This is a genomic window from Mesorhizobium sp. WSM4887 (assembly GCF_029625865.1).
In the GTDB taxonomy this organism is placed as follows: Bacteria; Pseudomonadota; Alphaproteobacteria; order Rhizobiales; family Rhizobiaceae; genus Mesorhizobium.
In genome coordinates this window covers 325,014-433,327 of record NZ_JARTVP010000004.1, presented here as the reverse complement: position 1 = coordinate 433,327, position 108,314 = coordinate 325,014, and the positions used below count along the sequence as shown (strand labels likewise).

118 protein-coding genes, 2 pseudogenes and 1 riboswitch (2 of these 121 cut by a window edge) are annotated in these 108,314 nt (G+C 64.4%); of the genes and pseudogenes, 55 read left to right on the top strand and 65 right to left on the bottom strand.

Going from position 1 to position 108,314, the window contains the following annotated elements; all coding sequences use genetic code 11:
* Positions 1–1,928: the 3' portion of an EAL domain-containing protein gene (locus tag P9230_RS19075; RefSeq protein ID WP_278120418.1), read on the top strand. 175 nt of this gene lie to the left of the window's left edge; only the last 1,928 of its 2,103 coding nucleotides appear in the window; its start codon lies off the left edge, out of view; the stop codon is at positions 1,926–1,928.
* 269 nt (positions 1,929–2,197) lie between these two features.
* On the opposite strand, the gene P9230_RS19070 is transcribed toward P9230_RS19075, so the two are convergent.
* Both P9230_RS19070 and P9230_RS19065 read right to left on the bottom strand, forming a co-directional pair.
* The gene (locus tag P9230_RS19070; RefSeq protein WP_278120416.1) at positions 2,198–2,497 is read right to left on the bottom strand and encodes an AzlD family protein; all 300 of its coding nucleotides are present in this window, start codon (positions 2,495–2,497) and stop codon (positions 2,198–2,200) included.
* On the bottom strand, positions 2,494–3,234 hold the full coding sequence (locus tag P9230_RS19065) for an AzlC family ABC transporter permease (RefSeq protein WP_095824506.1): 741 nt from the start codon (positions 3,232–3,234) through the stop codon (positions 2,494–2,496). Before P9230_RS19065 ends, P9230_RS19070 begins: the two co-directional genes overlap by 4 nt.
* 170 nt (positions 3,235–3,404) lie before the next feature.
* On the opposite strand from P9230_RS19065, the gene P9230_RS19060 reads away from it, so the two are divergent.
* The gene (locus P9230_RS19060) at positions 3,405–3,863 is read left to right on the top strand and encodes an Lrp/AsnC family transcriptional regulator (RefSeq protein WP_095801368.1); all 459 of its coding nucleotides are present in this window, start codon (positions 3,405–3,407) and stop codon (positions 3,861–3,863) included.
* A 170-nt stretch (positions 3,864–4,033) separates the two neighbouring features.
* On the opposite strand, the gene P9230_RS19055 is transcribed toward P9230_RS19060, so the two are convergent.
* The 5 genes from P9230_RS19055 to P9230_RS32435 all read right to left on the bottom strand — a co-directional run bounded on the left by P9230_RS19055 (position 4,034) and on the right by P9230_RS32435 (position 5,782).
* Complete coding sequence (locus P9230_RS19055) at positions 4,034–4,354, bottom strand: plasmid stabilization protein (RefSeq protein WP_095801367.1); 321 nt, start codon at positions 4,352–4,354, stop codon at positions 4,034–4,036.
* Between the two features lie 33 nt (positions 4,355–4,387).
* Complete coding sequence (locus P9230_RS19050) at positions 4,388–4,588, bottom strand: hypothetical protein (protein WP_278120414.1); 201 nt, start codon at positions 4,586–4,588, stop codon at positions 4,388–4,390.
* A 25-nt stretch (positions 4,589–4,613) separates the two neighbouring features.
* A complete protein-coding gene (locus P9230_RS19045) occupies positions 4,614–4,826 on the bottom strand; it encodes a hypothetical protein (protein WP_066998409.1) in 213 nt (70 codons plus the stop codon).
* A 113-nt stretch (positions 4,827–4,939) separates the two neighbouring features.
* Positions 4,940–5,392: a hypothetical protein gene (locus P9230_RS19040; protein WP_245430647.1), complete on the bottom strand. Its 453-nt coding sequence runs from the start codon at positions 5,390–5,392 to the stop codon at positions 4,940–4,942.
* 180 nt (positions 5,393–5,572) lie between these two features.
* Positions 5,573–5,782: a KGG domain-containing protein gene (locus tag P9230_RS32435; RefSeq protein ID WP_066998404.1), complete on the bottom strand. Its 210-nt coding sequence runs from the start codon at positions 5,780–5,782 to the stop codon at positions 5,573–5,575.
* A gap of 418 nt (positions 5,783–6,200) precedes the next feature.
* On the opposite strand from P9230_RS32435, the gene P9230_RS19030 reads away from it, so the two are divergent.
* Positions 6,201–6,434 (top strand): hypothetical protein, encoded by a 234-nt coding sequence (locus P9230_RS19030; protein ID WP_095824505.1) that lies wholly within the window; start codon positions 6,201–6,203, stop codon positions 6,432–6,434.
* Here P9230_RS19030 and P9230_RS19025 read toward each other — a convergent pair.
* Both P9230_RS19025 and P9230_RS19020 read right to left on the bottom strand, forming a co-directional pair.
* On the bottom strand, positions 6,412–7,344 hold the full coding sequence (locus P9230_RS19025; protein ID WP_278120411.1) for an alpha/beta hydrolase: 933 nt from the start codon (positions 7,342–7,344) through the stop codon (positions 6,412–6,414). The two genes, P9230_RS19030 and P9230_RS19025, sit on opposite strands and share 23 nt — an antisense overlap.
* An 81-nt stretch (positions 7,345–7,425) precedes the next feature.
* Complete coding sequence (locus P9230_RS19020) at positions 7,426–7,659, bottom strand: hypothetical protein (protein WP_095784272.1); 234 nt, start codon at positions 7,657–7,659, stop codon at positions 7,426–7,428.
* 174 nt (positions 7,660–7,833) lie between these two features.
* Here P9230_RS19020 and P9230_RS19015 point away from each other — a divergent pair, with 174 nt between their 5' ends.
* Complete coding sequence (locus tag P9230_RS19015) at positions 7,834–8,553, top strand: Crp/Fnr family transcriptional regulator (protein WP_066998395.1); 720 nt, start codon at positions 7,834–7,836, stop codon at positions 8,551–8,553.
* A gap of 7 nt (positions 8,554–8,560) precedes the next feature.
* On the opposite strand, the gene P9230_RS19010 is transcribed toward P9230_RS19015, so the two are convergent.
* Complete coding sequence (locus tag P9230_RS19010) at positions 8,561–8,863, bottom strand: DUF982 domain-containing protein (RefSeq protein WP_095824503.1); 303 nt, start codon at positions 8,861–8,863, stop codon at positions 8,561–8,563.
* A gap of 671 nt (positions 8,864–9,534) precedes the next feature.
* Between P9230_RS19010 and P9230_RS19005 the strand changes: the two genes are divergently transcribed.
* The 3 genes from P9230_RS19005 to P9230_RS18995 all read left to right on the top strand — a co-directional run bounded on the left by P9230_RS19005 (position 9,535) and on the right by P9230_RS18995 (position 12,357).
* Complete coding sequence (locus P9230_RS19005) at positions 9,535–9,879, top strand: hypothetical protein (RefSeq protein WP_067322626.1); 345 nt, start codon at positions 9,535–9,537, stop codon at positions 9,877–9,879.
* A 343-nt stretch (positions 9,880–10,222) separates the two neighbouring features.
* On the top strand, positions 10,223–11,323 hold the full coding sequence (locus P9230_RS19000) for a flavodoxin family protein (protein WP_278120408.1): 1,101 nt from the start codon (positions 10,223–10,225) through the stop codon (positions 11,321–11,323).
* 32 nt (positions 11,324–11,355) lie between these two features.
* Complete coding sequence (locus tag P9230_RS18995) at positions 11,356–12,357, top strand: YihY/virulence factor BrkB family protein (protein WP_127325436.1); 1,002 nt, start codon at positions 11,356–11,358, stop codon at positions 12,355–12,357.
* On the opposite strand, the gene P9230_RS18990 is transcribed toward P9230_RS18995, so the two are convergent.
* From P9230_RS18990 to P9230_RS18975, 4 genes are all read right to left on the bottom strand, one after another.
* A complete protein-coding gene (locus P9230_RS18990; RefSeq protein WP_127325437.1) occupies positions 12,253–12,654 on the bottom strand; it encodes a hypothetical protein in 402 nt (133 codons plus the stop codon). The genes P9230_RS18995 and P9230_RS18990 overlap by 105 nt on opposite strands.
* Positions 12,655–12,969: 315 nt before the next feature.
* The gene (locus P9230_RS18985) at positions 12,970–13,149 is read right to left on the bottom strand and encodes a hypothetical protein (protein WP_082953924.1); all 180 of its coding nucleotides are present in this window, start codon (positions 13,147–13,149) and stop codon (positions 12,970–12,972) included.
* A gap of 102 nt (positions 13,150–13,251) precedes the next feature.
* The gene (locus P9230_RS18980) at positions 13,252–13,449 is read right to left on the bottom strand and encodes a hypothetical protein (RefSeq protein ID WP_067325226.1); all 198 of its coding nucleotides are present in this window, start codon (positions 13,447–13,449) and stop codon (positions 13,252–13,254) included.
* 571 nt (positions 13,450–14,020) lie between these two features.
* The gene (locus P9230_RS18975; protein ID WP_066999415.1) at positions 14,021–14,224 is read right to left on the bottom strand and encodes a CsbD family protein; all 204 of its coding nucleotides are present in this window, start codon (positions 14,222–14,224) and stop codon (positions 14,021–14,023) included.
* 220 nt (positions 14,225–14,444) lie between these two features.
* On the opposite strand from P9230_RS18975, the gene P9230_RS18970 reads away from it, so the two are divergent.
* Complete coding sequence (locus P9230_RS18970; protein WP_067325217.1) at positions 14,445–14,855, top strand: HD domain-containing protein; 411 nt, start codon at positions 14,445–14,447, stop codon at positions 14,853–14,855.
* Positions 14,856–14,866: 11 nt separating this feature from the next.
* On the opposite strand, the gene P9230_RS18965 is transcribed toward P9230_RS18970, so the two are convergent.
* Positions 14,867–15,346, bottom strand: coding sequence for a hypothetical protein (locus tag P9230_RS18965; protein WP_127325439.1), 480 nt, complete (start codon positions 15,344–15,346; stop codon positions 14,867–14,869).
* Between the two features lie 128 nt (positions 15,347–15,474).
* Here P9230_RS18965 and P9230_RS18960 point away from each other — a divergent pair, with 128 nt between their 5' ends.
* The 3 genes from P9230_RS18960 to P9230_RS18950 all read left to right on the top strand — a co-directional run bounded on the left by P9230_RS18960 (position 15,475) and on the right by P9230_RS18950 (position 17,382).
* Complete coding sequence (locus P9230_RS18960; protein WP_067325210.1) at positions 15,475–15,720, top strand: hypothetical protein; 246 nt, start codon at positions 15,475–15,477, stop codon at positions 15,718–15,720.
* A gap of 32 nt (positions 15,721–15,752) precedes the next feature.
* Positions 15,753–16,811 (top strand): PAS domain S-box protein, encoded by a 1,059-nt coding sequence (locus P9230_RS18955; protein WP_245460751.1) that lies wholly within the window; start codon positions 15,753–15,755, stop codon positions 16,809–16,811.
* A gap of 211 nt (positions 16,812–17,022) precedes the next feature.
* Positions 17,023–17,382: an SPW repeat protein gene (locus P9230_RS18950; RefSeq protein ID WP_066999436.1), complete on the top strand. Its 360-nt coding sequence runs from the start codon at positions 17,023–17,025 to the stop codon at positions 17,380–17,382.
* 367 nt (positions 17,383–17,749) lie between these two features.
* Here the strand turns inward: P9230_RS18950 and P9230_RS18945 are convergent, their stop codons facing one another.
* On the bottom strand, positions 17,750–18,103 hold the full coding sequence (locus tag P9230_RS18945; RefSeq protein WP_245457070.1) for a BrnA antitoxin family protein: 354 nt from the start codon (positions 18,101–18,103) through the stop codon (positions 17,750–17,752).
* A gap of 319 nt (positions 18,104–18,422) precedes the next feature.
* Entirely contained in the window at positions 18,423–18,893 is a 471-nt protein-coding gene (locus P9230_RS18940) for an Lrp/AsnC family transcriptional regulator (protein ID WP_095824496.1), read from the bottom strand.
* Between the two features lie 140 nt (positions 18,894–19,033).
* Here P9230_RS18940 and P9230_RS18935 point away from each other — a divergent pair, with 140 nt between their 5' ends.
* Both P9230_RS18935 and P9230_RS18930 read left to right on the top strand, forming a co-directional pair.
* Positions 19,034–19,789, top strand: a complete 756-nt coding sequence (locus P9230_RS18935) for a tryptophan 2,3-dioxygenase family protein (protein WP_067325194.1) — start codon at positions 19,034–19,036, stop codon at positions 19,787–19,789.
* Between the two features lie 269 nt (positions 19,790–20,058).
* Complete coding sequence (locus P9230_RS18930; RefSeq protein ID WP_067325191.1) at positions 20,059–20,478, top strand: DoxX family protein; 420 nt, start codon at positions 20,059–20,061, stop codon at positions 20,476–20,478.
* A 12-nt stretch (positions 20,479–20,490) separates the two neighbouring features.
* On the opposite strand, the gene P9230_RS18925 is transcribed toward P9230_RS18930, so the two are convergent.
* From P9230_RS18925 to P9230_RS18910, 4 genes are all read right to left on the bottom strand, one after another.
* Positions 20,491–20,796 (bottom strand): hypothetical protein, encoded by a 306-nt coding sequence (locus P9230_RS18925; protein ID WP_066999393.1) that lies wholly within the window; start codon positions 20,794–20,796, stop codon positions 20,491–20,493.
* Positions 20,797–20,859: 63 nt separating this feature from the next.
* Entirely contained in the window at positions 20,860–21,129 is a 270-nt protein-coding gene (locus P9230_RS18920; protein ID WP_095778279.1) for a hypothetical protein, read from the bottom strand.
* A gap of 177 nt (positions 21,130–21,306) precedes the next feature.
* Entirely contained in the window at positions 21,307–21,852 is a 546-nt protein-coding gene (locus P9230_RS18915; protein WP_278120401.1) for a hypothetical protein, read from the bottom strand.
* Between the two features lie 139 nt (positions 21,853–21,991).
* Positions 21,992–22,312 carry a hypothetical protein gene (locus P9230_RS18910; RefSeq protein WP_066999384.1) on the bottom strand — a complete coding sequence of 107 codons (321 nt, stop codon included), beginning with the start codon at positions 22,310–22,312 and terminating at the stop codon, positions 21,992–21,994.
* 461 nt (positions 22,313–22,773) lie between these two features.
* Between P9230_RS18910 and P9230_RS18905 the strand changes: the two genes are divergently transcribed.
* The 5 genes from P9230_RS18905 to msrA all read left to right on the top strand — a co-directional run bounded on the left by P9230_RS18905 (position 22,774) and on the right by msrA (position 25,967).
* Positions 22,774–23,160, top strand: a complete 387-nt coding sequence (locus P9230_RS18905) for a hypothetical protein (protein ID WP_278120399.1) — start codon at positions 22,774–22,776, stop codon at positions 23,158–23,160.
* Positions 23,153–23,545 carry a hypothetical protein gene (locus P9230_RS18900; RefSeq protein ID WP_278120397.1) on the top strand — a complete coding sequence of 131 codons (393 nt, stop codon included), beginning with the start codon at positions 23,153–23,155 and terminating at the stop codon, positions 23,543–23,545. Before P9230_RS18905 ends, P9230_RS18900 begins: the two co-directional genes overlap by 8 nt.
* The gene (locus tag P9230_RS18895) at positions 23,490–24,227 is read left to right on the top strand and encodes a terminase family protein (protein ID WP_278120395.1); all 738 of its coding nucleotides are present in this window, start codon (positions 23,490–23,492) and stop codon (positions 24,225–24,227) included. The genes P9230_RS18900 and P9230_RS18895 overlap by 56 nt, the downstream gene beginning before the upstream one ends.
* Before the next feature lie 792 nt (positions 24,228–25,019).
* Positions 25,020–25,271: a hypothetical protein gene (locus tag P9230_RS18890; RefSeq protein ID WP_095824463.1), complete on the top strand. Its 252-nt coding sequence runs from the start codon at positions 25,020–25,022 to the stop codon at positions 25,269–25,271.
* Between the two features lie 177 nt (positions 25,272–25,448).
* Positions 25,449–25,967: a peptide-methionine (S)-S-oxide reductase MsrA gene (msrA, locus tag P9230_RS18885; protein WP_067325167.1), complete on the top strand. Its 519-nt coding sequence runs from the start codon at positions 25,449–25,451 to the stop codon at positions 25,965–25,967.
* Positions 25,968–26,090: 123 nt separating this feature from the next.
* On the opposite strand, the gene P9230_RS18880 is transcribed toward msrA, so the two are convergent.
* Positions 26,091–26,282, bottom strand: coding sequence for a hypothetical protein (locus P9230_RS18880; RefSeq protein WP_067325165.1), 192 nt, complete (start codon positions 26,280–26,282; stop codon positions 26,091–26,093).
* Positions 26,283–26,448: 166 nt separating this feature from the next.
* On the opposite strand from P9230_RS18880, the gene P9230_RS18875 reads away from it, so the two are divergent.
* Positions 26,449–26,718, top strand: a complete 270-nt coding sequence (locus P9230_RS18875) for a hypothetical protein (protein ID WP_127241096.1) — start codon at positions 26,449–26,451, stop codon at positions 26,716–26,718.
* A gap of 35 nt (positions 26,719–26,753) precedes the next feature.
* Here P9230_RS18875 and P9230_RS18870 read toward each other — a convergent pair whose 3' ends face one another.
* From P9230_RS18870 to P9230_RS18860, 3 genes are all read right to left on the bottom strand, one after another.
* Entirely contained in the window at positions 26,754–27,299 is a 546-nt protein-coding gene (locus P9230_RS18870) for a hypothetical protein (protein WP_127241095.1), read from the bottom strand.
* A gap of 562 nt (positions 27,300–27,861) precedes the next feature.
* Positions 27,862–28,314 (bottom strand): GFA family protein, encoded by a 453-nt coding sequence (locus tag P9230_RS18865; RefSeq protein WP_067325159.1) that lies wholly within the window; start codon positions 28,312–28,314, stop codon positions 27,862–27,864.
* A 92-nt stretch (positions 28,315–28,406) separates the two neighbouring features.
* A complete protein-coding gene (locus tag P9230_RS18860) occupies positions 28,407–28,697 on the bottom strand; it encodes a hypothetical protein (protein ID WP_067325244.1) in 291 nt (96 codons plus the stop codon).
* A 599-nt stretch (positions 28,698–29,296) separates the two neighbouring features.
* On the opposite strand from P9230_RS18860, the gene P9230_RS18855 reads away from it, so the two are divergent.
* Entirely contained in the window at positions 29,297–30,523 is a 1,227-nt protein-coding gene (locus P9230_RS18855; RefSeq protein WP_278120392.1) for an anion transporter, read from the top strand.
* Between the two features lie 188 nt (positions 30,524–30,711).
* Positions 30,712–30,942, top strand: coding sequence for a hypothetical protein (locus P9230_RS18850; protein WP_278120503.1), 231 nt, complete (start codon positions 30,712–30,714; stop codon positions 30,940–30,942).
* Between the two features lie 178 nt (positions 30,943–31,120).
* Here the strand turns inward: P9230_RS18850 and P9230_RS18845 are convergent, their stop codons facing one another.
* On the bottom strand, positions 31,121–32,179 hold the full coding sequence (locus tag P9230_RS18845; protein ID WP_278120390.1) for an aminopeptidase: 1,059 nt from the start codon (positions 32,177–32,179) through the stop codon (positions 31,121–31,123).
* A 485-nt stretch (positions 32,180–32,664) separates the two neighbouring features.
* On the opposite strand from P9230_RS18845, the gene P9230_RS18840 reads away from it, so the two are divergent.
* On the top strand, positions 32,665–33,822 hold the full coding sequence (locus P9230_RS18840) for a sulfite oxidase (RefSeq protein ID WP_278120388.1): 1,158 nt from the start codon (positions 32,665–32,667) through the stop codon (positions 33,820–33,822).
* Between the two features lie 136 nt (positions 33,823–33,958).
* Here P9230_RS18840 and cyoD read toward each other — a convergent pair whose 3' ends face one another.
* The 4 genes from cyoD to cyoA are packed head-to-tail and all read right to left on the bottom strand — an operon-like array spanning position 33,959 to position 38,047.
* Positions 33,959–34,369: a cytochrome o ubiquinol oxidase subunit IV gene (cyoD, locus tag P9230_RS18835; RefSeq protein ID WP_066997081.1), complete on the bottom strand. Its 411-nt coding sequence runs from the start codon at positions 34,367–34,369 to the stop codon at positions 33,959–33,961.
* Complete coding sequence (locus tag P9230_RS18830) at positions 34,366–35,085, bottom strand: cytochrome (ubi)quinol oxidase subunit III (protein ID WP_278120386.1); 720 nt, start codon at positions 35,083–35,085, stop codon at positions 34,366–34,368. Before P9230_RS18830 ends, cyoD begins: the two co-directional genes overlap by 4 nt.
* Positions 35,082–37,085, bottom strand: a complete 2,004-nt coding sequence (gene cyoB, locus P9230_RS18825; protein WP_170950379.1) for a cytochrome o ubiquinol oxidase subunit I — start codon at positions 37,083–37,085, stop codon at positions 35,082–35,084. The genes P9230_RS18830 and cyoB overlap by 4 nt, the downstream gene beginning before the upstream one ends.
* A gap of 2 nt (positions 37,086–37,087) precedes the next feature.
* Positions 37,088–38,047, bottom strand: coding sequence for a ubiquinol oxidase subunit II (gene cyoA / locus P9230_RS18820; protein ID WP_082953921.1), 960 nt, complete (start codon positions 38,045–38,047; stop codon positions 37,088–37,090).
* Between the two features lie 503 nt (positions 38,048–38,550).
* On the opposite strand from cyoA, the gene P9230_RS18815 reads away from it, so the two are divergent.
* The 3 genes from P9230_RS18815 (at position 38,551) to P9230_RS18805 (ending at position 42,458) form a co-directional block, all read left to right on the top strand.
* Positions 38,551–39,150, top strand: coding sequence for a LysE family transporter (locus tag P9230_RS18815; protein ID WP_189407202.1), 600 nt, complete (start codon positions 38,551–38,553; stop codon positions 39,148–39,150).
* A gap of 82 nt (positions 39,151–39,232) precedes the next feature.
* A complete protein-coding gene (locus tag P9230_RS18810; protein WP_278120383.1) occupies positions 39,233–41,347 on the top strand; it encodes an ATP-binding cassette domain-containing protein in 2,115 nt (704 codons plus the stop codon).
* 136 nt (positions 41,348–41,483) lie between these two features.
* Positions 41,484–42,458, top strand: a complete 975-nt coding sequence (locus tag P9230_RS18805; protein WP_278120381.1) for a nucleoside hydrolase — start codon at positions 41,484–41,486, stop codon at positions 42,456–42,458.
* A gap of 30 nt (positions 42,459–42,488) precedes the next feature.
* Here the strand turns inward: P9230_RS18805 and P9230_RS18800 are convergent, their stop codons facing one another.
* Positions 42,489–42,632 (bottom strand): hypothetical protein, encoded by a 144-nt coding sequence (locus tag P9230_RS18800; protein ID WP_156752689.1) that lies wholly within the window; start codon positions 42,630–42,632, stop codon positions 42,489–42,491.
* Positions 42,633–43,161: 529 nt separating this feature from the next.
* Between P9230_RS18800 and P9230_RS18795 the strand changes: the two genes are divergently transcribed.
* The 3 genes from P9230_RS18795 to P9230_RS18785 all read left to right on the top strand — a co-directional run bounded on the left by P9230_RS18795 (position 43,162) and on the right by P9230_RS18785 (position 45,969).
* Positions 43,162–43,887, top strand: a complete 726-nt coding sequence (locus P9230_RS18795; protein WP_278120379.1) for a hypothetical protein — start codon at positions 43,162–43,164, stop codon at positions 43,885–43,887.
* Positions 43,888–44,132: 245 nt separating this feature from the next.
* Complete coding sequence (locus tag P9230_RS18790; RefSeq protein WP_095802577.1) at positions 44,133–44,540, top strand: DOPA 4,5-dioxygenase family protein; 408 nt, start codon at positions 44,133–44,135, stop codon at positions 44,538–44,540.
* An 80-nt stretch (positions 44,541–44,620) separates the two neighbouring features.
* Positions 44,621–44,812, top strand: a riboswitch (cobalamin riboswitch).
* 89 nt (positions 44,813–44,901) lie between these two features.
* The gene (locus tag P9230_RS18785; RefSeq protein ID WP_278120376.1) at positions 44,902–45,969 is read left to right on the top strand and encodes a HoxN/HupN/NixA family nickel/cobalt transporter; all 1,068 of its coding nucleotides are present in this window, start codon (positions 44,902–44,904) and stop codon (positions 45,967–45,969) included.
* A 534-nt stretch (positions 45,970–46,503) separates the two neighbouring features.
* On the opposite strand, the gene P9230_RS18780 is transcribed toward P9230_RS18785, so the two are convergent.
* A complete protein-coding gene (locus tag P9230_RS18780) occupies positions 46,504–47,880 on the bottom strand; it encodes an HWE histidine kinase domain-containing protein (RefSeq protein WP_278120374.1) in 1,377 nt (458 codons plus the stop codon).
* A gap of 409 nt (positions 47,881–48,289) precedes the next feature.
* On the opposite strand from P9230_RS18780, the gene P9230_RS18775 reads away from it, so the two are divergent.
* On the top strand, positions 48,290–48,793 hold the full coding sequence (locus tag P9230_RS18775; protein ID WP_245322344.1) for a group 1 truncated hemoglobin: 504 nt from the start codon (positions 48,290–48,292) through the stop codon (positions 48,791–48,793).
* Positions 48,794–48,833: 40 nt separating this feature from the next.
* Here the strand turns inward: P9230_RS18775 and P9230_RS18770 are convergent, their stop codons facing one another.
* The 4 genes from P9230_RS18770 to P9230_RS18755 all read right to left on the bottom strand — a co-directional run bounded on the left by P9230_RS18770 (position 48,834) and on the right by P9230_RS18755 (position 52,744).
* A complete protein-coding gene (locus P9230_RS18770) occupies positions 48,834–49,079 on the bottom strand; it encodes a MoaD/ThiS family protein (RefSeq protein ID WP_066997117.1) in 246 nt (81 codons plus the stop codon).
* 62 nt (positions 49,080–49,141) lie between these two features.
* Complete coding sequence (locus P9230_RS18765; protein ID WP_066997120.1) at positions 49,142–51,406, bottom strand: xanthine dehydrogenase family protein molybdopterin-binding subunit; 2,265 nt, start codon at positions 51,404–51,406, stop codon at positions 49,142–49,144.
* 1 nt (position 51,407) lies between these two features.
* Entirely contained in the window at positions 51,408–51,884 is a 477-nt protein-coding gene (locus P9230_RS18760; RefSeq protein WP_066997187.1) for a (2Fe-2S)-binding protein, read from the bottom strand.
* Positions 51,884–52,744, bottom strand: coding sequence for a xanthine dehydrogenase family protein subunit M (locus P9230_RS18755; RefSeq protein WP_278120372.1), 861 nt, complete (start codon positions 52,742–52,744; stop codon positions 51,884–51,886). The genes P9230_RS18760 and P9230_RS18755 overlap by 1 nt, the downstream gene beginning before the upstream one ends.
* A gap of 224 nt (positions 52,745–52,968) precedes the next feature.
* Between P9230_RS18755 and P9230_RS18750 the strand changes: the two genes are divergently transcribed.
* The 3 genes and pseudogenes from P9230_RS18750 to P9230_RS18740 all read left to right on the top strand — a co-directional run bounded on the left by P9230_RS18750 (position 52,969) and on the right by P9230_RS18740 (position 56,474).
* Positions 52,969–54,291 carry an aminotransferase class I/II-fold pyridoxal phosphate-dependent enzyme gene (locus P9230_RS18750; protein ID WP_278120370.1) on the top strand — a complete coding sequence of 441 codons (1,323 nt, stop codon included), beginning with the start codon at positions 52,969–52,971 and terminating at the stop codon, positions 54,289–54,291.
* A gap of 90 nt (positions 54,292–54,381) precedes the next feature.
* Positions 54,382–55,481, top strand: a pseudogene (locus tag P9230_RS18745) (branched-chain amino acid ABC transporter substrate-binding protein).
* A 126-nt stretch (positions 55,482–55,607) separates the two neighbouring features.
* Positions 55,608–56,474: a LysR family transcriptional regulator gene (locus P9230_RS18740; RefSeq protein ID WP_278120501.1), complete on the top strand. Its 867-nt coding sequence runs from the start codon at positions 55,608–55,610 to the stop codon at positions 56,472–56,474.
* 52 nt (positions 56,475–56,526) lie between these two features.
* Here P9230_RS18740 and P9230_RS18735 read toward each other — a convergent pair whose 3' ends face one another.
* Positions 56,527–57,108 (bottom strand): TetR/AcrR family transcriptional regulator, encoded by a 582-nt coding sequence (locus tag P9230_RS18735; RefSeq protein ID WP_066997130.1) that lies wholly within the window; start codon positions 57,106–57,108, stop codon positions 56,527–56,529.
* A 140-nt stretch (positions 57,109–57,248) separates the two neighbouring features.
* Here P9230_RS18735 and P9230_RS18730 point away from each other — a divergent pair, with 140 nt between their 5' ends.
* Positions 57,249–58,106, top strand: a complete 858-nt coding sequence (locus P9230_RS18730; protein ID WP_278120367.1) for a crotonase/enoyl-CoA hydratase family protein — start codon at positions 57,249–57,251, stop codon at positions 58,104–58,106.
* Here the strand turns inward: P9230_RS18730 and P9230_RS18725 are convergent.
* The 5 genes and pseudogenes from P9230_RS18725 to P9230_RS18705 all read right to left on the bottom strand — a co-directional run bounded on the left by P9230_RS18725 (position 58,103) and on the right by P9230_RS18705 (position 62,407).
* The gene (locus P9230_RS18725) at positions 58,103–58,417 is read right to left on the bottom strand and encodes a cupredoxin family copper-binding protein (RefSeq protein WP_278056912.1); all 315 of its coding nucleotides are present in this window, start codon (positions 58,415–58,417) and stop codon (positions 58,103–58,105) included. The two genes, P9230_RS18730 and P9230_RS18725, sit on opposite strands and share 4 nt — an antisense overlap.
* Positions 58,414–58,935 (bottom strand): DUF4142 domain-containing protein, encoded by a 522-nt coding sequence (locus P9230_RS18720; protein ID WP_278056913.1) that lies wholly within the window; start codon positions 58,933–58,935, stop codon positions 58,414–58,416. The genes P9230_RS18725 and P9230_RS18720 overlap by 4 nt, the downstream gene beginning before the upstream one ends.
* Positions 58,936–59,133: 198 nt before the next feature.
* A pseudogene (locus tag P9230_RS18715) lies at positions 59,134–59,823 on the bottom strand (RNA polymerase sigma factor); the annotation flags it as partial.
* Between the two features lie 94 nt (positions 59,824–59,917).
* Positions 59,918–61,003, bottom strand: coding sequence for an HPP family protein (locus tag P9230_RS18710; protein WP_278056914.1), 1,086 nt, complete (start codon positions 61,001–61,003; stop codon positions 59,918–59,920).
* A gap of 234 nt (positions 61,004–61,237) precedes the next feature.
* Positions 61,238–62,407, bottom strand: coding sequence for a cystathionine beta-lyase (locus P9230_RS18705; protein WP_278120365.1), 1,170 nt, complete (start codon positions 62,405–62,407; stop codon positions 61,238–61,240).
* A 600-nt stretch (positions 62,408–63,007) separates the two neighbouring features.
* Here P9230_RS18705 and P9230_RS18700 point away from each other — a divergent pair.
* The 4 genes from P9230_RS18700 to P9230_RS18685 all read left to right on the top strand — a co-directional run bounded on the left by P9230_RS18700 (position 63,008) and on the right by P9230_RS18685 (position 67,267).
* Positions 63,008–64,036, top strand: coding sequence for an amino acid ABC transporter substrate-binding protein (locus tag P9230_RS18700; protein WP_066997146.1), 1,029 nt, complete (start codon positions 63,008–63,010; stop codon positions 64,034–64,036).
* Between the two features lie 62 nt (positions 64,037–64,098).
* Positions 64,099–65,286 (top strand): amino acid ABC transporter permease, encoded by a 1,188-nt coding sequence (locus P9230_RS18695; RefSeq protein WP_278120363.1) that lies wholly within the window; start codon positions 64,099–64,101, stop codon positions 65,284–65,286.
* Between the two features lie 4 nt (positions 65,287–65,290).
* On the top strand, positions 65,291–66,448 hold the full coding sequence (locus P9230_RS18690; protein WP_067324810.1) for an amino acid ABC transporter permease: 1,158 nt from the start codon (positions 65,291–65,293) through the stop codon (positions 66,446–66,448).
* A 15-nt stretch (positions 66,449–66,463) separates the two neighbouring features.
* Complete coding sequence (locus tag P9230_RS18685) at positions 66,464–67,267, top strand: amino acid ABC transporter ATP-binding protein (RefSeq protein WP_066997155.1); 804 nt, start codon at positions 66,464–66,466, stop codon at positions 67,265–67,267.
* A 148-nt stretch (positions 67,268–67,415) separates the two neighbouring features.
* Here P9230_RS18685 and P9230_RS18680 read toward each other — a convergent pair whose 3' ends face one another.
* Together P9230_RS18680 and P9230_RS18675 are read right to left on the bottom strand one after the other, a co-directional pair.
* Entirely contained in the window at positions 67,416–68,642 is a 1,227-nt protein-coding gene (locus P9230_RS18680) for an FAD-dependent monooxygenase (protein ID WP_278120361.1), read from the bottom strand.
* A 26-nt stretch (positions 68,643–68,668) separates the two neighbouring features.
* Positions 68,669–68,914 (bottom strand): zinc-finger domain-containing protein, encoded by a 246-nt coding sequence (locus P9230_RS18675; protein WP_066997164.1) that lies wholly within the window; start codon positions 68,912–68,914, stop codon positions 68,669–68,671.
* Positions 68,915–69,154: 240 nt separating this feature from the next.
* On the opposite strand from P9230_RS18675, the gene P9230_RS18670 reads away from it, so the two are divergent.
* A complete protein-coding gene (locus P9230_RS18670; protein WP_095784098.1) occupies positions 69,155–71,350 on the top strand; it encodes an RNA degradosome polyphosphate kinase in 2,196 nt (731 codons plus the stop codon).
* Positions 71,347–72,882, top strand: a complete 1,536-nt coding sequence (gene ppx, locus P9230_RS18665; RefSeq protein WP_128370178.1) for an exopolyphosphatase — start codon at positions 71,347–71,349, stop codon at positions 72,880–72,882. Before P9230_RS18670 ends, ppx begins: the two co-directional genes overlap by 4 nt.
* Before the next feature lie 4 nt (positions 72,883–72,886).
* On the opposite strand, the gene P9230_RS18660 is transcribed toward ppx, so the two are convergent.
* The 4 genes from P9230_RS18660 to P9230_RS18645 form a co-directional block, all read right to left on the bottom strand.
* The gene (locus P9230_RS18660; RefSeq protein WP_095802563.1) at positions 72,887–73,309 is read right to left on the bottom strand and encodes a DoxX family protein; all 423 of its coding nucleotides are present in this window, start codon (positions 73,307–73,309) and stop codon (positions 72,887–72,889) included.
* Between the two features lie 131 nt (positions 73,310–73,440).
* Positions 73,441–73,863 carry a DoxX family protein gene (locus P9230_RS18655; RefSeq protein ID WP_067001137.1) on the bottom strand — a complete coding sequence of 141 codons (423 nt, stop codon included), beginning with the start codon at positions 73,861–73,863 and terminating at the stop codon, positions 73,441–73,443.
* A 290-nt stretch (positions 73,864–74,153) separates the two neighbouring features.
* A complete protein-coding gene (gene fumC, locus P9230_RS18650) occupies positions 74,154–75,551 on the bottom strand; it encodes a class II fumarate hydratase (protein ID WP_127325725.1) in 1,398 nt (465 codons plus the stop codon).
* Between the two features lie 131 nt (positions 75,552–75,682).
* Positions 75,683–76,165, bottom strand: coding sequence for a cupin domain-containing protein (locus tag P9230_RS18645; protein WP_127325724.1), 483 nt, complete (start codon positions 76,163–76,165; stop codon positions 75,683–75,685).
* Between the two features lie 105 nt (positions 76,166–76,270).
* Between P9230_RS18645 and P9230_RS18640 the strand changes: the two genes are divergently transcribed.
* A complete protein-coding gene (locus P9230_RS18640) occupies positions 76,271–77,230 on the top strand; it encodes a LysR family transcriptional regulator (RefSeq protein ID WP_278056923.1) in 960 nt (319 codons plus the stop codon).
* Between the two features lie 6 nt (positions 77,231–77,236).
* Here P9230_RS18640 and betI read toward each other — a convergent pair whose 3' ends face one another.
* Positions 77,237–77,848, bottom strand: coding sequence for a transcriptional regulator BetI (gene betI / locus P9230_RS18635; protein ID WP_127216670.1), 612 nt, complete (start codon positions 77,846–77,848; stop codon positions 77,237–77,239).
* A gap of 107 nt (positions 77,849–77,955) precedes the next feature.
* On the opposite strand from betI, the gene choX reads away from it, so the two are divergent.
* Positions 77,956–78,894 (top strand): choline ABC transporter substrate-binding protein, encoded by a 939-nt coding sequence (gene choX / locus P9230_RS18630; RefSeq protein ID WP_278120354.1) that lies wholly within the window; start codon positions 77,956–77,958, stop codon positions 78,892–78,894.
* Positions 78,891–79,727: an alpha/beta hydrolase gene (locus P9230_RS18625; RefSeq protein WP_278120352.1), complete on the top strand. Its 837-nt coding sequence runs from the start codon at positions 78,891–78,893 to the stop codon at positions 79,725–79,727. Before choX ends, P9230_RS18625 begins: the two co-directional genes overlap by 4 nt.
* On the opposite strand, the gene P9230_RS18620 is transcribed toward P9230_RS18625, so the two are convergent.
* Complete coding sequence (locus tag P9230_RS18620) at positions 79,728–80,609, bottom strand: NIPSNAP family protein (protein ID WP_347404002.1); 882 nt, start codon at positions 80,607–80,609, stop codon at positions 79,728–79,730.
* Here P9230_RS18620 and P9230_RS18615 point away from each other — a divergent pair.
* On the top strand, positions 80,602–81,261 hold the full coding sequence (locus tag P9230_RS18615; RefSeq protein WP_278120350.1) for a TetR/AcrR family transcriptional regulator: 660 nt from the start codon (positions 80,602–80,604) through the stop codon (positions 81,259–81,261). The genes P9230_RS18620 and P9230_RS18615 overlap by 8 nt on opposite strands.
* Positions 81,262–81,306: 45 nt before the next feature.
* Here P9230_RS18615 and P9230_RS18610 read toward each other — a convergent pair whose 3' ends face one another.
* A complete protein-coding gene (locus P9230_RS18610) occupies positions 81,307–81,900 on the bottom strand; it encodes a hypothetical protein (protein WP_127241490.1) in 594 nt (197 codons plus the stop codon).
* Between the two features lie 145 nt (positions 81,901–82,045).
* On the opposite strand from P9230_RS18610, the gene P9230_RS18605 reads away from it, so the two are divergent.
* Positions 82,046–83,179, top strand: a complete 1,134-nt coding sequence (locus P9230_RS18605) for a metallophosphoesterase (protein WP_278120348.1) — start codon at positions 82,046–82,048, stop codon at positions 83,177–83,179.
* Between the two features lie 129 nt (positions 83,180–83,308).
* Here the strand turns inward: P9230_RS18605 and P9230_RS18600 are convergent, their stop codons facing one another.
* Positions 83,309–83,488, bottom strand: a complete 180-nt coding sequence (locus P9230_RS18600; RefSeq protein ID WP_095784086.1) for a CsbD family protein — start codon at positions 83,486–83,488, stop codon at positions 83,309–83,311.
* 166 nt (positions 83,489–83,654) lie between these two features.
* Positions 83,655–83,834, bottom strand: a complete 180-nt coding sequence (locus tag P9230_RS18595; protein WP_095802556.1) for a CsbD family protein — start codon at positions 83,832–83,834, stop codon at positions 83,655–83,657.
* Positions 83,835–83,975: 141 nt separating this feature from the next.
* On the opposite strand from P9230_RS18595, the gene P9230_RS18590 reads away from it, so the two are divergent.
* From P9230_RS18590 to P9230_RS18575, 4 genes are all read left to right on the top strand, one after another.
* The gene (locus tag P9230_RS18590; protein WP_067001113.1) at positions 83,976–84,296 is read left to right on the top strand and encodes a metalloregulator ArsR/SmtB family transcription factor; all 321 of its coding nucleotides are present in this window, start codon (positions 83,976–83,978) and stop codon (positions 84,294–84,296) included.
* The gene (locus tag P9230_RS18585; protein ID WP_278120345.1) at positions 84,293–85,075 is read left to right on the top strand and encodes an SRPBCC domain-containing protein; all 783 of its coding nucleotides are present in this window, start codon (positions 84,293–84,295) and stop codon (positions 85,073–85,075) included. The genes P9230_RS18590 and P9230_RS18585 overlap by 4 nt, the downstream gene beginning before the upstream one ends.
* A gap of 195 nt (positions 85,076–85,270) precedes the next feature.
* Complete coding sequence (locus P9230_RS18580) at positions 85,271–85,690, top strand: YkgJ family cysteine cluster protein (protein ID WP_082980649.1); 420 nt, start codon at positions 85,271–85,273, stop codon at positions 85,688–85,690.
* 165 nt (positions 85,691–85,855) lie between these two features.
* A complete protein-coding gene (locus P9230_RS18575) occupies positions 85,856–86,467 on the top strand; it encodes a LysE family translocator (protein WP_278120343.1) in 612 nt (203 codons plus the stop codon).
* A gap of 458 nt (positions 86,468–86,925) precedes the next feature.
* Here the strand turns inward: P9230_RS18575 and groL are convergent, their stop codons facing one another.
* The 4 genes from groL to P9230_RS18555 form a co-directional block, all read right to left on the bottom strand.
* Positions 86,926–88,578 (bottom strand): chaperonin GroEL, encoded by a 1,653-nt coding sequence (gene groL, locus P9230_RS18570; protein ID WP_067324836.1) that lies wholly within the window; start codon positions 88,576–88,578, stop codon positions 86,926–86,928.
* A gap of 69 nt (positions 88,579–88,647) precedes the next feature.
* The gene (gene groES, locus P9230_RS18565) at positions 88,648–88,944 is read right to left on the bottom strand and encodes a co-chaperone GroES (protein ID WP_095801333.1); all 297 of its coding nucleotides are present in this window, start codon (positions 88,942–88,944) and stop codon (positions 88,648–88,650) included.
* A gap of 258 nt (positions 88,945–89,202) precedes the next feature.
* On the bottom strand, positions 89,203–90,264 hold the full coding sequence (locus P9230_RS18560) for a hypothetical protein (protein ID WP_278120341.1): 1,062 nt from the start codon (positions 90,262–90,264) through the stop codon (positions 89,203–89,205).
* Between the two features lie 99 nt (positions 90,265–90,363).
* Complete coding sequence (locus tag P9230_RS18555) at positions 90,364–91,158, bottom strand: methyltransferase domain-containing protein (protein ID WP_127216891.1); 795 nt, start codon at positions 91,156–91,158, stop codon at positions 90,364–90,366.
* A 73-nt stretch (positions 91,159–91,231) separates the two neighbouring features.
* On the opposite strand from P9230_RS18555, the gene P9230_RS18550 reads away from it, so the two are divergent.
* Positions 91,232–92,083: a hypothetical protein gene (locus tag P9230_RS18550; RefSeq protein ID WP_278120339.1), complete on the top strand. Its 852-nt coding sequence runs from the start codon at positions 91,232–91,234 to the stop codon at positions 92,081–92,083.
* Here the strand turns inward: P9230_RS18550 and P9230_RS18545 are convergent.
* Positions 92,080–92,841 carry an SDR family oxidoreductase gene (locus tag P9230_RS18545; protein WP_095801140.1) on the bottom strand — a complete coding sequence of 254 codons (762 nt, stop codon included), beginning with the start codon at positions 92,839–92,841 and terminating at the stop codon, positions 92,080–92,082. The genes P9230_RS18550 and P9230_RS18545 overlap by 4 nt on opposite strands.
* A gap of 106 nt (positions 92,842–92,947) precedes the next feature.
* Here P9230_RS18545 and P9230_RS18540 point away from each other — a divergent pair, with 106 nt between their 5' ends.
* The gene (locus P9230_RS18540; RefSeq protein WP_067324844.1) at positions 92,948–93,847 is read left to right on the top strand and encodes a LysR family transcriptional regulator; all 900 of its coding nucleotides are present in this window, start codon (positions 92,948–92,950) and stop codon (positions 93,845–93,847) included.
* 204 nt (positions 93,848–94,051) lie between these two features.
* On the opposite strand, the gene P9230_RS18535 is transcribed toward P9230_RS18540, so the two are convergent.
* Positions 94,052–94,678, bottom strand: a complete 627-nt coding sequence (locus P9230_RS18535; protein WP_278120337.1) for a TetR/AcrR family transcriptional regulator — start codon at positions 94,676–94,678, stop codon at positions 94,052–94,054.
* Between the two features lie 111 nt (positions 94,679–94,789).
* On the opposite strand from P9230_RS18535, the gene P9230_RS18530 reads away from it, so the two are divergent.
* The 4 genes from P9230_RS18530 to P9230_RS18515 all read left to right on the top strand — a co-directional run bounded on the left by P9230_RS18530 (position 94,790) and on the right by P9230_RS18515 (position 99,454).
* Entirely contained in the window at positions 94,790–95,974 is a 1,185-nt protein-coding gene (locus tag P9230_RS18530; RefSeq protein ID WP_278111372.1) for an MFS transporter, read from the top strand.
* 13 nt (positions 95,975–95,987) lie between these two features.
* Positions 95,988–97,268, top strand: a complete 1,281-nt coding sequence (locus P9230_RS18525) for a D-arabinono-1,4-lactone oxidase (RefSeq protein WP_278086895.1) — start codon at positions 95,988–95,990, stop codon at positions 97,266–97,268.
* Positions 97,265–98,401, top strand: coding sequence for an alanine racemase (locus tag P9230_RS18520; RefSeq protein WP_278086896.1), 1,137 nt, complete (start codon positions 97,265–97,267; stop codon positions 98,399–98,401). Before P9230_RS18525 ends, P9230_RS18520 begins: the two co-directional genes overlap by 4 nt.
* 117 nt (positions 98,402–98,518) lie before the next feature.
* Positions 98,519–99,454, top strand: a complete 936-nt coding sequence (locus P9230_RS18515) for a bifunctional helix-turn-helix transcriptional regulator/GNAT family N-acetyltransferase (RefSeq protein WP_127246839.1) — start codon at positions 98,519–98,521, stop codon at positions 99,452–99,454.
* Positions 99,455–99,617: 163 nt separating this feature from the next.
* Here the strand turns inward: P9230_RS18515 and P9230_RS18510 are convergent, their stop codons facing one another.
* Positions 99,618–100,451 (bottom strand): AraC family transcriptional regulator, encoded by an 834-nt coding sequence (locus P9230_RS18510; protein ID WP_278120334.1) that lies wholly within the window; start codon positions 100,449–100,451, stop codon positions 99,618–99,620.
* 148 nt (positions 100,452–100,599) lie between these two features.
* Here P9230_RS18510 and P9230_RS18505 point away from each other — a divergent pair, with 148 nt between their 5' ends.
* Positions 100,600–102,093, top strand: a complete 1,494-nt coding sequence (locus P9230_RS18505) for a winged helix-turn-helix domain-containing protein (protein WP_278056205.1) — start codon at positions 100,600–100,602, stop codon at positions 102,091–102,093.
* A 113-nt stretch (positions 102,094–102,206) separates the two neighbouring features.
* On the opposite strand, the gene P9230_RS18500 is transcribed toward P9230_RS18505, so the two are convergent.
* From P9230_RS18500 to P9230_RS18480, 5 genes are all read right to left on the bottom strand, one after another.
* A complete protein-coding gene (locus tag P9230_RS18500; protein WP_278120332.1) occupies positions 102,207–102,539 on the bottom strand; it encodes a hypothetical protein in 333 nt (110 codons plus the stop codon).
* 30 nt (positions 102,540–102,569) lie between these two features.
* Positions 102,570–102,983: a hypothetical protein gene (locus P9230_RS18495; protein WP_067324856.1), complete on the bottom strand. Its 414-nt coding sequence runs from the start codon at positions 102,981–102,983 to the stop codon at positions 102,570–102,572.
* Between the two features lie 78 nt (positions 102,984–103,061).
* The gene (locus P9230_RS18490) at positions 103,062–106,166 is read right to left on the bottom strand and encodes an efflux RND transporter permease subunit (protein ID WP_278120330.1); all 3,105 of its coding nucleotides are present in this window, start codon (positions 106,164–106,166) and stop codon (positions 103,062–103,064) included.
* Positions 106,167–106,285: 119 nt separating this feature from the next.
* Entirely contained in the window at positions 106,286–107,854 is a 1,569-nt protein-coding gene (locus P9230_RS18485) for an FAD-dependent monooxygenase (RefSeq protein WP_278120328.1), read from the bottom strand.
* Between the two features lie 2 nt (positions 107,855–107,856).
* Positions 107,857–108,314, bottom strand: the final stretch of a protein-coding gene (locus tag P9230_RS18480; RefSeq protein ID WP_245322389.1) for an efflux RND transporter periplasmic adaptor subunit. Its footprint extends 679 nt past the window's final position; 458 of the gene's 1,137 nt are visible here — the last part of the coding sequence; its start codon lies beyond the right edge, outside the window; the stop codon is at positions 107,857–107,859.

The following is a 108,314-nucleotide window of genomic DNA, read 5'->3' as shown; positions in this document are numbered from 1 at the left end:
TCACTCATCCCGACGACTGCGAGCGAGCACTGGCGAGCGGCGACCGCCATATCGCTGGTGACACCGAGTCGATCGAGACGGAACTACGGCTGAAGCACAAGGACGGCCGCTGGGTCTGGGTGCTTGACCGCGGCGGCATCGTCGAGCGCGATGCCGAGGGCAAGCCGCTGCGCCTGATGGGCGTGCAGACCGATATCACCAGGCAGAAGGAGGCCGAGGCCGCGCTTGAGCAGGTCAATGTCCGCTTGCGGCTCGCGCTCGCCGCCAGCGGCACCGGCATCTGGCACTACGATATCGGCACCAACAAGAGCTATTGGGACCCGCGCACTAGGGAGATCTTCGGCCTGGTCAGCGATACCGACGAGGTGACGGCCGATCTCTGGCACACCTATCTCCACCCGGACGACAAGGAGGCCACCGAGCGCGCGCATCTGCCGCCGCCGGGCTCGAAAAGCGTGACCGCCACGCAATACCGTATCATCCGGCGCGACGGCTCGGTCCGCCATGTCGAGTCGCTGGTGCGTTTGATCGCCGGCGCCGGCTCGGCCGGCCAGATCCTCGGCACGGTACGCGACATCACCGACGAGACGAAGCGCGCCGAGGAGCTCGCTTACGCCGCCCATCACGATGCGCTGACCGGGCTGTGGAACCGCTCGGCCTTCGACCGGCTGCTCGCCGAAAACATCGGCGCGGCGGACCGGCTGCCGCTTGCCGTCTTTTATGTCGACCTCGACTACTTCAAGGCGCTGAACGACTATGCCGGCCATGCTGCGGGCGATATCGCGCTGAAGAGCGTCGCCGGCGGCATCCGCGCCAGCCTGCCGCCTTCGGCCCACGCCGCGCGCCTCGGCGGCGACGAATTCGCGCTGCTGGTTCCGAACTGCAACGACGCTTGCGCCGAGCGGCTGGCGCGTGCCGTGCTCGCCGCGGTGCGCGACGCCGATCTCGGCTCCGCCGTGTCGTCCCGCAGGCTAGCCGCCAGCATCGGCATCGCCTTCGTGCGCGATCCCCGGACGACGGTAACCGATGCGCTCGCCTGCGCCGACGATGCCTGCTACGCCGCCAAAGCCGGCGGGCGCGACCGCTTCGCCGTGTTCTCGGCCGAAACAGCTTCCGGAGCCGGCGGCCTCAACGCCGCGCGGCTTGCCGCCGATCTGGTCGATGCCATGGAGGACAGCCGGTTGAAGCTGTTCGGCCAGGAGATCCATCGCCTCGGCAGGCCTTGGCAAGACAGCCGCCATGTCGAGGTGCTGGCGCGGCTCGAGGCGCGCAACGGCAAGCTGATCTTGCCGGGCGAGTTCATGCCGGTGGCCGAACGCTTCGGCCTTGCCGCCCGGCTCGACCGCTGGATCATCCGCACGGCGCTGTCGCGCCATGGCAGGGCGATGCTCTCCGGCGCCGTCTCGCTCGGCTTCAACCTGTCGGCGCAGACGCTCTCCGATCCGCAGCTTTGGGATTTCGTCGACGCGGCGATCGCCGAGAACGGCGCGCCGCCGTCTGCAATCGGCTTCGAGATCACCGAGACCGCGGCTGTCACCAATTTCGACGCAGCGGAGGAATTCGTGCGCCGGGCAAGGCTGCGCCATTGCCGTGTCAGCCTCGACGATTTCGGCGCCGGCATGAGCTCGTTCGAATATCTGCGGCGCTTTCCTATCGATGCGATCAAGATTGACGGCTCCTTCGTCCAGCACATCGCCGACAGCCGCTTCGACCGCGAGATCGTCTCGGCAATCGCCGGCATCGCCCGCTCGATGGGCTGCGCCGTCGTGGCCGAGAAGGTCGAGGGGAAAAGCGCGCTGGAGATCCTCGTCGGCATGGGCGTCGGCTATGGCCAAGGCTATTTCCTGCACCGGCCAGAGCCGCTGGAGGCGATCGTCGCGCGGGCCGCGGCTGAGAAGCCACAAGCCCGGGTGGGTGTCGCAAAATAAGCTACGCTAAAATTGCGAGCGCCCTCCGCGATTGCCGAGGCAGCTCGGCCTGGATCAGCTCGGCATTCGCCCGATACAATGGTCCCGCGATCATCGACCCGCAAGACGCGGACCCGCTAGACTGGCGCTGGAAAAGCATCTGGGCAGGATCGACGAGACCGCTGCGATCAAGTCTGGCGAAATTGGGCTCTACGGCAATTGATGCGATGGAGAGCCAATCTCCTCCTTGGGGGAGATGCCCCGGCATGGCAGAGGGGGGCCGCCGGCGTTTACCCCATCACCCACCGCAATACCCCGGCCGAAGCCACGCCGATGACCACCGTCGGCAGCATCGACAGTCTTGCCGCCGCGAGCAATGTGATGACGAGCGCCGCCAGATCGGCCGGATTCTTCGACACGAAGTCGGGCGCGATCACCGAGATCAGCACGCAGCCGGGCGCGGCTTCCATCACGGCGGTGGCGCGTGGACTGAGCGTGCGGTTCCTGAGCACGACATAGCCGCCGATCCGCGTCAAATAGGTGACGCCGGCCATGGCGAGGATGGCGAGGACGGTCCAGGGCTCGATCATTTCTCACCTGCCAGAAGCCAGGCGGACACCAACCCGGACAGCGCGCCTGTCGCCACGTACCAGGCGCCCGGAACGACCAGATAAGTTGCCGCCGCCACCACTAGGCTGACAAGCCAGGGGCGCGCCGCGGCAAAACCCTTCCACATGCCGCGCAGCAGCACCAGGAACACTGCCGGAAAGGCCATGGCGAAGCCGTAGCGCTCGACGTTGCCAAGCACCGGCCCGAGCGCCGCTCCGCAGGTCGTGAAAATCACCCAGGCAAGATAGAAGGGAAGGGCAGTTCCCGCATAGTAGGCGAGGCTGAAGGCTGGCCGCAGTCCGCTGGCCGCGCGGCGCTTCGCGTCGGCGAGCCCGAGCGCAAAGCTCTCGTCGCACATCAAGAACAGCGCGGGCAGCGCCTTGCGTTTGGGCAGGTGGCGCAGGAACGGCGCAAGTGCCGCGCCCATCAGGAAATGCCGGCTGTTGACCAGCAATGTGATGGCGGCGATCAACAGCACATGCGGCGGCGAGGTCCAGAGCTGGATGGCGGCAAATTCGGAGCCGCCGGCGAAGTTGAGGCCCGTCATCAACGGCACCTCGACGACGCTCAAGCCCTTCTGCGCGGCCTGCGCGCCCAGCACGAGTGCGTAGGGGACAATGCCAAGCAGCACCGGCGTCGAGGCGGCGGCGCCCCGCCGGAATTCGGCGCCGCGTGCTTCGGCGGGAGGGTGGCCCAGGGTTATCTCGGAAACGCTCATGGCTCTTCTTCGGCCAGCCTTGCGGGGCGGCCTTCTCCGGTTGCTCGATGGTCGGTTATCGCTGGCCACCATAGCCGAAATGCTCCGCAATCGGGTTGCGAAGATGCGCCGTTTCTGCCAAGGTTTGGCATTGGATAGCGAGAATTAAGCCAATATTGGAATCAGACGCCATGAAGCTGGATGAGATCGACAAGCGGATCCTGCGCGCCCTGCAGCGCGACGGGCGCATGGCCAACAACGATCTTGCGAGAGAGGTCGGCCTGTCGCCGTCACCCTGTCTGAGGCGCGTAAAATTGCTGGAGGAGGCTGGCGTCATCGACCGCTATGTCGCGGTGCTCAACCCGGCCAAGATCGGTCGCGGTCATACCTTCTTCACTCGCATCTGGCTGAAGCAGCAGGACGAGGACACGATCGAGCATTTCGCCAGGGAGGTGGGCAAGCTGCCCGAGGTGCTGGAATGCTATCTGATGCTGGGCGATTGCGACGCTATGGTGCGGGTTGTGGCGGCGGGCATCGAGGACTATCGCCGCTTCCAGTCGGAGCACTTAAGTCGCATCAAGGGGGTGCAGAACGTCAAGACCGACGTTCCCAGCCAGACGGTCAAGCAGACTTCGGAGATGCCGCTTTAGATCTTCCCTTTTTTCCTTGAGGGAGAAGGTAACCGCGAACCGTCGGGATGCTGCTGGAAGGACCGCCGCGGCAATGAGGCGCCAGTTTCCCAGCGCCTCGTTTCGTCTCTATCGTCTCGGCGCTGCGCGCCTGTCCGCCGTCTCCGGCAAGGGAGAAGGCGAACCCACGCCTAATGTTGGGCGTGGTGCTCCGCGTTGCGTTTGCGCGTCGCCGCCGCCTTCTTGGCGGAAGCAGAACGCTCGGCCGCCGAGCGCGAGCTTGACGCTTTGCCGCCGGCCTTGCCGCCCTTGTGCGCCGCCGGATGGCCGGTGTGCTTGCCGCGGCCCGAGCCGCCCGCCTTCTTGCCGCCGCCATCGTCCTTGTTGACGGTCGCCCAGGCCCGGCGCTCGGCTTCCTTCTCGGAGACGCCGCGCTTTTCGTAGCCCTCGGCGATATGGTCGGCCTTGCGCTCCTGCTTGTCGGTGTATTTCGATTTGTCTCCGCGTGGCATTTTTCTTCTCCTGTTGGGCTGAGAGGAGCCGCCCTACGGCTCCTTCTTCGTTTTGACGGCGTCGCCGAGATCGGACTGCTCGGGGTCCTGGTTGTTCTCGCCGGCCGCGTCGCGATCCTTGTCGGGATCGTCCTTGGCTGGCAGATAACCTCTCGGCCGATTGGCTTTCGGACCTTCCCAACGTGGCCATTGATCGGATGTGCCTGGACGTCCCGTACGGGGTGAGTTGCTCATCGTTGCCTCGCTTTCAGAGAGCCGGTCAGCCCTCGGCCTTCATGGTTCGTGCGATTTCAAGCAGCTTGTCGCGGTCATGCCCGTGCTCGCGGATCAGCTCGCGCGCCTGCTTCGGTGAAAGGTCGGTGTTCTCGGCCAGGAACCGCACGTCCGGATCGTCGCCGCCCTTGGTCGGCAGCCTTGCGTCTTGTGCCGTTCGGCCAGCGCCCGGGCGATGTGGAAGTTTGCTTTTATCCATCGTTTTCTCCTTCCGATAACCAACCCTTGGCGAAAGGACTGGTTCCTTCGCCGAGCTGGCGACCGCGATGAGGCAGGGCGCCTGAAACGGGCTGCGGTCGTGCGGGGCTGGGGCTACGCCTTCTCGTTTTCGTGCCCGCGCTCGGCAGCTTCCTTCTTGCGGCGCAGCACTTCGTCGGTGCCGACGATGTCCTTCGCGCCACCGCTGATGGCGGTGGAGACGACCGCGGGCGGATCGCTCGCCGGGAAACTATCTTCGAGACCGGACTGCAATTGTTCTTCCAGCGTGTCCGGGTTCTCCGAGCGTCCTTGCGTGCGGCGGCCGTCGATCTGTTCCACATCCTGTTTGGCGTCGGGATGCTCGCGCACATTGCGCAGCGTGGACACGACGAGTTCGATCGCGAACTCCTTCATTGCCTCGACGTCTCCCGTGACGACGTCCGCTTCTTCGATGACGCGGATGAGGGACGCCTCGACCTTGTCCATCTCGCTCTTGCCTTGACAGCGCGCCAGCTTCTGGCTCAGGGCGGTGATGAGCAGCGGAGCGAAGGTCGAATAGGCCTGCATACGTGTCTCATCGACACGTTCGGGGTGAAGTGTGCGCACGGACATTGTTGCCTCCGTTCAAACGTCCTGCCGACGGCCGAGCCGCCGGGGTTTCGGAGGAACCAAGGGGAGGGGAAGAAGTTCCAAATTGGATGTTCTGGGCGGCGTCCCGCGAAGGGATCGCGGGACGCCTGCTTAAGCTCAGCGCTGGCCGCCCTTGCGGCCGGCTTCGGATGCACGTTCGCGGTCTTCGGCGAAGTTGCCGCTGCCGCCCCTGTGCTGACCTGAATCCTGCTGACGCATGTTGCGGTCCTCGGCCTGCTGCTGGCCGCGACGCTGATCGTCGCGGTTCTTGTGGCTCTGCTGGCCTGCTTTGACGTGCTGTTGGTGAGTTCCGCCTTGATTAGGCATATCTGCAGCTCCGTTGTGTGGGATTGGTCTTCGGGGTTTGATTCAAGGAGGTTCGACCGCCTTGAGCAATGAGAACCGCTGCCCGCGATCGATGTTCCCCCACGAAATATTTCGTGAATCCTTTTAGCCCGACCATGCCGCGACAGCCTTGTCGTGCGTCGCCGGTCCGCGCGGGCGCCAGGGCCCGGGGCCACGGTCGGTCTCTTTCCTACGACTGAAGTCGGAGTGGCTCGCGCATTGGGCCCTCGACGGCAACCAAAGCGGAGGCTTCGAGTTGGTAGCGGTCGTCGACGAAGTCCCCTTCATCGGCGCCGTTTTGGGTGCCCGCCGTTTCCGCGCAAATGGCGGGCATCCAATACCATCCACAATCATTGGAACCAGGAAGTCGCGCGGCCGGCTTCGAAAGCGAGACGACGTTTTGACCTTTATTTCTGCCAAGCCCAATCTGCGAGAGCCCGAAAGCCTGCCCGCGAACGACAATCGCCTCTCCGTCCTCGCCGACACCTCGATTCTCCAATTCCTCAACGACGACGACGATGTCACCGACATCACCAGGCGCGCCGAGCGCCTTGGCAATGCCGTGGTGATTGTTATGGCGCTTTGCCTGATCGTTGCGCCGGCGATTTACCTCACCCTGGCCTACGGCCTGTAGCCGCAAAAAACTCGCCGAGCCTTGCGGCTGTCTCGGCCGGCGCCTCCTCGGGAAAGAAATGCCCGCCGGGCATCGTCCCGCCGCTGACCCCGCCGCTGACCCCGCCGCTGACGTCGTCGGCCCACTCCCGCCACAGAGCCAGCGGACCGCCCTCTCGCGCGTACCATTCGGCGAGCGCGCCATGTCCGCTCCATAGCGCAAGCATCGGGCAGCCGATGCGCCGGCCGGCTTTGCGGTCCGCCTGGTCGTGCTCACGGTCGAGCGTCGCTGCCGCACGGTATTCCTCGCAGATGGCGTGCGCGTGGGCTGGATCGCGCAAGGCCTCTGCATAAGCCTGCCGGACCTCGGCGGGAAAGGCGGCAGGCGAGGAACCCCAGCCAGCCAGCGCGTTGTCAACGATCGCATCCGCGGCCGCCGTCATGATCGTCTCCGGCAGCGGCTCGGCTTGCGCCAAGAGCGACCAGGGCCAATAGCCCAGCGCCAGCCGGGCGTCGGCCCTGTCCCAGACATCGGCGGTGGGTACGATGTCGAGCACGGCAAGCTTCTCGATGCGGTCCGGGTGGTCCAGCGCCAGGCGATACGCAACGCGCCCACCGCGATCGTGGCCGGCAACCATGAAGCGGGCAAAGCCGAGCTTCGTCATCAGCGCCGCGAGGTCGGCAGCCATGGCGCGCTTGGCGTAGGGCGCATGATCCGGATCGGATGGCGGACAGGAGCTTTTGCCGTAGCCGCGCAAGTCGGCGCAGACGACGCTAAAGCGGTCGATCAGCTTCGGCGCCACGTCGCGCCACATCAGATGCGTTTCGGGGAAGCCGTGCAGCAGGAGCAGCGCCGGGCCGCTGCCGGCAGTCCGGATGAATGTCCGTGCCGCGCCCGTATCGACTTCCGCGCTTTCGAAACCGCCGAACATGCTTTGTACTCCACAGGCGGAACGGCCGCGGGCGGGATGGTTGCTCGGGCCGCGGCTTCTCTCGGCTGGCGCCTTCCGTGGTCAGCTCCAGGCGGATTTGACTGTAAGGGACGCCTCGAATATCTGGCCTCTCTTGTCGGTGCGCATTTTGATGGTGATCTTGAGGTTATCACTGTTCGGCATCTCGTCGCGCGCGACATCCTGCAAGATCCTGAGCGCCTCCTTTCGCGCGTTTTCTGGTGAGGAGAAGAGCTGCCCCTCGCTGTCCATTTGCGTGTGCACGGTGTTGTACAAATCGAAGTAGAAGCGTTCCATACGCGAAAGCATCCGCCGCAACCTGGACGTTCAATCCCTGCGCGCGATCATGGTTCCAAAGGACCGTCTTGGCCGGGGACTGCTTTGCCGGCGGCCGGCGGTGTGGTGGTCCGCTGCAACCCGGCCCGGCTCTACAACGTTAGGCCCTTGCAAAATCACAACGGGCGGCCGCGCATGCTGGAACCCCTTTATCTGAACCTGGGTCAGCACGATGCTCTCTCCGAAAGCGAGAAGGCGTTGCTGGCCAGCGCCACATCGGTGGAGAAGTATTTCGTCGCTGGCGAGGATCTCGTCGCCGAAGGATCAAGGCCGACTTTCAGCACCCTCATCGTCGACGGGATTGCCGCGCGCTACAAGGTGCTGGAGGACGGCGGCCGGCAGTTCACTGCGCTCCATGTTGCCGGCGATTTCGTCGATCTGCACGCTTTTCTCCTGAAGACCATGGACCATGGCATCGTCGCGCTGTCGCCCTGCCATATCATCGCTGCGGAGCACAGCAAGTTGCGGGAAATCACCGAAAAGGCCCCGCATTTGACGAGGCTGCTCTGGTTGGACACGCTGGTGGACGGCGCCATCCACCGGGAATGGATCGTGGCCATGGGACGCCGCTCCAAGACCGCGCATCTGGCGCATCTGATATGCGAACTCTTCGTCAGGCTGCAGGCCGTGAAGAAGACGCGGGTCATGAGCTTCAATCTGCCGCTTTCGCAGGCCGAACTCGCCGATGTGCTCGGTCTCTCCGTCGTCCATATGAATCGGGTCATCGGCACGTTGCGCCGCATGAACGTCATCAACTGGACCAACCACCTGATCGACATCCTCGACTGGAACCGTCTGGTCGCCATTGCGGAATTCGACCCGACCTATCTCAGCATGAGGAACGAGCCAAGGTGAGAACGCGTCAGCGCGGCGGCCCTTGGTCGTCGCCAGACCACAGCGAGTCGAGCATCGAGAGTGCCGCGCTCGGGTCGGCCGTCCTCAGCAGGCCCTGCCGGGCGGCGGCCTGCTTGAAAGCATCGAAGGCGACCGCCGGACGGCAGATGCCCGCCATGGCGTCGTCCACCAGCCGCGCCGCCGCCAAATAGTCGGGCGCTTCCTTGTTCTTCCAGGCTCCGTCCAAGGCCTTCCTTGCGTCGGCGATCGACGAAACCACCATTGAGCCGCCAGTGACGAAGCGGATGGTGAGCGGCAGGAATCTACTCATCCCCGGTCACCATCCTAGCCACTGTTGAGCCCGCCAGGCGAGGCCCGCGAAGGGCGCCGCGGTCACCGCCGCTGCCGCCAGAATGAAAAGATGATTGTTGGTCCGAAAGGGTCTCATCGTTGCCACCACATGTTTTTGGATCGTCATAACGAGGATGCCGCCGACCGGTTGCACGGGCAGGCGCTGAATAAGCGGCAAGCTAATTGCTCGCCGGCCGGCTGGGCGGCTGCGGGCGGTACGGCGGGCGCGGACGCGGCCTGAGCGGCACGCCGGCGCGCAAAGACTGGATCGGCCACGGACGCCGGGCACCCTGGCGCAGAAATGACCTGGACAGTGTGCCGATCAGATCTCGAATTTCCATGGGACTCTCCTCGTAGAGTCCCCCCGAACTGCGAGCGACTAGCACTCCGGCAGCATTCGCGCATTTAACTTTGATGTACGTGCGCCACGCCCTGCCGAGACCGCAGCCTCTACCGAAAGCCAACCTTTTCGGCCGGCATGCGTTGTCTCTCCGATAGCGTTGTCTCTCGAGAAGAGGATGACGAATGCCCCGGTGCCCCACCGCCACCCGGTGGCAAACACGGCGAGCGGGGCCAGAGTCGACGTCGGCCTGCCAAGGCGAACGGCTCTCCCCGATCGTCGGCGGTTGCCGAATCCATAAGGAGGATCCAATGAAGAAAGCACTTCTTGGCTTCGCCATTGTCCTGATGTCGGGCCAAATGTCGGGAACGACTGCCGCGGCCCAGACCCAGCTGGAGAATCCGCAGATCGAGGATTGCCAGGTCAAACCGGACGCCAGCGCGACCCCTAATCAGACCGGCGAGCAGCCGAAAGCGCAGGCCCCGAAAGCGCAGGCCAATGATCAGTCCAACAACCTGACCGCCAGCCTGGCGCCTTGCGACGGTGTGCTGAAGCCTCCGCCCACGGGCGACAAGAACGCTACCGCTCCGCCGGCCGACACCAGCCAGATGCCGGTGATCAAGCCGGGCGAGGTCCCGCCGCAGCCGTCGAAGTAGAACGCATGATCGGTCTGGCGGGAAACTTTTCCCGCGCGGGCGAGTTACTGACTGTGCAGTTCCCGGATACCCGAACTGCTTCCCACAATTGCCGCCCCGGTTCTCCCATCCGGGGCGGTTTTTTGCCGGCGTCGGGCCCGGCACGGCCTGCCTCGGTGCCTTATCTTCTCGGCTCCGAAGCACGGAACCATCGGGCCCGCGCCGAATTGTCCTCAGCGGGCCGCGTCAGCCGGACCTGGTGGTAAAGAGAACAGGGTTTGGTTTCTCCGGCTTCACACCCTGGCCAACGAAAAGGCAGACGAGCTCTTGTCCCACCCGGCCCGCCCAACTCGGGCGTGGGCGCATGGCAAACAGCACAGATTTCAGCAAGAGCCCTGAGCCGCGCAAAGGCATGCCGAGCCCGCGCCTCGGCGAAAGCGAATTCAAGGCACGCTATCTGAAACAATTCTACGATCCGGCCTTTCAGCCGGAGGCGGATGCCATTGGCAGGCTGGCCGAGATCGCCTGGCAGGCCTACAGCGAAGAACGCAAGGCACCGATCACCAGAAAGGCGGGACAGGGCTTCCACGATCCGGACTATGATCTCTCCGTCGACTGGTTCGCCGCGCACGAAGCGGTCGAAGCGGCACAGCGCCGCTACGAGGACAAGACCGCGCCGTCCCGCATCCTGCTCATAAACGGCTCCTCGCGCAGCGAGCACACCTGCCCGGGCGAAATGTCGAAAAGCTTCCGTCTTGTCGAGTTGGCGCGCAGCGCCATTGCAGCAAGACCGGGCTTTGCGATCGAGGTTCTCGACCTCGCGCGGCTCGCCTCCGAATACGGCCGCAGGATCTTTCCCTGCAAGGCGTGCTTCTCGACCGCGGCCGCGCTCTGCCACTGGCCATGCTCCTGCTACCCCAATCATTCGCTCGGGCAGGTCAATGACTGGATGAACGACATCTACCCGCTCTGGGTCGAGGCGCATGGCGTCATGATCGTCACGCCGGTCAACTGGTACCATTCCTCCTCGCCGGTGAAGCTGATGATGGACCGGCTGGTCTGCGCCGACGGCGGCAATCCCGATCCTTCGCTGACGCAGGGCAAGGATGCCGCGCTCGCCAAGAAGGTCGAGCTTGCCGGCTGGGACTATCCGCGCCATCTCGCCGGCCGGCTGTTCTCCGTCATCGTGCATGGCGACACCGAAGGTGCCGGAAGGGTGCGTCACAGCCTCGCCGACTGGCTGCGCTCGATGAAGCTCGATCCGGTGGGCGAGGCTGCCGAGCTCGACCGCTACATTGGCTACTGGAAGCCCTATGCGACGAGCCATGACGAGCTCGACGCCGACCATGCCGTGCAGACGGAAGTCCGCAATGCCGCGCTGGCGCTCGCCGAAGCCGTCGAGAAGCGTCGCGCGGGTTCGTTCCAGACCATCGGAGCCGGGCTCGAGGATCCGCGCCCCAAATAGCCGACGAGGAGAAGCAGCCGACGGGAAGGAAGATGCAGCGCTGGTTCCAGGAAGCCTGGGTTGTGCTGAAAGAGAGCATCACCGGCTATGTCAACGACAATGCGCTGAGCCATGGCGCTGCGATGGCCTTCTACGCCACGACCTCGCTGGCGCCGATCCTTCTGATCGTGGTAGCGATCGCGGGCATCGTCATCGGCAACGACGCCGCGCAGCTCGCGCTTTCGGCTGAGTTCGCGGGGGTGATGGGCCCGCAGAGCGCCGAACTGCTCACGGCGGTGATCGAGACCGCCGCGCATCGCGGGTCCAGCACGCTGGCCACCCTCATCGGGCTGATCACGCTGCTTGTCACCGCCTCCGGCGTCTTCGGAGAGATGCAGCAGTCGTTGAACGAGATATGGAAGGTCAAGCCCAGCGGCGTTTCGCTTTCGCGCCTGGTGCGGGCGAGGGCGGCAAGCCTCGGGCTGGTGGCAGCTCTTGGCTTCATGCTTCTGGTGTCGCTCGCCGCAAGCACGGCGATCTCGGCGCTGAGCGAGGTCATCAACCAGCACCTGCCGTTCGGCGAGCTGATCGTGAGCGCGATCAACACGATCGTCTCCTTCGTGCTGATCGCGCTGCTCTTCGCGGCGATCTACAAGGTCCTGCCGGACCGCAGGCTCAAATGGCGCGACGTCGGCGTCGGTTCCATCGTCACCGCGCTGCTCTTCACCATCGGCAAGTCGCTGATCGGCTGGTACATCGGCACCAGCGCCATCGGCACTTCGTATGGCGCTGCCGGCGCGCTGATGGTCGTGCTGGTCTGGGTTTACTACTCGGCACAGATTTTCCTCTTCGGTGCCGAGATCACCCGCGCCTATTCGGTGCGGAGCGGCAGCCGGCAGGATCTCGCGCCGGTGGTGGCGGCCAGCGACGAAACGGCAAGGTCAGGCAGGTCACCGCAACCGGGCGTGCCGGACGGCGAGGTCGTCAGATGGATCGTCCTCAGCAGCCTGATCACGGTGCTGGTCTCGGAGATCCGGCGCTGGCGGCAGGGGTGAGGATGCTGGCCGCCGGTTCGAGAGTTGGCCGTTCTCTGCCTGTCGCTCCTGCTGACGCTTTTCGACTTCGTAGGAAAGCCAGCGGCAGAACATCCCGATGATCGAGGTGGCGGCGCCGCCAAACAGGCAGGCAATCAGCAACGGATTTTGCGAAACGTGCTCCCAACTGACGATCGCCAGCAGCATCACGCTTACCGTTGAGATCGAATAGCCTATGCCCTTGAGCAGATGCAGCGACGATATGGTCATCCCGGCCCGCCTTTCAGGTGCAACAATCAGCGGCAACCGAAGTTCCATGCACCAGTGCCAGGCGCTTGGCAGCGGTTTCGCCGCTGTGTGCGAGCCGTTGAAACCTTGTCCAGCCGAATGCGTTGCCTCACGTATCAATTGCGGGAGGAAGTCGTCACGATGCCAAAGACAGGGCCAGGTTGGGAGCAGGCCTATCAACCGCTCGAATTCGCCCAAAAGCACGGCCTGACCCTGAGGCAGGCTGAGATCGTCATCCAGACCAATGGACCGTCCAAATACAAATGCGATCTGGCGGCTCCGATTTTTCTCAAAGCGCTGAAGCAGCTCGCAAAGAATCGCGGGACGCCTGGCCGGCAGGCAGCATCAGTGTCGGCTTTTGAGGAACCGGGCTTCGCGCAGCAGCGAAGGCCAGTCGGTTCCGATTAGCTTGATCAACTCGCGGGCATCGTTTTCCGAAATGTCCGCGTCCTTTGCCAACCGGTGGGCGAGCATTTGAACATCGGCCTCCGTTTGCTGCACCTGCTTTCCATCATTTCCAACCATGGCGCGCCTCCTCTCAGACAAGAACTTTCGAGGTGGCCGTATGTTTCATTTTGGCGGCAAGAGGCAGGCCGCTGGCGAACCTAAGGTTCGCGCAGGCTTGCGCTACTTGCGTTTGGCCTTGAGCTTTTCACTCAATTCGACCGGATCGCGGCAGCCGTTCTCAAACAAAATCAGCGCGTGCCTTGCCGCATGAAGCCGCTCCTCACTGTCCGACGGTATGCGAAATGTGCGGCAGTAGTCGTCGAGAGCGGCTGCGAGGATGACCAAATCCTCGGGGTCGAGGAAACCCGGAAAAACCATAGCTCTCCCTCCCGATGACAGGTGAAAGTGAAAGCGTGGTCCGCGCTTACAAACGCTGGCCTGGGTTTGGGAGTTGCGGATAAGCGCTGGCGGCGGGGTCACATGTTGTGTCACCCTGCCATCAAGCGGAACTTTCTCGCGTCACGGACGGAGCGGTTTGGAACCCCGGGCTTTGCCACCGAGCACAGCACTGTGCGCTTCTGGCCGAAGTCCGCTGCGGGTTCGAGAAAGATGGTATCCGATCGCCCGAGGCGATGGCGCCTAGCGCTTCCGCTTTGCGGCGGCGGCAGGCTTAGGCCCCAGGGTCACGAGCGCCTCGCGCATTATCCGCAGGGCTTCATCGGGGGTAAGGCCGCATTTGCGGGCAAAATAAATCGCTTCGGAAGCCTCCGATCGCGAGGCTGCGGCGATAACGGACAAGGCCGGTCTCGATTTCTTCTTGGCCATCGTTCACCGTGCCACGAATCGCTTAGTCAACTAATATAACGTCCCTGTTCTGAAATCAAAATTCCGGCTTTCGACGCCGCAGCCCCGATCGGGGCTGCGGGCTCATTTCATCCGGCGGCGGATCTTACCAGCCCTGGCGACTCGCCCAGTCGTCGATGTCGCGGCGGATGCGATCCTTCTCGATGCCGTAGCGCTCTTGGATCTTGCCTTCGAGCTGCTCGCGGTTGCCGGCGATGCGGTCGAGGTCGTCATCGGTGAGCTTGCCCCACTGTTCCTTCACCTTGCCCTTGACCTGCTTCCAGTTACCTTCGACGCGGTTCCAATCCATGGTGCAGACCTCCTTTGTGTTTGCGTAAATGCTAACGACTGCGCGGGCCGCGGGTTCCTGTTTTTCGGCCGGGACACGAGGGAACATTTGAACGCTGCTCATGTTCTGCCGCAGTATGGCGCGCCGTCCCCTGCAAGGCGTGCCGGTGGACCGGGTCGGGACCCAATCCTGCCCGTCTCGTTGTCCCGTTGGGGCGGGCTTCCAATAGATCGAGGAGATCATGCTTTACCAGGCAGCGAAGATCGCCGAAGAGGCCCATCGCGGCCAGAAAGACAAGACCGGCCGTCCCTTTATCGAACATCTGAGACGCGTCGCCGATGCGGTCGAAACGCTTGACGAGAAAACCGTCGCCTACCTGCACGACGTGGTCGAGAAAGGCGAGGGGTGGACGCTCGATCGGCTCGAGGCCGAGGGCTTCGGCTTTCCGGTCGTCGCCGCCGTCGACGCGCTGACGAAAAGAATGGACGAAAGCGAGCACGACTTTGTCTGCCGTGCGGCGTCCAACGAGCTTGCGCTGCCTGTCAAGCAGGCGGACCTCAAGGACAATCTCTGGCAGGCGCACCAGGCGGGCATCGACCCCGAGAAGTACGAGAACGGACTGCGCCTGCTCGACGAGTTGACCAGCGAGTGACTGGAATTGCTCTAGCCCTTGTCGCTCACCTGCAGCAGATCCGCCGACTCGGGTGAAAGGAGCGAGCGTTCTCGCAACGCCTTTTCCAGGTCGTTGCGGCTGTCAGCCGGGCAGGCGTCGGGCAGGTCGAGCGCCGTCAGCGCCTCTTCGTCGAATTCGATGGCCCCGCCATAGAGCTGAGCCACCTGCATCACCAGACTCTCGATATCCTCGCGGGCAATGTTCTCAGCGAGATTCATCAGCCTGATTTCTTCCGACAATTGGATAATGTTGACGATGCCGTTTTCCCGCAAAGCCCGCTGGACCTTGTGGTGAGCGTCGTTGCGCAACCGGTCGGAAAATCCTCGTAACATCGGAAAAACCTCCTTTCGCGGCGGTTCATCCCTCTGCCGGCCATAATGCGCCGACGTCGCTCGGTTGGCAACTAAAAAATGGAAAAGCCGTAAAAAAATCAATAAGTTAGCATAGACCGGCAAATGCGGTGTAGCCATATCGTTAGCACCGCCAGCGTCCCCCGCCTTTGTTGTCTCGCATGACCTTGACGTCTTTTGAGCCGAATCCTACTTTTACTAGCAGTGAGTGACATACTCATTCGTGTCATGACCTGCGGGAGGCTAGGGTGGTTGAATTGGAGCGGCCGCAAAGGCTGCAGATCATGTTGACGGAAGAGGAACTGGCGGCAGTCGAGAACTGGCGGTTCGAGAAACGCATGCCGAGCCGCTCGGCCGCCGTGCGCGAGCTTCTGCGAAGGGGCCTCGCATCCGAAGGTTTCCTGACAGCCGAGACCGGCATGAAGTCGCAGGATTTCGGCGTGCTGGATCCAGCAAAGGGGAATGGCGAAAATCCTGACCCCTCCAAGGCTTAGCCGCTTGCTATGAGATTCGGCCGCGCTAACTAATGCCCATGGTGACATCCGGGGGCAGGGAATTTGAAGATGCCAGCGCCAATGCGCGTCTGGCCGCCATTGTCGATTCTTCGTTCGATGCCATCATCGGCAAGGATCTGAACAGCACCATCACCGACTGGAACCGCGCGGCAGAACGCATGTTCGGCTACAGCGCGGAGGAAGCCATCGGCCAATCGATGCTGCTCCTTATCCCGGAGCATATGCACGACGAGGAGACCGACATTATCAGCCGCATCCGCCGGGGCGAGGGCGTGGCAAATCTCGACACGATGCGAAAGCGCAAGGACGGCTCGCTCGTTGCCGTTTCGGTAACGGTGTCGCCGATCAGGAGCCTTGCGGGCGAGATCGTCGGCGCCTCCACGATCGCGCGCGACATCACCGCCGCCAGGGAAAATGAGCGCCGCATCCGGCTCCTGATGCGCGAGGTCAACCACCGTGTGAAGAACCAGTTCGCGGTGATCCTGTCGATGGTCAGGGAAACCAACAAGCGTTCTGCCAGCCCCAGCGAGTTCGAGGAGATGATCCGAGCCCGGATCATGGCGCTGTCGCGCTCGCACGATCTGCTGGTCACCTCGGAATGGGCAGGCGCCAGTCTCTTCGACCTCATCCAGGAACATCTGAAACCGTTTGGTCATGAGGAGCGCATCTCGCTTTCCGGCCCGCTTTTGACGCTGCAGTCGAATGCCGTGCAGAATCTCGGCATGGCCTTCCACGAGCTTGGCACCAACTCGTCGAAATATGGCGCGTTGGCGGGCGAGGGCGGGCATGTCGAGATCACCTGGACGGTCGAGACCGGCCCGAAGGCGCAGCGCCGCTTTCAGCTTGTCTGGCAGGAGAGGTCGAATGGCCATGCCAATGGCGAGCCAGACGAGACGGCGCGCAAGGGTTTTGGCACCGTGGTGCTGCAGCGGGTGGCGCCGCAATCGCTCAGCGGCTCCTCCAGTCTCGAGCGCTCGTCCGGTGCGTTGAAATGGTCGCTGACGGCACCGCTCGAGGCCATTGTCATGCCACAGCTGGGCGCTGAGAGCGGAAGCGACTTTTACGGATGACAGTCCGTTCCCCACCTCGAAGGGCTTTCCCGTAAAAGGGACGGCCCGGCCCGATCCAGCGGGAGCTTGTGCGGGCCGCCACGGCGCGCAATACGGCTGCCGCGGAAGGTTCCCTTGTCGCTCCGTAAAAATGTATTACATCATGTAACATAGCGTGCGCATTGCACGCGATTGCAGTTGCTTTGGTCTGGCTTCATCGATGGAGGTTGTCATGGCAAGCAAACTGATGGAAGAAAGGAAGAGCAAGGACTGGGTTATCCTGGTCCTCGCGATCTGCCTGTTCATCTCACCCTGGGTCATCGGATTCACCGCGGCAATGATGCCCGCGTGGAACGCCTGGATTGTTGGCGTCCTGCTCGGTGCGCTGGCGCTCGCGACGCTTTCGGTGTTCGCCGAATGGGAGGAATGGGTAAATCTCGTGCTCGGGCTCTGGCTGATCGTGTCGCCCTGGCTGCTGGGCTTCGCGGCGGACAGGAACGTGATGCTCACGCACGTCATCCTTGGCGTGCTCGTGGTCGCGGCATCTGCCTGGGCCGTCTGGGACGTCCGTCATCCCCACGCGCATGCGTGAGCGGTGATTAAGGGAGCCCGCCGCGCAAGCGGCGAGCTCCTTTGAAAAGACAATTCCAGGAAAAGCGTGCAGCCGGTTTTCCGACCGGAACTGCATGGAAGACCAATCGGGGCACGGGGCTGAGCAACGGTTGCGACCTCACGCAATTGCTGCAACCGGAAACCTTTTCGTGCATTCTTGGGAATGGCACCGATGCTCCATCCCGATCAGCCTGCCAAATGCTGCTCCTATTGCGGCGGCCGCGATCACGAGTTCGAGGCGTGCCCGAAGCGCAAGGCCGACGCCGAGAAGGAAAAGCCGCTGCGGCAGCCCGAGCCGGCCGGCCTGCTTCAGGCTGACCTGAGCACCGCCAACCTGCCAGGGCAATCTAGCGAGCCTGGCGCTTTAGTTTCGCGGCCTTGCGCAGATCGTCGTTCATCCGCGTCTGCCAGCCGGGACCTTGGGCGCGGTAAGCGCTGACCACATCGGGGTCGAGCTTCAGCGAAACGGCCACTTTCTTGACTTCGGCGCGCGGGCGGCCCGGCTTGCGGCGCGGCAATGTTTCCGCAGGCTGCGCATCCGGATCGGCCAACGCCGCCGCCCTGATCGCCGCATCTTCCTGTTCGGACATGCGCGAAAGCGCGGCCCGGGCGATGCCGAGGGCTTCCTCGCGGGTGCGCCTCGGCGGGATTGCTTCCCGGTGCACGGGCGCGGAGCGGGAACGACTAGAGGTTTTCGACATAACTCTCGATCTCCTTCTTCGTGGCCCGTCGCAGCGAAATCACCCGGATCGTTTCGCCGCGCTCGACATAGACCATCACACAGACTGACAGGCCGATGATCCCGGTGGCGACCAGGCGTTCCTCGCCATAGTCCGTGCTGTCGTCGATGGCGACGACCGCGTTGGCGAATCGAATTCCGGAGCGAGCTCGAAATCGATGCCGTGCTTGGCCTTATTGATCTTAGCCTTTGCGGCATCCCATTCGAAACGCATCGCCCCCGCCCGTCTCGACAATTAAGGTATATACCGAAATTACCTTTGATTGCAAATATTCTTGTAATCATTCCCTTAGCGCATGCGCCGCTGCATCGGCGAACGAGATGTCGCCCTTGATCTCGCGCATCGCCATCGAGGTGACGGTGCGGCGCACGCCGGGCAGCCGGCTGAGCTCCTCGCGCAGCATCCTGTCCAGCGCCCGCATGTCCACGGTGACGATCTGCAACAGATAGTCGGCCTCGCCGGTCGTGGCATAGCAACGGCGGATCAGCGGGTGCTTCCTCACCGCCGCCTCGAAGGCGTCCGACACCTCGAAGTCGATCGACACCTGGATGAAGGCCTCGATGTCGAAGCCGATCGCGGCCGGATCGATGCGGGTGGAATAGCTGCGGATGATGCCCTGATTCTCGAGCGCCTTCACCCGTTTCCAGCACGGCGTCTTGCTCAGTCCCACCTCTTCGGCCAACTCGCCGAAGGAGATGCGCGCGTCGCGCTCGAGTGCTGACACTATCTTGCGGTCAAGTGCATCAAGCATGATCGTTCTCCAATGTCGCGGCAATGGACGGTAATCGTACTCCAATTTACGCCGTTTGGATAACAGAAAGGAACAATGTTCAAGCCGGAAGCGCTATCCTTGGCTGCCTGCCGAACATGCCCGCGCGAGGAGGATGAACCATGGACAAGTCGGACTATCACGCCCGCATCGAGGCGCCCGAAATGCGCGACTACGGCGTCTATCTCAAATGCGACCAGCTGCTCGCCTGCCAGAAGCCGCTCTCGCAAATGGTCAATGCCGACGAGCTGCAGTTCCAGATCGTGCACCAGGTCGAGGAATTGTGGATGAAGCTCATCGCCTACACGCTGGTCGACGTGCTCGACTATCTGGAGAGGCAAGACACGCACCGCATCATCACGCTGATGGGCCGCGTGCACCGGCTGGTGCGCATGATGACGGCGCAGCTCGATCTGCTGGAGACGATGTCGCCCAAGGAGTACCAGCAGATCCGCCTCGAGCTCGGTAATGGCAGCGGCCAGGAATCGCCAGGCTTCAAGCTTATCCTGCGCCTGCCGCCGGACCTCTGGCGAGCCTTCAAGCATTCCTATCTCGACGGCCGCGGGCTTTCCGTCGAGGACGTCTACGACGCTCACTACGACCATGGCGATGCTTATGTCGTGGCCGAGGCGTTGATCGAGTTCGACGAGCTGTTCCAGAAATTCCGCGCCAACCACCTCTATCTCATCCACCGCTCGATCGGTCTTGGCGCCAAGTCGCTGAAGGGTCGCCCGGTGGAGATCCTGGAAGGCGGCGCCCGCCACCGCTTCTTCCCCGAGCTCTGGGACATACGCTGCGACATGACCGACCGCTGGGGTGCGGCCTACGGCACCGTGCGCGACTCGATCAGCCACCCGCCGCACGCGAAGGCGGGCTGAGCTTTTCTCGCCCCGCGCGAACAGGGGAGAGGTGGCGCGGCGTAGCCGCGAGGGAGAGCGCCCTCGTTGAGCGCCGAGCTTGGCTGTGGGCTCGCCGTCTGGCGGTTCGTCCCGGCGTCGCCGGCGCCTCACCGGCTGCTGCGCGGCGACTCTCCGCGGCCTGCAGTGGGGGTGAGGAAACAAGTGAAGCAAAAATTCCAGCCCCCTGTCGGAATCATTGCCCTTCCTCCGTCCTTGGGGCATCAACAGCTTCGAACCGGAGGGACAACGTGGAAACGCAATCGGCCTGGCAGACCGCCGCCATTCTCATCGCTCGCCTGATCTTCGCCGCCGTCTTCGCGATGGCAGTGACCTTCAAGTTCATGGATATGGGCGCCACCGCTGGCTACATCGCCGCCGCCGGGTTTCCGTTCCCGCTGTTTCTCGCCTGGTGCGCGGCGATCCTGGAGGTGCTTTTGGTGATCGCCTTCCTCACCGGCGCCTTCTTCACGCCGGCGGCGCTGGTCGCGGCAGTTTATGTGATCTTCCTCGGCTTTTCATTCCACGGCCCGTCGCACTGGACCGGCAACCAGGCCGAGTTCGGCTTCTTCGTCGATCATTTCACTTTCCTCGCCGGCCTTTTCTTCGCCGCCGTGCATGGGCCGGGCAAGTTGCTCGCCGTCCGACAGGGTTGGCCGGGCCGGGCGTGAGGCGCCGCCACTTCACATCTGATCGTTATAGGGTTCCTTCATCTGCCCGACCATGCGCGCCAGCTTGGAGAAGGAAGGCATGTCCGCTTCCGGCTGGCATTGGTTGGCGAGCTCGAGCAGGCGGATCGGGAAGTTGATCGCATCGCGGTTCGACGCCGAAATCGCCTCGGACCGGTCCTCGCCTGTCTCGACGGCCTCGGCCTTGCGCAGCGCGATGTCGATCTCCTCGACCGTCAGCACCCCCTTGCGCACCAGAGTATGGTTGATTGCCGCGACGGCCATCAGCAGGCCCTCGAGTTGCAGATTGGCGACGTTCATGGCGCTTCCTCCCATTGACCTCGCTTGAAAACGCATGAGCGGCGTTTCCGATCCGGGACCGCCTTAGGCCTCCATCAGGCGCACGCCGTATTCGGCCCAGAGCTGCTTGATCTCGCGGGCGCCCAGCGGCGGGGTCGAGCGATCTCCATAGGAGATGGCCACGGCGCTCAGATCATATTGGCCGTCTGCCTCGGCGATGAAGCGGATGGCTTCGCCAAGCGGGCGCGAATGGAAGACCGGATCCGCCTGGCCTCGGCCAAGACTGCGAACGCCTGAAATACCTGCTGGCGCATGCCGCATCCGAAAGACCGATGCCATGGCGGATTTGTCCATGCCCGCTCTCCGCGATTCCCCTTGGGGAATGATTCCATAAGGTCCGGCTAATGACCAGCCCAACCGGGCACACCAACGACAACCGGGCACACCAACCCGCCGCTATGGAAAGGCCGGGCTCTGGGCCCGGCCTCCTTCAGCGGCCTGCGCTGCGGCGGCCGTGGGGGCGCGATTGCTCTATCGGGTCCAGGGGCGGGCCCAGTCGTGGGCTGTGTCCGAGTTGCGCGCCATCGCCATGCCGATCAGCAAGCCGACCAGGCCGCCAAGAACCATGGCGGTGGAAACGGTGCCGGGATTCTGCTGCACGGTTTCGGAAACGCTCTGGGCCTGGCTTCGCAACTGCCTTGCCGCGCGTGAGGCGCGATCGCTCGCGCCGCCGTAGAATTCAGAAGCTCGGTCGGCCGCGCCGCTGTAGAGGCCGGAGGCCCGGTCGGCCGCGCTCTGGTACCACCCTTGCGTCGCACTGGCGGCTTCCTCGGCCTGATCGGCAAGCGCGCGGTTGAGCCGGCTCACCTCGCGCTTCAATTCGGCGATCTGCTTCCTCATCGCCGCTTCCGAAGCGGCTGAAGATCTGGCGCTGGTGCGCGAAGCGCTGCCGCTGCGGGCAGCGCTGCTGCGGCTCGGATTGCTTCGCTCTGTGCCGCCGCCCTGGGACGTCGAGCTGCCGTTGCGCGCGGCTGCTGCGTTCGTGTCCTTACCCTGGTTGGTTTCATCGTCTGCCATGGGTCTCTCCTTGCTGAACTCTGCAACGGCTCACGCCCGACCTTGCAACGGCTCACGTCCGCCATGGTTCCCTTCCAAGCAAAGGGCCGTGGAGCGGAACTCCACGGCCCTCGCGCGACGAAACTGCCGCGTCTCGTTACTACTTGCCGCAATGATTATCGTTGACCGACGGCGATGCCGTGCCAGGCGACGTGTGAGTTGCATCCGGCTGGGCGCCCTGCGGCGTCGCGGGGCAATTCCGATCGGCGTTCGAATTCATGCCGTCCGTGGTGATGCTGCCCGTCGTGCCTGTATCGGGCGCCATCTGATCAGGCGGCGGATTGGCAGGCGTGGTGGGGTCCACCGTGATGCTCTGGCCGCTGCCCGCCGTGTCGGCGGTACCGCCCGTTGCATTCTGAGCCATCGCAGCCGTAGCCAGACCGATGGTCAGAGCCGATGCCGCAAGAATCTTGATGAGCATGATCTTCTCCTTCTTGTGCGAGATCGTTTCTCTGTTCGGGAGTCTGTCGCGTCGCGACTAAGGGTGGAACCCCTCGGCCCGGAGGTGGTTCCGAGAAAAAATTTCTGGAACTTCCACAATTTATCGGTGCGCGAGCGAAAGTCGCTTTCCCGGCAAGGCTGCAGACAAGCAGCTAGGACAATTTACCTAAGAGCCTTGTCAGGTGAGGGCAGCTCTGCTATGATTTTATCCATGGTGCTGATTTGCGCCAACGACCCGCCAGCCGGCGGGTTTTTTTGTGGCTCCTCACCTTGGGGGCTTCGCCAGTTGGCGAGGCGACGGGACAGCATCCTCCTGTGGCGTGCCAGCCATATCCCCCGCAAGAAGGGGATCGATGGTCCCCCTTGCGGGCGAGATATCCGTCAGGACAGGCGGGGCGGGAACTCGACCTTTTAGTTGAATCCAATCTGCGGAAGCTCTGCATGCCACGCTATGCCACCATCATCACCGGCGACGACGACGCCGAAATCGTCAGCGCCATCGGCGAGTTCGCATCGTTCGGCGAGCCGCCCCGCACAAGCCGCGTCGAGGCAGTCGCGCCGGGTGTGCGCATCGGCATGGTGCGCGGCGGTCCGGTCGACGCGATCGCCGGCTTCGGCTTTCCGCGCCAGGGTCTCGATCCGTCGGCCATGAGAGCCGCCGCGGCGAAGCTGAAACGAACGGAGCCGTTTTCCGGACAGGTCGATCAGCCCTCCGCGCCGAAGGCCGCCCGCGCCAAGCCGCGCAAGAAGCCGGCGCGCAAGCCCGCCAGGGCGCGTGCGGTTCGTTCCGCCGGAACGTCGGCGGCCGCTGCAGCCGCCAATGGCTGACGGCGCAGGCAAGGCGCGGCGCGCCGGCGCCCGAACCGCTGGAGCGAAGGCTGAGCCGGCCGCCGCGCCGATCGCCGGGCGCTCGAAAAAGACGCTGGGCCACGATTTCGCCGCGGCGCTGCGCGCTGATTTCCGCGCCCATGGCGCCGGCGTCATCGCCGCGGTCAGGGCGGAAAAGCCCGACCAGTATCTGAAGGTCGTGCTGACGATGCTGCCCAAAGAGTTCTCGCAGGGTCTCGATGCGAACCAAAACAGTCTGGACCAATTGAGCGATGAGGAGATCCGCAGCCGCATCCGCGGCCTCGAAGCGAGGCTGCGGCCGTTCCTCGATGATAACGACCTATCTGGCGCTGCTCGAGGAGCTGGACCAACGCCGTCAACGTAACCTTCTTGCTGCCTACAGGCCGTACCAAAGGCAGGCCGAGTTCCACGCGGCGGGGGCGAAAAACCGCGAGCGCCTGTTCATGGCCGGTAACCAGCTCGGCAAGACTAGGGCAGGGGGCGCCGAATGGGCCATGCACCTCACCGGCCGCTATCCGGACTGGTGGATGGGCAAGGTGTTCGACACGCCCGTCCGGCTTTGGGCCGCCGGCGTCACCGGCGAGGGCACGCGCGACAATCCGCAGCGTGTGCTGGTCGGCCCGCCGCAGCGACAGGCGGAATGGGGCACCGGAATGATCCCGGCCGACGCCATTGCCGAGACGACGATGGGCCGCGGCGCGCCCGGAGCGCTGGACAGCGTCGTCGTGCGCTGGGGCGGTGGCGGTGATGTGCAGGCGGGCGAAAGCGTGCTCTCCTTCAAGTCCTACGAAAAAGGCCGCGAGAAATGGCAGGGCGAGACGCTGCACGGTGTCTGGTTCGACGAGGAGCCGCCGCTGGACATTTATTCCGAGGGTCTGACCCGCACCAATGCGACGGGCGGAATAACCATCGTGACTTTCACACCGCTGCTCGGGATGTCGGATGTGGTGCTGCGATTTTTGTCGGCGGAGGCGGTTCAGGGCTTGGGTTCCGCGCCCCCGCAAGGCGGGGTGGCCGCGAAGCGGCCGGAGAGGGGGTCTTCGTAGGGCGACAAGCTTACGAGTAGCTTTCCGCTCTTGCATCGACAGCCGGCGCTGCCCCCGCTCCGTCGCAGCTTCCGCCGCGCCACCTCTCCCCCACGTTCGTGGGGCGAGGAATTGGAGCCAAAAAATACGGATGAAATCCGATCAGGGATATTTGCTGCCCGCAAGCTGCCTAGCGCGAGCCTTAGGGTCGGTCGCTTTCCGGGTTAGCGGTTGGCACCATATCCTTTCGTCACGAGTAATTGGATTGTACCAGACATTGCATACTTTGTTCGGTGTGTCCGGGATACAAACTTTGCGTTGGAACCCCCTGAACTCGTGCATCCCGCAGGTCTGCTTGCTCGTGTCATAGGGCACGTTCGACTGGCAGGCTGAGGCGCTCGCGGCAATGGCCACGACGATTGCAATGCGGATCATGTATCTCCCCCGTTTCATCAGGAACTTCGCATTGATGAACAGTATTATCAACGACAATAGTTGGTTGGGGCAGATAACTACGGCGAGCTAATATGTCCCGACACGTGACCTTCATGACCATCGAAGATGCCGGGCACTATTCGCCCGAGCAGCGCGCGGAAATTATCGCCGCCTTTCGGACATCTTGTTCGAGGTGCTGGTGCGGCGCTTCAGGCCCGCACCAGAAGAATGAGCGGCGCGGAATGGGAGCCGTGCCGATCGATCCCGAGCATTGGCGACATCGGCCGGCAAGAATTCTGCCAATCGCGATGAACCAATTCGCGTGGCCATGCGACGCATCGGTGCAAATGAACACCCGTGTATCCACGGAGATTTTCGATGATTGCAATCCTTCGCAATGCACTTCTCGCCGCCCTGGCCGTATCCACCCTGGGTGGATCCGCGATGGCCGGCCAGCAGATCTACGAATGCGACAACACGCCGACCAACAAGCTCTGGGCTGGCCGCTGCTGCGGCGTCGGCGACGCCAATTGCCTCGGTGGTGAAAGCCATGGCCATGACCGGGGGAATCCCGGCCGGGGCAACAATGGCGGAGGCGACAACGGCAGGGGCGATAAAGGGCCCAAGTGAAGCTGGCGCTCAGCCCGAGGCTCGCCGGTTTGCCCGACCGGCGAGCAATCGGCAGATTCGGCGCCGTGGCTCGTTTTCCCCCGTCCACCTTTCCCGGCGCCTTTTTCCAGCCGCTTGAGCCGCTGGAAGAAGCGGGCCACAATCCCCACTTATGGAGAAATCCAAAGGAGGTTTGACATGGCTTCTTCCGAACGCGCGGTCCTTGCCGGCGGCTGCTTCTGGGGCATGCAGGATCTGATCCGCCGCTTGCCCGGCGTGATCTCCACCCGTGTCGGCTACAGCGGCGGCGACGTGCCGAACGCAACCTACCGCAATCACGGCACCCATGCCGAGGCGATCGAGATCGTCTTCGATCCGACCAAGACCAGTTTCCGCACGCTGCTCGAGTTCTTCTTCCAGATCCACGATCCGACGACCCGGAACCGTCAGGGCAACGATGTCGGCATGAGCTACCGCTCGGCGATCTTCTATACCAGCGACGAGCAGAAGCGGGTGGCCGAAGACACCATCGCCGATGTCGACGCCTCGGGTCTCTGGCCGGGCAAGGTCGTCACCGAGCTCGCTCCGGCCGGTGCCTTCTGGCAGGCCGAGCCGGAACATCAGGATTATCTGGAGCGCTATCCCAACGGCTACACCTGCCATTTCGTCCGGCCGGGCTGGAAGCTTCCCGTCCGCGAAAAGGCCGCCGCATCATAAAAATAGGGCTGCGCAGCCCTTCAATCAGGATCCCGCCCGCCGTGCCGAAAGGCATGGCGGGCTTTCTTGCGTTCCGGGCGCAAGCCCGCACCTCGCCGGCATGCTCCGGCTGGAACAGTGGCCTTAGCCCTTGGCCCGGCGGTTCTCGTTTTCATGGCCGATCCAATGGGCTCGGATGCGGTCGCTGGCTTCAAGGTAAGCCATGTCGATGAGATAGGTCAGAAGCTTTTCGCCGTCGGCCTCAGCCTTCTGGCGAAGCTCGCGCAAGATCCCCTGCGCAAACTGCAGGTTTTCCATTTTGCTCGGCTGGTCCATCGGTGCCCCCAATGTCTGCGTGGAAGTTTGGCTGACTATACTTGTACGAATGTTGTCGGCTCGCTCGCGGCCAGGCTGCGCCCGGTTGCACCTGCGCTCGATCAATGAAGCTGTTGCACATCGCGCGAAAATGTCGATATTTTACGCCCCCAATCGGATGGCGACTATGCATGAAGACGAGGGCAGCACTCCCGACAAGCTGCAAGCCATGCTTGACGTGATTGCCAGGAGCGAGCCCGCGAGCGGGAGCGGACAGGCCGATCTCGGCAGGCTGCAGGCCGATGCCGCCAAGGCCGCCAACGTGCTGATCGAATTCTACGGCGACGCTGCCCTCGAGCGAGCCAAGCTTATCGAGCGCCGCTCGCCCCACTCGCATTTCGCGCGCATGGTGACGGCCGAGATCGGCAGGCGCGGCAGGCTTCCGCCCAGAAGCTAGCCCGGAACCCGGCCGAGAAACTAACAAAGATCGCCTCAGGACGATTTGCGCCTCCTCGATCTCTCGCCAAGCCTTTGCAGGATCTCTTCCTGGATGTTGTCCAGCAGGTAGGAAAGCATGTCGTCCCCGATCGACTGCGCGATTTCCCTGGCCTGCTCGACATGGTCGTGGATTTCGCGCAGCGAGTGATCCTCGCCTGCGGCATCCTGCGTCAGGTCGATGAACCAGCCCGGATAGAGCGCTGCCTCGCCGATGTCATCGACATAGCACTGGCCGACGGCAAGGATCTTGCGCAGCCCCATCTTTTCCGAGCGGACCTTGTAGACCTCGCGGAAACCTGACCTGCGCTCGATCGCCTTTCGGATCGCCAGCCGAACCCGCGGCTGATCGTCCCGCTCGATGCTTTGCATGCACCGCTCCAGCGGCGCGCCGTGCGAGAACTCCTCGAGCGTCAGGTCGAAATAAGCGGACAGATTCGCGTCCCCATAGACGCGGTCGCGCTTGATGTCCCAGGTCCAAAACCCGTCGATCGGTGGATACCGCAGATGCAGGTTGCGGCTGCCTTGAGGCGCCAGTGTCATCAAAACCGCCCCGTTCGGTTTCAGGATTCGCAGTACTATGTCTTAAAATCAAAAAGAAACAAAGGTAAGTTTTTGTACAAGGCAGGAAAATGATTGGGCCTGCCCCTTGCTTGCATAGCTTCGCCGCATAGTTGGCATCATCCAGGAAATACGGACGGTGAAAAAGTTTCTCTGGCCGAAACAATTTTCATTTCCGTGTCGCAAATGAAGCCGGTGCTTCACGCGAGAAGGAAGCTTTCGAACTTGAAACAACATCAAAAGTTGTATTCTCCCGGACGCAACGCCTGGGCTGGACATACTATCCATCTTGTAAGGCCGGCGCGGCAATGCTGGTGTTGCCTGAGCCGCGCCGGCCGAAGCGGCCTCCAAAAGGTTTTCGCCGCGCCGGGGATGCTAGCGGCCGCTGCCGCGCCGGCAAACCGACCGTTGGTTGAAAATGCCCGACTTCCAGAAGAAGACAAGGCCCTCGCGGTCAGCGTCCGGTCGTTTACGGGCATAGGCGCCGGCTCGCTGGACCGATGCGTCCTTGCTCTGCGACTTAAGCCTTACTGCCATTCAGCATTTAGGCTGATTTGCGATACGGCTCGCGCACGGTCTCCGGCTCGGCATCATCGGCCGCCGACTCAGCGACGGTCCTGTCATGCTCGAATTGGCTCGCCTCGGGCAGAGGATGCAACCACTGCTCGCGCCGACCGATCCACAATTCGTAGCTGGGCTCAAGCCCTTCGGTCGGTACGACATCCAGGCTGCCGATCATCACCTCGGCCTCGTCCTCGCGAACCGACGGCAAGCGGCTGCCGCAGGTTGGACAGAAGCTTCGCCCGCCATAAGTGCTGGTGATACCCGCGCTTTCGAATGCCTGGCGCGGCCATATGGCAAAGGCCTGATACGCCGATCCGCTGGTCTTGCGGCAGTCCTTGCAATGGCAAAGTCCCACCCTCAGCGGCTCGCCGGTCACCCGGAACTGGACACCGCCGCACAGGCAGCTGCCGCTACGCATGACATCGTCGAACATGGCCGTTCCTCCTGCAGCCGGGACATTGGTGTCACCATCCGGTACAATTCGCATGCTGCCTCAACTGTTCCACAGCGCGGTCGGAACGTCGCTCAACCGGGAAAGTCGAAGACCGGTTCCTCGCAGCGGTAGACGCGGCATGGACCGTCACGGGTCGGAACCGCGACCGACATCGGGACTTCCGGCCAGTCGCACTCATTGCCGAATTGGCGCACGAAACGATCATAAGTGTTGGGCCCGGTGGTCAGCACCGCGGCATGCCGGCGCTGGATCAGCGCCTGCGTCTCGCCACAAGTCATGGCGCGTGTGTCGGGCCGCGCATCGGCGGCGCCCGCAGTCCATAATATCGTGCCGGCTACAAGGGCGGTCGTCAGGTTTTTCATGGAGGCGCCAGCTTTCAGTGATCGCTTTTGCGGTACGAATATGGCTCGCCGCCGGAACACCGCAAGGCTTTTGAACAGCAAAACGACGCCGATGAGGATGTCTGCGCAACCGGCCTTGTCGCGGTCGGACGGACGACGAAGCGACCGTCAGCGCGACGTCGGTAAGAACCCGGTCAGGCATTCTGGCCTCCCGATCCGCCGCATTCCAGGCAGATCACACTGTGTCCCGGACAGCTCAGCCGGTGCGTTCCTTCCGGGCAGCAATGGCCGTTGGAGGCGACCCAGCGGTCGCAAATGAAAATTTTCCTGGCGCCATGGCAGCGCCGGCATTCCGCCGAGGGCATCAGATTCTCGTTTGGCGAGACGCGATGCTCCGCTTCAACGACCGCGTTCATCCATTTAGTCCCCAACGACTGGATTGTCGGTCCTGTTTTTCTCAAGACATTACATTAGCCATCCGAGATATAAAAGCCCCGGGCGGATGACGAAAGTTTCATCCCTCGACCCTTTCCCTTTGCGCTGCCGTTGCTAAAGCTCGTCCGGCAAAGGGCGCCCGAGCAGATTCCGTCGGGCGCGGGCAGGCAACGGGATTTCCTGCAATGACATGGACCGGTGCGGGAGCGCTTTTCATCCTGGTAGCCACTTATGCCGGCGTTGCCGTCGGCCGTATTCCGGGCTTCAGGCTGGATCGCGCCGGCATCGCGCTGCTCGGTGGCGCCGCCATGATCGCGATCGGCGCGATCGGCATGGAGGATGCCTACCGCGCCATCAATTTCGACACGATCACGCTTTTGCTCGGCATGATGATCGTGGTCGCGCATCTGAAAGTGTCGGGCGCGTTCCGGGCGCTCGGCGGCTTCGCTATTGAGCATGCGCACGCGCCCTTCATGCTGCTCGTCATGGTGACGCTTCTGACCGGAGTGCTTTCGGCCTTTCTGGTCAATGACGCGATCTGCCTGGTGATGGCGCCGATCGTCGTCCACGTCACCCGCGTCATCCGGCGCAACCCGGTTCCCTACCTGATCGCCACCTGCACGGCCTCCAACTGCGGCAGCGTCGCCACCATCACCGGCAACCCGCAGAACATGGTCATCGGCGCGCTCTCGGGCATTTCCTATCCGGCCTTCACGGCGGCGCTCGCGCCGGTGGCGCTGTTCGGCCTTGTCGCCGTCATCGTCATTGTCCGCATCGTCTACCGCGGCGAATTCTCTCGCCCCGCCGAGCTCAGCCCCGAGGTCTATCGCGGCCGCATGCTGCCGGGACAGGTGCTGAAGGCGACCATCGTCTGCGTGGTGCTGGCGTTCGCCTTCTTCGCTGGCGTGCCCGTCGCCAAGGCGGCGCTCATTGCCGGCGCTTTCCTGCTCGTCACCCGCGCGATCAAGCCGCACCGCATCTACCGCGAGATCGACGGCCCGCTGCTCTTCATGTTCGCCGGACTGTTCGTGGTCGTGGCGGGCGCGGAGCGCACGCTGCTCACCCCCGACATGATCGCCGCGGCGAAGAATATGGGTCTCGACGATGTTTGGCGGCTCTCCGGCTTCACCGCGGTGCTTTCCAACGTCATGAGCAATGTGCCGGCGGTGCTGGCGTTGAGGCCGTTCATCCCGGGCCTCGAAAACCCCCACCGCGTGTGGCTGGTCGTGGCGATGAGCTCGACGCTCGCCGGCAATTTCACGCTGCTCGGCTCGGTCGCCAACCTCATCGTCGCTGAGCAGGCGAGGGCGGCGGGCAAGGAGCTGTCTTTCGCAGCTTTCTTCAAGGTTGGTTTGCCGCTGACCTTGTTGACGCTGGCCTTCGGCACGGCGTGGCTGGCGCTCACTTCCTAGCCGTTGGACGCCTTTACGTGGGGGCGATCGCGTCGGCGTGGGCGATCACGCCGGAAAACGCCAAGCAGCTGGCGGGGAGAATAGGCAGGGTTCTGCTGAGAGGTGAGTGCGACAAGGCCCCATGGAGCCTTGTTTTTGTTTTCAGGCCCGGTTATGCCGCCGCGCAATCAACCGAAGGACGACACAAAGTGAGCGAACCGACCGTGGCCGAAGCGACCGAAAGCATCTATGCCTCGATCCGCGCGGACAACGCCGACATCGATGCGCATATCGCGACACTCAAGGCGGCGATGGCGCGGGAAGGGCTGAACCAGGCGGTGTTCGAGCCGGCCAAGCTGGCGCACAACAACCGCGCGGGCCGCAAGCTGATGCAGGCATATTTCCGCCAGCGCGGCGTGACCGTGACGTTTTCGAGCTAGGGGCCGCGCGCCGACCGGGCGCCGCTGTTGCGACGAGGCTCCGCAAGAGGCCTTTTTGGGGCGACGCGGCACCGCGCGGCTGCCTAAGGGCAATCGCATATGGCGCGCCCTATGTGATCGGCTGCCCGAGTTGGCTTCGCTCATGTCGGGTACGCGCGGCCGGCCCTGCCTGTCCAGGTCAATCGCACGCCGCCACGGTCTTCAGGGTCTGCGCGCGCGAAGGTCTGGGCAAATTCCCGATCCTTCGAACGGCGGCGTAGAACCTTGGATAGTCGCCGGAGCACAAGTCGAACAGGCGAAGCAACGCCGGAACCTGTTCGCCATAGACGGCAGTCGCGGCGAGCTTTGCGTTGTTGATCGGGCTATCGAACCAGGCGTCATAGCCCCGGTATCCGGCCCAGCGCGTATCGCGCATGCGCCGGTAGCGCATCCGCAGCCTGTCGATCGCGGCTGCTTTGGCAGCGGCCATCTGCTGTGGACTACGCGGACTTCCATAGACTTGCCGCAACTCGTCCCGGGTTTTCGCTATCAGTCCGAGAAAATCGGCGCTGCGCTTGCGATTGGCTTCGTAGCGGCGCAATCCCGCGCGATTGCCGGTGGCGCGGAGCCATTTCCTGACGCCGGTGGTTTCGACCGAAACCGCGAAAGCCTCGTTGAACGCGGAGTCGCCGTTCACATAGATTTTCTGATGCGCCAGTTCATGGAAGATCAGGCTTGCGAGATAGGTGTCGTCCTGGCGCAGCATGGTGCTGAGCAGCGGATCGCTGAACCATCCGAGCGTGGAATATGCGGTGACGCCCGAGACGTAGACGTCCAGCCCCTGCCGCTGCAGTTCGGCAGCGCTCTCTGCCGCCGATTTCCGGGAAAAGTAACCCCGGTACGGAACGCAGCCGAAGACCGGAAAGCACCATGTTACGGGCGTGAGCGAGAATTGCGGCGCGGCAAAAACCGCCAAGGTCACAGCGTCCCGGCCGATGTCGACATAGCTGCGGTAGCTGCTGTTTTCGGGCAGCGCCAGTTCATCCGTGGCAAAGCGGCGTATGGCGCTCGCCGACGTCAGCTTGACGCGCAATGCCTCCGGCGTTGCGGGATCGCGGATCAGCTTGCCGACATTCTTGCGCGCCGCCATGATCTCAACATGGCCCTCCAGCGACTGCGCGTAGTAGGAAATGCTGGTGCACCCGGCCACGCCGGCCGCCAGGATCGCCGCGGCAAGCAATCGAAAAACGCGCCTCACAGCCTGCCCACCGCCTGTTCATCTCCCCGTGAAGCAAGTGTCCCCATTTGACCCCGAGTCTCAAACAGGCCCGCAGATCTTCGTCAAGACCTGGTGGGACGTCACGGTTGCCGATCCTGCCAAAGTCTGACATCGGTGCTGACCAGGTCCATGCCGCTCACGAGATGCAACGCATCAATCGTCGGCGGCATTCAAGCTTGGAGCACGATGCAGGTATCGAGTCCTGATGCGAAGATGCCAGCCCTTGGCCTCGCCACGACGACAGATAGGGCGTATAGTTGAAGACCGCCGGCTCGGACCTGACACGCCGGCGCATTGAGAGCGGGAGACGTCGCTTCAACTAGGGCGCACTTCCAACTCGGGGGATGTTCCACGCGCTCTCATCATTGCCCGCCGCGTCCGGCTTCTGCTTTGCGCGATCGCGGTCGCTATTCGCATTTACTCACTGAAGGAGAACTGAGCTTTTCACTGGAGGAGAAGTGATCATGCATTACCTTCCCAGACGTGAATTCATGGTTCGAGGAGGGGCAACCCTCGTGGCGCTGGCGTCCTTTCAATCGCGGATTGCCTATGCTTTTCCAACCCGGGCCGGCGAGGAAGTCATCAAGTGGCTCGATCAGCTGCCGCCGAATCCGGTTCCGCAAGTCATCAAAAATCAGTTGGTGTGGGAGGATCTCGATTCCTGGGTGACGCCCAACGACAAGTTCTTCTCAATCGCGCATTTCGACCGGCCGGTCATCGACGAAAGCACGTGGAAGCTCGAAATTGGCGGGTCCATCAAAAAGCCGACTGCCCTGACGCTCGCCGACATCAAGGCTCGAACGCGCCAGGAAGTCACGTTCACGGTCGAATGTTCGGGCAATACTGGCCTCCCGTTCTTCAATGGCGGGATTGGCAATGCTCGCTGGGCGGGCACGCCGCTCGCCCCGATCCTTATGGAGGTCGGCGTCCTCGACAGTGGCATCGAGGTTGTCTTCTGGGGCACCGATAAAGGTGAAATCAAGCGAGCCGACGACGTCAAGTTCACGCAGAACTTTGCGCGCAGCATGTCGCTCGCCGACGCCTTGGACCCCAAAAACATCCTCTGCTACGAGATGAACGGCACTGCCTTGCCTGCCGATAACGGGTTCCCGCTGCGGCTGATTGCGCCGGGCTGGTACGGGATCGCGAACGTGAAATGGCTCAAGCGTATCGAAGTGAGGGACCAACGCTTCGTGAACCAGTTCATGGGACGCGATTATGTCACGCTGCGCGAGGAGGAGCACAACGGAGAGACGGTATGGATGGAAACCTCTGTCGGGCGGGCGCGTCTGAAGTCTGCGCCGGCCCGGGTCACTCATATCGGCAATGATTACCGGATCGTCGGAGCGGCCTGGGGCGCGCCGATCGAGCGGGTCGAGGTGAAGATCGATGACGGCCCATGGATGCCGGCGACCATCGAGGAAACCGAAAAGGCGGACTTCGCTTGGAAGATATGGTCCGTCGACTGGCCCAAGCCCACCGCCGGGGAGCACACAGTCACCTCGCGCGCCGTTAGCACTGGAGGGCAGGTCCAACCGGCAATGGACGATCCCGTCATCGCCAAGAAGCATACCTACTGGGAAAGCAACGGTCAGGTGACGCGACGCATCGGCATTCACTGACCGGCGGGAAGTCTATAAAACCCTCTCACATCGATGTGACCCCATGCTTTTGGCATGGGGTCATGACGTCGATCGGGCCGGCTGTGACGGTGGCGACCCACGCGGGAGAACGCCTCTGCCGGCGGGTTGAGCCGCCTTATGGCATCATCCTGGCCTGATGGGCGCTCATCGGAGGCATGTTCAGGTTGAGATGGGCCATGATCCAGACCGAGCCGATCACGACCAGCGCGACGATCAGCACGCCGAAGGCGAGCGCGAGCACGTTGTTGGTGTTGTCAGGCCCGGTGGTCAGGTGCAGGAAGAAGACCAGATGCACGCCCATCTGCGCGATCGCCAGCACCACCAGGGCCGAGATCACCGCCGGCTGGTAGATCAAGCCGGTCTGCGCGGCGAGGAAAGAGGCGATGGTCAGCAGGATCGCGAGGCCGAAGCCGAGCAGGTAGCCCGACAGCCCTCCCGCCAGTTCGTGCTCGGTGATGCGCTCCTCGCCCGGCGCCGAATCGCGGCGGTCGAGTTCCTCGTCGGTCCGGCTGTCGATGTCGCTCATGGCGACGCTCCCAAGAGATAGACCAGGGTGAAGATGGCGACCCAGATAATGTCGAGCGCGTGCCAGAACAGGCCGAAGCAGTGGAGCCGGCGCAGTATTTCCGGCCGGAAGCCCTTCACCCAGAGCTGCGCCATCATGGTCCCGAGCCAGAGCAGGCCGAGCCCGACATGGGTACCGTGGCAGCCGACAAGGGCGAAGAAGGCTGACAGGAAGGCGCTGCGCGAAGGGCCTGCCTGCTCGCTCGCCATCACCGCGAATTCCTGCACCTCCAGGAACAGGAAGGCAGCGCCGAGCAGGCCGGTGACCAGAAGCCAGAACTGGGTGGCGGCCATCGACCGGCGCTGCGTCGCGAGCGTCGCCAGCCCCCCGGTGAAGCTCGATGTGAGCAGAAGCCCCGTTTGCGCCGCAACGCGCGGCAGCTCGAACAGCTCCTTGCCGGATGGCCCGCCGGCGGTCGCCGTCGACAGGACCGCATAAGCGGCGAAGAAAGCCGAGAACATGATGATGTCGGACAGGAGGAAGATCCAGAAGCCGTAGGCCACCGTGACGAACTTCGAGGCCGGGCCGCCCTGGCCGTGGCCGGTCGCCGAGAGCAGGCCATGGCCGTGTCCCGCATGGCCGTGACCCCCATGACCGTGTCCCCCATGGCCATGCCCGCCGGACCGTCCAACCCGGTAGGGATCGCGCGCCGCGCTGCCGGCCGCTATGTCGCTCATGCCACGCGCTCCCGTCTGCGCAGCCAGGCAAGCTGTGCGGCCCTGCCGTCGCGGTCGATGCGCTCGACTTCCTCCGCGGAGACCTCGTAGTCGCCGTGCTCTCGCCAGGCGAAGACGACGAAAGTGATATAGGCGCCGATGAAGCCGACGATCGCCAGCCACCAGATGTGCCAGATCAGGGCGAAGCCGATCAGCGTGCTGAAGAAGGCGGTGACGAAGCCGGTCGGGCTGTTGCGCGGCATTTCGATCGGCTCATAGCTTTCGTCCTCGCCGGGCCTTTGCTCCTCCATCGCCCGCTGCTTGATGGTCCAGTAGGGTTCCTCGTTCTCGACATGCGGCAGCCGCGCGTAGTTGAAGAAGGGCGGCGGGGAGGATGTCGACCATTCCAGCGAGCGGCCGTCCCAAGGGTCGCCCGTTTCGTCGCGCAATTCGTCGCGATGCCTGATCGAGACGACGAGCTGCGCGACCTGGCAGGCGGCGCCGACGATCATCACCGCAATGCCGAAGGCCGCCACGACCAGCCACGGCGTCCACAGGTCCATGTCGATATGCTGGAGACGGCGGGTCATGCCGAGCAGGCCGACGATATAGAGCGGCACGAAGACCAGCACGTAGCCGGCAAGGGTGAACCAGAACGCGGCCTTGCCCCAGCCCTCGTGCAGCCGGAAGCCGAAGGCTTTCGGGAACCAGTAGGTGAAGCCGGCGAAGGCGGCGAACAGCACGCCCGAGATGATCACATTGTGAAAATGCGCCACCAGGAAGAGCGAATTGTGCAGCATGAAGTCGGCCGGCGGAACGGCGAGCAGCACGCCGGTCATGCCGCCGATGATGAAGGTGGTGACGAAGCCCAGCGCCCACAGCATCGGCGTGTCGAAGCGCACGCGCCCGCCATACATGGTGAAGAGCCAGTTGTAGATCTTGACCCCGGTGCCGACGGCGATGACCGAGGTGGCTATGCCGAAGGCGGCATTGACGTCGGCCCCGGCGCCCATGGTGAAGAAGTGGTGCAGCCAGACCATGAAGGAGACGATGCAGATGAACAGCGTCGCCGCGACCATCGACCGGTAGCCGAACAGCGGCTTCGATGAGAAGGTCGAGAAGATCTCGGAATAGATGCCGAAGGCGGGCAGCACCAGGATGTAGACCTCCGGATGGCCCCACGCCCAGATCAGGTTCATGAACATCATTTGGTTGCCGCCGGCTTCGTTGGTGAAGAAATGGAAGCCGAGGTAGCGGTCGAGCGTCAGCATGGCGAGCGTGGCGGTGAGGATCGGGAAGGCCGCGACGATCAGCAGGTTGGAGGCGAGCGATGTCCAGCAGAACATCGGCATGCGCAGATAGCCCATGCCCGGCGCGCGCATCTTGAGGATGGTGGTCGCCAGGTTGACGCCGGTGAGCAGCGTGCCGACGCCGGAGATCTGGATCGACCAGAGATAATAGTCGACGCCGACGCCCGGCGAGTAGGTCGTCTCCGACAGCGGCGCATAGGGCAGCCAGCCGGTGCGGGCGAACTCGCCGACGACGAGCGAGATGTTGACCAGGAGCGCGCCGGTCGCCGTCAGCCAGAAACTCACCGAATTCAGCGTCGGAAAGGCGACGTCGCGGATGCCGAGCTGCAGCGGCACGACGAAGTTCATCAGCCCGATGACGAAGGGCATCGCGGCGAAGAAGATCATGATCGTGCCGTGGGCCGAAAAGACCTGGTCGTAATGCTCGGGCGGCAGGTAGCCTGGCCCGTGGATGGCGAGCACCTGCTGCGTGCGCATCATCACCGCATCGACGAAGCCGCGCAGCAGCATCAGCGCCGCCAGAACGATATACATGACGCCGATGCGCTTGTGGTCGACCGAAGTTATCCATTCGTCCCAGAGATAGGGCCAGTATCCTTTCACCGTGACCCAGATCAGCACCGCGGCGGCCGCCAGGAAGACGACGAGCGCGGCGCCCAGCGGGATGGGCTGATCGAAGGGAATGGCAGACCAGTCGAGCTTGCCGAGCATCGTCATCCTCCCGCTTTCGGCTGCGGCTGTTGGGCAGGCGCCGGCGTCCCGGCCTTGGGCTGGGCCTTGGGGCTTACCTGCGGCTCGCCGGCGGCGGTTTCGGCGGGACCCGGACCGGGCGGCAGCGTCTGGCGCACGATCGCGTCGAACAGGCCGTCCTGCACGACGCCGAACGAGGCCGGCGGCACGTTGATGCTCTGCCTGGCAAGCTCGCCATAGGCGCGGGCGTTGAGCACGCCGCCGGCGCCATGCAGCGAAGAGGCCCAGCGCGCAAACTCGTCGGGCGGGACCGCGCGCACGCGGAAATTCATGTCGGAGAAGCCATCGCCGCTGAAATGCGCCGACAGGCCGAGATAGTCGCCCTCGCGGTCGGCCTGCAGGTTGAGCTCGGTCTGCATGCCGTTCATGACATAGATCATGCTGCCGAGCTGCGGCACGAAGAAGGTGTTCATCACGCTGGCCGAGGTCAGCTTGAAACGAACGGGAACGCCGGCCGGGATGACCAGCTGGTTGACCGTTCCGACGCCCTGGTCGGGGTAGAGGAACAGCCATTTCCAGTCGAGCGCCACCACCTGGATGTCGAGCGGCGGCTGGCTGGAGGCGATCGGCCGGCGCGGGTCGAGATGGTAGGATCCGTAATAGATCAGACCGCCGAGGAAGAGGATGGTGAGCGTCGGGATCGACCAGACGATCAGCTCGATGCGGCCCGAATAGGTGAATTCCGGCTCGTAGCGGGCGTTGCGGTTGGAGGCGCGGAACATCCAGGCAAACAAAAGCAGCGCCACCAGCGTCGGAATGACGATGACCAGCATGACCGCCAGCGAGTTGAGCAGGATCGTGCGGTTGCCCGCGCCGATCGGGCCCTGCGGGTCGAGCACCCCGCCCGCGCAGCCGGAGAGCGTTGCGATCAGGCCTATCCAGAGCGGCGAGCGGCCTCGCCTCGGTCTAGGGAAGGAAAGCACTGGAACGGATCATGCTTGGCGCGAACGGATCGGCGGGACGTCTTGACTGTGGGCGGCGCGTCGTCGGCGCCGCTGGGCCGCGGCACGGCCGGAAACAGACTTCGCGGCCAGTCCGGCTGGGCCGTGATCCTTCAAAAGCTCGCGCCTGCGAGGGTCGCGTTCTGCGGCAGCTTTCATCTGAAGTCTCCCCGTGTGCAGAGGCACTTCCGCCATATACCGTACGACTGCTGAACACGGCTGCCAACCCAAGCAGTTGCCGCCTGTTCCGCAAAGGCGGTGTTTTGCCCGATGGCTGGACGGGCCGCGGAAGACATAGGGCGCGGCTCCAGCCTGACCAGACGCCGTCTCGGCATGCTCGCGCTCGCCGATCGCCCGCCAGGATGGTGACAAGGCGTGCGGCGCGTGCATTGTACTGCGCAGGGAATTGCAGCCGACCTGCGGAGGAAGCCTTGTCCGAGATTGCAACCATCCTTTCCATCCTTGGCGTTTTCCTGCTGGGGGCGATGAGCCCGGGGCCGAGCTTCGTCGTCGTCTCGCGCATCGCGGTGGCCGGCGAGCGTACGGATGGCCTGGCGGCGGCGATCGGCATGGGCATCGGCGGCTTCATCTTCGCCATCATCGCGGTCGCGGGCCTGACCGCGCTGCTCGTCCAGATCGCTTGGCTGGACATTTTCCTGCGCATTGCCGGCGGCGCCTATCTGTTGTGGATCGGCATCAAGATCTGGCGCGGCGCCAATCAGCCGATCGAGATCGCGAACGATGCCTCGGCGCGCGCCGGCTCGTTCTGGCGGGCGCTGCGTCGCGCGCTTCTGGTCCAGCTCGCCAATCCGAAGACGGCGATCTTCTACGCCTCGATGTTCGCGGCCATGCTGCCGGCCTCGCCGCCGCTCTGGATGCTCTTGGTCCTGCCGCCGCTGCTCTTCCTCAACGAATTCGTCTGGTACGCGGTCGTCGCCTTCGCCTTTTCCTCCAGCCGGCCGCGCGCGGCCTATCTCGGCACCAAGCACTGGATCGACCGCGCCGCCGGCGCCGTGGTCGGCGCGCTCGGGATCAAGCTGATGTGGGAAGGCATGGCCGCCGCGCGGCGGGGTTTTGCCGGGTGAGGTGAGGTCGAGGCCCGAGCGGGCAGGCAACATCTCTCGCCGAGATCGTGAAACCTTCTGATTTTTGAGCCGTTGTCGGCTGATGTCTGAAGCAAAGCTCAAGCCAAGATCGGCCGACGGCGCCCAGCCGCGCGGTGCCGGGAAGTCGCGCCCCGCAAAGACGGGCGCAGCGAAGGCACCCCCGGGCAAGACGCGGCCGGAAAAGTCGCCGCCGGAAAGCTTGCATCCGGAAAGACCCCGCGAAGAGAAGTCGCAACCGAAGCAATCGCCCGAGCACGAGGAGCCGGCCGAAGCGACGCCGGAGGCCGTCGGCGAACCGGCGCCGCCGCCGCCGGAATCCGTCGAGCCCGGTCCGAAGCTGACGCCCGAGGAGGCCGAGCAGGCGCGCAGGAAGTACCTGTTTAGGCGGTTCTGGATCAGCGGGCGCGGCTACTGGGGCCGGAATGGCGACAAGCTCGCATGGCCGTTTACGATTGGGCTGCTGGTGCTGATCTGCGTCAATGTCGGCTTCCAGTATGGCATCAATGTCTGGAACCGCGCCTTCTTCGACGCCATCGAGCAGCGCAATGTCCACACCGTCTATATGCTGAGCGCCGTCTTCGTGCCGCTGGTTGCCGGAAGCGCCAGCCTCGTCGTCGTTCAGGTCTACCTGCGTATGACGATCCAGCGCCGCTGGCGCTCCTGGCTCACCACATCTGTCATCGCGCGCTGGCTGGCCAGCGGCCGCTACTATCAGCTCAACCTCGTCGCCGGCGACCACTCGAACCCCGAAGCCCGTCTCACCGAAGATCTGCGCATCGCCACCGAGTCCCCCGTCGATTTCATCTCCGGCGTTCTCAACGCCTTCCTGGCGGCCTCGACCTTCATCGTCGTGCTGTGGACCATCGGCGGCGCGCTCACCTTGCCGCTCGGCCGCGAGAGCATCACCATCCCCGGCTTCCTCGTCGTCACCGCGGTCATCTACGCCGCCATCACCTCGACCTCGATGGTGGTCATCGGCCGCCATTTCGTGCAGCTTTCGGAGCGCAAGAACCAGGCGGAAGCCGAATTCCGCTACACGCTGACACGCGTGCGCGAAAACGGCGAGAGCATCGCGCTGCTCGGCGGAGAGGCGGAGGAGCGCAGCGGAATCGACAGGAATTTCGGCCATGTGCTGAGGCAATGGGCGCTGCTGACCGGACAGCACATGCGCACCGCGATTGTCTCGCAAGGGTCGATGCTGTTCGCGCCGGTGGTGCCGGTGCTGCTCTGCGCGCCGAAATTCCTCGAAGGCTCGATGTCGCTCGGCCAGGTCATGCAGGCGGCCTCCGCCTTTGCCATCGTGCAAGGCGCGTTCGGCTGGCTGGTCGACAATTATCCGCGCCTGGCCGATTGGAACGCCTCGGCGCGCCGCGTCGCTTCGCTGATGATGTCGCTCGACGGGCTGGAGCGCGCCGAAGAGAGCGAGTCCTTTGGGCGCATCCGGCGCGGCGAGACGCAAAACGGCGCCATGCTCAGCCTGGACGATCTCTCCGTCACCCTCAACGACGGCACCGGCGTGGTCAAGGAGACGAAGGTCGAGATCAACCCGGGCGAGCGGGTGCTGGTCGCCGGCGAATCCGGCACCGGCAAGTCGACGCTGGTGCGGGCTGTCGCGGGCCTGTGGCCCTGGGGCGGCGGCAGCGTCAATTTCCATGCCGGCAAGCGGCTGTTCATGTTGCCGCAACGCCCCTACATCCCGACCGGCACGCTGCGGCGCGCGGTCGCCTATCCGGCCGCCGCCGACAACTGGACGGTGGACGAGATCGACGCCGCCCTCGACAAGGTCGGCCTCGGCTACCTGCGGGACAGGATCGAGGAAGAGGCGCCGTGGGACCAGACACTCTCCGGCGGCGAAAAGCAGCGCCTCGCCTTCGCGCGCCTGCTGCTGCACGAGCCAGACATCGTCGTGCTGGACGAGGCGACCTCGGCGCTCGACGAGAAGAGCCAGGAAAAGATGATGCAGACGGTGATCCAGGCATTGCCGAAGGTCACCGTCATCAGCGTCGCCCACCGCGCCGAGCTGGAAGCTTTCCACAGCCGCAAGATCACGCTGGAGCGGCGCGAAGGCGGCGCGAAGCTGGTCAGCGATGTGGAGCTGGCGCCGCGCAGGGGCAAGCGCAACGTGTTCGCGCGGGCGCTGTGGGGGAGCGGGGCGAGAGGAGGGCCGGCGCGCTGAGGGCGGCATCAAGGGCAGGCAAGAACGTCCGAGATGGTGATCGGACCGCAGGGGTCGCGCTTCGGCCGGATGGCAACCTTGACGTCACCAGAGTCCCAGGTCTGTAATCGCCGCAGGCCAGGGAGAGGCGACCCCCATGGAAAAGATCATCCTCGACTGCGATCCGGGGCACGACGATGCCATCGCCATCCTGCTTGCGGCCGGCAACCCGGACATCGACCTTCTCGGCATCACCACGGTTTCGGGCAACCACAATGTCGAGAACACCACGCGCAATGCGCTCTCCGTATGCACGGCCTACGGCATAAAGGTGCCGGTGGCGAAAGGCTCTCCCGGCCCGCTGATCATCGACCAGGTGCTGGCCGTCGAGATCCACGGCGAGACCGGGCTCGATGGCCCGGAGCTGCCGCCCGCCTCGTTCGAGCTCGACAAGCGCCATGCCGTCGACTTCATCATCGAGACGGTCATGGCGCATGAGCCGAAAACCGTCACGCTGGTGCCGGTCGGGCCCTACACCAACATCGCTCTGGCCGTGCGCAAGGAGCCGCGCATCGTCGAGCGGGTGAAGCGGGTCGTCGCGATGGGCGGAAGTTTCACGCGCGGCAACATCACGCCCGCGGCCGAGTTCAACGTCTATGCCGACCCGGAGGCCGCAGACGTGGTGTTCCGCGCCGCTTGGGACGTCACCATGGTGGGGCTCGACCTCACGCACCAGGCCTTGGCCACCCCCGACCTGCAGGACAGGGTGCGCGCTGTCGGCGGCCCGATCGCCAAATTCATTCTCGATATCTGGGAGTTCATCGCGACCACGCATGGCGGCCTGCTGCAGATAGCCCATCCCGCCGTCCATGACGCCTGCTGCGTGGCGGCGATGATCGATGCAGGCGTCTTGACCACCGAGAAGGCCGATATCCGCGTCGAGCTTGCCGGACGGTGGACCAAGGGCATGACGGTCTGCAATTTCGAGAAGCTGGGCGGCATGCGCCATTTCGGCGGCACGGCGAGCGAGCAGGTCGATTTCCGCCATACCGTGGCGATGAAGCTCGACCATTCGAAATTCTGCGACCTGATTGTCGATGCGCTCGAGCGCCTCACCAGTCAAAAGGCGTGAGGCGCTCCAGGGGCAAGGCCTAGCCGGCCCTCACAGCAGGAACGATTGCCTGTCGCGCAATGTGGCGCTGATGGCGGCGATGCCGGTCTCGATCTCGCGCTTGTTGGCCAGGATCGCATCGCCGGCCGCACCCTCGACCATCGATCGCAACAGGTCGGCCTGGCCGACCAGCACCGCATCCTTGTCGGCCAGCGCGACGAGCGTTGCGGCTTCGAGCCGGTAGCGCGGGCGCCTTGCCGCCCTGGGCGACTCTCAAGCCTCCAGGCCCGCGCACGCCAGGAAGTGGGGGAGAATTGGCCCGGCGAAGCCGAGACGGCCATTTCGACGAGAGCCCGGCGGTCGGCATCAGCAACCGGCGCTGGCACGGTGGTGTCCTTGTTCTATTGCATTTTAGTTGAAACTAATTTGAAAGTTACCCGCTAGCAGCGCGTAAGCGAGCTCAAACTTGCCCTGCTGTCGACAGCTAAGTTGAAAGGAGAAGTCCTAAGCCTTTTTCAGTGCTTGGCGTTGCCGAGACCGCTTTTCTATCATTCGTCTTTCGAGCGGCCTCCAGCCGCGCCGGTCACCACCGAGGCCGATGCCTGGCAGGGCGAGAAGTAGCCATCGCTCGGCGCATTCGCGCGACGAAGGCTTCGCAGACCGCTGTCGAGCGGACGCTCGATGAGGAGCCACACAAGGTTGGCCTTGGAACAAAGGTCTGGCCATGAAAAAATACCTAGCAGCCGCGCTGGCGATCGCCATCCCGATCGGGCCTGCCTCGGCGCTTGACGTCGGCGTCGGCGGCAAGGTCGGCGGCATCGGCGTGGGCGCCGGATTGGGCGCCGGTTCGCAAGGCGTGTCGGCGGGCGTGGGCGCCAGTGCCGACGGTGTCGGCGGCGCAAACGTCGGCGCATCGACCGGCGGCGGATCGCTCGGCGTCAATGCCGGCGGCAATCTGGGCAGCACCAGCACAGGCGAGTCGACAAGCGTGGGCGCCGCCGCCGCGGGCGACGATCCTTCCGCCGTCAGCGGATCGGCTGCCTCTGCGCAGAACCCGGCCGCGGTGCCGACAGCCCCTGCTTTGGCCAAAAGCGCGACGCAGACCATTGTGCTGCCTCCAGTGCTGAAGCCCTCCAGATCCGCCGGCGGCGACCTCCGGCGGGTCACCAAAGGCTATCGCATCCCGCCGCTGTCACCTCCGAAGACGATACCGGGCACGCCGGCCGCCGTAGTGCGCGCCTGTCGCGCCGCGATCGCGGCGGCCGCCAAGCCCCTCGGCGCCGTGCGTGTTTACACGGTCAGCGCCGGCCCCTTGCGTCAACGCCGAAGCGGGCTCAACGCGCCGATCGAGGTGCGCATAGACTATGACAGGCGAGGCGGCATCGAAGTGAGGCAGGCGAAAGTCGGCTGTCGCCTAAATGCGAAGGGCGCGGTCACCGCGGTGATTTAGAGGCAAAGGCACAACGGCCGTTGCCATCCTTCCTGCCGGTTGCAACCTCGGCGGTTTGGCAATTCCTCGCCCCCACAAGGTGGACGGGAGAGGTGGCTCGGCGCAGCCGAGACTGAGCGGGGGAGCGCCATATCCGATAACCCTGCCGACCGCAGGCGCGGACCTCAGCCGGCTGCAGACAAGGCGCCCGCGCTTCGGCTAGAGTTCCGCCGGGCGCAAAAAAATCATCGAAGGGGAGCATCGCGATGAACGAAGTCAGGCCGATCGCCGAGATCGCCAGCTATCACGCCCATATCTACTACGGCGGGGAAGCCGAGCGGCAGCATGCCGAATGGCTGCGCCAGCGCATCGCAGAACGGTTCCGCGTGCGCCTGGGCAACTGGCGCGACGAGCCGGTCGGCCCGCACCAGCAAGCCATGTACCAGGTCTCCTTCGCGACCGAGATTTTTGCCACGCTGGTTCCCTGGCTGATGCTGAACCACGGCGGCCTGAGCATCCTTATCCATCCCAACACCACCAACCCCAAGCGCGACCACCTTATCGACCCGATCTGGATCGGCCGGGCACTGCCGGTGAAGGGCGACGTGCTTGGCGAGGAGGACGAGGCAGAGGAAGCGCTGGAGGTGAATACCGAGCCGACGCTGGGGGTGTGAGGGGGGCGCGGCGATCTCGTCACGATGGCGTGAGAGGCGGCTGGCCGTCGGAGTTGTTGATTGACTGGCCAACCGCGGTGTGGCGAATTCGCGCCGATGGTTCCCTTCGGGGATCAAAAGGGAACGCGGTGCGGAGAAATCCAAAGCCGTGGCTGCCCCCGCAACTGTAAGCGGCATGCCGTTTTCACGATGCCACTGGCTGCATGGGCCGGGAAGGCGAAAGCGGCGGCAATCCGCGAGCCAGGAGACCTGCCATCATGGACGTCAAAGCAGAACATCGGACGGGGTGATCCGGTGTGCGCGCCTGGCCGGACGGCGGGGCGAGTTCCCTGCGATGACAGGCAACGTCAAAGGCAGAACCATGCTGATCCAACTATCGAAAATGCTGAACAAAACCGCGCCCGACCTGAAGGCCAGGCTGATTACAATCTACGGCGCGCTCGCCATTCTCAACGTCGGGGCGTGGCTGTGGGCTTTCGTCGCCTTCCACGACAAGCCGACATTGCTTGGCGTCGCTCTCGTCATTTATGGCCTCGGCTTGCGCCATGCCGTCGATGCCGACCACATAGCGGCCATCGACAATGTCACGCGCAAGCTGATGCAGAACGGCAAACGGCCGGTCTCCGTCGGTTTCTTTTTCGCACTCGGCCATTCGACGATCGTCGTCATCGTCGCTGCGGCTATCGCGGCGGCAACGTCCCTGCTCGGCCGTTTCCAGAGCCTTCAGGAGATTGGCGGCACCATCAGTACCGGCGTTTCCGCACTCTTCCTGCTCGCCATCGCGGCGATGAACATCGTCATCTTCTTCTCGATCTACAGAAGCTATCGGCGGGTGCGGGCCGGTGGGGCGTTTGTCGAGGAGGATCTGGACCTGCTGCTCAACAATCGCGGCTTCCTGGCCCGCGTCTTCCGCCCGATGTTCCGGCTGGTGTCGCGCAGCTGGCACATGTTCCCACTTGGTTTCCTCTTCGGCCTTGGCTTCGACACCGCGACCGAAGTCGCCATGTTCGGCGTGTCCGCGGCACAAGCGGCCAAGGGCGTGCCGTTCGAGGCCATTCTGGTCTTCCCGGTGCTTTTCGCGGCCGGTATGTCACTGGTCGACACGACCGATGGTGTGATGATGCTCGGCGCCTATGAGTGGGCCTTCGTCAAGCCGATCCGCAAACTGTACTACAACATGACGATCACCCTGGTGTCGGTCCTTGTCGCAGTACTGATCGGCGGCATCGAGGCGCTCGGCCTGATCGGTGACAAGTTCGGTCTGTCGGGCGGCTTCTGGAACGGCGTCGGCACGCTCAACGACAATTTCAACAATCTGGGCTTCGCCATTATCGGCATCTTCATCGCCGCCTGGGCGATCTCCTATGTCGTCTACAAGGCCAAGGGGCTGGACGATGTGGAGATCGGATCCGCAGCAAAGAATTCATAAGCCGCCGGCGGCGGCTGGCTGCAGCAGGCCAGCCGCATCTCTCTGCCATCAGACGCCGGCGGGCTGCCAGCCTGCCGCCTTGAATGCCTCGGCATCGGGAAGCCGATGACGGCAAAGGTCGATCGCCGCCCCGTCAGCGGTGCTCGGCTTGACATTCTTGTTCCCATTTTGTTCACTGTTGGCAGACAGCGACAGGAGATCGCCGGCCCGTGCGCACGCGCTTCAAAGGCATGCTGAGGAGCCGTAGCCCAAGCCTTTGGAAGTGTGACGGAATTCTGCGCTTGGATAAGCCAGGGGTTAAGGCCTGGGATAAGCCCCATAATCCATAAGCCAGAATCCAGAGTCCAAATATCCAGAGTCCAGAACAGAAAAGCTGGCGCTTTTCTGTTCTAAAAAAGCGGGGAAGGGGAAAGCAAAAATGGGAGCAGCGCAAGCCATTCGGCGTACGGCGCTACGGCGAGGGCTCGGCGGCGCCAGCGAGCTTCCGACGTGGCGGCGAGCCGCCCTGTTCGGTCTCCCAGGATGCAACCGGCCTCACGTCAGCCCGGCGATCTGCTCATCGCCGTCCAGCTCCGCCCCGCCGGCGACGACCACGTTGGCGAGCGGCGCCGAGAGCGTCCAGCGAACGAGGCCGGGCAGCCGTTCCATGGAGGCGCTGCCGGAGAGGCTGGTGGGGACGACGCGCTGGAGAACGACGCTGCCGAAGCCTTTATGCGGGTTGGCATCGGCGGCCGCGGGAGGTTCGGAAAAATGTTCCTCCCAGACCAGCTCGAAATCGCTGCCTTCGGGGGCCGGTGCTACCCGCCAGTCCATCCGCACGGTTCCGGCGTCGCCGGCCAGGGCGCCGTATTTCGTCGCGTTGGTGCCCAGCTCATGCAGCGCCATGCCGATGTTCTGCACCGCGTTCAGCCGCAACGTCACGTCCGGCCCGCAAGGCGAGATTCGCTCTTCGTGTCCGAACGGCCGCAGATGTTCGCGCACAAGGTCGGCCATGCCTGCGCCGCGCCAGTCGTTGAGCACCAAGAGGTCGTGCGAGCGCGACAGCGCCATGATGCGTTCGCGGATCTGGTGTTCGAACGCGCGCGGGTCGGTCGCGCGTTTGCTCGTCTCGCGGATCATGGAAAGGATCACGGCGTACTGGTTTTTGACGCGGTGGTTCACCTCGCGCATCAGAAGCTGGATCTGCTGTTCGCTCGCCCGTTTTTCGGTGATGTCGGCGGCCATGCCGAACCATTCCAGGATGCTGCCGGTGTCATCGACGATCGGGATTGCCCGTGAGGTGGTCCAGCCGGCGGACCCGTCGGCGCGCCGCACCCTGTGCTCGAGCTCGAACACGCCGCGCTCCATGATGGCGCGCTCGATCGCCGCCTGGATGCTCGCCTGGTCTTCCGGGAACAGGTATTCGTCGCGCCAGCGGATCGCCGGCCCCTGGGCGCTCGACAGGAAGCCGCGGCCGTCCAGCTCATGCATTTCCTGCCAGTCCGGGCTCATCCGGTAAACCACGTCGGAGCTGGCATTGACCAGCGCGCGAAACCGCTGCTCGCTTTCGCGCACCTTTGCTGCCGCCAGCACCCGGGCCGTGGTCTCCGAAACGATGCAGAGCACGGCTTCGACCGTGCCGTCCTGCGCCCGCACTGCGGAATAGGAGATGTCGAAATAGACCGTCTCGCCGACCAGGCCGGATCGTTCGATGTAGAAAGGCCGGTCCCTGGCCGAGAAGGTTTCGCCGGTTTCGAGAACTCCGCGCAGCAGCGGCTCGAGGTCGGTCCAGAGCTCGGACCAGTTTTCCTCGGCGGGACGGCCGAGCGCGCGCGGGTGCTTGTCGCCGATGGTCGGCGCGTAGGCGTCATTGTAGAGCGCGACAAACTCCGGCCCGCAGAAAAGCACGATCTGGGCTTCGGCGGCGAGCATCAGGTCGACCGTCGTCCTCAGGCTGAGCGTCCATGTCTCGATCGGCCCGAGCGGGCTTTCCGACCAGGGATATTCGCGAATGAATCGCGCCATCTCGCCGTTCCCGCGAGGCCACGATTCACGGAAGAGCCCGTCAGCCATAGGCGCATTAACGCGCGACGCCGTTTATGTATCCGTCTCCGTCACGCAAAATTTTAGCCATCGTGAATAGACCCCAGGCTGCCGGTCCGCCGGAGGAATATTTCGGGCGCAGTTTCGTTAGTTCCTCATACGAAGCCGTTTGAGGCAAAGTGCATATGTCCCGCAATCACGCATTGAAGCCGCCAGAGCGGCCGGCTCTGGCCCAACGGAGGTACCAGAGATGAAAACGGCTGTTTCGACCTCTCTTTCGAGACGAAGCGTCGTCGCCGTGCTGGCGGCGGCGGCCGCGTCGACCGCCATATTGCCCGCCGGCGATGCGCTGGCGCAGACCAAGCAGACCGCGCCGGACAAGAGTCTGTACGATCGGCTGGGAGGCGTGTTCGCCATCGCAGCCGTGGTCGATCACTTCAGCGACGCCGTCGTGAAAAACCCCATCGTCGGCAAGAAGTCCAAGAACCCGCAACTGCGCAAATGGCACACCAAGAACCTCGAACGGCTGCCGGGCCTCAAGTTCATGCGTACGCTGTGGGTGTGCGATGTTTCCGGCGGCCCCTTCAAGTTCGTGGCCACCGAGCCGGGCGCGACGCCGCTCGGCCTCGAGGAGGCCCACAAGGACCTGAAGATTTCTCCCGCCGAGTTCGACGAGGTCGCAGCGGAACTCGGGCGGACGCTCGACCGCTTCAAGGTTCCGAAAGCCGAAAAGACCGAGGTCCTGGAAGCCTTTGCCGCGCACAAGGATGAGGTCACTGCCGGCTCTGTCAAAAAGGGGTGAGGCTCAGCGCGAATCCGGCGAAGGCGGTCCGCCGCTCCGCCTATCCACCCGCCAGCCGCGGCAGCAGGAAAATCTCCGCCCCCGGCGGCAGTTCCTTCGACCACGTGTCGCGATAGATCGTCCCGTCGATCGCGACCGCGATGCCGCGATCGAGCAGGGGTTCGAACGCGGGATGCTGTTCCGCAAGCTTGCGGAACAGCTCCCTGATGTCCTTGGCCTCGATGTCGAGCTTGTCCTTGCCTCCGGCGGCGGCGCTGAGCGAGCCCCAGAGCGTGACCTGGACCATTATCGCCTGATCCTCATTGGACCGTGACGTGAGCTGAAAACCGCTTCGCGCTTTTCAGCATGCTAGCCTTCCCGTTCGGCCTCGAGCGCTGCAAGAATCCGCGGCGGCGACATCGGGATGTGGCTCATGCGCACGCCCACCGCGTTCGACACCGCGTTGGCGATCGCCGCCAGCGGCGGCACGATCGAGGTCTCGCCGACGCCGCGCACCCCGTAGGGGTGGTTGGGGTTGGGGATTTCGAGGATCTGCGTGTCGATCATCGGCAGGTCGGAGCACACCGGGATGCGGTAGTCGAGGAAGCCCGGGTTCTGCAGGCGGCCGTCCTTGCCGTAGATATACTCCTCGTTGAGCGCCCAGCCGATGCCTTGCGCGGCACCACCCTGGTACTGGCCCTCGACATAGGTCGGGTGCACCGCCTTGCCGGCATCCTGCACCACCGTGTAGCGGATCACCCTGGTCGAGCCGGTCTCGGGATCGACCTCGACGTCGCAGATATGGGTGGCGAAGGAGACGCCGGCGCCGTCGGCGACGAGCTCGCTATGGCCGGCGATCGGCCCGCCGGTCTTGCCGGACTGTGCGGCGATCTCCTTCAGCGACAGCTTGCCGAGATTGCCGTGCTTCTCGCCCTTGGCGACCGCGTGGCCTTTTTCCCAGGCAACGTCGTCGACCGAGATGTCCCACATCTGAGCGGCGCGCTCGCGCAGCACCTTGATGGCGTTGCGGGCGGCCGAGATGGTCGCCATCGAGGAGGAGAAGGTGCCGCGGCTGCCGTCGGTCATGTCGTTGTAACCGAGGCTGGAAGTGTCGGCGACGATCGCCTTCACCTGGCTGTAGTCGATGCCGAGCTCCTCCGCCGCCACCAGCGACAGCGACGCGCGCGAACCGCCGACGTCGACCGTGCCGACGGCGAGCGACACCGTGCCGTCCATGCCGATGTTCAAGTCGGTGCAGGTCTGGCCGCCGAAGTTGAACCAGAAGCCGCAGGCCATGCCGCGGCCCTGGTTCTGAGCCAGCGGCGCGCGCATATGCGGGTGCTCCTTGACCGCCTCGAGCGTCGGTCCGATGCCGATCGGGCCGTAGACCGGGCCGTAGGAGGCGCGGGTGCCTTCCTGCGCCGCATTCTTGATGCGGAACTCGACCGGATCGATGCCGATCTCCTTGGCGAGCTCGTCGACAGCGCTTTCCACCGCGAACGCCGCCATCGGCGCCGAGGGCGCGCGATAGGCCGCGGTCTTCGGCCGGTTGACCAGCACCTCGTAGCCGACGGTCTTGACGTTCTCCAGCTTGTAGCAGGCGAAGGCCGTCATGGCGCCGATCTCCGCCCACATGCCGGCATAGGGGCCGCAGGTGTAGCGCAGCGTCGCTTCGGCGGCGGTGATCGTGCCGTCCTTCCGCGCGCCGATCTTGACGTCGATCGAGGTGGCGCTGGTTGGCCCCGAGGCGCGGAACACCTCGTCGCGGGTCATCACCAGCTTCACCGGGCGGCCGGCCTTGCGCGACAGGGCCAGCGCCACCGGCTCGGCCCAGACATGGGTCTTGCCGCCGAAGCCGCCGCCGATCTCGGAAGAGGTGACGCGCAGCTTCGAGACTTCGAGGCCGAGCAGCTGGGCGCAATGCTGGCGATAGACGAAATGGCCTTGCGTGCAAACCCAGAGATCGGCCGTGCCGTCGGGATTGACGCTCGCCACGCAGGCATGCGGCTCGATATAGCCCTGATGCGTCTGCTCGGTCTTGAAGGAGCGCTCGACGACGAAATCGGCCTGGGCAAAACCCTGGTGGACGTCGCCATGGCCGTATTGCGTGCGCTTGGAGACGTTGGACGGCTTGACCGGCTTTTCCTCCAGCCCTTCGGTGAAGATGGCATCGTTGATGAGCGGGGCGTGGTGCTGCATCGCCTCGTCGACGTCGGTCACATGCGGCAGCACCTCATAGTCGACCTCGATCAGCTTCAGCGCCTGCCTGGCGGTGCGGGCATCGATCGCCGCCACCGCGGCCACGGCATGGCCGTCATAGAGCGCCTTCTTGCGCGCCATGCAATTGTCGAGGGTGTCGAACATGCCGGCATCGCCATCGGTCAGGTCCGGCAGGTCTTTCGCCGTGATCACCGCCTTCACGCCGGCGAGCTTTTCGGCTTTCGAGGTGTCGATCTTCTTGATGATCGCGTGGGCGTGCGGGCTGCGAAGCACACGGCCGACCAGCTGCCCGGCCATGTTGAAGTCGGCGCCGTAGCGGGCGCGTCCCGTCACCTTGTCGACGCCGTCGGGGCGGAGGGGGCGCGTGCCGACAGATGAGAAGCTGCGTCCCGAGTAGCGCGGATCGAAATTCATCTCAGGCTCCCTTCATCACGTTTGCCGCGTCCTGGACGGCGCGCACGATCTTGTCATAGCCGGTGCAGCGGCAGAGATTGCCGGCGAGCCCGAAGCGGATTTCCTCCTCGGTCGGGGAGGGGTTCTTCTCGAGCAGATCCTTCGCCGCAATCAAAAAACCTGGCGTGCAGATGCCGCATTGCAAGGCGGCGTGCTCGAGGAATTTCTGCTGCAGCGGATGCAGCTGGTCGCCATGCGCCATGCCTTCGATGGTCTCGATCTGGCGGCCTTCGGCCTCGGCGCCGAGCACCAGGCAGGAGCACACCAGCCGGTTGTCGACGATGACGCTGCAGGCGCCGCAGTCGCCGGTCCCGCAGCCTTCCTTGGCGCCGGTCAGTCCCAGCCGGTCGCGCAGCACGTCGAGCAGCGTCTCGTCCGGCTGGCAAAGATATTCGACATGATCGCCGTTGATTGTCGTTGAAACCGCTACACCGGCCATCATTTGCCTCCTGCACGCTCATAGGCGGTGGTGGCGACACGCTTCGCCAGCACACCCGCAACTTTCCGTCTGAATTCGATGGTGCCGCGCTTGTCGTCGATCGGGCGGCAGGCGCCCGCGCAGATCTTGGCGAGCCGCTCCAGCGTCGCCTCATCCAGCTTCGAGCCGACGAGCACCTCGGCCGCCTCCTCGACCAGCAGCACCGTGGGCGCCGCGGCGCCCAGCGCCACGCGGGCCGACTTGATCGCGCCCGCCTCGTCGAGCATCAGGTTCACGCCGGCGCTGACCACGGCGATGTCCATCTCGGTGCGCGGAATGAAGCGCTGATAGGCGTCGCCCGCATTTGGCGCGCGCTTGTCGAGCAGGATCGCCTCGATGATCTCGCCCTTGGCCAGCGAGGTACGGCCCGGTCCGGTCGGCACGGCTTCCACGGGGATCGTGCGCCTGCCGTTCGGCCCGGCAACCACGGCCTCGGCGCCGGCAGCCACCAGCGCCGGCACGCTGTCGGCGGCGGGCGAGGCGTTGCAGAGATTGCCGACGATTGTGCAGCGTCCCTGCACCTGCTTCGAGCCGATCAGCTTGGCCGCCTCGACGACGCCCGGCCAGGCCTTCTTCAGCGCCGCGTTCTCGCCGAGCACCGCGCAGGGCACCGCAGCGCCGATGCTGAAGCCTTCTGCCGTTTCCTTGATTTCGCTAAGGCCCGCGATCGCCTTGATGTCGACGATCAGCTCGGGCTCGATGAAGCCTCCCTTCATCCTCACCAGAAGGTCGCTGCCTCCGGCAAGGATCGCGGCCGGGCCGGCCGCGCTGGCCAACAGGCCGGCGGCCTCTTCTATTGATTGCGGACGTATGTAGCGCATCGTCTCCCCTTGGTGGTCATGATCAGATCGACCGTTATAAAGACTCTCCTTATAATGACCATCCGCTTCCTGCATTGCACCACCTAAGTCAGGCGCATTGCCCTAATTCCTACCCCTAAATTTTCTAAGCCTAGCCGCTAGAACTACTCGTTTGCGCCTGGCCGGCCAAGCCTCCACCATGCCCTGACGAGCCGGACATCGCATCCGGCAACAGGGAGGCTTCGATGACCGCTCTTGCCCGCAGGCCCTGGGTTCCCACGCACTGCGAGGATTTTATCCAGGCGCTGGCGACGGCCACAAGCGGGCAGGGGAACGACGCCGTGCTCGCCGCGATAGAGGGCGGCATCGCGCTCAACCGGCGAATCCACGAGGCCGACTGCATCAACCTCAATCCGGCGACCAATGTGATGAACCCGAAGGCGGAGGCCGCGCTTGCCGCCCGGCTCGGCTCGCGTCCGTCGCTCGGCTATCCCGGCGACAAATACGAGATGGGGCTGGAGGGCGTCGAACGCATCGAGGTCATCGCCGCCGAGCTGGCGGCGCAAGTCTTCGGCGCGAAATACGCCGAAATCCGCGTCCCTTCCGGCGCCATCGCCAACCTCTACGCTTTCATGGTCGCGGCGCGGCCGGGTGACGCCATCATCGCGCCGCCGCCGGCCATCGGCGGCCATGTCACGCACCATATGGCGGGCTGCGCCGGCCTGTACGGGCTGGAGATTCATGCCGCGCCCGTCGATGCCGGCGGCTACACGGTCGATATCGAGAGGCTACGCGCGCTTGCCCTTAAGCTCAGGCCGAAGATGATCACCATCGGCAGCAGCCTCAATCTCCTGCCGCATCCCATCCAGGAAATCAGGGCGATCGCCGACGAGGTCGGTGCGCTGGTGCTGTTCGATGCCGCGCATCTCTGCGGCATGATCGCCGGACAGGCCTGGCAGCAGCCGCTGGAGGAGGGCGCCCATCTGATGACGATGAGCACCTATAAGAGCCTCGGCGGGCCGCCCTCCGGGCTGATCGTCACCAACGTCGCCGAGATCGCCGAAAAGCTCGACCGCATAGCCTTTCCCGGCATGACCGCCAATTTCGATGCCGCCAAGGCCGCCGCCCTGGCCATCACCATGCTCGACTGGAAGGGACATGGCCGCGCCTATGCCGCCGCCATGGCCGGCACCGCGAAGGCGCTGGCAAGCGCGCTGGCTGAGCGCGGCCTGCCGGTGTTCTCGACCGCCAAGGGGCACACCGCCTCGCACCAGTTCGCCATCGAGGCGGCGGAGTTCGGCGGCGGCCAGGCGGCGGCGAAGCGGCTGAGGCGTGCAAACATCCTCACCTGCGGCATCGGCCTGCCGGTCACGGCGGTCGATGGCGACATGAACGGCCTGCGCTTCGGCACGCCCGAGATCGTGCGCTGGGGCATGACGGAGAAGGACATGCCCGAGCTTGCCGCCCTCATCGCCAGGGGACTGCGTGGCAACGATGCCGTGGAGGATGTCGCGGCGGATGTGAGTGCATTCCGGCGCCGGTTCACGAAGCTGCATTTCGTCAGCTGAGCGCCTGAACCCGCGGGCAGGGGAGCCCGCTTCGTCAAAAGCAAGGGCCGCGGGCGAGAAGCCCGCCTTCTTCAACAAAGGGGAATGACCATGCGCATGATTCTGCGATTGATGACTGCTGCCCTGATGGCCGCCGCCGCCGGCGTCGCCAGGGCGGATATCGTGCTGGGCGTCGCCGGCCCGATGTCGGGGCCGAACGCCGCCTATGGCGAGCAGTACCGCGTCGGCGTCGAGACGGCGATCCAGCGCATAAACGCCAATGGCGGCGTGCTCGGTCAAAAGCTCAGCGTCTCGGTTGGCGACGATGTCTCCGACCCCAAGCAGGGCGTGTCGGTCGCCAACAAGTTCGTCGCCGACGGCGTGCACTATGTCGTCGGCCACTACAATTCCGGTGTCACCATTCCGGCCTCGGAGATTTATGCAGAAAACGGCGTGCTCTTCGTCACGCCCAGGGCCACCAACCCGATGGTGACTGAGCGAGGCCTATGGGACGCGTTCCGGGCCTGCGGCCGCGACGACCAGCAGGGCATCATCGCCGCGAAATTCGTGCTCGAGCGTTTTGCCGGCAAGAAGGTCGCGATCGTCGACGACAAGTCGACGGCCGGCAAGGGCCTCGCCGACGAGATGGCCAAGGCCTACAATTCCGGCGGCGGCAAGGAGGTGCTGCGCGAGGAGATCAACCCGGGCGAGAAGGACTACAGCGCGCTTGTCGCCAAGATCAAGGAGTCGGGCGCCGACCTTGTCTATTATGGCGGCCAGCACACAGAGGCCGGCCTCATCGTGCGCCAGATGCACGACCAGGGCGTCAAGACGGTCCTGATGGGCGGCGACGGCATATCCAACAGCGAGTTCGGCGCCATCGGCGGCGATGGCGCGGCCGGCACGCTGATGACGTCCTTCCCCGATCCGGCGAGCTTTCCCGAAGCCAAAGACGCGGTCGCCGACCTGAAGGCGAAGAACGTGCCCACTGAAGCCGTCACGCTCTATGCCTATGCCGCCACCCAGATCCTCGCCGAGGCGATCGCCAAGGCCAAGGTCGACGACCCGAAGGCGGCCATTCGGGAGCGGCCATCCCGACCGTGCTTGGCACCATCTCCTATGACGACAAAGGGGATATCAAGCAGCCGGGCTTCGTCGTATTTGAGTGGCGGAAGGTCGACGGCAAGCTCGTTCCGGTGGCCCTCAAATAGACTTGAGGTCCTGGAGGCGAGCGCAGGCGGTCGCCGTTCTTTCGCTCGAAGCATTGCCGCGCCGTCATGGCAGGCGGCGCGGCATTGGGAAAGCTGCAGATGGCCGTCAATCCGCCGCGACCGCGCATGCCGCCGCTCAACGCCCTCAGGGCCTTCGAGGCGGCGGCACGCCATGAAAGCTTTGCCAAGGCGGCGGACGAACTCGGCGTGACCCCCGCCGCCGTCTCTCATCAGGTGAAGGCGCTGGAGGCTTGGCTAGGCTCTCCGCTTTTCGTGCGTAACGCGCAAGGCCTGCATCTCACCGATGCTGGGCGTTCGGCGCTACCCTCGTTTTCCACCGCTTTCGACGCTTTGGGGCTCGCCGTTCAGGAATTGCGGATCTCGGCGCCCCGGCCGCAGGTCAGCGTCGCGGCATTGCCTTCGATCGCGCAGCTCTGGCTGGCGCCGCGGCTGCCGGCCTTGCGCGCGGCGCATCCGGCGCTGCGCCCCTCCATCCATGCGCTGGAAGAGCCGCCGGACTTCCGGCGCGAGCCTTTCGACCTCGCTATTTTCCTCACCAGATCGGGCGCCGGCCGATCCTTCAAGCTCTGCGACGACGTCATCTTTCCTGTCTGCGCGCCGGCGTTGGCCAGACAATTGAAGACGCCGGCCGAACTTTCCTCGCAGTTCCTGCTCTGGGACACCACCTGGACGGAGGATTGGAGCCTTTGGTTCGAAGTCGCCGGCGTGAAAGGCCCTTCGATCGAGACGGGCTCCGAATTCTCGCTCTACAGCATGGCTGTGCAGGCCGCCGTCGACGGCGCCGGCGTTTTGATGGGGCATGAGGCGCTGGTGTCGCGCGCTCTCGCCGCCGGCTCGCTGGTGGCGCCGTTTCCCGAGTTGCGCGTGCCGACCGGCCGCGCTCTCTCGATCTTGGCGCCCGATCGTCCGCCTGCGCCCGCCGCCGCCATGATCGACTGGCTGCTGGCAGAGGAGGGGGCAGCGCGCGGCTGAGGCCGCCGGACTCGCCCGTCGCGGTCCACGGGGTCAGGACGCCAGGCGAGGTCTACGCCGCTGCCATCCGCGCCCGCACCAGCGTCGCGGCGGCGTGGCCGGCGGCCGTGATGTAGTCGGGATTGTGGTGGATCAGCATGCTGGAAAAGGCGCCATCCATCAGAAGCACGATCTCGCGCGCCAGCATCTTCGGCTCGCGCACGCCATGGCTAGAAAGCTCGCCCGCCAGCCATTTCTCGAAATTGCTCTTATGGCGCGAGCCCGCCTTCACCGCCGGATGGCCGGGCATCGCGGCGAGTTCGGCGGCCGTGCGCAGGAAGCCGCAGCCCTTCCATTTGACGTGCCGCGCCACGCGCGCCAGATGGGTGAAGATCGCCGCGACCTTCTTGTCCGCGCCGCCTTGCGCCGCCTCGAACCAGCCGGCCATCTGCTTGAGGTTCGGCTGGTCGCGGCTGTCGAGATAGGCCGTGATCAGCTCGTCCTTGCTCTTGAAGTGGTAGTAGAGCGTGCGCTTGGTCAGCCCCGCCTTTTCCGCCACGGCATCAACGCTGACCCGGCCGATGCCTTCGGCATAGAAGAGTTTTGCAGCCGCGTCGACGAGGCGTTTCCTGGTTGGATTGGGCTTCTCGGTCATCCGTCAAGTATACCGACTAGTGAATATACAAACAAGCCGGAAGCTGATCCCTTGCAGCCGTTCCACAGAGCAATTCCAGGAAACTGCGCAGCGGTTTCCGTTCGGAATTGCGGAGAAAACGAACGGCTAAGGAGAACACTATGACCGAGCCCGTGCTTTGCGGCATCCGCGACCGCGTCGCGGTGCTGACGCTCAATCGCCCCGAAAAGCTCAATGCCCTGAATTACGGCCTTATCGACCGCCTGCTGGCGATCCTCGACAGGATAGAGACCGACGATGCCGTGCGTGCCGTGATCCTCACCGGGGCAGGGGAGCGCGCCTTCTCGGCCGGCGGCGACATCCACGAATTCGCGTTGAGCGTGGCCGAAGGCACGGATGTCGCGCTGCGCGATTTCGTCATGCGCGGCCAGCGGCCGACGGCGCGGCTGGAAGCGTTCCGCAAGCCGGTCATCGCCGCCGTCAACGGCCTTGCCTTCGGCGGTGGCTGCGAGATCACCGAGGCGGTGCCGCTGGCGGTCGCCAGCGACCGCGCCCTGTTCGCCAAGCCGGAAATAAAACTCGCCATGCCGCCGACCTTCGGCGGCACGCAGCGCCTGCCGAGGCTTGCCGGGCGCAAACGCGCGCTCGAACTGCTGCTTACCGGCGAGCCTTTCTCGCCCGCGCGGGCGCTGGAACTCGGGCTGGTCAACAAAGTCGTGCCGCATGAGGAGCTGATGCCGGCCGCGCTCGATCTTGCGAACCGCATCATCCGCCATTCGCAGGCGGCGGTGGCTGGCATTCTCACCGCGGTGGCGCGCGGCATCAGCCTTAGCATCGCCGAGGGCCTGCTGGTCGAGGCCGAGCAGTTCGCCCGCATGGCCCCGACCGCCGACCTCGGCGAAGGGCTCAGCGCCTGGATCGAGCGGCGCCAGCCCATCTATGACAGCTCATGGACGCACGTCACCCGGCTCAGCGAGGCACGGCGCGCCTCGCTTCGGCGCGATCCCGCGGCGGACTAGGGCGCCACGTTGAGGTGCCCCTTCATGTTGGGATGGAAGCGGCAGAAATAGTCGACCGCTCCCGCTTGCTTGAGCGTGATCCTGCCTTTCGATTTCGGCGGGATCATCACCTCCCAGCCGCCCTTCACTGTCGCGGTGTGGGCGATGACGTCCTTGTTCACCCACTCGATCGTGTCGCCGACCTTGGCCTCGACGCTCGCCGGCGAGTAGACCAGCCTGTCGATGGTCACCTCGATGGTGGCGGCGAGCGCCGGCGGCGCGACAAGCGCCAGCGTCAGCGAGCCGAGCAGCGATAACGCGCCCGCCCTCATTTCAACGTGCCGGCGACATGCTCGGCATGCTGCTCATGTCCCTGGAAGATTTTCAGCCCCGTCTCGAGCAGGCTCTTCAACTCGGCATTGCTGGCCGAAGGAATGAGCAGGGTTTCGAGCGCGCCGTTGACCTGCTTGTGATACGCGACCTCGTTCTCGATATAGGCCTTGTCGAAGGCAGTGCCCTCGAGCTTCGCCAGCTTGGCGCGCTCTTCCTTCGCCGCCTTGGTCAGCGCCTGGCTGGTGGCATTGTCTTCCGGCTTCACCTTCAGCTTCTTCACCAGGTCGAGAGCCTGCTTGTTCACCGCCTCGTGGTCGCGCTCCATATCCTTGGCAAAGTCGACGACCTCCTTGGTTTTCGACTTCTGGATCGCCAGCTTCGCCGCCTCGATGTCGAGCACGCCGGCTGTATAGGCGATATGGGCGATCTGCGGGTCGGTCGGCTTCTCGGCGGCCTCAGCCAGCGGCGCTGCGCTGAGGAGGAAGCCTGCGAGGGCTGCGGTCGGTCGGATAAACATGGCATCTCCTTCGCCCGGCACAGAGGCACCGGGCTCCATTCTGGGTTGACGGCCATTGGATGCGGGAGAGGGCGAAACGTTCCCGGGAAAAGTCGCGGGACACACATGTTGGACATTGCATGTTGGAGATTGGCCGAAAAGCTCATCCGCGATGCCTATCCTCAACGCGGGCTTCGCGAAATCTGAACGCGCCTCAGGCTCGAACCCCAGCCTCTTCATCACCGCCTGCGTGAGCCGTTCGCAGCGCCGGCCGGCGAAAGGAAAAGCGTCGAGCAGCACCGGGCCGATCTCGTCGTCCAGCGCCTTGCGCACCAAGGCACGCGCCCGGTGCAGCCTTGTCTTCACCGTTTCCGGCCTGATGCCGAGCAGGTCGGCGGTTTCCTCGATGCTCAATCCCTCGATGACGCGGGCGACGAAGACCGTGCGATAGACATCGGGAAGGCTGTCGGTCGCCCGCTCGACAAGCCCGAGGATCTGCCGCTGCGCCATTGTCCGCTCCGGATCGTCGCCAGGGTTCAAGTCGCTTGAATTCAAAGGAAACCGGATGATCTGCGCGTCAGGGTTTTCAGGCATTGCCACGATGCGCTTTTTCTTGCGCAGCCGGCCGAGCGCCTCGTTGATGACGATGCGCGACAGCCAGGTCGAGAGCGAGGCATCGCCGCGGAAGCTGTCGAGGCTGGCGAAGGCGCGCATATAGGCTTCCTGCACGATGTCCTCGGCCTCGGCGTCGTTGCGTACCACGCCGCGCGCGATGCGGTAGAGCCGCTGGTTGTGCGTCTTGATGATCAAGCGAAAGGCGCCCGGGTCCCGTGCCAGGGTCCGGCGCACCAACGCCATCTCGCCGGCCTCCGCCGCCGAAACCGCGGCGGCCTGACTTGCTGACTTCATCATCGCGCCCCGATCTCCCGACAGGCGTTGCATCCGGGCAATTGGACGCGTCTGCCGGCAAAAGGTTCCCGGATTTTCCCGATCCAGTCGCGCGCTATGCTACAGCTTTCAGCGGCGGCCTGTCTGCAGCCTGCGCGCGGGCGGCGGCAGCAAGCAGATCGGTCTGGGTGATGAGTCCGAGAATATGCCGTCCGGCGTCGACGATCACCACCGCATGGCTGCGCCCGTCGGTCAGCAGCGGCAGCAGGCTCATCGCCGGCGTCTCGGGCGAGGCCGTGCCGGCCTTCGACATCACGCCCTTCACGGTGTCGGTCGCTTGCGTCAGTTCGCGCAGGCCGACGGCGCCGACCAGCCTCGCCTCGGCGTCGACCACCGGCAGGGTGCGGATATTGTGGTCGAGAAGCTGCTTGCGCGCCTCGTCGGCGGTGGCGCTCTCCGACATCGAGATCACGTCGCGGGACATAATGTCCTGGCAGAGCAGCGTCCGATGCGCGCGCACCATCGCCTGCAGCTCGACCTGGCGCAGCAGTCTTTCGATGTCGTCACGGTCGATGTCGAAGGTCTCGTCGAGTGCCGCCAGGGCGGCATCGACATCCTCGGGCCGGAAGCCGACGCGCTCCGCCGGCGGCCGGTCGGCTGTGCCGTGGCTGTTGGCGGCAGGCTGAGGCACATGCGGATAGTTGCGCCGCGACAGCTTGTGGAACAGGAAACCGAGCGTCACCAATATGATCGAGTTCAGCGCCACCGGCACGAAGGGAAACAGGAAGCCGGCGCTGATCACGGCCGGCCCGCCAAGCACGCCGGTGAGGGCTGCCGCACCGCCCGGCGGATGCAGTGAGCGCGTAAACGACATGGCGGCGATCGCCAGCGCCACCGCCAGCCCGGAGGCGATCACCGGGTTGTGCACGAAATGCGCCACCGTCACGCCGACCAGCGCGGAGATCGTGTTGCCGCCGATGATCGACCACGGCTGCGCCAACGGGCTCGACGGAACGGCAAAGAGCAGCACGGCGGACGCGCCCATCGGCGCCACCAGCATCGCCACATGCGGTCCGTTGCCCATGGCGAGCCCGCTGATCACGCCGGTCAGCGCGATGCCGATGGTCGCGCCGATGCAGGCAAGCAGCCGCTCGCGCAGCGTCGCGCCGGCAAGGATCGGAACGAAGAGGCGGAACGCCATGGCAGCCCCAGGTCGAAATGGCTTGAACTGTCGAATGGTGGAATCTGCGCTGCCCGAAATGCCGCCGAAGCCACGGATTTGGAAGCCAAACCAATCCGTATATTCGCGGCTGGAGAGAATATTATTGCAGCGCGGATCGCGTGCGAGATGCCGCCAGCGGCCTCGGCTTTCTCAATCGCGCCAAGGTCTTAGGCCGTCCGCGGATTCAGTTTGGCAACGGCTCTAGCCCGTCGCTTAGGCCTCGGCCGCGGCGGCGAGGCCGCGCTGGATGTCGGCCTTGAGGTCCTCGACGTCTTCCAGCCCGATCTGCAGGCGGATCAGCGGCCCGGCATAGGCGCCCTTGGCGATGGTGCGGTCGCCGAGGAAAACCGGCACCGCAAGGCTCTCATAGCCGCCCCAGGAGTAGCCGAGGCCGAAGATGGTCAGCGCGTCGAGGAAGGCGTGCTGCGCCTTCTGTCCGCCGCCATTCAGAACGATCGAAAAGACGCCGCTCGAGCCGCAGAAATCGCGCTTCCAGAGCGCATGGTCGGGATGGCTCGGCAGCGCCGGATGCAGCACCTGCGCCACGCCCGGCTGCTCCTCCAGCCAGCGCGCGATTTCGAGCGCGCTCTTCTGGTGCTGCTCCAGCCTCACCCCCATGGTGCGCAGGCCGCGCAGCGTCTGGTAGATGTCGTCCGGGCCCGAACAGCAGCCCAGCGTGCAGAACCCTTCATAGAGCTGCTTCCAGCAAGCCTCATTGGCCGAGACCAGGCCGAGCAGGACGTCCGAATGGCCGGCCGGGTATTTGGTTGCCGCATGGATCGAGATGTCGACGCCGTGGTCGAGCGGCTTGAAGTAGAGCGGCGTCGCCCAGGTGTTGTCCATCATGACGAGCGCGTTTGCCGCATGCGCCGCCTTGGCGATCGCCGGAATGTCCTGCACCTCATAGGTGTTCGATCCCGGCGACTCGGTGAACACCACCTCGGTGTTGGGCTTGATCAGCGATGCAATTCCGGCGCCGATGCGCGGATCGTAATATTCGACTTCGATGCCGAGCCGCTTCAGCATCGTATCGGCGAAATTTCGCGTCGGGTGATAGACCGAATCGACGATCAAAACATGATCGCCGGCCGAGACGAAGGTGAGCAGGGGAATCGTCACCGCAGCCAGTCCCGACGGCACGGCGATCGTGCCGGCCGACCCTTCCAGCGCATCGACGGCGAGCGTGAGCGCATCCATCGTCGGCGTGCCGCGCGTCCCGTAGGTGTATTTCTGGCTGCGCGAGGCCATCGAGGCGGCGTCGGGGTAAAGCACCGTCGAGGCATGCACGACCGGCGGATTGACGAAGCCGAAATAGTCGCGCGGGTTGTTGCCGGAATGGGCAAGCCGCGTGTTGATGCCGATGTTGCTGCCGTCTGTCGCCATAGTTCGTCGCTCGTCGCCCATAGTTCGTCGCTCGTCGCCCATAGTTCGTCGCTCGTCGCAGTGTCTCAGGGGCTCAGCCATAGAGCGATGGAACTGGTCGCGCAACCGCTGCGAACCCGCCAAGCGATGGTGTTTGGCTGGGCCAAATGAGAGGTCGCCGGCTCATCTTTCGTGCTCTTTGCAGGCTTCCGGCGACGATGCGCCGGAGGCAGCCTGGCGCGCCTTTCTTCGCTACGAATCACGCCAGTCCTTCCATTGCCGCCAACAAGTAGTAAGAGGCGGGAGTTCAGGTAACGGCCAAAATTTCGATGGCGCCGGACTTGCCGGTCCCGGCTGCAGCTCTTGACCAATTTGCGAGCGCTTTTGGCTGCAATTCGGTGATTTGCGGCAATCGGTTTTCAAACGTGTCGCAATTCGGTCATTTCCCTTGACCTCACAGGAATAATCGCCTTCGATGCGTTTCGTGAATGGGAGGCAGTGCATCGGCGAAACGATGCGGGTCCGGGAGCGGGCCCAAGTGGGAGCTGCATTCACAAACGAAAAAAGATCAAGCGTCGCCTGCAATTAGGGGCGCCTGTAACAGAAAAGGGTCTGTGGGTCATGAAACACATTGCATTGGGCATGCTTGGCGCCGCCGCGCTCGGGCTCATGGCGTCCGCCGCTTCGGCCGGCACGCTCGACACCGTCAAGCAGAAGGGCTTCATCCAGTGCGGCGTCTCGACCGGCCTCGCCGGCTTCTCGGCGCCGGACGACAAGGGCGACTGGAAGGGCATCGATGCGGATTTCTGCCGCGCCGTCGCGGCCGCCGTCTTCGGTGACGGCTCCAAGGTCAAGTTCACGCCGCTCAGCGCCAAGGAGCGTTTCACCGCCCTGCAGTCGGGCGAGATCGATATCCTCTCGCGCAACACCACCTGGACGAGCAACCGCGACAGCGCGCTCGGCCTCGATTTTGTCGGCGTCACCTATTATGACGGCCAGGGCTTCATGATCAACGCCAAGAAGCTGCCGGGTGTGAACTCCGCGCTGCAGCTTTCGGGCGCCGCGGTCTGCGTGCAGAGCGGCACCACCACGGAGCTCAACCTCGCCGACTACTTCAAGAAGAACAAGATGGAGTACAACCCCGTCGTGTTCGAGAAGCTGGAAGAGGTCAACGCCGCCTATGATTCCGGTCGCTGCGACGCCTACACCACCGACCAGTCCGGCCTTTACGGCATCCGCCTGACGCTCTCCTCGCCCGCCGACCACGTCGTGCTGCCCGAGATCATCTCCAAGGAACCGCTCGGTCCGGCCGTGCGCCAGGGCGACGATCAATGGGCCCATATCGCGCGGTGGACGTATTTCGCGCTGCTCAATGCCGAGGAAGCCGGCATCACGCAGGCCAATGTCGAGGAGATGAAGTCGTCGACCGATCCGAACATACAGCGCCTCCTTGGCACTGAGCCCGATGGCAAGTATGGCGCCGATCTCGGCCTCTCCAACGACTGGGTTGTCAACATCATCAAGGCGGTCGGCAACTACGGTGAAATGTTTGAGCGCAATGTCGGCTCGGGTAGCCCGCTCAAGATCGCGCGCGGCATCAACGCTCTGTGGACGAAGGGCGGCCTGCAATATGGTCCGCCGGTTCGCTGATGGAAATGTGATCCGGGAGGCAGGTCGTCTGCCTCCCGGTTTCTCTTTTCAGGGGATCGTCTATGGCTTCGCAGGAAATCCTTCGGCAGGAGCCGGGTCGCGGCTCCTTCATCAATGACCCGAAAATACGCGCCCTGTTCTTTCAGACGCTGGTCGTAATTCTTCTGTTCGTTTCGATCTGGTGGATCGTCAACAACGTCATCGAGAACCTCCAGCGCCTTCACATCGCCTCAGGCTTCCAGTTCCTCAGGAACAGGGCCGGTTTCGATATCTCCGACACGCCGATTGCCTACACGTCGGACGCAACCTATGGCCGTGCGCTTATCGTCGGCCTGCTCAACACAATCATCGTTGCCGCCGCCGGCATTGTCCTCGCCGCCATAGTCGGCTTCATCATTGGCATCGGCCGGCTATCGCAAAATTGGCTGATCCGTAAGATCTGCACGGTCTATGTCGAGATCTTCCGCAATATTCCGCCGCTGCTGGTCATCTTCTTCTGGTATTCGGGCGTGCTCGCGGTGCTGCCGCCGCCGCGCGAGAGCTATCACCTGCCGTTCGGCTCCTTCCTCAACCAGCGCGGCTTCTATTTTCCGCGCGGTGTCTGGGGCGACGGCTCCTGGCTGGTTCTGGTCGCTTTCGTCGTGGCGCTCGCCATGGCGTGGTTTGTCGCGCACCGCGCGCGCCAGCGGCAGATGGCCACCGGCCAGCAATTTCCGGTGTTCTGGACCTCGGTCGCCCTGATCGTCGGCCTGCCCGTGCTCGCCTTCCTGCTCGCCGGCATGCCGCTTACCTTTGACTTCCCGAAGCAGTCGACCTTCAATCTGACAGGCGGATTTCAGATCAAGCCTGAGTTCCTGTCGCTCCTGCTGGCGCTTTCCTTCTACACGGCCGCCTTCATCGCCGAGATCGTGCGCGCCGGCATCAAGGGCGTCAGCAAAGGCCAGAGCGAAGCGGCGGCCGCACTCGGCCTGCGTTCCGGGCCGATCCTGCGCCTGGTGGTGATCCCGCAGGCGATGCGCATCGTCATCCCGCCGCTCACCAGCCAGTATCTGAACCTCACCAAGAACTCTTCGCTGGCGATCGCCATCGGCTACCCCGATCTCACCGCCACCGCCGGCACGGTGCTCAACCAGACCGGCCAGGCGGTCGAGGGCGTGTTTCTCATGATGATCGCCTATCTGGTGCTGAGCCTCGTCACCTCTGCGGTGATGAACGTGGTGAACGCCAGAATGGCGCTGGTGGAGAGGTAGAGCCATGCAGGAACACGACATGTCCTGGGTGCGCACCGAGATGACGCTGGCGCAGCCGGCGCCTCCTGGCGAGCGCGGCGCCTATGCCTGGGTGCGCAAGAACCTGACCGCATCGGTTGGCGACACTATCCTGACCATCCTTGGCATCGCCCTAGTCGCCTGGATCCTGCCGCAGGTCATCAACTGGGCCTTCATAAACGCAGTGTGGACCGGGCCGGACCGCACGGTCTGCGCCACCGTCTCGCAAGGCGGTATCCAGCCCGACGGCTGGACCGGCGCCTGCTGGGCTTTCGTCAACGCCAAGTTCGGCCAGTTCATGTTCGGCACCTATCACATCGAGGAACGCTGGCGGCCTATCCTAGTCGCCATCCTGTTCGTGGTGTTGCTGGTGCCGATGCTGATCCCGCGCGTGCCGCGCAAGGGGCTGAACGCCATCCTGCTCTTCCTCGTGCTGCCGGTCGTCGCCCACTTCCTTTTGGTCGGCGGCGTGTTCGGCCTGCCGCATGTCGAGACCTCGCGCTGGGGTGGGCTGCTGGTGACGCTCAGTCTCTCCTTCGTTGGTATGGCCGTGTCGCTGCCCCTGGGCATCGCTCTGGCGCTCGGCCGTCGCTCCCAGATGCCGATCGTCAAATGGCTGTGCGTCGTCTTCATCGAGACGGTGCGCGGCATTCCGCTGATCACCGTGCTGTTCTTCGCCAGCGTCATGCTGCCGCTTTTCCTTCCCGAGGGCGTCACCTTCGACAAGTACCTCAGGGCGCTGATCGGCGTGTCGCTGTTTGCCGCCGCCTATATGGCGGAAGTGGTACGCGGCGGCCTGCAGGCGATCCCGAAGGGCCAGTATGAGGGCGCCGATTCGCTCGGCCTCGGCTATTGGCAGAAGATGGGCCTGATCGTGCTGCCGCAGGCCTTGAAGCTGGTCATTCCCGGCATCGTCAATACCTTCATCGGCATGTTCAAGGACACCAGCCTGGTGCTCATCATCTCGATGTTCGACCTGCTCGGCGTGGTGAAGCAGAATTTCTCCGATCCCAACTGGGCGACGCCGCAGACCCCGAAGTCCGGCTTGATCTTCGCCGCCTTCGTGTTCTGGCTGTTCTGCTTCGGCATGTCGCGCTATTCAATGTATACCGAGCGCCGGCTGGACACCGGCTACAAACGATAAAAAGGGGAATTGGCCATGGCCACCGAAAACGCCGTCAGCGCGGAAGACCTCAAGGTCGATGCCAAGAAGATGCACATCTCGACGACAGATGTCGCCATCGACATCGTCGGCATGCACAAATGGTATGGCGAGTTCCATGTGCTGAAAGACATCAACCTAAAGGTGATGCGCGGCGAGCGCATTGTCATCTGCGGCCCGTCCGGCTCCGGCAAGTCCACCATGATCCGCTGCATCAACCGCCTGGAAGAGCACCAGAAGGGCAAGATCATCGTCGACGGCAAGGAACTCACCAACGATCTGAAGAAGATCGACGAGGTGCGCCGCGAGGTCGGCATGGTGTTCCAGCACTTCAACCTGTTCCCGCATCTCACCATTCTGGAGAATTGCACGCTGGCGCCGATCTGGGTGCGCAAGACGCCGAAGAAGCAGGCCGAGGAAATCGCCATGCATTTCCTGAAGCGCGTCAAGATCCCGGAGCAGGCCAACAAATATCCTGGACAGCTCTCCGGGGGCCAGCAGCAGCGCGTGGCGATCGCCCGCTCGCTCTGCATGAACCCGCGCATCATGCTGTTCGACGAGCCGACCTCGGCGCTCGACCCTGAAATGATCAAGGAAGTGCTGGAGACGATGGTTGGCCTTGCCGAAGAAGGCATGACGATGCTTTGCGTCACCCACGAGATGGGCTTTGCCCGCAAGGTCGCCAACCGGGTGATCTTCATGGATCAGGGCCAGATCGTCGAGCAGAACACGCCGGCCGAGTTCTTCGATAATCCGCGCCATGAGCGGACGAAACTGTTCTTGTCGCAGATCCTGCACTGAGCTTCTGACGCCAATTCGAGAAGCCCGGCCGCCAACGGCCGGGCTTTTGAGCGACCGGTTGGTGAAGTGCGCTGCCGGTCTCGCCTTCCATAGTTGTCGAGGCGCGGTAGCATTGGCGGTCGTGCAGGACACCGCTGCAGCGAACGCCTCACCGCCTGTTCCGCTCCTCCCAGCCATAGAGCCAGTCCAAATCTCCCGCGAGTTTCTCCGCCGGCCGCGTCGCCAACACCAGGTTGCGCGCGATCGCAACCGGGCCCCATGCGTGCCAGGCCAGGCGGTTGAGCGCGCCGCGTCTGATCACCTTCTCGATGCGCGGGCGCCTGCGATTTTCCCATGTGGAGAGGTTCTGCCGCCGATCGCCGGGGAAGTCGGCGACCAGATCGGCGAGCGTCGCGGCATCCTCGATCGCCATCGCCGCGCCCTGCGCCGCGAACGGGGTCATGGCGTGCGCCGCGTCTCCGATCAGGGCTACCTGCGGCATCGTCCAGCGAGCCTGCTCGACGGTGTGGATCGGAAACGCCGTCCAAGGCCCGGCGAGCGCGGCGAGTCTCGCCAGCGCGGGCGACGTGCCGCGCATGGCGCTGGCGAGGATGGCGGGGTCCGCATGGCCGGACCAGCCTTCGGCGATGCGCTCGCCCTTGGTGAAGGCGGCCAGGTTGAAGGCGCTGCCCTTGCTCACCGGATACGCGACCATATGGAAGCCGGGATGGAGGAAGGCGGTGATGCAGTCGCCGGCGGCGATTACTGCAAAAGCCTGGCCGGCGGCGCTTGTCGCTGCAACCGTTGCGCGCCAGGCCAGCTCGCCCGAGAAGCGGTTCTTCCCGAAGGCCGGCTCTCGACCCGCAAGCAGCCTGCGAACCGACGACCAGACGCCGTCCGCGCCGATCAGCAGGCCGCCGGCGGCCTCGATGCTGCCGCCATCCGTTTCGGCGGCGACGGCGATGTCTTGCGGGTGAACAGCGACGTCCGTTACCCGCGCGCCGGTGACGAGTTGGATTTCAGGATGCTCCGCCATCCGCGCCGTCAGCGCCGCCTGCAGGTCGGCGCGGTGCGCCACCAGATAGGGCGCGCCCCAACGCTCTTCGCCGGCCTGGCCGAGCGGCACGCGCGCCAGTTCGCGCAAGGTGGCAGCGCCCTTCAGCACCACCGCTTCCGGGCGGATCGCGCTCAGCCGCAACCGGTCGAGCGCGCCGAGCCGACTGAGCATACGGGTGGCGTTGGGGGAAAGCTGGATGCCCGCGCCCACCGCTTCGAGCTGGCTGGCCTGTTCCAGCACCGTGACGGCATGGCCGTGTTCGGCAAAGGCAAGAGCTGCCGTCAGTCCGGCGATACCGGCCCCGGCGATGACGACCTGCCGGGACCGCGCCTCCTCCATGGTCTAGCGGTCACCCAGATCCGCGATCAGGCGGCCTGGTCGATATAGAGGCAGCCGGCAGGCTCGGTTTCCGTCGCCTTCAGCTTCGGCGAATAGCGGTAGAGCGTCGAGCAGTAAGGGCAGACCTTTTCATTGTCGTCGCCCATGTCGAGGAATACATGCGGGTGGTCGAAAGGCGGGTTGGCGCCGGTGCACATGAATTCCTTGACGCCGATATCGATCGCCGGATGGCCCGCGTCGTTCTGGAAATGGGGAATGGTACCGCCTGCCATCGTCGTCTCCTTCAGTTCAGCCCGTTTGCATCTGGATCATAACCGGCCGGTTTGCAAGATCGATGAAATGAAACTGTCGCAAAAGGCTGGCAGAGGATAAGTTGAGCCGGTTAAGCGCATGAGGCCGGAAACGAAGCGATTCCGTGACATCATGCGTCATAAAAGCGTGTTAGAGCGTGCATAGCGCGTCCGGCGGCGTATGGCGCTCAAAGAACGACGTTGTGGCCAAGAGCAGGAACCATGAACGAACTGAAGCCGGTGCAGAGCGAGTTCATCACCGTCGAGGCGGCGAGCCCGGACGGCGGCAATCCAGACCGTTTCGTCAACCGCGAGTTTTCCTGGCTGCAGTTCAACCGCCGGGTGCTCGAGGAATCGCTGAACGAGCATCACCCGCTGCTCGAGCGCGTCCGCTTCCTGTCGATCTCGGCCGCAAACCTCGACGAGTTCTTCATGGTGCGCGTCGCCGGCCTCGCCGGTCAGGTGCGCGAGGGCATCGCCTTGAAGAGCCCGGACGGCCGCACGCCCGAGCAGCAGTTGGAGCAATTGCTGCGCGAGGTCGAGCGCCTGCAGGAAGACCAGCAGAAGAGCCTGTCGGCCCTGATGGAGCTGCTCAACAAGGAAGGCATCGAAAGCATCCCCCGCGACGGCCTGACTAAGGACGAGAAGGCCTGGCTGGAGGAGCATTTCCAGGGTCAGGTTTTCCCGGTGCTCACGCCGCTGTCGATCGACCCGGCGCACCCGTTTCCGTTCATCCCCAATCTCGGTTTCTCAATGGCGCTGCAGCTGCGCCACCGCAAGAACGGCGAGGAGATGAGCGCGCTCTTGCGCTTGCCGGTGGCGCTGCGGCGGTTCATCCGTCTGCCCGACCGCAAGCATCATGTCCGCTTCATCCCGCTGGAGGAGGCGGTCGGCCTCTATATCGGCAAGCTCTTCCCTGGATATGAGGTCAAGGGCTCGGGCACGTTCCGCATCATCCGCGACAGCGATATCGAGGTGGAGGAGGAATCGGAAGACCTCGTTCGCCTGTTCGAGACGGCGCTGAAGCGCCGCCGCCGCGGCTCCGTCATCCGCATCGAATTCGACACGCTGATGCCGGCCGAGTTGCGCGACTTCGTCGCCGGCGAGCTCGGAGTGTCGTCGAGCCGCATCAGCGTGCTCACCGGGCCGCTGGCGCTCAACCAGATCTCCGAGATCGTCGCCATCCCGCGCGACGACCTCAAATTCACGCCCTATAACCCGCGCTTTCCCGAGCGCATCCGCGAGCATGGTGGCGACTGCCTGGCCGCCATCCGCGAGAAGGACATCATCGTCCACCACCCCTACGAATCCTTCGACGTCGTGGTGCAGTTCCTGCGCCAGGCGGCGGCCGATCCGGAAGTCGTCGCCATCAAGCAGACGCTCTACCGCACCTCGAACGACAGCCCGATCGTGCGGGCGTTGATCGACGCGGCGGAGGCCGGCAAGTCGGTGACGGCGCTCGTCGAGCTCAAGGCGCGCTTCGATGAAGAGGCCAATATCCGCTGGGCGCGCGACCTCGAGCGCGCCGGCGTCCAGGTCGTGTTCGGCTTCCTGGAGTTGAAGACCCACGCCAAGATGTCGCTGGTGGTCCGCCGCGAGGACGGCCGGCTGCGCAATTACGTACATCTCGGCACCGGCAACTACCATCCGGTCACCGCCCGCATCTACACCGACCTGTCCTTCTTCACCACCGACCCGACGATCGCGCGCGATGTCGCGCAGATCTTCAACTTCATCACCGGCTACGCCGAGCCTGCCGAGGAGATGCGTCTTGCGGTGTCGCCGTTCACGCTGCGCGACCGCATCCTGAGGCACATCGCCGAGGAGATCGCCCATGCGCTCGAGGGCAGGCCGGCCCGTATCTGGATGAAGATGAACGCGCTCGTCGATCCGACCGTCATCGACGCTCTCTATGACGCCAGCCGCGCCGGCGTCGAGATAGATCTCGTCGTGCGCGGCATCTGCTGCCTGAGGCCGCAGGTGCCGGGTCTTTCCGAGAACATCCGGGTGAAGTCGATTGTCGGCCGCTTCCTTGAGCACAGCCGCATCTACTGCTTCGGCAACGGCCACGGTCTGCCGTCCGACGAAGCGGTCGTCTACATCTCCTCGGCCGATATCATGCCGCGCAATCTCGACCGCCGCGTCGAGACCCTGGTGCCGATCACCAATCCGACTGTGCATGAACAGGTGCTTGGCCAGATCATGCTCGGCAACATCATGGACAATCAGCAAAGTTTCGACGTATTGGCTGATGGCACCTCCCGGCGCGCCGCGCTCGAGGAGGGCGAGGAGCCGTTCAACGCGCAGGAATATTTCATGACCAATCCGAGTCTTTCCGGACGGGGTGACGCGCTGAAATCGCATGCGCCAAGGCGCATTGCCCAGTTCAAGCGCCGCAAGAAGAACGCCGCCGCGTGATTTCAGTCTCACAGGGCCGGCTCCAGGACCGGCGGCCGCTGTCGATCATCGACATCGGATCGAACTCGATCCGCCTCGTCGTCTATGAAGGGCTGGCGCGCTCGCCGACGATGCTGTTCAACGAAAAGATGCTGGCCGGCCTCGGCCGCGGCATCGTTTCGACGGGCAAGCTCGATCCCGAGGCGGTGACGCGCTCGATGGAGGAGTTCCGCCGTTTTCGCGCGCTTTCGGATCAGGCCGGCGCCGAGCACATCTATGTGCTGGCGACCGCGGCCGCGCGCGAGGCGGTCAACGGCCCGGACTTCATCCACCGCGCCGAGGATGTGCTGAAGACCGAGATCCGCGTGCTTTCCGGCCGCCAGGAAGCGCATTATTCGGCGCTTGGCATCATTTCCGGCTTCTATCCGGCCAACGGCATCGCCGGCGACCTTGGCGGCGGCAGCCTGGAACTCGTCGACATCAATGGCGAGGCGATCGGCGACGGTATCACGCTGCCGCTCGGCGGCCTGCGCCTGCAGGACATGGCGAAGAACTCTCTCGTCCAGGCGCAGAAGATCGCGCGCCAGGAGCTGGCGCGGGCGAAGCTTTTGAAGGGCGGGCAGGGCAGGGTGTTCTACGCCGTCGGCGGAACCTGGCGAAACCTCGCCCGGCTCCATATGGAGATGACCAACTACCCGCTCGGCGTCATGCATCATTACGAGATCGCCGCCGACAGCGCCCTGAACTTCCTCAGGCAGGTGGCCAAGGGCGAGGTCGAAAAGGTCAAGGGCATCGAAGGCGTCTCCAAGAACCGCCGCTCGCTGCTGCCTTACGGTGCGGTCGTGCTGCAGGAAATCATGGCGGCAATGCAGCCCTCGAAGATCGTCGTCTCGGCGCAGGGCGTGCGCGAAGGCTTCCTCTATTCGCTGCTCGACGCCGCCGAGCAGAAGGCCGATCCGCTGATCTCCGCGGCGGAGGAACTGGCGCTGCTGCGCTCGCGCTCGGTCCATCACGCGCATGACCTCGTCGACTGGACGGACAAGGCTTTCAAGGCCTTCGGCATCGACGAGACGGTGGATGAGGCGCGCTACCGCCACGCCGCCTGCCTGCTTGCCGATATCGGCTGGCGGGCGCATCCCGAATATCGCGGCCGGCAGTCGCTCAACATCATCGCGCATGCGTCCTTTATCGGCGTCGACCATCCTGGCCGCGCCTATCTGGCCCTGACCAACGCCTATCGCCATGACGGCATCTTCAACGATGCGATCGCGGCCGAGATCAAGACCCTGGCGCCGCCGCGCATGCTCGAGCGCGCCCGCGTGCTGGCGGCAATGATGCGTGTCGTCTACCTGCTGACGGCGGCGATGCCCGGGGTCATGCCGCGGCTGAAATGGGAAAGCCGCGGCAACGGTGCGCTTGCGCTGGTGCTGCCGGCCTCGCTTGCCGACCTCTATGGCGAGCGGCCGGCCGGCCGGCTGGCGCAGCTCGCGCGCATCACCAACCGCCGCCTGGTGCTGGCGGTCGAGGGCGGGCCGAGCATTTCCGTCAAGTGACGGATCAGGTGATCTCGGCACCGACGCCAAAAGGGCGGCCGTCGGCCGACCATGCGCCGGCGCCGGCCATGGCGAGCGCCAGGAAGCCCCCGGCGATGGCAATGTCCTTCATCAGCATCTGCCGGTGCATGAAGGCGAGGGTCGCATCCTCGCCGCCCTGGCCGAAATGGCCGATGAAGCCGGCGACGATAGTGAAGGCGGCAAGCAGCAGCGCCGCGATCCGCGTCTGAAAACCGACAAGGATCAAAAGTCCGGCGATCAGCTCGAACAGGCCGGTGCCCCAGGCCGCCAGGGTCGGTAGCGGCAGGCCGAGGCCGGTGAAGTAATCGATCGTGCCGGATATGTTGGTCAGCACCTGGAAGCCCGAGGGCACGAACAGCGCGGCAAGCAGGAGCCGCGAGGCGAGAAGCAACGCGTTGCGGTTCATGGCCCACCTCCCTTGCCGGTATCCGGGAATGCACCGGCTCTCGGTGCAGTGTACGCCTGCACTCGAGAAAACGAAAAAGCGGCGCGGAAAATTACGCGCCGCCAAAGTTTCAGCTTGGGAGGGGAAGGAGATCAGCCGCGCTTGGCGTCGATCGAATAGGCGCCGGCGCCGGAGGAGGCGAGCAGGATGAAGCCGCCGGTGATGGCGAGGTTCTTGAGAAACTGGATCATCTGCATCTGGTCGGCCCAGCCGGTGTGAGCAACCAGGCCGGTAGCGATCGTGAAGATGGCGAGCAACCAGGCGGCGATCCGCGTCTGGAACCCGACAAGAATGGCAAGGCCGCCGAGCAGCTCGATGAGGCCGACCACGACGGCCGTCACGGTCGGAAGCGGCAGGCCGAGGGCGCCGAAATAGCCGGCGGTGCCGGAAATGGCGGTAAGCTTGCCGAAGCCGGAAAGCAGGAAGATGACGGCGAGCAGGATACGGCCGAGCAGGATGGTGGTGGCACTGTTGGACGCGATGCTGGTACCGGCGGCGGAAGTGTTGATGGACATTGGCGAGTCTCCGAATCGTGTTGGATGCCCAGTCAGATAGACGACGAAGACTGTTCACCAAAGCCGCCGATGCGGCGACACATTGTTCACAGGCAGTATGTTTCGCTGACCGGCGGATGCGCGCGAAAATCGTGTCGGCGGACTGGGATTAACGAGTAAATTGTGCCCCCGCAAAATAGCCAAGCCATCGGTGGGCTGCAGTCGCAGACCTCGGAGGCTAGCCGAAACGCCCGATCGGGTCGTCTTCGCCCTGAAATGGCGACCTCTTGGGTCAGTCCGCGCCGCGAGAATTAGCCCGGATGCGTCATGTCCTCGGGCCGCACCAGCCGGTCGTAGTCGGCCTCGCTGACCAGCCCGGTGGCAAGAGCTTCCTCACGCAGCGTGGTGCCGTTCTTGTGCGCGGTCTTGGCGATCTTGGCGGCGTTGTCGTAGCCGATGGTGGGGGCGAGCGCCGTCACCAGCATCAGCGAGCGCTCCAGCGCCGCCTTGATGTTGTCTTCCCGCGCCTCGATGCCGACGACGCAATTGTCGGTGAAGGAGACGGAAGCGTCGGCAAGCAGCTGCACCGACTGCAGGAAATTATAGGCCATCAGCGGGTTATAGACGTTGAGCTCGAAATGGCCCTGGCTGCCGGCGAAGGTTAGCGCGGCATTGTTGCCGAACACCTGCACGCAGACCTGCGTCAGCGCCTCGCACTGCGTCGGGTTGACCTTGCCCGGCATGATCGACGAGCCCGGCTCGTTCTCCGGCAGCGACAGCTCGCCGAGGCCCGAGCGCGGGCCTGAACCGAGCAGGCGGATGTCGTTGGCGATCTTGAACAGCGCCGCCGCCGCCGCGCTGATCGCGCCATGCGAGAACACCATGGAATCGTGTGCTGCGAGCGCCTCGAACTTGTTCGGCGCCGTGACGAAGGCGATGCCGGTGATGGCGGCGATCCGGTCCGCCACCTTTTCCGCAAAGCCAACCGGCGCGTTGAGCCCGGTGCCGACCGCGGTGCCGCCCTGCGCCAGTTCCTGCAGGCCGGGCAGCGTCTGCTCGATGCGCTTGATCGACGACGCGACCTGCGCGGCGTAGCCGGAGAATTCCTGGCCGAGCGTAAGGGGTGTGGCGTCCTGCGTGTGGGTGCGGCCGATCTTGATGATGTGGTTGAAGGCGCGGGCCTTGGCGTCGAGCGCTTTGTGCAGATGGTGGAGCGCTGGGATCAGGTGATGCGCGACCCGCTCGGCGCAGGCGACATGCATGGCCGTCGGATAGGTGTCGTTTGACGACTGGCTCATATTGACGTGGTCATTCGGGTGCACGGGCTTCTTGGAGCCCATCACGCCGCCGAGCATCTCGATGGCCCGGTTGGAGATCACTTCATTGGCATTCATGTTGGACTGCGTGCCCGAACCGGTCTGCCAGACCACGAGCGGGAAATGGTCGTTGAGCTTGCCGTCGATCACTTCCTGCGCGGCGTCCACGATTGCCTTGCCGATGGCTGGATCCAGCCGTTTCATCTCCATGTTCACTTCGGCCGCGGCGCGCTTGACGATGCCCAGTGCGCGCACGATCGAGGCCGGCTGCTTTTCCCAACCGATCTTGAAATTGCCGAGCGAACGCTGCGCCTGCGCGCCCCAGTAGCGGTCGGCCGCGACCTCGATGGGACCGAATGTATCGGTTTCGGTTCTGGTCTTCTCAGCGCTCACGGGAAATCTCCGGTCTGTCGATTTGCGCAAGGGCGTATCGCGTTGCACAAAACCCTTCAAGCGGAGATTGCGGGCGAGGAAGATGCAAATCGGTTGAAGGGGGCTGCCGATCTCCCCCCTTGTGGGCCAGATCAGCCCTCCATCGGCGGTCCAACGATGTCGATGCCGTTCTCGGCGCAGAGTCTCGTCAGCGTCGCCATCATCTCGGGCGTCGGCGCCCCCGGCTGCGGCAGGTCCGGCCGTTCGGCGGGGCGGCTCGCCAGGCGCACCATCGTCTCGAAATCCGAGCCGCGCGTGACGGTGAGCGTATGCGCGCCTTGCGGAGATTCGACCCTGTATGTATGCGGCAGGCCCTTCGGCGCGATGACGGTTTCGCCCGCGCCCACGACCCGCTCATGGCCGTTGATCTGGAAACGCATTTGTCCTTCGAGGATGTGAAATACCTCGTCTTCGTTGCGGTGCATATGCAGCGGCGGGGAATCGCCATAGGGCAGGCGATGCTCGATGACGCAGATGCCGTCCTCTCCGTCGGCCGAAGAGACCTGGATGGCGACGAGCGTGTTGTTGAACCAAAGGAGTTCCTTGCCTGCGATGGTCCGCTTGATCATTGTCATGGTGTCTCTGCTTTGTGTTGGGCCGGCGAAGCGGCGTCGACGGCGAACTAACCAGCGACGCGTGGGAGATGGAAATCGAATGATCATATGGACTGAATTGATGCGATGAATTTGAACGCGCTCGATCTCAACCTGGTGAGGGTGCTCGACGCGCTTTTGCGCGAGAAAAGCGTGACGCGCGCCGGCGAGCAGATCGGCCTCAGCCAGCCTGCGGTGAGTGCCGCGCTCAACCGCCTGCGGCATACGCTCAACGACCAGCTCTTCGTGCGGCGCGGCAACGACATGGTGCCGACGCCACGCGCCGAAAGCCTGGCCGGGCCTGTGCGTGCCGCGCTGCGCGAGATCGAGCGTGCTTTCCAGCCGGCGAAGGACTTCGATCCGGCCAGGCTGGAGCGGACCTTCACCTTCATGGGCGCGGATTTCTTTTCCATGCTCCTGATGCCGCCCTTTGCCGCGCGCATCGCGGCGGTGGCGCCATCAGTGTCGTTCCGCTTCCTCGACAGCGCCATCGGCGACGTCTCGAAACTGTTGCAGGAGGACCAAATCGACGTGGCGCTGGAGCGTCCCCTGGAAGTCGCCGAATGGGTTTCCAGCGTACCGCTGTTCGGCTCGCCCTTCGCCGTCATCGCGGCGAAGGGCAATGCAGCGCTCAATCGGGCCGGCATCGCCGAAGGCGAGCAGGTGCCGCTCGATCTCTTCTGCGAGCTGCCGCACGCGCTGCGCTCCATCGACGGCTCGATGTCGGGCTTCACCGATGACGCGCTGGGGAAGATGGGCCGGACGCGCCGGGTCACGCTTGCCTTGCCGCATTTCCAGGCGGTCGCGCTGGCCGTGGCGAGCGGACCCTATCTGGCGGCCGTTCCAATGCAGTTCGCCGCGGTGGCGGCGAAATCCTTGCCGCTCGGCATCTACCGGGCGCCAATCTCGATTCCCTCGCCGGCGGTCAGGATGTACTGGCACGCCCGCCATGACGACGAGGCGCCGCATCGCTGGATCCGCGAGCAGATCCTGGTGGAAGTCGAGGCGCTCGGCTTCCGCAACCTGGAGGATGAGGTCGGGGAGTAGACTCTGTTATCCGGCCGCCAGGCCGATGGCCGCGGGCTGGCGCAGCGCGAGCCGCCCCGCGACATAGTCCTTGACCTGGCGGACCGCCTGCGCGCGCGAGACGCTGCCCGGCTGCAGGCCAAGCCTGAGCCACAGCCCGTCGATCAGAGCGGTGACGCCGAGTACGATCTCCGCGGCCAACTCCGGCGATGCGAGGCCGCGCAGGCCGGACAACAGGTTCGAGCGCATGCGCGCGTGGATCACTCGCTGGATGCGCGCCAGCTTCTCGTCGCGCGGCACCTCGGCGCAGAGCGACAGCCAGGCGTGACAGAGCGGCGGCAGGAACAAATGCTCCTCGAAATTGCCCTCGATCACCGCGTCCAGCCGCTCGATCGGCGTCCGTGCCCGCTTGAGGCGCGCCACCACCGCGTTGCACAGCACGGCATTGGCTTCGCGCATCGCGTGCTCGAACAATTCCTGCTTGTTGCGGAAATAGTGCAGCACGATGCCCTTCGAGGCGCCGGCCTGGGCCGCGACCTTTTCCAAGGTGGCGCCGGCAATGCCCTCGCGCTCGAGCACCGCAAAGGCCGCTTGCCGCAACTCCTTGCGGCGTATGTCGCTGAGACGTGTGAGCTTCACCGGATCGATCCATGTTTGCGAATCCATGTTGACATTTTCGCCCGCTCAGATCAATCATTGACCACTGGGACAATAACATGACCAAATGGTCAACAGAGGAGAGCCGAATGGTGCGCTTGCTTGCGAATGGCGTCTGTCTCGCTGCCTTGATGGTGGCCGCTCAAACCGTTCAGGCGGCCGAGGCGGAGGAATGTAAGGTGGTGCGAATGGCCGAGCCCGGCTGGAACGATCTCGCCTTCACGACGGGCGTGGCCAAGGTCCTGCTCCAGGTGCTCGGCTATGAGCCGCAGAGCGACGTGCTTGGCATCAACGTCATCTACGAAGGCATGAAGAACAAAGACCTCGACCTGTTCCTCGGCTACTGGGATCCGGCGATGGTCACTTATTACGAGCCTTACAGGAAGGACGGCTCGATCGAGAATGTGCGGGTCAATCTGGTCGGCGCCAAATACACCTTCGCCGTGCCGACCTATGTCTGGGAAGCCGGCGTCAAGGATCTCTCCGACCTGCACAAATTCGCCGACAAGTTCGGGAAGAAGATGTACGGCATCGAGCCCGGCTCGAACCAGCTGATGATGGATGCTATCGCCGATCCTCAGTTCCAGCTCGACGGCTGGCAGGTGGTCGAATCGAGCGAAGCCGGCATGCTCTCGGAGGTCGGCTACCAGATCAAGGAGAAGCAGTTCATCGTCTTCCAGGGCTGGGCGCCCCATCCGATGAACACGATGTATGACTTCAAGTATCTGACCGGCGGCGACAAGTTCTTCGGCCCGAATTTCGGCGCCGCGACGGTGACGACCCAGGTGCGCAAGGGATTCCTGCAGAAGTGCCCGAACGTGGCGCAGTTCCTGAAGAACCTTGCCTTCGACATCGATCTGGAAAATGTCGGCATGGGCTACCTCATCAATGACGGCATGAAGCCGGAGGAAGCGGCGCTTAAATCGATCACGCTCAACAAGGATCGTGTCGACGCCTGGCTTGCCGGCGTCACCACCTTCGACGGCAAGCCCGGCCTCGCCGCGGTCAAGGAAAAGCTTGGACTGTGAGGCCCGCGGCATTGGATCTGTCGGGACAGGGGGGCGAGCAGGACGCCTGGGCCGGCCGCAAGCGATTCGTCGATGTCGGTGGCCTCGACCTCGCCTATGTCGAGGTCGCCGGCTCGGAACCGCCGCTCGTCCTGGTGCACGGCTTCACCGACACCAGCCGCAGTTTCTCGTTGCTGGCGCCGCATCTTTCCGCGCGGCGGCTGGTCATGCCGGACCTGCGCGGCCATGGCGCCTCGCAGGCGGGCAGGGGCTTTGGCATCGCCGATTTCGCCGACGATGTCGCCGGGCTGATCCGCAACCTGCGGCTCGCCCGGCCGGTCGTTCTCGGCCATTCGCTGGGTGGCATGGTCGCCATGCAGGTGGCCGCGCGGCATCCGGAACTGGTCGGCGGGCTGGTCATCCTGGCCGGGGCGCTGAAGGCAGATTTCGCGCCGGACCATCCGTTGGTTGCCGGCGTGGCGGAACTGCGCGACCCGATCTCGCCGACCGATCCGTTCTACGATTGGTGGCACGCCTGCGGGTCCGGCGTGCCGCGGGCCCTTCTTGCCGGCCTGGCGGCGGACGCTTCGGCGATGCCGGCGGCGCGCTGGCGCGCCATTCTCGAAGAAATCCGCCGGACGGATCTGACCGCGGCGGCGCGGGCCGTGCGGGTCCGGACGTTGATCATTGCCGGCGCCTGCGATCCGCTCTTCGGCGAAGCGCACCAGGAGGCTTTGGCCGAGGCGCTTGCCGGATCGCGTCTCGTCTGGGCGCAGGACTGCGGCCACAATCCGCACTGGGAAGACCCGGCCTTCGTCGCCAAGGCAATAGCCGACGTGCTGCCAGCCGAGTGACTACCGCAACAGCGATCGGGCCGTCGGCGTGAGGCGCAACATCTCTGCCGGCTTCGTCGAAGCAGCCTGCATGGTTTGGCGAACCGCCTGCCATGCCGGAGAAGCGGTAAGGCCGGACCGATAGTTCGCATGGGCGTCGCCATCGTCGAAACCGATGACTGCGATGAAGACATTTTCGCCGGCTCGCACCGGCAGCCGCGAAAAAGTGTTTTCGGCATGCTCGCTGACGAAGGCGCCGAGCAGCCGGCCCCCGCTGGCCGTCAGTTGCGGAACCATTTCCGCCCGGAAACGCTCGGCAAAGCCGGTTTCCATGCCGTGGCGCAAATGATGAATCGAAATCTCAACAATACCGTCTAAGTGAGGCTCCGCACTTTTGTTTTCGCCTTCGCTCACGGTCGACCGCTCGCGCCTCGACAGGTCGAAGCCGGCGTCCGGCCACGCGGGCTTCAGCAACAGCACGTCGTCGGAATCGATCATCGTCGCATTGGCGGCGTTGCGATGCTCGGCCCACACCGGGCCGTCATAGAAAGCGGTGAGCGCTTTCCTCCTGGCCTCCATGTCGGCGAAGCCGCGCAGCCAGACGAACATGTCGGGACGGTCGAGGTCGCGGAACTGGCCGATGATGGTCATGCCCGCGGCTTCCTGGCTCTCGATGAACTCCCGGTCGAACAGCGCGATAAGCGTTTCGCGCTGGCCGGGTTTCAATGTGTATTGCCTGAGCTCCACGATCGGCGACGCAAGGCGGGAGGGTCTGTTCATGGCTAGACTCTCGAAAACAGGGTGTTCATCCTGTTTATAAACAGACCGGTTGTCCTGTTTTGTCAATATGCTACGTTCTTCCCCTTCTCTCCCACGGGGAAAGGTGGAGGTGGCGATGCGCAAGAAGCGCACCAACGATCCGCAGGGCATGCGGCGGCGCGTGCTCGACGTGGCGGAAGATTGCTTCCAGGCGCGCGGCTATCACGCCTCGAGCCTCGGCGACCTGATGGCGGCGGCCGGCGTCACCGGCGGCGCGCTGCACCATCATTTCCCGACCAAGAAGGCGCTGGCGCTGGCGGTGATCGAGGAGCGGGTGGCGGCCGCGGTTCAGGAGACCTGGATCGAGCCGGTGCGGGCGGCGCCTTCGGCGCGCAAGGGCGTGCGCGCGGTGTTCGCGTCGGTGGCTGCCGCGCTCGAGCAGCAGGGCTATGTGCGCGGCTGCCCGCTCAACAATCTCGCGCATGAGCTGTCGCTCGCCGATCCCGATTTCCGGATTGCGTTGGCCGATATCTTCGCCGGCTGGCGGCGGGCGATCGCCGACAAGGTGCGCGCCGATCAGGAGGCCGGCGGGGAAGGTGGGACCGATCCCGACCGCTTTGCCGCGCTGACGGTGGCGGCTTACTCCGGCGCCATGTCGATGGCCAAGACCGCACAGGATGCCGGTGTGTTGCGGCAGTGCCTGGAGGGTTTGGAGCGGGTCGAGCCCCCGCCATCACAGAACGGTTCGCCCGCCAGACGACCCCGCAGGGTGGTGCGGCAGCAGGCAATCCGCTGATGCCGGTATGAGGATCATCTTAAGTCCCTGACTGAAAGGCAGCCTTCACTCCCTCAGCGGCTTGATCGTCTCGAACCCCACTTCGCTCTGCGCGCTCGTCCCCTCGTCGTAGCGCCGCGCCAGCACCGCTTGCAGGTCGGGCGAATAGAGCGCGGTGAAGCTGTCGATCACCGCGCCGGAATCGCCGGTCAGCGTCTCTTTCACCGTCAGCACCGTGTATTTGCAGTCGCCCAGCTTGTAGGTGTCCTTGCCCTTGACGCTTAAAGCCAGTGTTTCGGTGCCCTTCGGCGCCTTCTTCGCCGAAAGCCGCACGAACTCGGTCTTGCTCTTGGCACCGGCCTTCAGCGGGAAGAGCTTTTTGAGGTCGCCGAGCGGGATCATTGACAGCCGGCCCGTGTCGCTATCGCGGAAAATCTCGATCAGCCCGGCGTAGAGATATTGCGTCTGCGGCGATTGCGACTGGTAGTTGTTGGCGACCGCGACCATGCCGCCCGGCGCCGGCCGGAACTCGCTGCGGATGCCGGGCTTCTCCAGCACGAAGCCGGCCTTGGCGGATTTGGCGTCCACGCAGTCGGCCGCCTCGGCGGTGCCGGTGAGGGCAAGCATGGAGAGGGCCACACAGGTCGTCACGGGTTTCATGCCTTCTCCCCTGGAAATGTGTTCTGGAAGGAATGACAGACCCTCTCTGCGCTGTCGACCCAAAGTGCCCTTCACGAATTCAACCAATGCTTGAAAAGAGCCGCCAATCTGGACGATCCGGCGCTGAAAATGTTCCAATGGCGCGATGATCAATCGCTTATCCTCAGCATTCTTGTCCCGGCGCGATTTCCTGGCCCGGGTGGCCGGCCTTGCCGCGACCTGCGCCCTGCCGGACACCACTTTCGCCCAGACCGGCCAGCCTATCCAGCCGATTGACGCCACCTTCCTGTTCATCGCCGATATCCATGCCTGCCGCATGGCGACCGGGCTCAGCCCGCATTGCGAGCAGGAGGGCAAGACCGACGCGGCATTGCTGCGCAATGTGGCCGTGCTCAACGCAATCGACGACAAAGAGTGGCCGGCCGAGATCAGCGGCGCTGCCACCGGCCTGCGCTCGGCCGGCACACGCATCGCCACGCCGCTCGGCCTCGTCACCGGGGGCGACATCACCGATGACGGCGGCGGCCAGATCACTGAGCCGAGCGAAGGCACGCAGCTTCTGCAGTTCAGCCAGCGCTACCAGCAAGGCATCGGCCCCGATCGCGTGCATGTCCCGGTCTATGTCGGGCTCGGCAATCACGATCTCGACCAGAATGGGCCGACGCGCCATGTCGACTGGTACCGTCGCGAGATGCGCGACTATGTCGAGGTCAACCATCGCCCCGGCGTTTTCTTCAAGCCGCCGGTGCCGGCGACCAATTACGATGTCGACACCGATTGCTATTCCTGGGATTGGGGCGGCCTGCACCTCGTCCAGACGCATCGCTTCGCCGGCGACACCGGCCATGACGCGATAGGCAGCCTGCCATGGCTGAAACAGGATCTGGCGACCTATGCCGGCGACGGCCGTCCGGTGATTCTCTTCCAGCACTATGGTTGGGACACCTTCTCGGTCGAGCGCTGGGATCCAGTGAAGCGCACCTATGGCGAAGGCGGCGCCGGCCGCCCGCACTGGTGGGGCGACGCCGACCGCCAGGCGCTTCTCGCCACGCTGAAGGGTTATAATGTGATCGCCATTTTTCACGGCCATCAGCACGCAGTGCCGATGATCTACCGGCGCGACGGGCTCGACCTCGTCAAGCCGAAGGCGGCCTTCATGGGCGGCTTTGCGCTGGCGCGGGTGACCGATGACCACATGGACGTCGTCCTGGCTGAGGCGGCCGGCGACCATGGCGAGGTCGTTTTCACCAACGCCTTCACCAAAAGCTGGGCCACCTGAAGGGAGAAAGCACGCCGGGTAGAGTTGTCCAGGCCGGTTGTTCGAGCTGTTCTGCGGTGTTGACGCCGTCGGCGCTCAAAGACGAACAGGCCGGCGCGCGGGTCGGCCATTGCCTCGCGGCGTATGGAGTCAGAGCGCCTTGCGAGCCTTGTCCTTCACGTCGCCATAGGCCTTGCGCACCCTGCCGGCGATTCTTTCGGACATGCCTTCCACCTGCAAGCGCCGGCTGCCGGTGGCCTTGCCGGCCGCCTGCTTCAGCCTGCCTTTTACCTGCTTGGCGATGCCGGCAACTTGATGCCTGTTCACCATATCCGCATCTCCTGGGCCTGGAATAGGAGCGGGATGCGCCAACCGCATCCGCCACGACAACGAACGGGCAATGTTTGAGTTCCGTGCGGCCTGCCGCATCACGCCGCTGTCGGCATGACGGACAGCCCGTGCCGGGCGTTCGAGATCTGACCGCGGGGCCTGCTGGTCACATCGCTTTTTTGAGCATGGCTTTCATGTCGCCACAGGCCTTCTGCACCTGGCCTGCCGACTTGTCCGCCATGCCCCTGATTTCCATCGGCCGGTTGCCGGCGGCCTTGCCTATGGCTTGCCGGATCGAACCTTTGATCTGCTTCGCCAAGCCCACTATTTGGTCCATGTTCACCATCCCCGCATCTCCCGGAGATCCAATTCGCGAGGAGAAACGGGCCGGAGTGCTTCGCGGTTCCGTTGCGCCAAAGCACACCGGTCGAGGATAATTGACCGGCGACCGAATTCGGCATAATATGTAACCAAATGGATACGCATTATGCCGCAGGCTGAGCACGACCGTTCCGTCTTCCGCGCCATCGCCGATCCGACGCGGCGCGCCATCCTCGACCGGCTGCGGCAGGGCCCCGCGCCGGTGAACGAACTGGCGTCCGCCTTCTCGCAGAGTCGGCCGGCCATTTCCAAGCATCTGAGGATACTGCGCGAGCTCAACGTCGTTTCCGAGCAGCGGCAGGGCCGCGAGCGAGTCTACCGGCTGGAGCCGGCGGAATTGAAGGATGTCGCCGACTGGATCCTGCCTTACCGAGACTTCTGGCAGCACAGCCTCGGCAATCTCAAATCCTACCTGGAGAATGAATGATGGCCATCCAAGACAAGCCGCGCGCGATCGCCGACATTTCCGCCGGTACCATCCTTGCCACGGTGACGATCGCCGTGCCGCCGGAGCGCGTCTTCCGCGCTATTACCGCTGAGGACCAGATCCCGCTCTGGTGGGGCGCCGACAACATGTACCGGACGACGAAGCACACGGCCGATGTCCGGCCGGGCGGCGCCTGGCGCTCGGAAGGCAAGGGCGCGGACGGGCAGGACTTCCATGTCGCCGGCGAGTATCTCGAGGTCGAGCCGCCGCATCGTCTGGTGATGACCTGGAAGGCGCCCTGGGACGGCGATAACCTCACCACCGTCACCTATACGCTCGAAGCCGTCGAGAACGGCACCCGGCTGACGCTGCGCCATGACGGCTTCGGGTCGCGACGGGACTCCTGCCGCGATCACGGTTCCGGTTGGGAGCGCGTGCTGGGCTGGTTGGACGAATTCCTTTCCAAGGAGACGGCTGCCAGGTCGCCTTCGGTCTTCCATTGCCGGCTGATTCCGCCGCGTCCGGATTTCGCCTTCACCCTGACGGAGGAGGAGAGGGCGCTGATGAATGCGCATGCCGACTATCTGCGCGGCCTGCTTCGTGAAGGCAGAATGATGATTGCCGGCCCAGTCGCCGATCCAGCCGGACCGTGGGGGCTTCTGATCCTGCAGGTCGGCACGGAAGGCGACGCCAGAGCGGTTACCGAAGGCGACCCGGTGGCGCGTTCCGGCCGCGGCTTCCGCTATGAAATCCTGCCGATGATGAGCACGATCATGTAAGGCGAATGGAAAACGCCTCTCGCGCTTTTTCAGGGCGCGGGAGGCGTCTTTTGTTATCAGCTTTTCTCGATACTCGTGAACTGCCGATAACAGGGACAAAACCGCCAGCCGGCAAAAGGGTTCCCGGCAAAACAAAATTTTTTGCTCGGCCGGATGCGACGCATTTCCCGCTCCGTGCTAAAGGCACTTGCCAGCATGAGGATAGCCTTGCCGCACGACCGACCCTGCCCGACCCTGCTTGACGCATCAGCCGCCTTCGACTGCCAGAGCTGCGGCGCCTGCTGCGCCTATTCGGCGGACTGGCCGCGCTTTTCGACCGAAGAGGATGCCGAGCTCGACCGCATCCCCGACGAGCTGGTCGCGACCGACCTGTCAGGCATGCGCTGCGAGGACGGCCGCTGCGCCGCGCTTCGCGGCGAGGTGGGCAAGCAGACGGCCTGCGCGATTTACGAAGCCCGCCCGCATGTCTGCCGCGCCTGCATGCCCGGCGGCGACGACTGCCTGATGGCAAGGGCCGCCCATGGGCTGGCGGTGGAGAGCGTGATCTCCCCCCTCGAGGGGGAGATGGCCGCGAAGCGGTCAGAGGGGGTCGTCTCACATAAATCGCCAACGTGATCGCGTCGCGGAAAAGGCCGCGCTCTACACGAGGCGAGCCCCCTCTGTCGCCTTCGGCGACATCTCCTCGCGAGGGGACCACAAGGGGGAGATTACTTTCTTCCCCGCTTGCCCACGCTCGGACCTCCCGATACCTTCCGCGCCGTGCAGGCCATGGAGGAAACCGTGAGCATCGAATTCCTGTTGACGTCGCTGATTATCGTCGCTTCGCCCGGCACTGGCGTTCTCTACACGCTGAGCGCCGGCCTCTCGCGCGGCGCTCGCGCCGCGATCATCGCCGCTTTCGGCTGCACGCTGGGCATCATCCCGCACATGGCGGCGGCCATCACCGGCCTTGCGGCGGTGCTGCACACAAGCGCCGTCGCCTTCGAGACTCTGAAATATCTGGGCGTCGCCTATCTGCTCTACATGGCCTGGAACACGCTGAAGGAGAAGGGCGGCCTTGCTCTCGATCAGAACGCCGCGCCACGCTCTGTCCGAAAGGTGATCACCTCCGGCATCCTGGTCAACATCTTGAACCCAAAACTGTCAATCTTCTTCTTCGCCTTCCTGCCGCAATTCCTCAGCACCACGGAGCCGCACGCTTTCGCCAGGATGCTGGAACTGTCCGGCGTCTTCATGCTGATGACCTTCCTTGTCTTCGTCGTCTACGGCGTGTTCGCGGCTTCGGTGCGCAGCCATGTCGTGTCGCGGCCGATGGTGCTGACCTGGATGCGCCGCACTTTCGCCGGCGCCTTCGTCATGCTGGGAGCCAAGCTGGCGCTGGCGGATCGGTAAGCGAACCGTGATATAGCCCATCGCCTCGACTATCGCCCGTCCGCGACGCGGATCAGGTTGACGCAGGGATGGCCGAGCGCTGGCGCTGGCGCTGCTGATCTCCCTCCTTGAGGGGGAGATGTCGCCGAAGGCGACAGAGGGGGGCGCCGCGCGTTGGAGCGCCAGCGCCTCTCGTTGCAAGGGAATCGTCGCCGGAGCCTTATGCGCGGGCCCCCCTCTGCCCTGCGGGCATCTCCCCCTCAAGAGGGGAGATCGGCTGTTGCGCAGGCCTTCGCCAATCGCAACAGTATAGAAGCCCGCCTTTGGACCGGCTGCCCGCATGCCAACAAAAAGGGCGACATGTCTGCCGCCCTTTCCATATTCGCTATGGGACCGGACTTCTTAGAAATCCATGCCGCCACTCAAGCCCGCTTGCGTGCTTGAGCAATGTTAAATGATGGGCGTGCTTTATGGACTTCTTAGAAGTCCATGCCGCCCATGCCGCCCATGCCGCCGCCAGGCATACCGCCCGGCATACCGCCGGCGGCTTCCTTCTTCGGAGCCTCGGCGATCATGGCTTCGGTGGTGACCAGCAGGCCGGCGACCGAGGCCGCGTCCTGGAGAGCGGTGCGAACGACCTTGACCGGGTCGACGATGCCCATGCCAATCATGTCGCCATACTCGCCGGTCTGGGCGTTGAAGCCGTAGGTCGCAGCCTTGTTCTCGAGGATCTTGCCGGCAACGATCGAAGCCTCGGCACCGGCGTTGGCCGCGATCTGGCGGGCCGGAGCCTGCAGCGCGCGACGAACGATGGCGATGCCCGCGGCCTGGTCAGCGTTGACGCCGGTCGCCTTGACGGCGTGCGAAGCGCGCAGCAGCGCGACGCCGCCGCCGGGGACGATGCCTTCTTCAACGGCCGCGCGGGTCGCGTTCAGAGCGTCGTCAACGCGGTCCTTCTTTTCCTTGACCTCGACCTCGGTCGCGCCGCCGACGCGGATCACCGCGACGCCGCCCGCGAGCTTGGCCAGACGCTCCTGCAGCTTCTCCTTGTCGTAGTCCGAGGTGGTCTCCTCGATCTGCTGCTTGATCTGGGCAACGCGGCCCTGGATCTCGGCCTTCTTGCCGGCGCCGTCGACGATGGTGGTGTTCTCCTTGGAGATCGACACCTTCTTGGCGCGGCCGAGCATGTTGAGGCCGACATTCTCGAGCTTGATGCCGAGGTCTTCCGAGATGACCTGGCCACCGGTCAGGATGGCGATGTCTTCCAGCATGGCCTTGCGGCGGTCGCCGAAGCCCGGAGCCTTGACGGCGGCGATCTTCAGGCCGCCGCGCAGCTTGTTGACGACCAGCGTGGCCAGAGCCTCGCCTTCGACGTCTTCCGAGATGATGAGCAGCGGCTTCGAGGTCTGAACGACGGCTTCCAGGACCGGCAGCATGGCCTGCAGGTTGGAGAGCTTCTTCTCGTGCAGCAGGATGTAGGCGTCTTCCAGATCGGCGACCATCTTGTCGGCGTTGGTGACGAAGTAGGGCGAGAGATAGCCGCGGTCGAACTGCATGCCTTCGACGACTTCCAGCTCGGTCTCGGCGGTCTTGGCTTCCTCGACGGTGATGACGCCTTCGTTGCCGACCTTCTGCATCGCTTCCGCGATCATCTTGCCGACCGACTCGTCGCCATTGGCCGAGATCGTGCCGACCTGGGCGACTTCCTCGGAGGTCTTGATCTTCTTGGCAGCCTTGCCGAGAGCGGTAACGACTTCGGTGACGGCGAGGTCGATGCCGCGCTTCAGATCCATCGGGTTCATGCCGGCGGCAACGGCCTTGTTGCCTTCCTGGACGATGGCCTGGGCGAGAACGGTCGCGGTGGTCGTGCCGTCGCCGGCGATGTCGTTGGTCTTCGAGGCGACCTCACGCACCATCTGCGCGCCCATGTTCTCGAACTTGTCCTCGAGCTCGATCTCCTTGGCGACGGTGACGCCGTCCTTGGTGATGCGCGGGGCGCCGAACGACTTGTCGATGACGACGTTGCGGCCCTTCGGACCGAGGGTGACCTTCACCGCGTCGGCGAGGATGTTGACGCCGCGCAGCATGCGCTCGCGGGCATCACGGGAAAACTTTACGTCTTTTGCAGCCATTGTAAGCTCCTGGCAGGGGTTCGGGTCGAACCCGCAGATTCAAGATTCAGTTGACGGTGAGGCCGATGATCAGCCGATGATGCCCATGATGTCGGATTCCTTCATGATCAGAAGGTCCTCGCCATTGAGCTTGACTTCAGTGCCCGACCACTTGCCGAACAGCACACGGTCGCCGGCCTTGACGTCCAGCGGCACGAGCTTGCCGGCTTCGTCGCGAGCGCCGGAGCCGACGGCGATGATCTCGCCTTCCTGCGGCTTCTCCTTCGCCGTATCCGGGATGATAATCCCGCCGGCGGTCTTGGATTCGGATTCGACCCGGCGAACGACCACGCGGTCATGAAGCGGGCGGAACTTGGACTTTGCCATGTTGTCTTCCTCGAATGAGAACGGTGAGAACTGTTCCTCCATCCGGCGAGGCCGGATATAAGTTAGCACTCACCTAAGGCGAGTGCTAACGTGGCGCTGAGATAGGCTGATGGCATGCGAGAGTCAAGGCGCGCGGGGAGGGGCAATGGCGCAAAATTTTTTCCATGTACCGACGTGGTTCTGAAACACAGTGGTTGCCCCACGACTACTTGGCAGAAATTGCTCGTGAGTTCGATGGGACGGCCGGGCATCGGCTGCTTAATATCCAAGCCGCAAGCCGATCTCCTGAGTTTCAAGATCGACGAGCAAGCTGTTTCTTTCAAAATACCGGATACCGACGATATTATGTTCAAGGCCAGGGACAATTTCCACCTCAGGCTTGTAGGTGGTTGTAAAATTCCAATCGTCCTGGCCTTCGGTTTTCACCACCACCTTGGTGCCGACATTCAATGATGCATACGGTTTGGATGTATCGGTTGGGACCATTATGGTTGAGTTGCCGGTGTCGTACAGCGTCGGCCGACAAGCCGGCTCAGAGCCCCATGAGAGACAGGAGTCCAGAGTGGGGAAATTGTATCGCGGGCTGGCCTGTTTCCATTTTTGTATCTTGAAATTCTTCTTCACGTCATCTGGGATGCCGACGTGGAGGGCTTCTACCTGTGGGCAGTTGCCGGCCTCATTTGTGCAGGCTTTCCACTTACTGCCGATCGCAGAAAGGTAGTAACCTCTATGCAGGCCGGGTCCCACGCTCACTGCGTCCATTGGCGATTTGATCATCTGATGTGGCCCGTCGCCCCCAATGGGCGAGATGCCAAAGATGCCTTTTGGCCAAAGCGGGCCGCCGACAACTTCACCTGTGTCGCGCCTGACTTTCTTGTAGCGGATTAGGAACGATATTCGCCTGTCCGTGGAGGCCAGCGCGCTTGACGAACCAAAAGTCACACGCGCCGAAGCGATATTTCCATACTCATCGTAGGTGCCATAGTGCATGACCACTTTTTGGGTCGTGACAATTATACCGTCCAATTCCAGGGTTTTCGCAACCTTGATACCGTTCTCGGAGCATAATCCGGCGGGGAGCGTCGAACGACAATCGATCGTCATTCCGCTTGAGCCGGTATCCAGCAAAAGAGGCTGATTGATTTTCCGGTTTCCGAGAGAGAGAATTCTCACATAGAGCATACGAATATTTTTAGGGTTCCCCGGATACTCAAGTTTTATCAAGGGAATGGTTGCGGGAGTGCCATCGGCTCCGGCAGGAGAGGACGGATAGAGGAGTGCGCACAACAGGATCGACAGCAATGCCGCAAGTATCTTCATGCCCGAGCCCATCTTTTTGGCCGATAGATTTCGACGTGGCGAAGATGAATTATTGCAGGGCGCTTTGCAATTTTTGCGTCACAGCTCTGCCTGTAGATTTCAGCGGTTAGGTGGCCCCAGCACCAGCAGCGGACACCGCTCGGCGAGCCCGTAGCTTCCGGTCGAGGCCAATCGGACGGCTTTGAAGAAGACCTCGGCTTCCTCGATCAAGACGGCCGCCGGCGCAAAACTATAGACGGCGGACGAGTTCCGGTAGACGTCTATGGTTCCGATGACCGGTAGTTCCCATCCGGTTCGGGCCGACAGCTCCTCGCGGTCGGGAAACACCCTTTCGAAGTGTTCGAGGATGGCTTTGACCGGGATCGTGTAATCCGGCGCGTCGCCGATCGCGGTCATGGCCACGCGCCATTTGAGCTCATGGAAAGTCGAGACGCCGCCGCTTAGTGCCAGAGCGCGGACATCCTTCGGGTCGTCCGGCGTTGCGGGAGAGGCGTAAAGCCTGATGCCGGCGCGGCCGTCGGACTTGAGCGCGCGCGCGATCGACGCAAATAGGGTGCGCCTGAGGCCGGCGGCGCCGATGACCGAGAGACATCCGTCGCCGATCAGCGCCTCGACGCTTGCATCGGCGAACGGCAGATCGAACCAGTCGCCCTGCACCGCCTTGCGCGTATCGGTGTCGCCCGGCCAGATGCCGGCAATCATGTCCGAAGACTCGTCGACCGCCGTCATCGTGGCGCCGAGCCCGGCGAGCTCGGGTGTCACGCCGAGCATCACGACATCCGACGGGGCAAGGCCGAGCTCGCGATCGTAGGTTTCGATAACCTCCGCCGGCGGCCGCAGGGGTGAGCCGAGCAACTGCCAATGTTTGCGAATTGCATTCCAATGCTCGGTCATGCAAACCCCAGCCCGGTAGCGCGTTGTATCCGATCGAATAGTGGACGACGCTTGATAGGCCAAGTGGGGAACAATGGCACGCATCGCCGTCATCACGCATGAGTTCGACCGCTTCCAAAGCCGGCGCGGGCTGCTATGGCGCCGGGACAGCCCGTACATGCTCTTCGATCTGCTGGAGGAACTGAAGCGCCGCGGCCATTCGGTGCAGGTCCTCAGCGGCACGTCGGCGAAGCCGGCCGCCGATATCGCGGTGCTGCATGTCGATGCGACCGTAACGTCGCCCGATTATGTCGAGTATGCCCGCGCCTTTCGCTTCTGCCTCAATCTCGGCGCCGCCGACATTTCCAAGCGCCGCATCAGCGGAGCCGTCGTCGGCAAGGACGACGGCTGGAAGGGGCAGGTTATCGTCAAGAGCAGCCTCAACCATCGGGGAACGCCGGAACAGCAACTGAATCGGCGCGCGCGGCGCGCCGGCAAGCCGATGCCGTTTCCCGGCGTCGAATCCTTCGACCAATACCAGATCCATGCCTCGCTCGCCGACGTTCCGGCCGAGCTGTTCGGACGCGAGGACCTCATTGTGGAAAAATTCATTCCCGAGCCTGAGCCGGATGGCTTTGCCGCCCGTTTCTGGCTGTTCTGCGGTGAGCGCGAGCGCTGTACACGCCATGTCTCGCCGCAGAGCCTGGTCAAGGGCGACGACACGATCCGTCGCCAGGCGGTTCCGGTGCCGGACGAGCTTCGCGCGCTAAGGCGCAAGCTGGGCTTCGACTACGGAAAGTTCGATTTCGTCATGCATGAGGGCAGGGCGGTGCTGCTCGATGCCAACAAAACGCCTGGACGCGCCCGCAATCTGTCGAGCTTCATCGCCGCCGGCAATGCCAATCTTGCCGACGGCTTCGAAGGGTTGATCCGCCAACACGCTTAGATATTCATGCCGCCCGAGACCTCGATGCGCTGGGCGTTGACCCAGCGATTGTCCTCCGACAGCAGCGAGGCGATCATCGGCCCGATATCGTCGGCGACGCCGGCGCGGCCGAGCGCCGTCATGCCAGCCACGACGCGGTTGATCTCGGCGTCGTCGCGCACATGGCCGCCGTTGAAGTCGGTGGCGATGGCGCCGGGCGCCACGGTGTTGGCGGTGATGCGGCGCTGGCTGAGCTCCTTGGCGAGGTAGCGCGTGAACACCTCGATGCCGCCCTTCATCATCGCATAGGCGGCCGAGCCCGGAACCGAGAAGCGCGCCAGCCCGCTCGACACGTTGACGATGCGGCCGCCATCGTTGATCAGCGGCAGCAGCGCCTGGGTTAGGAAGAACACGCCTTTGAGATGGATGTTCATCAGCGTGTCGAATTCCTCTTCCGTCGTCTCGGCGATCGGCTTGCGCAGGCCGGTCCCGGCATTGTTGACGAGATAATCGAAGCGGTCGCGCTGCCAGGTTCCCTGAAGCGTCTTTCTCAATGCCGCGACGAAAGCCGGGAAGGTGGTAACGGCGCCGGTGTCGAGCTCGAGCGCCGCGGCGCGGCCGCCTGCGGCCTCGATCTCGGCGATCGCCGCCTTCGCCTCGTCGGCGCGCGAGCGGTAGGTGAGGATGACGTCGACGCCCTTGCGGGCGAGGTTGAGCGCTGTGTTACGGCCGAGGCCGCGGCTGCCGCCGGTGATGAGGGCAATGGCGCGAGTGGTCAGGGTGAAAATCTCCGTCTTGGCGATGGTGATCCATATACTCGCGCGAATGACCGATATAATCTGGCATGGATTGCCAGCTCTATTCAAGATTTGCGAACAATCAGCGATGGACAGGTTCGACAGCATGCGGCTCTTCACCCGCGTCGTGGAACGGCGCAGCTTCACGGCGGCGGCTGCCGATCTCGGCCTGCCGCGCTCCAGCGCCACCGCCGCGATCAAGCAGTTGGAGGAGCGGTTGGGCGTGCAGTTGCTGCGTCGCACCACGCGCCACGTCACCACCACGCTCGACGGTGAAGCCTATTACCAGCGCTGCATCGGCATCCTCGCCGACATCGAGGATGCCGAGGGCGGCTTCGGCGCGCATGAGGTGCGTGGGCGCCTCAGCGTCGACGTCAACGGCCATATGGCGCGCACCTTCCTGCTGCCGGAACTGCCGGCGCTGCTCGCCCGATATCCGGGCCTGACCGTGCATATCGGCGAAGGCGACCGCCTCGTCGACCTCGTGCGTGAAGGCGTCGATTGCGTCATCCGGGCCGGCACGCTTCCCGACAGCGACATGATCGTGCGGCGTCTCGGCATCGCGCGCGAAATCACCGTGGCCAGCCCCGCCTATCTCGAACGGCACGGCGTGCCGCGCACGCCGGACGACTTGGCTGGGCACATGATGATCGGCTTCGTGTCGTCGCGCACGAGGCAGGTGATGCCGCTGGAATTCACCGTCGACGGCATGGTTCGCGAGATCGTCCTGCCGTCGCGGGTCACGGTCGCCAATTCGGACACGAGTGCTGCGCTGGTCCGGCTGGGCTTCGGGCTGTTCCAGGCGCCAAGGCTCCGATATGCGGACGACCTCGAGGCAGGCCGGCTGGTCGAAGTGCTTCCCGATTTTCCGCCGACGCCCACGCCGATCTCGGTGCTCTATCCGCCGAGCCGGCAGTTGTCGCCACGGGTCAGGGTGTTTGTCGATTGGCTGGTGGAGATCCTGGGGCCGAAGCTGGATGCGGGGTAAGTTGGCAATCGCGGAGGGGATCGTATCCAGCGGTCGTCATCCTAGGGCGGAGCAAGGAGCGAAGCGACGCGCGCAGACCCTAGGATCCATGCCGTGACGCTAAGGCGTTGCAAGGATTGCAGAATTCTCCGCCGTTGCGCTCTATGACGGAGTCGCCGCATGGATCCTCGGGTCAAGCCCGAGGACGACCACCGTTAGGCATGCCTACAAAAACAGCCGCAACTGCGCGTGGATGATCGACCGGTAATCCTCGATCGTGCGCCGGCCTTCCGCCTCGTCCTGCGTCAGCGCCAGCCGCACGACGCCGCCGGCGAGCTGAAAGATCAGGAACACCACGCGCCCGAACGCCTCGCGCTGCTTAGGCTTCAGCATCGGCGCCACACGGTCGCAGAACATCTTCGCCTGATGCCGCGTCTCGGCGATGTCGAGATGCTGCAGCGCCTTGTCGGCCTGGATCGCGTTCTGCAGATCCTGGATCGCCGGATCCGCCGCGACACGGCCGTAGTAATCGTCGAGCAGCCGATCGGCTGCAGCGGTCACGTCATCCACTCCCCGGATATCGGCGATGATCGCGCCGAAGCGAGCCCGGCTCTCCTCCGAGAAACCCTCGTAGAGCATCGCCAAGATCGCCGACTTGCTTGGAAAATAATGATAGACCGTGGCGATCGGCCCGCCCGCCAGCGCGCCGACTTCCTTCATCGTGACCGCGTCTATGCCCTTCTCGCCGATCAGCCGCATGGTCGTAGCGAGGATCGCGTCGATGCGCTCGCGGCTGCGCTCCTGCTTGGGCCTGCGTCTGGGTTCCGTCGCCGTTTGCCTAGTTTGCCTCATCTCGCGCGGGCAGTCGTTGATTCTCGGTTGACAGGAAACTGATCAAGTATCAGTTTCGTGAATGCTGACAACTTGTCAGCTTTTTCACCGGGCTGCAAGGGAGGGCGCCTCGTGACTGCAACCGATGCCGCGCATGCGGAAAATGGCGACTGGCTGGTCGGCAACCCGACCGGCCTGCAACTCGCCGCGGCGCTCTGGATCGGCTCGGTCGGCCTGCTCATCCTGGGCTTGCAGCCGGTGCTGCTCGGCGCGCTCTACAGCGAAGGTCATGTCACCGGTGACGAGCTGGCACTGGTCGCCACCGCCGAGATGATCGCGATCGCCATCGGCTCGGCGATCGTGGCGATGCTCCTCCCGGCGCGCAACATGCGCTGGAAGAGCGCCGCGCTTTTGGTGCTGCTGGCGCTCGCCAATTTCTGGACCGCCTATGCGATGAGTTCCAATGCGCTGATCGGGGCGCGCACGCTCGCCGGGCTTGCTGAGGGTGGCTTGGTCGCCGTGGCGACCGAATTGATCGCCCGCTCGCGCCGGGCCGAGCGCATCGGCGGCTATTTCGTCACGCTGCAGACCTTGGCGCAATGCGCGCTGGCGCTGCTGCTCGCGCTTTATGCGGTGCCTGCCGCGGGCGCGGCCGGCGGCTTCGTCGCGCTTGGCGTTGTCTGCCTGTTGTCGCTCGTCGTCGCGTGGATCGTGCCGGACGACTACGCCGACCTGCCGAAGGACGAGCATTTTGCCAATGTGCTCACCTTGCCGGCGATCACGGCGCTGCTGTCGATCTTCTGCTACTTCATGTTCTTCGGCGCCGTCTGGGCATTTCTGGAGCCGCTCGGCGCCGAGTTCGGCATAGACGGCCGCACCGTCGGCCTGATGGTCTCGGCAAGCCTCGCCGCGCAGGTCATGGGCGCCATGACCGCCACCGTCTTCGAAGCGCGCATCGACTACCGCTTCGCCATCACCGTCATCGGCGCCATCGCGACGATCAGCTCGGTGCTGCTCGCTTCCGGCCCTGGGCTTTTGGTCTTCTGGTCGGTGGCGATGGTGATGGGCTTCATCCTGCTCTTCATCGTGCCCTACCAGATCCGGCTGGCGATCACCGCCGACGAGACGCGCAACGCGGTACTGCTTGTGCCGGCGGCGCAGCTCTTCGGCCTCGCCATCGGCCCGGTGGCCGCCTCGCTGCTGATCGACGGCCAAAATTTCCGGCCGGTGCCGGAATTCGCCGCGGCAAGCGCGTTGGCCAGCGTGGCGCTGCTCGGCGTCTTCGTGTTGGTTGCGCGCCGCCGCGTTCCAGCCTGAGCGGGAGGTGACGATGGCAAGCGCCTGGAGCAACTGGTCGGGTTTCGTGAACGCCGCGCCGAAGCTGATCGCCACGCCAGCCGATGTCGGCGAACTGGCCGATCTGGTGCGTTCCGCGCCCGGTCCGCTGCGCGTCGCCGGCGCCGGCCATTCCTTCACGCCGCTGGTGCAGTCCGACGGCACCATCATCTCGCTGGCGAAGATCGAGGGGCTGGTTTCGCATGACGCCGCAGCCAATCGGGCACGCCTGAGGGCGGGGACAAGGCTTGGCGCGCTGATGCACATCCTGCAGGACATCGGCCAGGGCCTGCCCAATATGGGCGACATCGACAAGCAAGCGATCGGCGGCGCGCTGGGCACCGCGACGCACGGTTCCGGCCCGACGCTCGGCGCCTATCATACGCAGCTCGAGACGGTGCAGTTCGTCGACGGGCAAGGCAAGCTGCGCGAATACAGCCGGGCGGGCGACCAGGATATGATCCATGCCACCGGCGTCGCGCTCGGCGCTTTCGGCGTGCTCACCGAAGTGACGATGAACAACATCCCGACCTACCGGCTGCGGCGCCGCAAATGGGTGTTACCGATCGGCGAAATGCTGCGCGACTTCGAGACGATGATGGGCGCACACCGTTCGGCAGAGTTCTATTACATCCCGTTTTCCGGCTATGCGCAGTTCATCGCCAGCGATCTCAGCGACGCAACGCCGGCGTCGCGGCCGACCGAGGATGACGAGGAGGGCCTGGCGACGTTGCGCAAGCTGCGCACCGTGCTGCGCCGGCTGCCGGCGCTCCGCCGCGCGCTGATCAAGGGTGCGGTCAAGAAGGTGCCGGCCGAGGATTATGTGCAGGACTGGCTCAACGTCTACGCCAGCGACCGTCGCACCAAATTCAACGAGATGGAGTACCACCTGCCTTACGAGGACGGTCCCCGGGCGCTGGCCGAGATCATCGCGCTGACCGAAAAGCATTTCCCGGAAGTCTATTTCCCGATGGAGGTGCGTTCGGTTGCCCCGGACGAATTCTGGCTCTCGCCCTTCCACAGGAGGCTGACCTGCTCGATCGCCATCCATCACGACGCGGCGAACGATCCGCTGCCCTTCATGCGCGCGGCCGAGCCGATCTTCCGCAAATATGGCGGGCGGCCGCATTGGGGGAAGATGCACAGCTTGACGGCGGCGGATTTCAAGAAACTCTATCCGCGCTGGGACGACGCAATGGCGGTGCGCCGCGACATCGATCCCGAGAACCGCTTCGTGTCGTCCTATATGGCCAGCCTGTTCGGCATCCAACAATGAGCGCCTATTTCGCCGAGCTGTCGAAGGCGCTCAAGGCCGCCGAAATCTTTCGGCCCTGCCTGGTGCTCGACCGCGACCGGCTGGACGCCAACATCGCGCTGGTGAAGCAGAGGCTGGCGCCGGGTCTTGCCGTGCGGTTGGTCGATAAGTCGCTGCCTTGCCTGCCGCTGCTTTCGCATATCTCCAAGTTGCTCGAAACCGGCCGCTTCATGACCTTCCATCCGCCGGTGACGCAGGCGGTGCTCGACGCTTTTCCCGCGGGCGATCTCCTCTATGGCAAGCCGATGCCGGTAGGTGCGGCGAAAGCGGCGCTGGCTAGAGGCGACGCCGGCGGGTGGTCGCGCGTCTGCTGGCTGATCGACACGCCGGAGCGCCTGTCCGAATACGGTGCGCTCGCCGCAGCGTTCGGCACCGAACTCCGCTTCGCCTTCGAGGTCGATGTCGGCCTGCATCGCGGCGGCTTTTCCGGTCCTGCCGAGATCAGGGCGCTGGCCATACCGAAGGACCTGCGCTGCGAAGGCATCATGGCCTATGAAGCGCATGCGCCGGAAATTCCCGGGCTGTTCGGCGGCGCGGCCGGCGCGCTGAAAAAGGCCGCGGCGAAGGCTGCCGAGTTCGTCGCGGCTCTCGATGCGGACCAGCGCCGCATCCTCAACATCGGCGGTTCCAAGACGGCGCTGCTGCATGGCGGCGGCGTGGCCAACGAAGTGTCGATCGGCTCGGCCTTCGTGCTGCCCAGCGATTTCGATACGCCCGGCCTCGACGGCTTCCGGCCGGCCGCTCTCATTGCGACGCCGATTCTGAAGGCGCTCGATCCGGTGCTCCCCGGCCCGGCGGCTATCTCCCGCACGCTGCAGGCGCTCGGCCTCTTCCCGAAGAAGGCCTGCTATCTCTATGGCGGCAAGTGGATGGCCGAACCGGTGTTCCCCGAAGGCATGAAGCCGAACGGCCTGATCGGGCTGTCTTCCAACCAGCAATTCATGGGGCTGCCGGCGGGCGCGGAGGTGAAGCCCGGTGACTACGCCTTCCTGCGGCCGACGCAGAGCGAGGCGGTGCTGCAGCATTTCGGCTCGCTCGCGGTGTTTGCCGGTGGGCGCATCGTCGAGTCCTGGCCGGTACTGCCGATGGGGTAACGGGCGCCCGAACTGTCTTCGTCGCGATCCTTCGCGCCCCCTCTGTCCCGTCGGCCTTAATTTATTTGACTAAGTCAACTAATTGGTCGATCCTGTCCGCGACAGGAGGAACTCCCCATGACCATCCACGATCACCCCGGCAACAAGCGCATCGATGCCGTGCGCGCCTTCAACCGCTTCTACACCCGCCAGATCGGCCTGCTCGACGAAGGCCTCCTGAAGAGCCCGTTCTCGCTGACCGAGGCGCGCGTGCTTTACGAGCTTGCCCATCGCGACGGGCTGGTCGCCAGCGACCTGGTGCGCGACCTTGGTCTCGACCCCGGCTATGTCAGCCGGCTGCTAAAAAAATTCGAGGAGCGCGGCCTGGTCGAACGAGCCGCCACGGAGGCCGACGCGCGGCGGTCCTCGATCGCGCTGACGCCCGCGGGCAGGGAGGCGTTCGCGCCACTCAACCAGGATTCGCACGACCAGGTGCGCGCGCTGCTCGATAGCCTGGCGCCGACCGACCAGGAGCGTCTGGTCAAGGCGATGCGCACGGTGCAGGACCTGCTCGGCGACAAACCCCAACCCAAAGTTCCCTATATCCTGCGGCCGCTGCAGGTCGGCGACATCGGCTGGATCACGCATCGCCAGGGCCTCATCTACGCGCAGGACTATGGCTGGGACGAAACCTATGAGGCGCTGGTTGCCGAGATCCTCGGCGAGTTCGTCAAGAACTTCGTTCCGCAATGGGAGCGCAGCTGGATCGCCGAGCGCGAAGGCGAGGTGGTCGGCTCGGTTTTCGTCATGCGCAAGTCGCCCAAGGTGGCGAAGCTCAGGCTGCTCTATGTCGAGCCGTCGGCGCGCGGCCTCGGCATCGGCCGGCGGCTGGTCGACGAGTGCATCGCCTTCTCGCGCGCCAAGGGCTACAAGACGCTGACGCTGTGGACCAACGACATTCTTGGCTCGGCCCGCCGCATCTACCAGGCGGCGGGCTTCAAGCTGGCCGAGGAAGAGCGCCACCATTCCTTCGGCAAGGATCTTGTCGGCCAGACCTGGAACTTGGAGCTGTAGCGCCTTTTCCTTCTCCCCTTGTGGGAGAAGGTGGATCGGCGCGCAGCGCCGAGACGGATGAGGGGTGTTCCAGGGAACGCCGGCGTTTCACTCCGCTGGAACACTCCTCATCCATCGCCTTCGGCGAGACCTTCTCCCGCAAGGGGAGAAGGAGGAAGGCGTCTCAACCTTTGATCGGCACCCAGATCTCCAGCCCGCCATTGCCGCTGCGCGGATCGAATTCGGGGCCGTAACGCTCGAAGTCCGGGGCGTCGGCGATCTCATGCCCGGATGCAGGCAGCCACCTGTTCCAGATGGTATTGACCGTGCGTCGGATGGTCGAGATGTGCTCGCGATGCGCAAACACGGCGTATTTCTGCGCCGGCACTCGAACCCGGCAAAAATCCTTCGGCAGATCGGAGAAATCCGACACCTCGACGCCGGCGACATAGTCGAAATTGCCGGCATCGTCGGCATTGGTGCAAACGCCGTAGGCGACGCCGGGCACCTCGCCGGGAATGTTGCCGATATAGGGTCCGAAGCGCTGCCACAGCATTGGGATGCCGGCGCTGGTCGCGCAGCTGTAGCGCTCGCCGAGCCCGGCGATGAGAAACGCCCGGCTGGTCTCGAAGCGCGGCGGCTCGAGCGCGGTGAGAACCGAACTGTCCATGAGGATGGGCTCCACGAGGTCGAGGTTTTGGGTCGAGCCTCCAGCGCGCACCAGTTCCGGCGTGGTGCCGAACTGGTCGCGGAAGGCCCGTGTGAAAGCCTCATGCGAGCCGTAGCCGGCATCGAGCGCGACCGCCAGGATGTCGCTCGCGCCGCCCGCGAGCTTGCGCGCCGCTTCGCTGAGCCGCCGCGCCCGCATATAGCCCATGACCGACCGGCCGGTGGCGGCGCCGAAGGCGCGCGTCACATGGAAGCGCGACACGCCGCTGCTTGCCGCGACATCGTCGAGCGAAATCGCATCCGGCAGATGGCTTTCGACAAACCACAGCGCTTTCTCGGTCGGGTTCATACGGCTCCTCGCATTTGGCGCGGCCACACTAGTCGGCGCTCCGACAGGCAGTTTGATCGAAATTGCGCAGTGAGCAATAATAGCCACGCGCATGCCGGGTCGAGTGGGATCGACTTAGCATTAACGGCACGCGCGAAGGGGTGTCCCGATGACGACGGCGACGGCCGATCAGGTGTTCCGATTTGGCGGGTTCACGCTCGACCTCGCCAAGGGAACGCTGCGCGGCATCAACGAGCCGCTGTTCCTGCGGCCGAAAGCCTACGCGCTGCTTTCGCATCTCGCCCGCAATATGGGTCGCGTCGTGCCGAAGTCGGAGCTGATGGATGTCGTCTGGCCCGGCGTCTATGTCACCGAGGATTCGCTCACCCAGTCGGTGCGCGAGATCCGCAAGGTGCTGGGCGAGGACATGGTGCGCACCGTCTCCAAGCGCGGCTATATGCTTGCCGCGGAAGCCGAAGCGGCGCCCGAGATCAGCAGCCAACCGATCGTGGCGGTGGTGCGCTTCCGCAACGAGAGCGGCGATCCGGCCGATGAGGCGATGGTCGACGGCTTTGCCGAGGATATCATCAACGGCGTGGCGCGCTTTGGCACTGTCACGGTGCTGGCGCGCAATTCGAGTTTTTCCTTCGCCTCCTTCGGCCGCGCCGAATGGCCGCAGATCCGCGCCCGCATCGGCGCAGACTATCTGGTCGAAGGATCGCTGCGCCGCCAGGGCGAGCATGTCGTGGTGGCCGTCAGCCTCGTCGACATCGCGAGCGCCAGCCAGCTCTGGGGCGACCGCTACCAGTCGCAGGGCGCCGGCCTGTTCGAGATCGAGCGCGACATAGTCGAGCAGATCGTCAGCCGCCTGGTCACGCGGGTCACCAACGCCGGCCTCGAGCAGGCCTCGCGCAAGCCGGTGACCAGCCTTGCCGCCTACGAGCTCCTGCTGCGCGGCTTCGCGCTGCTGCGCGATCCCGCTCAGACCGACCAGCGCGGCGCCGAGGCCTTGTTCGAGGCGGCGATCGCAAAGGATCCGAATTACGGGCTTGCCTATTCCTATCTCGCTTTGGCGCGCTCGCTTGACGGGGAGTTCGGGCGCGCCAGCGATGCTGTCCTGGAAAATGCGCGCGACCTTGCCGACAAAGGGCTGGCCCTGTCGCCCGACCAACCGACCGGCCACCGCGTGCAGTCGCTGATCCGCCTCTATATGCGCGATCACGAGGCGGCCGAGCATCACATGCGCATCGCCTTGCAGCTCAACCCGTACGACGCCGACAGCATCGAGCAGATGGGCATGCTGCTCACCATGCGCGGCCGGCCGCTCGAAGCGCTGACCTGGCTGGCGCGCGGCATTCGCATCGATCCGCTGCATCCGCACTGGTACCAGTTCGACCGCGCCCTGGCGCTCTACATGATGGGCGAATATCGGCAGGCGGCGGAAGCGCTGGAGCTCGCGACGCGGCCGGCGCCCTGGATCAGGACGAGGCTGGCCGCCTGCTATGCCCAGATGGGCGACAGGGAAAAGGCGCGGCGGCAGATCGCCCTCATCGAGGACGGCCCGTCCTTCTCGCCGCTCGACTATGCGCTGCACGGCGTGCCGTTCGAAAATCCGGCCGATGCCGAGCATCTCTGCGAAGGCGTCAGGCTTGCCCTCGGCTAAATGCATGTCGCCCCGGAAGTGTGCAGCGGTTCTGGGATATCAAAACAAAAACTTAAAGCGCGTCGCCCGAATCCGTTTCAGCGCGACGCGCTTTGGGCTGTGCCCGAGCCGCCTCAATCGACGACGACCACGATGTAGCGGCCTTGATAGGGCCGGTAGTAGGTCCGGCCGCAGCGCCAGACGTCGAAGCCGTTGACCTTGGTGCGAACGCAGCCTGCCGGCAGCGTGGCGACCCAGGCGGTGGTGTGCCTCAGCACACGCCATGTCGTGGCGCGCCGAGCGACGCCCGCGGCGCTGTGCGGTGTCCAGGGCGCCCCGATGCGGGCTTCGGCGGTACCGACCAGCGACAGGGCCGGCACGGCCATGCCGACAATCTCGACGGCGGCGAGGCCGATGGCGAGCAACACAGCGGCCGAGCGCATTTTCCTGAAAGACTTCACAGGCATTTTCGTTTCTCCTGAGGTTGGTGTTCAGTTCTAGTGGGAGGATGAAGCGGCCAGCCGGGTCGAACCCGTCAGCGCCGCCAGGTGAGCAACCACGAACAGCCAGTGCGCCGCGGTTGTTACGTAGCCGACGACAAGCACGTCGGCGGCGATGAAGAACTGCCAGAACAGAAGGTTGGCCGTTCCGAGCAGCACATGCACGGCAGCCAGCACGGCGTGCCAGTTGCGGGAGTAGGCGATGCGCCAGAGCGTCACGCCGATGATCAGGGCCAGCCCGTGCGCCTCGATGAAGCCGATGCCGGTGCCGGGTGCGTTGTTGAGCAGCACGGCTTCAGCCCCGCGCCCGAAGAACGAGCCGGCAATGTCGGTGGCGAGCCCGCCTGCGGAAGCAAGGACCAGGAAGCCGGCATTCACGCGAACGAGAAGATTTCCAAAGAAGGGTGTCATGATCGTTCCTTTCCGTTTTGGGTGATAAAGGTCGCCACGGCGGCGTTGGCCGCCGTGGCTGCTGGGAGGAGGCAACGCTCAGGCCACCAGCGGCCGGGGCTCGGCTGCGGCCGCGGTCGGTTCGGCCGCGGGGGTGCTCTCAGCCGGCGCCTTGATGCCGAACCAGGTGACGTAGAGCGTCGGCAGGAAAACCAGCGTCAGCACGGTCGCCACCAAGAGGCCGCCCATCACCGCATAGGCCATCGGCCCCCAGAACACCGTCGGCGCGATCGGGATCATGCCGAGGATGGCGGCCGCCGCCGTGAGCAGGATCGGCCGCAACCGATGCGTGGTGGCGCTGATCACCGCTGCCCATGGTTCCTCGCCGGCGGCGATGTGCTGGTCGATCTGCGCGATCAGGATCACCGAGTTGCGGATCACCATGCCGATCAGCGACATCACGCCGAGGATCGCGACGAAGCCCATCGGAGCGCCCGACAAGAGCAGCGCGCCGGCGACGCCGATGATCGCAAGCGGAGCGGTGAGCAGCACCAGCACCAGGCGCTGGAAGCTCATCAGCTGCACCATCAGGACGGTGGCCATGATGAACAGCATCAGCGGGAACACCACGAAGATCGAGGCCTGGGCCTTGGCGCTGTCCTCGATCACGCCGCCCTGCTCGACGCTGTAGCGCGCCGGCAGTTCCGCCTTGAAGGCGGCGATGGCGCTCTCCAGCCGCCGCGTGACCAGCGTGGCATTTTCGCCCGGCGCGACATCGGCCTGGACGGTCACGGTCGGCAGCCGGCCGCGGCGCCAGATCAGCGGCGGCTCGGTCTGGTAGGTGAGCTTCGCCACCTGCTCGAGCGGCACCCGCCGTCCGCCGGACGCGCTGATCGTCAGGCCGCGCAGCGTGTCGATGCTGGCACGTTCGGTTTCCACCGCGCGGGCAACGATGTCGACGAGGTAGATGTCGTCGCGCATCTGCGTGATCTTCGAGCCGGAGAGCACCGCGTTGATGGTCTCCGATAGCTGCTGCGAGGAGATGCCCAGCGCGCGCGCCCGGTCCTGGTCGACATCGACCTTGATGACCTTGGCCGGCTCGTTCCAGTCGTAGTTGATGTTGCGCACCGAGGCGTCGCTGCCCAGCACCTGGGCGAACTGCTGCGCGAGGCCGCGCGTCTTGTCCGGATCCGGACCGCTGACACGGAACTTCAGCGGCCAGCCGACCGGCGGGCCGAGCTCCAGCGGCGTGACGCGGGCCATGACGTCGTCGAAGCCGGTCGACAGCTGCTTCTCCAGCCGGTCGATCACCGCCTGGCGCACGGCGTGGCCCTTGGTCACGACCACCGCCTGGGCGAAGAAGTCGTTGGCGAGCTGTGCGTCGAGCGGCAGGTAGAAGCGCACCGCGCCCTGGCCGACATAGAAGCTCCAGTGGTCGATATCTGGATCGGCGGCGAGCAGCTTCTCGACGCGCTCGACCACGGCATCCGTCGACTTGATCGAAGCGGTGCGCGGCAGGGTGAGGTCGAGCATGACCTCGGGCCGGTCGGACTTCGGGAAGAACTCCTGGCCGACGAAACCCATCGCAACGACGGAGAGCGCGAACAGTCCGGCCGTCGCCGACAGCACCAGCCACTTCGCCCGCATCGCCATCTCGAGCAGCGCCTGGAAACCGCGGCCGATGCGCGAGGGCTGATGGCTGCCACCATGACCCTTGATGCGATCGGGCAGCAGGAAGACGCCGGTGAGCGGCGTGAACAGCACCGCGACCACCCACGAGACGACGAGCGCGATCGCCACGACAGCGAACAGCGAGAAGCAGTATTCGCCGGCGCCGCTCTTGGCGAAGCCGACCGGCACGAAGCCGGCGATCGTCACCAGCGTCCCGGTGAGCATTGGGAAGGCGGTCGAGGTGTAGGCATAGGTGGCGGCCGAGATCTTGTCGTAGCCTTCCTCCATGCGCGAGATCATCATCTCGACCGCGATCATGGCATCGTCGACCAGCAGGCCGAGCGCGATGATCAGCGCGCCGAGCGAGATGCGCTGCAGCGAGATGCCGAAATACTCCATGGTGACGAAGGTGATCGCCAGCACCAGCGGGATGGCGACCGCCACGACGACGCCGGGACGCCAGCCGAGCGCCAGCAGCGAGACGGCGAGCACGATGGCGATCGCCTCGCCGAGGCTCTTGGTGAACTCGCCGACGGATTCTTCCACCACATGCGACTGGTCGGCGACCAGGCCGAGCTCGGCGCCGAGCGGCAGCTCGGCCTGCATCTCATGCATCTTCTCCTTGACGGTCTCGCCCAGCGCCAGCGCGTCGCCGCCCGAAGTCATCGAGATGGCGATGCCGACCGCAGGCTTGCCGTTGAAGCGGAACATCGGCTGCGGCGGGTCGGAATAGGCGCGCTTGACCTCGGCGACGTCGCCCAGCCGGAAGTAATGGCCGTTGGCGTAGAAGTTGATCTCCTTGAGGCTTTCCTCGGAGGTGAAGCTGCCGGAGACGCGGATGGCGATGCGCTCCGGGCCGGCATCGACCGTGCCGCTCGGCGTCAGCGCGTTCTGCGCCTGCAGCGCCTGCGACAGCGTGCCGACATCGAGGCCGAGCGCCGCCACCTTCTGCGTCGAGAATTCGAGATAGATCTTCTCGTCCTGCTGGCCGATGAGGTCGACCTTGGCGACGTCCTTCACCGTCAGCAGCCCGGCGCGCAGGCTGGTGCCGAGATCCTTCAACTCGCGATGGCTGAGGCTGTCGGAGGTGAGCGCGTAGATCAGCGAATAGGTGTCGCCGAACTCGTCGTTGTAGAACGGGCCCTGCACGCCGGACGGCAGCGTCGGCTTGATGTCGTCGAGCTTCTTGCGCACCTGGTACCAGAGCGGCTGCACCTGGTCGGCGGCCACCGTGTCCTTGAGGTTGACGAAGACGACGGATTCGCCGGGCTTGGTGTAGCTCTTGACGTAGTCGAGGTCCGGCAGCTCTTCGAGCTTCTTCTCGATGCGATCGGTGATCTGCTCCACCGTGTCGCTGGTGCTGGCGCCCGGCCACATCGTCTTCACCACCATGGTCTTGATGGTGAAGGGCGGGTCCTCCTCGCGGCCGAGGCCGCCATAGGCGTAGAGGCCGGCAAGGGCGGCCGCGATCATCAGGTAGACGATGAAGCTGCGGTGCCGCAGCGCCCATTCGGAAAGATTGAAGCTGGTCATGATGCGGTTCCTTTCAGGGCGCGCGCAAGCGCGCTCCGCCGGCGCCTGCCGGCTGGCCAAAACAAATGACGGTTTGGGTTCGGTCAGCGCCCGCCGCTTGGCGGGCGCGCCATAGCAATTCAGGCCAGGCTGTGCATGGTGCCCGGCACACGGTAGGGCGCGCGCTCGGCGGTTCTCGGCCTGATGGCGAGGCCGGCGAGATAGCGCTGGAAGGCGGCTGCCTCCTGGACCGGCGAGGCGAGCGCGACATGGCCGTCCGGCCTCACCAGATAGGCTGCGTCGCGCTGCAGGCCGGCCTTCACGGCTGCGTCTGTCCAGGCGAAGGCATGCACTGCAATTCCTGTCGGCGCGAGCATCGCCCGGAAATCGCAATTGACCTCGCCATAGACATGGACCTGCCAGTCGAGCGACCGCAGCGGCTCGAAATTGTCGCCGCCCGCGCCCGTGACGTAGGGCAGGCGATCGCCGCCGCTGACCCTGCCCGCCACGCCCGAGCTGATCGGCCCGGCGCGGTACTGGATCGCCGTCTGCGAGATCACGCCGAAGAATGCGCGCGACCCGAACGATGTGTGGAACCCGATGTTCATGACCTTCGGCATCACGTAACGCCGGAACAGGCCGACCAGCCGCGAGCGGTTGGTGATGAAGCGGAACACCTTGTCGGTGCTTTCGATCAGCTTGTGGGCAAAGGCGATGCGCTCCGGCTCGTAGCTGTCGAGCAGGCGAGGATCGGCTCGGCCCTGCACCACGGCGCCTAGCTTCCAGGCGAGGTTCACAGCATCGCCCATGCCGGTGTTCATGCCCTGGCCGCCGGCCGGGCTATGGATGTGTCCGGCATCGCCGACGAGGAACACGCGGCCGGCGCGGAAGCGCTCGGCGACGCGATGATGGACGCGATAGGTCGAGAACCAGTTGACCTCTTCGACCGTGACGCCGGTGTCGCGCTCGACATCGGCGCGGATCGCCTCGAAGCTGATCGTCTCGTCGGCCTCATGCGCCTTCGGCACGATGCCAATGAGGCGCAGCGAGCCCGACTGCCGGACGGGCATCACGATAGCGAAGCCATAGGTGCTGATGGTCGTGTCCATGCCATTGCGGGTGACGTTGCCCGTGCCCTTCACGTCGGCGACGTAGAAGGCCTGCTCGTAGGTACCGCCCGGGAAACCGATGTTCAGCCCATGGCGTACCGTGCTGCGGGCGCCGTCGCAGCCGGCGAGATAGGCTGCGCTGACGGTCTCCGTCTTGCCGTTCCGCGAAAGAGTCGCGATGACCGCGTCACCCTTGTCCTGGAAAGCAACGAGCTCCGTTCCGCGCTCGACCTCGACGCCGGCGCGTTCCAGATGCGTGATCAGCACGCGTTCATGGATATCCTGCGGCAGCGCGAAGGCGAAGGAGTAGGGGCTGATGCCGCGGCCAAAATCGGAAAGCGGCAGCCGCGCTGCGACGCCGGCCGGCGTATGCAACGTAAGCCGTTCCAGCCGGATGCCCTCGGCAAGGATGTCCTCGACGATGCCGATCTGGCGATGGAACTCCAGCGTGCGGGCCTGGACGGCGAGCGCGCGCGAGGTTTCACCCGGACCGGTGGCCTTGTCGAAGATGCGGACCGGGACGCCGAGCCTTGTCAGCCAGAGAGCGAGCGTCAGCCCGGTCGGACCGGCGCCGGCAATCAAGACCTTTGTCTTGGACATGGTCATTTTTCCTCTCCTTCAACGATACGCACTTTTTCGTGTTCCCGCAGCCGGTTCACGCCGGCGGTTACGACCAGGTCGCCTTTGGCGAGCCCGCCGCTGACCACGACACGGTCGGTCTCGTAGCGGGCAACCGTGACCGGCTTGAGCTCCACCGCCGACGAGGCGGACACGACCCACACGGCCGGCTTGCCGTCCTTGTCGAACAGTGCGCTGCCCGGCAGCACCATGACCGGCGCGCCGCCCATCTCGGCGCGGCCGGAAACACTTGCGCCGAAGCGCATCTCGTTGGGCGCATTCTCGATCGAGACCTTTACCTGGAAGGTGCGGGTCGCGGCGTCGGCCATAGGCGCGATCTCGCGGATGCTGCCGACCGCGGTGATCGCCGGATTGCTGAGCAGCGAGACAGTCACTTTTGGCGGGTGCTTGGTATCGGGTGCGTTGGCGAAGACCGCTTCGG

Coding starts and splice junctions, on each gene's coding strand:
- P9230_RS18990 (WP_127325437.1), bottom strand. CDS start 12,654: ATGGAACTTCGGTTGCCGCTGATTGTTGCACCTGAAAGGCGGGCCGGG.
- P9230_RS18655 (WP_067001137.1), bottom strand. CDS start 73,863: ATGTCCATCAACACTTCCGCCGCCGGTACCAGCATCGCGTCCAACAGT.
- P9230_RS19045 (WP_066998409.1), bottom strand. CDS start 4,826: ATGGATAAAAGCAAACTTCCACATCGCCCGGGCGCTGGCCGAACGGCA.
- P9230_RS19060 (WP_095801368.1), top strand. CDS start 3,405: ATGAAGCTGGATGAGATCGACAAGCGGATCCTGCGCGCCCTGCAGCGC.
- P9230_RS18785 (WP_278120376.1), top strand. CDS start 44,902: ATGCTGATCCAACTATCGAAAATGCTGAACAAAACCGCGCCCGACCTG.
- P9230_RS18895 (WP_278120395.1), top strand. CDS start 23,490: ATGATAACGACCTATCTGGCGCTGCTCGAGGAGCTGGACCAACGCCGT.
- P9230_RS18925 (WP_066999393.1), bottom strand. CDS start 20,796: ATGAACGTCGCCAATCTGCAACTCGAGGGCCTGCTGATGGCCGTCGCG.
- P9230_RS18975 (WP_066999415.1), bottom strand. CDS start 14,224: ATGGATTGGAACCGCGTCGAAGGTAACTGGAAGCAGGTCAAGGGCAAG.
- P9230_RS18550 (WP_278120339.1), top strand. CDS start 91,232: ATGGCACGCATCGCCGTCATCACGCATGAGTTCGACCGCTTCCAAAGC.
- P9230_RS18710 (WP_278056914.1), bottom strand. CDS start 61,003: ATGGCGTTCCGCCTCTTCGTTCCGATCCTTGCCGGCGCGACGCTGCGC.
- P9230_RS18680 (WP_278120361.1), bottom strand. CDS start 68,642: ATGGAGGAGGCGCGGTCCCGGCAGGTCGTCATCGCCGGGGCCGGTATC.
- P9230_RS19010 (WP_095824503.1), bottom strand. CDS start 8,863: ATGAGTAGATTCCTGCCGCTCACCATCCGCTTCGTCACTGGCGGCTCA.
- P9230_RS18600 (WP_095784086.1), bottom strand. CDS start 83,488: ATGGTGAACAGGCATCAAGTTGCCGGCATCGCCAAGCAGGTAAAAGGC.
- P9230_RS18490 (WP_278120330.1), bottom strand. CDS start 106,166: ATGACCAGCTTCAATCTTTCCGAATGGGCGCTGCGGCACCGCAGCTTC.
- P9230_RS18640 (WP_278056923.1), top strand. CDS start 76,271: ATGAATTTGAACGCGCTCGATCTCAACCTGGTGAGGGTGCTCGACGCG.
- P9230_RS18875 (WP_127241096.1), top strand. CDS start 26,449: ATGCATGAAGACGAGGGCAGCACTCCCGACAAGCTGCAAGCCATGCTT.
- P9230_RS18595 (WP_095802556.1), bottom strand. CDS start 83,834: ATGGTGAACATGGACCAAATAGTGGGCTTGGCGAAGCAGATCAAAGGT.
- P9230_RS19055 (WP_095801367.1), bottom strand. CDS start 4,354: ATGCCACGCGGAGACAAATCGAAATACACCGACAAGCAGGAGCGCAAG.
- P9230_RS19005 (WP_067322626.1), top strand. CDS start 9,535: ATGAAGAAAGCACTTCTTGGCTTCGCCATTGTCCTGATGTCGGGCCAA.
- P9230_RS18525 (WP_278086895.1), top strand. CDS start 95,988: ATGGCAAGCGCCTGGAGCAACTGGTCGGGTTTCGTGAACGCCGCGCCG.
- groES (WP_095801333.1), bottom strand. CDS start 88,944: ATGGCAAAGTCCAAGTTCCGCCCGCTTCATGACCGCGTGGTCGTTCGC.
- P9230_RS18615 (WP_278120350.1), top strand. CDS start 80,602: ATGCGCAAGAAGCGCACCAACGATCCGCAGGGCATGCGGCGGCGCGTG.
- P9230_RS18795 (WP_278120379.1), top strand. CDS start 43,162: ATGAAAAAATACCTAGCAGCCGCGCTGGCGATCGCCATCCCGATCGGG.
- P9230_RS18915 (WP_278120401.1), bottom strand. CDS start 21,852: ATGGCAGACGATGAAACCAACCAGGGTAAGGACACGAACGCAGCAGCC.
- P9230_RS18500 (WP_278120332.1), bottom strand. CDS start 102,539: ATGCCTGTGAAGTCTTTCAGGAAAATGCGCTCGGCCGCTGTGTTGCTC.
- P9230_RS18910 (WP_066999384.1), bottom strand. CDS start 22,312: ATGCTCATCAAGATTCTTGCGGCATCGGCTCTGACCATCGGTCTGGCT.
- P9230_RS19025 (WP_278120411.1), bottom strand. CDS start 7,344: ATGTTCGGCGGTTTCGAAAGCGCGGAAGTCGATACGGGCGCGGCACGG.
- P9230_RS18705 (WP_278120365.1), bottom strand. CDS start 62,407: ATGGCGACAGACGGCAGCAACATCGGCATCAACACGCGGCTTGCCCAT.
- P9230_RS18560 (WP_278120341.1), bottom strand. CDS start 90,264: ATGAAGATACTTGCGGCATTGCTGTCGATCCTGTTGTGCGCACTCCTC.
- P9230_RS18695 (WP_278120363.1), top strand. CDS start 64,099: ATGGCTTCGCAGGAAATCCTTCGGCAGGAGCCGGGTCGCGGCTCCTTC.
- P9230_RS18675 (WP_066997164.1), bottom strand. CDS start 68,914: ATGGCAGGCGGTACCATTCCCCATTTCCAGAACGACGCGGGCCATCCG.
- P9230_RS18970 (WP_067325217.1), top strand. CDS start 14,445: ATGCTTTACCAGGCAGCGAAGATCGCCGAAGAGGCCCATCGCGGCCAG.
- P9230_RS18660 (WP_095802563.1), bottom strand. CDS start 73,309: ATGAACCGCAACGCGTTGCTTCTCGCCTCGCGGCTCCTGCTTGCCGCG.
- P9230_RS18585 (WP_278120345.1), top strand. CDS start 84,293: ATGATGGCCATCCAAGACAAGCCGCGCGCGATCGCCGACATTTCCGCC.
- P9230_RS18495 (WP_067324856.1), bottom strand. CDS start 102,983: ATGACACCCTTCTTTGGAAATCTTCTCGTTCGCGTGAATGCCGGCTTC.
- P9230_RS19015 (WP_066998395.1), top strand. CDS start 7,834: ATGCTGGAACCCCTTTATCTGAACCTGGGTCAGCACGATGCTCTCTCC.
- P9230_RS18485 (WP_278120328.1), bottom strand. CDS start 107,854: ATGTCCAAGACAAAGGTCTTGATTGCCGGCGCCGGTCCGACCGGGCTG.
- P9230_RS18810 (WP_278120383.1), top strand. CDS start 39,233: ATGTCTGAAGCAAAGCTCAAGCCAAGATCGGCCGACGGCGCCCAGCCG.
- P9230_RS18860 (WP_067325244.1), bottom strand. CDS start 28,697: ATGAAAAACCTGACGACCGCCCTTGTAGCCGGCACGATATTATGGACT.
- P9230_RS18940 (WP_095824496.1), bottom strand. CDS start 18,893: ATGCTTGATGCACTTGACCGCAAGATAGTGTCAGCACTCGAGCGCGAC.
- P9230_RS18725 (WP_278056912.1), bottom strand. CDS start 58,417: ATGAGGGCGGGCGCGTTATCGCTGCTCGGCTCGCTGACGCTGGCGCTT.
- P9230_RS18780 (WP_278120374.1), bottom strand. CDS start 47,880: ATGCTCGCCGCCGAAGCCCAGATCGTGCTTTTCTGCGGGCCGGAGTTT.
- P9230_RS18520 (WP_278086896.1), top strand. CDS start 97,265: ATGAGCGCCTATTTCGCCGAGCTGTCGAAGGCGCTCAAGGCCGCCGAA.
- P9230_RS18645 (WP_127325724.1), bottom strand. CDS start 76,165: ATGACAATGATCAAGCGGACCATCGCAGGCAAGGAACTCCTTTGGTTC.
- P9230_RS18920 (WP_095778279.1), bottom strand. CDS start 21,129: ATGGACAAATCCGCCATGGCATCGGTCTTTCGGATGCGGCATGCGCCA.
- P9230_RS18955 (WP_245460751.1), top strand. CDS start 15,753: ATGCCCATGGTGACATCCGGGGGCAGGGAATTTGAAGATGCCAGCGCC.
- P9230_RS18605 (WP_278120348.1), top strand. CDS start 82,046: ATGATCAATCGCTTATCCTCAGCATTCTTGTCCCGGCGCGATTTCCTG.
- P9230_RS18945 (WP_245457070.1), bottom strand. CDS start 18,103: ATGTCGAAAACCTCTAGTCGTTCCCGCTCCGCGCCCGTGCACCGGGAA.
- P9230_RS18900 (WP_278120397.1), top strand. CDS start 23,153: ATGGCTGACGGCGCAGGCAAGGCGCGGCGCGCCGGCGCCCGAACCGCT.
- P9230_RS18730 (WP_278120367.1), top strand. CDS start 57,249: ATGACCGAGCCCGTGCTTTGCGGCATCCGCGACCGCGTCGCGGTGCTG.
- P9230_RS18905 (WP_278120399.1), top strand. CDS start 22,774: ATGCCACGCTATGCCACCATCATCACCGGCGACGACGACGCCGAAATC.
- groL (WP_067324836.1), bottom strand. CDS start 88,578: ATGGCTGCAAAAGACGTAAAGTTTTCCCGTGATGCCCGCGAGCGCATG.
- P9230_RS18510 (WP_278120334.1), bottom strand. CDS start 100,451: ATGAACCCGACCGAGAAAGCGCTGTGGTTTGTCGAAAGCCATCTGCCG.
- P9230_RS18965 (WP_127325439.1), bottom strand. CDS start 15,346: ATGGCTACACCGCATTTGCCGGTCTATGCTAACTTATTGATTTTTTTA.
- P9230_RS18535 (WP_278120337.1), bottom strand. CDS start 94,678: ATGAGGCAAACTAGGCAAACGGCGACGGAACCCAGACGCAGGCCCAAG.
- P9230_RS18555 (WP_127216891.1), bottom strand. CDS start 91,158: ATGACCGAGCATTGGAATGCAATTCGCAAACATTGGCAGTTGCTCGGC.
- P9230_RS18985 (WP_082953924.1), bottom strand. CDS start 13,149: ATGGTTGGAAATGATGGAAAGCAGGTGCAGCAAACGGAGGCCGATGTT.
- P9230_RS32435 (WP_066998404.1), bottom strand. CDS start 5,782: ATGCCTAATCAAGGCGGAACTCACCAACAGCACGTCAAAGCAGGCCAG.
- P9230_RS18750 (WP_278120370.1), top strand. CDS start 52,969: ATGACCGCTCTTGCCCGCAGGCCCTGGGTTCCCACGCACTGCGAGGAT.
- P9230_RS19020 (WP_095784272.1), bottom strand. CDS start 7,659: ATGGAACGCTTCTACTTCGATTTGTACAACACCGTGCACACGCAAATG.
- P9230_RS18670 (WP_095784098.1), top strand. CDS start 69,155: ATGAACGAACTGAAGCCGGTGCAGAGCGAGTTCATCACCGTCGAGGCG.
- P9230_RS19050 (WP_278120414.1), bottom strand. CDS start 4,588: ATGAGCAACTCACCCCGTACGGGACGTCCAGGCACATCCGATCAATGG.
- msrA (WP_067325167.1), top strand. CDS start 25,449: ATGGCTTCTTCCGAACGCGCGGTCCTTGCCGGCGGCTGCTTCTGGGGC.
- P9230_RS18980 (WP_067325226.1), bottom strand. CDS start 13,449: ATGGTTTTTCCGGGTTTCCTCGACCCCGAGGATTTGGTCATCCTCGCA.
- P9230_RS18540 (WP_067324844.1), top strand. CDS start 92,948: ATGGACAGGTTCGACAGCATGCGGCTCTTCACCCGCGTCGTGGAACGG.
- P9230_RS18755 (WP_278120372.1), bottom strand. CDS start 52,744: ATGCGCTACATACGTCCGCAATCAATAGAAGAGGCCGCCGGCCTGTTG.
- P9230_RS19070 (WP_278120416.1), bottom strand. CDS start 2,497: ATGATCGAGCCCTGGACCGTCCTCGCCATCCTCGCCATGGCCGGCGTC.
- P9230_RS18790 (WP_095802577.1), top strand. CDS start 44,133: ATGAACGAAGTCAGGCCGATCGCCGAGATCGCCAGCTATCACGCCCAT.
- P9230_RS19065 (WP_095824506.1), bottom strand. CDS start 3,234: ATGAGCGTTTCCGAGATAACCCTGGGCCACCCTCCCGCCGAAGCACGC.
- P9230_RS18685 (WP_066997155.1), top strand. CDS start 66,464: ATGGCCACCGAAAACGCCGTCAGCGCGGAAGACCTCAAGGTCGATGCC.
- P9230_RS18830 (WP_278120386.1), bottom strand. CDS start 35,085: ATGAGCGACATAGCGGCCGGCAGCGCGGCGCGCGATCCCTACCGGGTT.
- choX (WP_278120354.1), top strand. CDS start 77,956: ATGGTGCGCTTGCTTGCGAATGGCGTCTGTCTCGCTGCCTTGATGGTG.
- P9230_RS18760 (WP_066997187.1), bottom strand. CDS start 51,884: ATGGCCGGTGTAGCGGTTTCAACGACAATCAACGGCGATCATGTCGAA.
- P9230_RS18515 (WP_127246839.1), top strand. CDS start 98,519: ATGACCATCCACGATCACCCCGGCAACAAGCGCATCGATGCCGTGCGC.
- cyoD (WP_066997081.1), bottom strand. CDS start 34,369: ATGAGCGACATCGACAGCCGGACCGACGAGGAACTCGACCGCCGCGAT.
- P9230_RS18770 (WP_066997117.1), bottom strand. CDS start 49,079: ATGGTCCAGGTCACGCTCTGGGGCTCGCTCAGCGCCGCCGCCGGAGGC.
- P9230_RS18700 (WP_066997146.1), top strand. CDS start 63,008: ATGAAACACATTGCATTGGGCATGCTTGGCGCCGCCGCGCTCGGGCTC.
- P9230_RS18805 (WP_278120381.1), top strand. CDS start 41,484: ATGGAAAAGATCATCCTCGACTGCGATCCGGGGCACGACGATGCCATC.
- P9230_RS18815 (WP_189407202.1), top strand. CDS start 38,551: ATGAGCCCGGGGCCGAGCTTCGTCGTCGTCTCGCGCATCGCGGTGGCC.
- P9230_RS18880 (WP_067325165.1), bottom strand. CDS start 26,282: ATGGACCAGCCGAGCAAAATGGAAAACCTGCAGTTTGCGCAGGGGATC.
- P9230_RS18995 (WP_127325436.1), top strand. CDS start 11,356: ATGCAGCGCTGGTTCCAGGAAGCCTGGGTTGTGCTGAAAGAGAGCATC.
- P9230_RS18580 (WP_082980649.1), top strand. CDS start 85,271: ATGAGGATAGCCTTGCCGCACGACCGACCCTGCCCGACCCTGCTTGAC.
- P9230_RS18855 (WP_278120392.1), top strand. CDS start 29,297: ATGACATGGACCGGTGCGGGAGCGCTTTTCATCCTGGTAGCCACTTAT.
- P9230_RS19000 (WP_278120408.1), top strand. CDS start 10,223: ATGGCAAACAGCACAGATTTCAGCAAGAGCCCTGAGCCGCGCAAAGGC.
- P9230_RS18740 (WP_278120501.1), top strand. CDS start 55,608: ATGCCGCCGCTCAACGCCCTCAGGGCCTTCGAGGCGGCGGCACGCCAT.
- P9230_RS18610 (WP_127241490.1), bottom strand. CDS start 81,900: ATGAAACCCGTGACGACCTGTGTGGCCCTCTCCATGCTTGCCCTCACC.
- P9230_RS18870 (WP_127241095.1), bottom strand. CDS start 27,299: ATGACACTGGCGCCTCAAGGCAGCCGCAACCTGCATCTGCGGTATCCA.
- P9230_RS18720 (WP_278056913.1), bottom strand. CDS start 58,935: ATGTTTATCCGACCGACCGCAGCCCTCGCAGGCTTCCTCCTCAGCGCA.
- P9230_RS18840 (WP_278120388.1), top strand. CDS start 32,665: ATGCATTACCTTCCCAGACGTGAATTCATGGTTCGAGGAGGGGCAACC.
- P9230_RS18935 (WP_067325194.1), top strand. CDS start 19,034: ATGGACAAGTCGGACTATCACGCCCGCATCGAGGCGCCCGAAATGCGC.
- P9230_RS18865 (WP_067325159.1), bottom strand. CDS start 28,314: ATGTTCGACGATGTCATGCGTAGCGGCAGCTGCCTGTGCGGCGGTGTC.
- P9230_RS18505 (WP_278056205.1), top strand. CDS start 100,600: ATGACGACGGCGACGGCCGATCAGGTGTTCCGATTTGGCGGGTTCACG.
- P9230_RS18890 (WP_095824463.1), top strand. CDS start 25,020: ATGATTGCAATCCTTCGCAATGCACTTCTCGCCGCCCTGGCCGTATCC.
- P9230_RS18690 (WP_067324810.1), top strand. CDS start 65,291: ATGCAGGAACACGACATGTCCTGGGTGCGCACCGAGATGACGCTGGCG.
- P9230_RS18765 (WP_066997120.1), bottom strand. CDS start 51,406: ATGAATTTCGATCCGCGCTACTCGGGACGCAGCTTCTCATCTGTCGGC.
- P9230_RS18590 (WP_067001113.1), top strand. CDS start 83,976: ATGCCGCAGGCTGAGCACGACCGTTCCGTCTTCCGCGCCATCGCCGAT.
- cyoB (WP_170950379.1), bottom strand. CDS start 37,085: ATGCTCGGCAAGCTCGACTGGTCTGCCATTCCCTTCGATCAGCCCATC.
- P9230_RS18950 (WP_066999436.1), top strand. CDS start 17,023: ATGGCAAGCAAACTGATGGAAGAAAGGAAGAGCAAGGACTGGGTTATC.
- P9230_RS19040 (WP_245430647.1), bottom strand. CDS start 5,392: ATGCAGGCCTATTCGACCTTCGCTCCGCTGCTCATCACCGCCCTGAGC.
- P9230_RS18735 (WP_066997130.1), bottom strand. CDS start 57,108: ATGACCGAGAAGCCCAATCCAACCAGGAAACGCCTCGTCGACGCGGCT.